At 49.3% G+C, this 115,343-nt stretch carries 115 protein-coding genes, 2 tRNA genes, 1 pseudogene and 2 riboswitches (2 of these 120 running past the window's edge); of the genes and pseudogenes, 57 read left to right on the forward strand and 61 right to left on the reverse strand.

Going from position 1 to position 115,343, the window contains the following annotated elements; translation table 11 throughout:
* Positions 1–1,054 carry the 5' portion of a 2-oxoglutarate dehydrogenase, E2 component, dihydrolipoamide succinyltransferase gene (gene sucB / locus JVX88_RS01935; RefSeq protein ID WP_211625237.1) on the reverse strand. It extends 680 nt beyond the left edge of the window, so only the first 1,054 of its 1,734 coding nucleotides appear in the window; its start codon is at positions 1,052–1,054; its stop codon lies off the left edge, out of view.
* 232 nt (positions 1,055–1,286) lie between these two features.
* Here sucB and JVX88_RS01940 point away from each other — a divergent pair, with 232 nt between their 5' ends.
* From JVX88_RS01940 to JVX88_RS01950, 3 genes are all read left to right on the forward strand, one after another.
* Positions 1,287–2,585 carry a DPP IV N-terminal domain-containing protein gene (locus JVX88_RS01940; RefSeq protein WP_211625239.1) on the forward strand — a complete coding sequence of 433 codons (1,299 nt, stop codon included), beginning with the start codon at positions 1,287–1,289 and terminating at the stop codon, positions 2,583–2,585.
* A complete protein-coding gene (locus JVX88_RS40375; RefSeq protein ID WP_211625241.1) occupies positions 2,582–2,965 on the forward strand; it encodes an alpha/beta hydrolase family protein in 384 nt (127 codons plus the stop codon). The genes JVX88_RS01940 and JVX88_RS40375 overlap by 4 nt, the downstream gene beginning before the upstream one ends.
* Before the next feature lie 152 nt (positions 2,966–3,117).
* Positions 3,118–3,202 (forward strand) — tRNA-Leu (locus tag JVX88_RS01950).
* A gap of 61 nt (positions 3,203–3,263) precedes the next feature.
* Here JVX88_RS01950 and argB read toward each other — a convergent pair.
* The 12 genes from argB to JVX88_RS02010 form a co-directional block, all read right to left on the reverse strand.
* Positions 3,264–4,151 (reverse strand): acetylglutamate kinase, encoded by an 888-nt coding sequence (argB, locus tag JVX88_RS01955; RefSeq protein ID WP_211625243.1) that lies wholly within the window; start codon positions 4,149–4,151, stop codon positions 3,264–3,266.
* The gene (locus JVX88_RS01960) at positions 4,148–5,149 is read right to left on the reverse strand and encodes an N-acetylornithine carbamoyltransferase (protein WP_211625245.1); all 1,002 of its coding nucleotides are present in this window, start codon (positions 5,147–5,149) and stop codon (positions 4,148–4,150) included. Before JVX88_RS01960 ends, argB begins: the two co-directional genes overlap by 4 nt.
* Positions 5,142–6,305: an aspartate aminotransferase family protein gene (locus JVX88_RS01965; protein WP_211625247.1), complete on the reverse strand. Its 1,164-nt coding sequence runs from the start codon at positions 6,303–6,305 to the stop codon at positions 5,142–5,144. The genes JVX88_RS01960 and JVX88_RS01965 overlap by 8 nt, the downstream gene beginning before the upstream one ends.
* 5 nt (positions 6,306–6,310) lie before the next feature.
* The gene (gene argC / locus JVX88_RS01970) at positions 6,311–7,342 is read right to left on the reverse strand and encodes an N-acetyl-gamma-glutamyl-phosphate reductase (RefSeq protein ID WP_211625249.1); all 1,032 of its coding nucleotides are present in this window, start codon (positions 7,340–7,342) and stop codon (positions 6,311–6,313) included.
* Positions 7,335–7,763, reverse strand: coding sequence for an arginine repressor (locus JVX88_RS01975; RefSeq protein ID WP_211625250.1), 429 nt, complete (start codon positions 7,761–7,763; stop codon positions 7,335–7,337). The genes argC and JVX88_RS01975 overlap by 8 nt, the downstream gene beginning before the upstream one ends.
* A gap of 82 nt (positions 7,764–7,845) precedes the next feature.
* On the reverse strand, positions 7,846–8,922 hold the full coding sequence (locus JVX88_RS01980) for an MlaD family protein (RefSeq protein WP_211625251.1): 1,077 nt from the start codon (positions 8,920–8,922) through the stop codon (positions 7,846–7,848).
* Between the two features lie 135 nt (positions 8,923–9,057).
* Positions 9,058–9,954 (reverse strand): ABC transporter ATP-binding protein, encoded by an 897-nt coding sequence (locus JVX88_RS01985; protein WP_211625252.1) that lies wholly within the window; start codon positions 9,952–9,954, stop codon positions 9,058–9,060.
* A 20-nt stretch (positions 9,955–9,974) separates the two neighbouring features.
* Complete coding sequence (locus tag JVX88_RS01990) at positions 9,975–10,745, reverse strand: MlaE family ABC transporter permease (RefSeq protein ID WP_211625253.1); 771 nt, start codon at positions 10,743–10,745, stop codon at positions 9,975–9,977.
* A 131-nt stretch (positions 10,746–10,876) separates the two neighbouring features.
* Entirely contained in the window at positions 10,877–11,398 is a 522-nt protein-coding gene (locus JVX88_RS01995) for a Spy/CpxP family protein refolding chaperone (protein WP_211625254.1), read from the reverse strand.
* Between the two features lie 61 nt (positions 11,399–11,459).
* Positions 11,460–12,146 carry an anti-sigma factor family protein gene (locus JVX88_RS02000; RefSeq protein ID WP_211625256.1) on the reverse strand — a complete coding sequence of 229 codons (687 nt, stop codon included), beginning with the start codon at positions 12,144–12,146 and terminating at the stop codon, positions 11,460–11,462.
* Between the two features lie 34 nt (positions 12,147–12,180).
* Positions 12,181–12,774 carry an RNA polymerase sigma factor gene (locus JVX88_RS02005; protein WP_211625258.1) on the reverse strand — a complete coding sequence of 198 codons (594 nt, stop codon included), beginning with the start codon at positions 12,772–12,774 and terminating at the stop codon, positions 12,181–12,183.
* A gap of 449 nt (positions 12,775–13,223) precedes the next feature.
* Positions 13,224–14,573, reverse strand: coding sequence for an acetyl ornithine aminotransferase family protein (locus tag JVX88_RS02010; protein WP_211625260.1), 1,350 nt, complete (start codon positions 14,571–14,573; stop codon positions 13,224–13,226).
* A 225-nt stretch (positions 14,574–14,798) separates the two neighbouring features.
* Between JVX88_RS02010 and JVX88_RS02015 the strand changes: the two genes are divergently transcribed.
* Positions 14,799–16,847 carry a thioredoxin domain-containing protein gene (locus tag JVX88_RS02015; protein ID WP_211625262.1) on the forward strand — a complete coding sequence of 683 codons (2,049 nt, stop codon included), beginning with the start codon at positions 14,799–14,801 and terminating at the stop codon, positions 16,845–16,847.
* Positions 16,848–16,961: 114 nt separating this feature from the next.
* On the opposite strand, the gene JVX88_RS02020 is transcribed toward JVX88_RS02015, so the two are convergent.
* Positions 16,962–17,270 (reverse strand): hypothetical protein, encoded by a 309-nt coding sequence (locus JVX88_RS02020; RefSeq protein ID WP_211625264.1) that lies wholly within the window; start codon positions 17,268–17,270, stop codon positions 16,962–16,964.
* Between the two features lie 252 nt (positions 17,271–17,522).
* Between JVX88_RS02020 and JVX88_RS02025 the strand changes: the two genes are divergently transcribed.
* On the forward strand, positions 17,523–17,870 hold the full coding sequence (locus JVX88_RS02025; protein WP_211625266.1) for a hypothetical protein: 348 nt from the start codon (positions 17,523–17,525) through the stop codon (positions 17,868–17,870).
* On the opposite strand, the gene JVX88_RS02030 is transcribed toward JVX88_RS02025, so the two are convergent.
* Positions 17,851–18,075, reverse strand: coding sequence for a hypothetical protein (locus tag JVX88_RS02030; RefSeq protein WP_211625268.1), 225 nt, complete (start codon positions 18,073–18,075; stop codon positions 17,851–17,853). The genes JVX88_RS02025 and JVX88_RS02030 overlap by 20 nt on opposite strands.
* A gap of 74 nt (positions 18,076–18,149) precedes the next feature.
* Between JVX88_RS02030 and JVX88_RS02035 the strand changes: the two genes are divergently transcribed.
* The 12 genes from JVX88_RS02035 to JVX88_RS02090 all read left to right on the forward strand — a co-directional run bounded on the left by JVX88_RS02035 (position 18,150) and on the right by JVX88_RS02090 (position 30,221).
* A complete protein-coding gene (locus JVX88_RS02035) occupies positions 18,150–19,424 on the forward strand; it encodes a GGDEF domain-containing protein (protein WP_211625271.1) in 1,275 nt (424 codons plus the stop codon).
* 92 nt (positions 19,425–19,516) lie between these two features.
* Complete coding sequence (locus JVX88_RS02040; RefSeq protein WP_211625272.1) at positions 19,517–20,614, forward strand: LptA/OstA family protein; 1,098 nt, start codon at positions 19,517–19,519, stop codon at positions 20,612–20,614.
* Between the two features lie 27 nt (positions 20,615–20,641).
* On the forward strand, positions 20,642–21,427 hold the full coding sequence (lptB, locus tag JVX88_RS02045) for an LPS export ABC transporter ATP-binding protein (RefSeq protein ID WP_315875319.1): 786 nt from the start codon (positions 20,642–20,644) through the stop codon (positions 21,425–21,427).
* 79 nt (positions 21,428–21,506) lie between these two features.
* Positions 21,507–23,063: an RNA polymerase factor sigma-54 gene (rpoN, locus tag JVX88_RS02050; protein WP_211625273.1), complete on the forward strand. Its 1,557-nt coding sequence runs from the start codon at positions 21,507–21,509 to the stop codon at positions 23,061–23,063.
* A 44-nt stretch (positions 23,064–23,107) separates the two neighbouring features.
* Entirely contained in the window at positions 23,108–23,638 is a 531-nt protein-coding gene (hpf, locus tag JVX88_RS02055; RefSeq protein ID WP_211625274.1) for a ribosome hibernation-promoting factor, HPF/YfiA family, read from the forward strand.
* A 4-nt stretch (positions 23,639–23,642) separates the two neighbouring features.
* Positions 23,643–24,614, forward strand: a complete 972-nt coding sequence (hprK, locus tag JVX88_RS02060; protein WP_211625276.1) for an HPr(Ser) kinase/phosphatase — start codon at positions 23,643–23,645, stop codon at positions 24,612–24,614.
* Between the two features lie 38 nt (positions 24,615–24,652).
* Entirely contained in the window at positions 24,653–25,531 is an 879-nt protein-coding gene (gene rapZ, locus JVX88_RS02065; RefSeq protein ID WP_211625278.1) for an RNase adapter RapZ, read from the forward strand.
* 11 nt (positions 25,532–25,542) lie between these two features.
* Positions 25,543–25,965, forward strand: a complete 423-nt coding sequence (locus JVX88_RS02070; protein WP_211625280.1) for a PTS sugar transporter subunit IIA — start codon at positions 25,543–25,545, stop codon at positions 25,963–25,965.
* Positions 25,962–26,237 (forward strand): HPr family phosphocarrier protein, encoded by a 276-nt coding sequence (locus tag JVX88_RS02075; protein ID WP_211625282.1) that lies wholly within the window; start codon positions 25,962–25,964, stop codon positions 26,235–26,237. The genes JVX88_RS02070 and JVX88_RS02075 overlap by 4 nt, the downstream gene beginning before the upstream one ends.
* An 8-nt stretch (positions 26,238–26,245) precedes the next feature.
* Complete coding sequence (gene rocF, locus JVX88_RS02080) at positions 26,246–27,202, forward strand: arginase (RefSeq protein WP_211625284.1); 957 nt, start codon at positions 26,246–26,248, stop codon at positions 27,200–27,202.
* A gap of 389 nt (positions 27,203–27,591) precedes the next feature.
* The gene (locus tag JVX88_RS02085; protein WP_211625286.1) at positions 27,592–29,124 is read left to right on the forward strand and encodes a serine/threonine protein kinase; all 1,533 of its coding nucleotides are present in this window, start codon (positions 27,592–27,594) and stop codon (positions 29,122–29,124) included.
* Positions 29,125–29,192: 68 nt separating this feature from the next.
* A complete protein-coding gene (locus JVX88_RS02090; protein WP_211625288.1) occupies positions 29,193–30,221 on the forward strand; it encodes an FhaA domain-containing protein in 1,029 nt (342 codons plus the stop codon).
* 126 nt (positions 30,222–30,347) lie between these two features.
* Here JVX88_RS02090 and JVX88_RS02095 read toward each other — a convergent pair whose 3' ends face one another.
* The 3 genes from JVX88_RS02095 to JVX88_RS02105 all read right to left on the reverse strand — a co-directional run bounded on the left by JVX88_RS02095 (position 30,348) and on the right by JVX88_RS02105 (position 31,815).
* Positions 30,348–30,839 carry a DUF402 domain-containing protein gene (locus JVX88_RS02095; RefSeq protein WP_211625290.1) on the reverse strand — a complete coding sequence of 164 codons (492 nt, stop codon included), beginning with the start codon at positions 30,837–30,839 and terminating at the stop codon, positions 30,348–30,350.
* Positions 30,836–31,297, reverse strand: a complete 462-nt coding sequence (locus tag JVX88_RS02100) for a universal stress protein (protein ID WP_211625293.1) — start codon at positions 31,295–31,297, stop codon at positions 30,836–30,838. The genes JVX88_RS02095 and JVX88_RS02100 overlap by 4 nt, the downstream gene beginning before the upstream one ends.
* Before the next feature lie 83 nt (positions 31,298–31,380).
* Positions 31,381–31,815: a MarR family winged helix-turn-helix transcriptional regulator gene (locus JVX88_RS02105; protein WP_211625295.1), complete on the reverse strand. Its 435-nt coding sequence runs from the start codon at positions 31,813–31,815 to the stop codon at positions 31,381–31,383.
* A 151-nt stretch (positions 31,816–31,966) separates the two neighbouring features.
* Here JVX88_RS02105 and JVX88_RS02110 point away from each other — a divergent pair, with 151 nt between their 5' ends.
* Positions 31,967–32,344 (forward strand): hypothetical protein, encoded by a 378-nt coding sequence (locus JVX88_RS02110; protein WP_211625298.1) that lies wholly within the window; start codon positions 31,967–31,969, stop codon positions 32,342–32,344.
* Between the two features lie 85 nt (positions 32,345–32,429).
* Here the strand turns inward: JVX88_RS02110 and fsa are convergent, their stop codons facing one another.
* From fsa to hslU, 4 genes are all read right to left on the reverse strand, one after another.
* A complete protein-coding gene (fsa, locus tag JVX88_RS02115; protein WP_211625300.1) occupies positions 32,430–33,080 on the reverse strand; it encodes a fructose-6-phosphate aldolase in 651 nt (216 codons plus the stop codon).
* Between the two features lie 48 nt (positions 33,081–33,128).
* Positions 33,129–33,758, reverse strand: a complete 630-nt coding sequence (locus JVX88_RS02120) for a fumarylacetoacetate hydrolase family protein (protein ID WP_211625302.1) — start codon at positions 33,756–33,758, stop codon at positions 33,129–33,131.
* A 431-nt stretch (positions 33,759–34,189) separates the two neighbouring features.
* A complete protein-coding gene (locus JVX88_RS02125) occupies positions 34,190–35,104 on the reverse strand; it encodes a fibronectin type III domain-containing protein (RefSeq protein ID WP_211625304.1) in 915 nt (304 codons plus the stop codon).
* 228 nt (positions 35,105–35,332) lie between these two features.
* Positions 35,333–36,478, reverse strand: coding sequence for an ATP-dependent protease ATPase subunit HslU (gene hslU / locus JVX88_RS02130; protein ID WP_211625306.1), 1,146 nt, complete (start codon positions 36,476–36,478; stop codon positions 35,333–35,335).
* A gap of 106 nt (positions 36,479–36,584) precedes the next feature.
* Between hslU and pstB the strand changes: the two genes are divergently transcribed.
* On the forward strand, positions 36,585–37,343 hold the full coding sequence (gene pstB / locus JVX88_RS02135) for a phosphate ABC transporter ATP-binding protein PstB (RefSeq protein WP_211625308.1): 759 nt from the start codon (positions 36,585–36,587) through the stop codon (positions 37,341–37,343).
* A gap of 53 nt (positions 37,344–37,396) precedes the next feature.
* A complete protein-coding gene (gene phoU, locus JVX88_RS02140) occupies positions 37,397–38,059 on the forward strand; it encodes a phosphate signaling complex protein PhoU (RefSeq protein WP_211625310.1) in 663 nt (220 codons plus the stop codon).
* Positions 38,060–38,090: 31 nt separating this feature from the next.
* Here phoU and JVX88_RS02145 read toward each other — a convergent pair whose 3' ends face one another.
* Both JVX88_RS02145 and JVX88_RS02150 read right to left on the reverse strand, forming a co-directional pair.
* Complete coding sequence (locus JVX88_RS02145) at positions 38,091–38,558, reverse strand: PaaI family thioesterase (RefSeq protein WP_211625312.1); 468 nt, start codon at positions 38,556–38,558, stop codon at positions 38,091–38,093.
* Between the two features lie 49 nt (positions 38,559–38,607).
* Complete coding sequence (locus JVX88_RS02150; protein WP_211625314.1) at positions 38,608–39,639, reverse strand: TerC family protein; 1,032 nt, start codon at positions 39,637–39,639, stop codon at positions 38,608–38,610.
* Between the two features lie 292 nt (positions 39,640–39,931).
* On the opposite strand from JVX88_RS02150, the gene JVX88_RS02155 reads away from it, so the two are divergent.
* Both JVX88_RS02155 and JVX88_RS02160 read left to right on the forward strand, forming a co-directional pair.
* Positions 39,932–41,632, forward strand: coding sequence for a carbon starvation protein A (locus JVX88_RS02155; RefSeq protein ID WP_211625315.1), 1,701 nt, complete (start codon positions 39,932–39,934; stop codon positions 41,630–41,632).
* 64 nt (positions 41,633–41,696) lie between these two features.
* Positions 41,697–42,428, forward strand: coding sequence for an MBL fold metallo-hydrolase (locus JVX88_RS02160; RefSeq protein WP_211625316.1), 732 nt, complete (start codon positions 41,697–41,699; stop codon positions 42,426–42,428).
* Here the strand turns inward: JVX88_RS02160 and JVX88_RS02165 are convergent.
* Together JVX88_RS02165 and JVX88_RS02170 are read right to left on the reverse strand one after the other, a co-directional pair.
* Complete coding sequence (locus JVX88_RS02165; RefSeq protein WP_211625317.1) at positions 42,425–42,811, reverse strand: hypothetical protein; 387 nt, start codon at positions 42,809–42,811, stop codon at positions 42,425–42,427. The two genes, JVX88_RS02160 and JVX88_RS02165, sit on opposite strands and share 4 nt — an antisense overlap.
* 80 nt (positions 42,812–42,891) lie before the next feature.
* A complete protein-coding gene (locus JVX88_RS02170; protein ID WP_211625318.1) occupies positions 42,892–43,521 on the reverse strand; it encodes a hypothetical protein in 630 nt (209 codons plus the stop codon).
* A gap of 146 nt (positions 43,522–43,667) precedes the next feature.
* On the opposite strand from JVX88_RS02170, the gene JVX88_RS02175 reads away from it, so the two are divergent.
* On the forward strand, positions 43,668–44,822 hold the full coding sequence (locus JVX88_RS02175) for a saccharopine dehydrogenase family protein (RefSeq protein WP_211625319.1): 1,155 nt from the start codon (positions 43,668–43,670) through the stop codon (positions 44,820–44,822).
* Positions 44,823–44,893: 71 nt separating this feature from the next.
* On the opposite strand, the gene JVX88_RS40380 is transcribed toward JVX88_RS02175, so the two are convergent.
* The 3 genes from JVX88_RS40380 to dnaK all read right to left on the reverse strand — a co-directional run bounded on the left by JVX88_RS40380 (position 44,894) and on the right by dnaK (position 48,493).
* The gene (locus tag JVX88_RS40380; RefSeq protein ID WP_211625321.1) at positions 44,894–45,319 is read right to left on the reverse strand and encodes a heat shock protein transcriptional repressor HspR; all 426 of its coding nucleotides are present in this window, start codon (positions 45,317–45,319) and stop codon (positions 44,894–44,896) included.
* On the reverse strand, positions 45,316–46,467 hold the full coding sequence (dnaJ, locus tag JVX88_RS02185) for a molecular chaperone DnaJ (protein ID WP_211625323.1): 1,152 nt from the start codon (positions 46,465–46,467) through the stop codon (positions 45,316–45,318). The genes JVX88_RS40380 and dnaJ overlap by 4 nt, the downstream gene beginning before the upstream one ends.
* Before the next feature lie 85 nt (positions 46,468–46,552).
* Positions 46,553–48,493, reverse strand: coding sequence for a molecular chaperone DnaK (gene dnaK, locus JVX88_RS02190; protein WP_211625325.1), 1,941 nt, complete (start codon positions 48,491–48,493; stop codon positions 46,553–46,555).
* A gap of 267 nt (positions 48,494–48,760) precedes the next feature.
* On the opposite strand from dnaK, the gene JVX88_RS02195 reads away from it, so the two are divergent.
* A complete protein-coding gene (locus tag JVX88_RS02195) occupies positions 48,761–48,937 on the forward strand; it encodes a hypothetical protein (protein WP_211625326.1) in 177 nt (58 codons plus the stop codon).
* Between the two features lie 398 nt (positions 48,938–49,335).
* On the opposite strand, the gene JVX88_RS02200 is transcribed toward JVX88_RS02195, so the two are convergent.
* The 4 genes from JVX88_RS02200 to JVX88_RS02215 are packed head-to-tail and all read right to left on the reverse strand — an operon-like array spanning position 49,336 to position 52,529.
* Positions 49,336–49,935, reverse strand: a complete 600-nt coding sequence (locus JVX88_RS02200) for a CDP-alcohol phosphatidyltransferase family protein (RefSeq protein ID WP_211625328.1) — start codon at positions 49,933–49,935, stop codon at positions 49,336–49,338.
* Positions 49,932–50,792 carry a metallophosphoesterase gene (locus tag JVX88_RS02205; protein WP_211625330.1) on the reverse strand — a complete coding sequence of 287 codons (861 nt, stop codon included), beginning with the start codon at positions 50,790–50,792 and terminating at the stop codon, positions 49,932–49,934. Before JVX88_RS02205 ends, JVX88_RS02200 begins: the two co-directional genes overlap by 4 nt.
* A gap of 29 nt (positions 50,793–50,821) precedes the next feature.
* Positions 50,822–52,030, reverse strand: coding sequence for a tyrosine--tRNA ligase (gene tyrS / locus JVX88_RS02210; protein WP_211625332.1), 1,209 nt, complete (start codon positions 52,028–52,030; stop codon positions 50,822–50,824).
* Positions 52,031–52,043: 13 nt separating this feature from the next.
* On the reverse strand, positions 52,044–52,529 hold the full coding sequence (locus tag JVX88_RS02215) for a GNAT family N-acetyltransferase (protein WP_211625334.1): 486 nt from the start codon (positions 52,527–52,529) through the stop codon (positions 52,044–52,046).
* A gap of 163 nt (positions 52,530–52,692) precedes the next feature.
* On the opposite strand from JVX88_RS02215, the pseudogene JVX88_RS43835 reads away from it, so the two are divergent.
* Positions 52,693–52,950: pseudogene (locus JVX88_RS43835) on the forward strand (pyrroline-5-carboxylate reductase family protein); the annotation flags it as partial.
* On the opposite strand, the gene JVX88_RS02225 reads toward JVX88_RS43835, so the two are convergent.
* A complete protein-coding gene (locus JVX88_RS02225; RefSeq protein WP_211625336.1) occupies positions 52,878–55,148 on the reverse strand; it encodes a diguanylate cyclase domain-containing protein in 2,271 nt (756 codons plus the stop codon). The pseudogene JVX88_RS43835 and the gene JVX88_RS02225 sit on opposite strands and share 73 nt — an antisense overlap.
* 315 nt (positions 55,149–55,463) lie before the next feature.
* Here JVX88_RS02225 and trmFO point away from each other — a divergent pair, with 315 nt between their 5' ends.
* The 10 genes from trmFO to JVX88_RS02275 all read left to right on the forward strand — a co-directional run bounded on the left by trmFO (position 55,464) and on the right by JVX88_RS02275 (position 64,725).
* Entirely contained in the window at positions 55,464–56,831 is a 1,368-nt protein-coding gene (trmFO, locus tag JVX88_RS02230; RefSeq protein ID WP_211625338.1) for a methylenetetrahydrofolate--tRNA-(uracil(54)-C(5))-methyltransferase (FADH(2)-oxidizing) TrmFO, read from the forward strand.
* An 82-nt stretch (positions 56,832–56,913) separates the two neighbouring features.
* Positions 56,914–58,602 (forward strand): energy-dependent translational throttle protein EttA, encoded by a 1,689-nt coding sequence (ettA, locus tag JVX88_RS02235; protein WP_211625339.1) that lies wholly within the window; start codon positions 56,914–56,916, stop codon positions 58,600–58,602.
* Positions 58,603–58,646: 44 nt separating this feature from the next.
* Positions 58,647–59,534 (forward strand): hypothetical protein, encoded by an 888-nt coding sequence (locus JVX88_RS02240; protein WP_211625341.1) that lies wholly within the window; start codon positions 58,647–58,649, stop codon positions 59,532–59,534.
* Between the two features lie 123 nt (positions 59,535–59,657).
* On the forward strand, positions 59,658–60,278 hold the full coding sequence (locus tag JVX88_RS02245; RefSeq protein WP_211625343.1) for a hypothetical protein: 621 nt from the start codon (positions 59,658–59,660) through the stop codon (positions 60,276–60,278).
* Positions 60,279–60,305: 27 nt separating this feature from the next.
* Positions 60,306–60,572, forward strand: coding sequence for a hypothetical protein (locus JVX88_RS02250; protein WP_211625345.1), 267 nt, complete (start codon positions 60,306–60,308; stop codon positions 60,570–60,572).
* Between the two features lie 16 nt (positions 60,573–60,588).
* A complete protein-coding gene (locus tag JVX88_RS02255) occupies positions 60,589–60,957 on the forward strand; it encodes a winged helix-turn-helix domain-containing protein (RefSeq protein WP_211625347.1) in 369 nt (122 codons plus the stop codon).
* 56 nt (positions 60,958–61,013) lie between these two features.
* Positions 61,014–62,828, forward strand: a complete 1,815-nt coding sequence (locus JVX88_RS02260; RefSeq protein WP_211625349.1) for a DUF4173 domain-containing protein — start codon at positions 61,014–61,016, stop codon at positions 62,826–62,828.
* Between the two features lie 16 nt (positions 62,829–62,844).
* Positions 62,845–63,732, forward strand: a complete 888-nt coding sequence (xerD, locus tag JVX88_RS02265; protein ID WP_211625351.1) for a site-specific tyrosine recombinase XerD — start codon at positions 62,845–62,847, stop codon at positions 63,730–63,732.
* 184 nt (positions 63,733–63,916) lie between these two features.
* Positions 63,917–63,992: transfer RNA gene (locus tag JVX88_RS02270), tRNA-Thr, on the forward strand.
* Positions 63,993–64,191: 199 nt separating this feature from the next.
* Positions 64,192–64,725 (forward strand): GNAT family N-acetyltransferase, encoded by a 534-nt coding sequence (locus JVX88_RS02275; RefSeq protein ID WP_211625353.1) that lies wholly within the window; start codon positions 64,192–64,194, stop codon positions 64,723–64,725.
* A 1-nt stretch (position 64,726) separates the two neighbouring features.
* Here JVX88_RS02275 and queD read toward each other — a convergent pair whose 3' ends face one another.
* The 8 genes from queD to JVX88_RS02315 all read right to left on the reverse strand — a co-directional run bounded on the left by queD (position 64,727) and on the right by JVX88_RS02315 (position 74,836).
* Positions 64,727–65,110: a 6-carboxytetrahydropterin synthase QueD gene (gene queD, locus JVX88_RS02280; protein WP_211625355.1), complete on the reverse strand. Its 384-nt coding sequence runs from the start codon at positions 65,108–65,110 to the stop codon at positions 64,727–64,729.
* A 9-nt stretch (positions 65,111–65,119) separates the two neighbouring features.
* Positions 65,120–67,672: a mechanosensitive ion channel family protein gene (locus JVX88_RS02285; RefSeq protein WP_211625357.1), complete on the reverse strand. Its 2,553-nt coding sequence runs from the start codon at positions 67,670–67,672 to the stop codon at positions 65,120–65,122.
* 68 nt (positions 67,673–67,740) lie between these two features.
* Entirely contained in the window at positions 67,741–69,453 is a 1,713-nt protein-coding gene (locus JVX88_RS02290; protein ID WP_211625359.1) for an ATP-dependent DNA helicase, read from the reverse strand.
* A complete protein-coding gene (locus tag JVX88_RS02295; protein WP_211625361.1) occupies positions 69,453–70,151 on the reverse strand; it encodes a metallophosphoesterase in 699 nt (232 codons plus the stop codon). The genes JVX88_RS02290 and JVX88_RS02295 overlap by 1 nt, the downstream gene beginning before the upstream one ends.
* Before the next feature lie 59 nt (positions 70,152–70,210).
* Complete coding sequence (locus JVX88_RS02300; protein ID WP_211625363.1) at positions 70,211–71,965, reverse strand: UbiD family decarboxylase; 1,755 nt, start codon at positions 71,963–71,965, stop codon at positions 70,211–70,213.
* Positions 71,966–72,052: 87 nt separating this feature from the next.
* Positions 72,053–72,901 (reverse strand): 3-hydroxybutyryl-CoA dehydrogenase, encoded by an 849-nt coding sequence (locus JVX88_RS02305; RefSeq protein ID WP_211625364.1) that lies wholly within the window; start codon positions 72,899–72,901, stop codon positions 72,053–72,055.
* A gap of 130 nt (positions 72,902–73,031) precedes the next feature.
* A complete protein-coding gene (locus JVX88_RS02310; RefSeq protein ID WP_211625367.1) occupies positions 73,032–73,592 on the reverse strand; it encodes a hypothetical protein in 561 nt (186 codons plus the stop codon).
* Positions 73,593–73,642: 50 nt separating this feature from the next.
* Positions 73,643–74,836, reverse strand: a complete 1,194-nt coding sequence (locus tag JVX88_RS02315; RefSeq protein WP_211625369.1) for an acetyl-CoA C-acetyltransferase — start codon at positions 74,834–74,836, stop codon at positions 73,643–73,645.
* A 162-nt stretch (positions 74,837–74,998) separates the two neighbouring features.
* On the opposite strand from JVX88_RS02315, the gene JVX88_RS02320 reads away from it, so the two are divergent.
* Positions 74,999–75,352 carry a hypothetical protein gene (locus JVX88_RS02320; protein WP_211625370.1) on the forward strand — a complete coding sequence of 118 codons (354 nt, stop codon included), beginning with the start codon at positions 74,999–75,001 and terminating at the stop codon, positions 75,350–75,352.
* On the opposite strand, the gene JVX88_RS02325 is transcribed toward JVX88_RS02320, so the two are convergent.
* On the reverse strand, positions 75,344–76,522 hold the full coding sequence (locus JVX88_RS02325; RefSeq protein WP_211625372.1) for a proline dehydrogenase family protein: 1,179 nt from the start codon (positions 76,520–76,522) through the stop codon (positions 75,344–75,346). The genes JVX88_RS02320 and JVX88_RS02325 overlap by 9 nt on opposite strands.
* A 146-nt stretch (positions 76,523–76,668) precedes the next feature.
* Here JVX88_RS02325 and proS point away from each other — a divergent pair, with 146 nt between their 5' ends.
* From proS to JVX88_RS02340, 3 genes are all read left to right on the forward strand, one after another.
* Entirely contained in the window at positions 76,669–78,141 is a 1,473-nt protein-coding gene (proS, locus tag JVX88_RS02330; RefSeq protein ID WP_211625374.1) for a proline--tRNA ligase, read from the forward strand.
* A 22-nt stretch (positions 78,142–78,163) separates the two neighbouring features.
* Positions 78,164–79,390, forward strand: a complete 1,227-nt coding sequence (locus JVX88_RS02335) for a replication-associated recombination protein A (protein WP_211625376.1) — start codon at positions 78,164–78,166, stop codon at positions 79,388–79,390.
* A 152-nt stretch (positions 79,391–79,542) separates the two neighbouring features.
* Positions 79,543–80,145 (forward strand): TetR/AcrR family transcriptional regulator, encoded by a 603-nt coding sequence (locus JVX88_RS02340; RefSeq protein ID WP_211625378.1) that lies wholly within the window; start codon positions 79,543–79,545, stop codon positions 80,143–80,145.
* A gap of 199 nt (positions 80,146–80,344) precedes the next feature.
* Here the strand turns inward: JVX88_RS02340 and JVX88_RS02345 are convergent, their stop codons facing one another.
* Positions 80,345–80,803 carry a cyclic-phosphate processing receiver domain-containing protein gene (locus JVX88_RS02345; protein WP_211625381.1) on the reverse strand — a complete coding sequence of 153 codons (459 nt, stop codon included), beginning with the start codon at positions 80,801–80,803 and terminating at the stop codon, positions 80,345–80,347.
* A gap of 97 nt (positions 80,804–80,900) precedes the next feature.
* On the opposite strand from JVX88_RS02345, the gene JVX88_RS02350 reads away from it, so the two are divergent.
* Positions 80,901–81,683 carry an ATP-binding protein gene (locus tag JVX88_RS02350; protein ID WP_211625383.1) on the forward strand — a complete coding sequence of 261 codons (783 nt, stop codon included), beginning with the start codon at positions 80,901–80,903 and terminating at the stop codon, positions 81,681–81,683.
* Here JVX88_RS02350 and JVX88_RS02355 read toward each other — a convergent pair.
* Both JVX88_RS02355 and msrP read right to left on the reverse strand, forming a co-directional pair.
* Complete coding sequence (locus tag JVX88_RS02355; protein ID WP_211625384.1) at positions 81,680–82,291, reverse strand: sulfite oxidase heme-binding subunit YedZ; 612 nt, start codon at positions 82,289–82,291, stop codon at positions 81,680–81,682. The two genes, JVX88_RS02350 and JVX88_RS02355, sit on opposite strands and share 4 nt — an antisense overlap.
* A gap of 27 nt (positions 82,292–82,318) precedes the next feature.
* The gene (gene msrP / locus JVX88_RS02360; RefSeq protein ID WP_225931328.1) at positions 82,319–83,269 is read right to left on the reverse strand and encodes a protein-methionine-sulfoxide reductase catalytic subunit MsrP; all 951 of its coding nucleotides are present in this window, start codon (positions 83,267–83,269) and stop codon (positions 82,319–82,321) included.
* 313 nt (positions 83,270–83,582) lie between these two features.
* Between msrP and JVX88_RS02365 the strand changes: the two genes are divergently transcribed.
* From JVX88_RS02365 to JVX88_RS02375, 3 genes are read left to right on the forward strand one after another with little or no spacing between them, the layout of a single operon-like run.
* Entirely contained in the window at positions 83,583–85,298 is a 1,716-nt protein-coding gene (locus tag JVX88_RS02365; RefSeq protein ID WP_211625387.1) for a serine/threonine protein kinase, read from the forward strand.
* Between the two features lie 60 nt (positions 85,299–85,358).
* The gene (locus JVX88_RS02370; RefSeq protein ID WP_211625388.1) at positions 85,359–86,666 is read left to right on the forward strand and encodes a sodium:solute symporter family transporter; all 1,308 of its coding nucleotides are present in this window, start codon (positions 85,359–85,361) and stop codon (positions 86,664–86,666) included.
* Between the two features lie 9 nt (positions 86,667–86,675).
* Positions 86,676–89,324, forward strand: a complete 2,649-nt coding sequence (locus JVX88_RS02375) for a PIG-L family deacetylase (RefSeq protein ID WP_211625390.1) — start codon at positions 86,676–86,678, stop codon at positions 89,322–89,324.
* Here the strand turns inward: JVX88_RS02375 and JVX88_RS02380 are convergent, their stop codons facing one another.
* Positions 89,325–89,969, reverse strand: a complete 645-nt coding sequence (locus tag JVX88_RS02380; RefSeq protein WP_211625392.1) for a metallophosphatase domain-containing protein — start codon at positions 89,967–89,969, stop codon at positions 89,325–89,327.
* Entirely contained in the window at positions 89,966–91,093 is a 1,128-nt protein-coding gene (locus tag JVX88_RS02385) for a saccharopine dehydrogenase family protein (protein ID WP_211625394.1), read from the reverse strand. The genes JVX88_RS02380 and JVX88_RS02385 overlap by 4 nt, the downstream gene beginning before the upstream one ends.
* A 348-nt stretch (positions 91,094–91,441) precedes the next feature.
* On the opposite strand from JVX88_RS02385, the gene JVX88_RS02390 reads away from it, so the two are divergent.
* On the forward strand, positions 91,442–91,951 hold the full coding sequence (locus JVX88_RS02390; protein WP_211625396.1) for a molybdopterin-dependent oxidoreductase: 510 nt from the start codon (positions 91,442–91,444) through the stop codon (positions 91,949–91,951).
* A 152-nt stretch (positions 91,952–92,103) separates the two neighbouring features.
* Here JVX88_RS02390 and JVX88_RS43840 read toward each other — a convergent pair whose 3' ends face one another.
* Positions 92,104–92,385 carry a thiol-disulfide oxidoreductase DCC family protein gene (locus tag JVX88_RS43840; RefSeq protein ID WP_211628608.1) on the reverse strand — a complete coding sequence of 94 codons (282 nt, stop codon included), beginning with the start codon at positions 92,383–92,385 and terminating at the stop codon, positions 92,104–92,106.
* 180 nt (positions 92,386–92,565) lie between these two features.
* On the opposite strand from JVX88_RS43840, the gene JVX88_RS02400 reads away from it, so the two are divergent.
* The 5 genes from JVX88_RS02400 to JVX88_RS02420 all read left to right on the forward strand — a co-directional run bounded on the left by JVX88_RS02400 (position 92,566) and on the right by JVX88_RS02420 (position 98,619).
* A complete protein-coding gene (locus JVX88_RS02400) occupies positions 92,566–94,155 on the forward strand; it encodes an N-acyl-D-amino-acid deacylase family protein (protein ID WP_211625398.1) in 1,590 nt (529 codons plus the stop codon).
* Between the two features lie 55 nt (positions 94,156–94,210).
* Positions 94,211–94,678, forward strand: coding sequence for a GNAT family N-acetyltransferase (locus tag JVX88_RS02405; RefSeq protein ID WP_211625400.1), 468 nt, complete (start codon positions 94,211–94,213; stop codon positions 94,676–94,678).
* A gap of 153 nt (positions 94,679–94,831) precedes the next feature.
* A complete protein-coding gene (locus JVX88_RS02410; RefSeq protein WP_211625402.1) occupies positions 94,832–96,343 on the forward strand; it encodes a xylose ABC transporter ATP-binding protein in 1,512 nt (503 codons plus the stop codon).
* A gap of 11 nt (positions 96,344–96,354) precedes the next feature.
* Positions 96,355–97,506 (forward strand): sugar ABC transporter permease, encoded by a 1,152-nt coding sequence (locus JVX88_RS02415; protein WP_211625404.1) that lies wholly within the window; start codon positions 96,355–96,357, stop codon positions 97,504–97,506.
* Positions 97,507–97,536: 30 nt separating this feature from the next.
* On the forward strand, positions 97,537–98,619 hold the full coding sequence (locus JVX88_RS02420) for a substrate-binding domain-containing protein (protein WP_211625406.1): 1,083 nt from the start codon (positions 97,537–97,539) through the stop codon (positions 98,617–98,619).
* Positions 98,620–98,667: 48 nt separating this feature from the next.
* Here the strand turns inward: JVX88_RS02420 and JVX88_RS02425 are convergent, their stop codons facing one another.
* The 5 genes from JVX88_RS02425 to JVX88_RS02445 form a co-directional block, all read right to left on the reverse strand.
* Positions 98,668–98,880, reverse strand: coding sequence for a DUF3455 domain-containing protein (locus tag JVX88_RS02425; RefSeq protein ID WP_211625408.1), 213 nt, complete (start codon positions 98,878–98,880; stop codon positions 98,668–98,670).
* 55 nt (positions 98,881–98,935) lie between these two features.
* Positions 98,936–99,109 carry a hypothetical protein gene (locus JVX88_RS02430; protein WP_211625410.1) on the reverse strand — a complete coding sequence of 58 codons (174 nt, stop codon included), beginning with the start codon at positions 99,107–99,109 and terminating at the stop codon, positions 98,936–98,938.
* A 92-nt stretch (positions 99,110–99,201) separates the two neighbouring features.
* The gene (locus JVX88_RS02435) at positions 99,202–99,786 is read right to left on the reverse strand and encodes a hypothetical protein (RefSeq protein ID WP_211625412.1); all 585 of its coding nucleotides are present in this window, start codon (positions 99,784–99,786) and stop codon (positions 99,202–99,204) included.
* Positions 99,783–100,049, reverse strand: a complete 267-nt coding sequence (locus tag JVX88_RS02440) for a hypothetical protein (RefSeq protein ID WP_211625414.1) — start codon at positions 100,047–100,049, stop codon at positions 99,783–99,785. The genes JVX88_RS02435 and JVX88_RS02440 overlap by 4 nt, the downstream gene beginning before the upstream one ends.
* Positions 100,050–100,078: 29 nt before the next feature.
* Positions 100,079–100,354 carry a hypothetical protein gene (locus JVX88_RS02445; RefSeq protein WP_211625416.1) on the reverse strand — a complete coding sequence of 92 codons (276 nt, stop codon included), beginning with the start codon at positions 100,352–100,354 and terminating at the stop codon, positions 100,079–100,081.
* A gap of 252 nt (positions 100,355–100,606) precedes the next feature.
* Here JVX88_RS02445 and JVX88_RS40390 point away from each other — a divergent pair, with 252 nt between their 5' ends.
* A complete protein-coding gene (locus JVX88_RS40390; protein WP_211625418.1) occupies positions 100,607–100,789 on the forward strand; it encodes a transcriptional regulator in 183 nt (60 codons plus the stop codon).
* 41 nt (positions 100,790–100,830) lie between these two features.
* Entirely contained in the window at positions 100,831–100,953 is a 123-nt protein-coding gene (locus JVX88_RS40395; RefSeq protein WP_211625419.1) for a hypothetical protein, read from the forward strand.
* Positions 100,954–101,179: 226 nt separating this feature from the next.
* Here the strand turns inward: JVX88_RS40395 and JVX88_RS02460 are convergent, their stop codons facing one another.
* The 5 genes from JVX88_RS02460 to JVX88_RS02480 form a co-directional block, all read right to left on the reverse strand.
* Positions 101,180–102,082 carry an amidohydrolase family protein gene (locus JVX88_RS02460; protein ID WP_211625421.1) on the reverse strand — a complete coding sequence of 301 codons (903 nt, stop codon included), beginning with the start codon at positions 102,080–102,082 and terminating at the stop codon, positions 101,180–101,182.
* A 53-nt stretch (positions 102,083–102,135) separates the two neighbouring features.
* Positions 102,136–102,786, reverse strand: a complete 651-nt coding sequence (locus tag JVX88_RS02465; protein ID WP_211625423.1) for a TonB-dependent receptor plug domain-containing protein — start codon at positions 102,784–102,786, stop codon at positions 102,136–102,138.
* Between the two features lie 31 nt (positions 102,787–102,817).
* Positions 102,818–102,947, reverse strand: a riboswitch (cobalamin riboswitch).
* A complete protein-coding gene (locus JVX88_RS02470) occupies positions 102,911–103,681 on the reverse strand; it encodes an ABC transporter ATP-binding protein (protein WP_211625425.1) in 771 nt (256 codons plus the stop codon). (Overlaps the previous riboswitch by 37 nt.)
* 5 nt (positions 103,682–103,686) lie before the next feature.
* Positions 103,687–104,634: a FecCD family ABC transporter permease gene (locus tag JVX88_RS02475; RefSeq protein ID WP_211625427.1), complete on the reverse strand. Its 948-nt coding sequence runs from the start codon at positions 104,632–104,634 to the stop codon at positions 103,687–103,689.
* Positions 104,635–104,665: 31 nt separating this feature from the next.
* On the reverse strand, positions 104,666–105,550 hold the full coding sequence (locus JVX88_RS02480; protein WP_211625429.1) for an ABC transporter substrate-binding protein: 885 nt from the start codon (positions 105,548–105,550) through the stop codon (positions 104,666–104,668).
* Positions 105,551–105,706: 156 nt separating this feature from the next.
* Positions 105,707–105,839: riboswitch (cobalamin riboswitch) on the reverse strand.
* Between the two features lie 177 nt (positions 105,840–106,016).
* On the opposite strand from JVX88_RS02480, the gene JVX88_RS02485 reads away from it, so the two are divergent.
* Positions 106,017–106,343, forward strand: a complete 327-nt coding sequence (locus JVX88_RS02485) for a hypothetical protein (RefSeq protein WP_211625431.1) — start codon at positions 106,017–106,019, stop codon at positions 106,341–106,343.
* A 167-nt stretch (positions 106,344–106,510) separates the two neighbouring features.
* On the opposite strand, the gene JVX88_RS02490 is transcribed toward JVX88_RS02485, so the two are convergent.
* Positions 106,511–106,708 (reverse strand): hypothetical protein, encoded by a 198-nt coding sequence (locus JVX88_RS02490; RefSeq protein ID WP_211625432.1) that lies wholly within the window; start codon positions 106,706–106,708, stop codon positions 106,511–106,513.
* A gap of 80 nt (positions 106,709–106,788) precedes the next feature.
* Here JVX88_RS02490 and rsmI point away from each other — a divergent pair, with 80 nt between their 5' ends.
* From rsmI to JVX88_RS02505, 3 genes are all read left to right on the forward strand, one after another.
* Positions 106,789–107,733, forward strand: coding sequence for a 16S rRNA (cytidine(1402)-2'-O)-methyltransferase (gene rsmI / locus JVX88_RS02495; RefSeq protein WP_211625434.1), 945 nt, complete (start codon positions 106,789–106,791; stop codon positions 107,731–107,733).
* 127 nt (positions 107,734–107,860) lie between these two features.
* Complete coding sequence (locus JVX88_RS02500) at positions 107,861–109,165, forward strand: hypothetical protein (RefSeq protein ID WP_211625436.1); 1,305 nt, start codon at positions 107,861–107,863, stop codon at positions 109,163–109,165.
* Between the two features lie 137 nt (positions 109,166–109,302).
* Positions 109,303–109,953, forward strand: a complete 651-nt coding sequence (locus tag JVX88_RS02505) for an outer membrane beta-barrel protein (RefSeq protein ID WP_211625439.1) — start codon at positions 109,303–109,305, stop codon at positions 109,951–109,953.
* 56 nt (positions 109,954–110,009) lie between these two features.
* Here JVX88_RS02505 and JVX88_RS02510 read toward each other — a convergent pair whose 3' ends face one another.
* Positions 110,010–111,179, reverse strand: coding sequence for a phosphodiester glycosidase family protein (locus JVX88_RS02510; RefSeq protein WP_211625441.1), 1,170 nt, complete (start codon positions 111,177–111,179; stop codon positions 110,010–110,012).
* A 376-nt stretch (positions 111,180–111,555) separates the two neighbouring features.
* Between JVX88_RS02510 and JVX88_RS02515 the strand changes: the two genes are divergently transcribed.
* Positions 111,556–115,026 (forward strand): TonB-dependent receptor, encoded by a 3,471-nt coding sequence (locus tag JVX88_RS02515; protein WP_211625443.1) that lies wholly within the window; start codon positions 111,556–111,558, stop codon positions 115,024–115,026.
* A gap of 120 nt (positions 115,027–115,146) precedes the next feature.
* Positions 115,147–115,343, forward strand: the beginning of a protein-coding gene (locus tag JVX88_RS02520; RefSeq protein WP_211625445.1) for a DUF4388 domain-containing protein. 565 nt of this gene lie beyond the right edge of the window; 197 of the gene's 762 nt are visible here — the first part of the coding sequence; it begins with the start codon at positions 115,147–115,149; its stop codon lies beyond the right edge, outside the window.

Below are 115,343 nucleotides of genomic sequence, written 5' to 3' on the forward strand. Positions count from 1 at the left end.
ACATCTTCTCCACACGGTCACCCGCGGAAGCAATGACAGACGGGGCGGAATATTCTGATCGCTGGGCCGGCTGCGACGAGATGGTCGGAGCTGCCACGCCTTTCTTCAATAGGTCTTCAGGACGAAGTGCCGCACCGGTTTCAATAAAAGAAAGAATGTCCTTTTTGGTGACACGACCGGAAATTCCCGAGCCCGGTATCCGCGTAATGTCGATTCCGTGCTCCTTGGCGATATTTCTTACGAGCGGACTAGATCTGGTGCGTCGCAGCTCATCAACCGAAGCGTTGCCCTTTCCGCCATTTGTTGTGGCAGTAACTGCAACAGGCATCGGAGCTGGAGCGGATCCAGGCTGTGTCAACGAAGGGGATTCAGTTTCTGCACTAACGGCCGGTGGCTTCGATGTCGATGCTGCCCCCTCGGCTCCAACCAGTGCGAGAACGGCCCCTACCTCAACAGTTTCGCCTTCGTTTACGTTGATCGCTAGAAGTTTACCCGCCGCCGGGGATGGCACTTCTGCATCTACCTTATCAGTAGAAATTTCCAGTATCGGTTCGTCTTTTTCAATATCGTCTCCGACTGATTTCAACCATTTTGAGACCGTACCTTCGGTTATTGATTCGCCCATTTGCGGCATCACTACCTCGGTAGCCTCCGGGGAACTAGAAACAGCTTCCCCAGCAGAAGCTGGAGTTGAAGAAACAGCCTCAACATTATCGTAAACTGGAGCCTCCGGCTCTGTAAGGCTCATTGATGTAGGAGCGGGTGTAGGATCAGGGCTTTGAATCTGTGTAGCAGGGGCCGGCGTTACGGCCTCACCCTCGGCTCCGATCATGGCGAGCACGGTGCCGACCTCGACCGTTTCACCTTCCTGATGGCGAATCTCCAGAAGCGTACCGGCCGAGGGCGACGGGACCTCTGCATCGACCTTATCGGTCGATATCTCGAGGATCGGCTCATCCTTTTCGATCTTATCGCCAACAGACTTCAACCATTTCGAAACAGTGCCTTCTGTAATCGATTCGCCCATCTGGGGCATTACTACTTCTACGCTCATAATATCTCCGGAAAAATGCGAATGTTAAAACGATGTCAAAACTCTAGGATACTAGAACTTGCAGGCAAAAAAAAGAATGAGATCGCGGGCTGTACTTATAAAAAGATTGTTTGATAGCCGTACCAACGAAGGGGAGAGACTTTTTATGGAAATGACTGAACCCTGAATTACTACTTTTGACCAAAATAAATCATAATATCGAAAACAATTCTTGAGGTTCCTTTTCAAAAATATGAAACATTTGCGAATCGCATTTCTTCTAAGCTTTTGTATCTACTCTTTCCCTGGTATTGCCATTGCACAAACTGTTCGGCAATTGACTGTCGATGATTATGCACGGGCCGAGCGGATGCTGGGTTACAACGTGACTCCGTTAGTAGATCGTGCCGTTGTCAGGCCAACGTGGCTTCCAGATGGCCGATTCTGGTACATGGTATTGACCGCGACCGGACGCGAGTATGTGGTCGTGGACCCGGCAACCGGAGCTAAACGTAGCGGGAAGACTCAGGAAGAGATAGGTGTTGGGGCCGCCTCACAGCCGACATTTGGTCCGCGAGGCGGCGGGGGCGGCGCTCGCTCACCTGACGGCAAGAAAGAGGTTTTCATCAAGGATTGGAATCTTTTTGTGCGCGACCTGGCGACAAATGAAGAAAAGCAGCTGACGACCGACGGCATCAAGGACTTTGGCTACGCAACAGACAACGCAGGTTGGCGAAAAAGTAACCGGCCGATCGTGCTCTGGTCGCCCGATTCTAAGAAGGTTGCCACATATCAACAGGATCAACGACACGTCAGCGAAATGTACCTTGTCTCGACGAACGTCGGAGCCCCTCGACTTGAGCAATGGAAATACCCACTTCCGCAGGATAAGGAGATAATAAAGATCCATCGCGTCATTATCGACATAGACTCGGGAAAGATCGTCCGGTTGAAGATGCCGGCGGATGACCGCCGCGGTACGCTCTGTGACGATATTTCCTGCAGCGGAGCGTTTGATGACAATGAGTGGAGCCCGGATTCGGCAAAGCTTGCATTTGTCTCCAGCACTAGGGACCACAAAGAAGCCAGATTCCGCATCGCCGATGCCTCGACAGGTGATGTACGCGATGTCTTTGAAGAGAAGGTCGCGACGCAGTATGAGTCTGGCCAGGGGACGATCAATTGGCGCTATTTTCCCGCTACCAACGAAGTGATCTGGTATTCGGAACGTGACGATTGGGGCCATCTGTATCTTTATGACCTAGCGACCGGTCGCGTTAAGAATCAGATAACAAAGGGTAATTGGGTCGTTACGCGAATGCTCAAGGTTGACGCGGCAAGCCGCACGATCTGGTTCGAGGCAAATGGCCGCGAGCCCGGACGCGACCCATATTTCTCGCATTTTTATAAGATAAAGTTTGATGGCACCGGCTTAGAATTATTGACTCCTGAAGACGGAAATCATCAGATTCGCTCTCGCCGGATGAAAAGTATTTCATTGATACGTTTTCAAAACCAAATGTTGCCCCCGTTACCGTGCTCAGAGATATGAATGGCAAGCTCATTACCGAGCTTGAGAGGACCGATATCTCACGGCTGATCGCCGCTGGGTGGAAACCTCCGACACCGATAACTGTCAAATCTCGTGATGGAAGGTGGAACCTTTATGGGTTAATGTTCACGCCTACAAACCTTGACCGAAATAAGAAGTATCCCATTGTTAACTATATTTATCCGGGCCCGCAGGGAGGAGGTGTTGGCAGCAGATCGTTCAACCCCGCAAGAAGCGACCACCAAGCGTTGGCCGAATTGGGATTTATTGTTGTCGTGATTGACGGTACCTGTAATCCTGATCGCTCAAAATCGTTCCACGATGTTTGCTATGGGAATATGGCAGACAACACGCTCGAAGACCAGATCTCCTGTTACTGAAGAAAGTCAGGCTGCTGTTGAGGCTGAAACGAATACGAATTCAGCCACCGGAACCGAGCAAATTCAGCCGGCAAACGTACCTCCAGCAAATGCAGATGCTGAGGCTAAAGGTGAAGAGGCCCCGGCTGCGAACAAATGATCTTTTCAGAATTGCTGAGGTGGCGTAATTGGTAGCCGCGCACGTTTGAGGGGCGTGTGGAGCGATCCGTGCGGGTTCGAGTCCCGCCCTCAGCACCATTACTTAGTCGGGACAGGTTCGAAGACCTGTCCTTTCTATTTTCCAGAGCTCGATAACGCACTAGGGCACTATCATCGTGCCGGTTCCTTGATCAGTAAAAACTTCGGCTAGAAGGGAATTCCGCTCCGTTCCGCTTATAACATGAGCGGATCCGATACCACGAGAGATCAAAGATGTCAGATTCTGGAGCTTAGGTATCATTCCTTCGCGCGCTTTGCCGCTTTTTATCATTCGGAAAGCATCCGACGCTGAAAGCCGATCAATTTTTGTCGCTGGATCGTTAGGGTCTAAGTATATGCCGTTGACATCAGAGAGAAGGACCAGCTTTTCTGCCTTCAAGGAAACCGCGATCTCTGCTGCGATCGTGTCCGCATTGATGTTGAAGACTTTGCCGCTATCATCTGCTGCAAGTGAAGATATAACCGGCAGGTAATTACCCCCTAAAATCAGCTCTATCAAACTCGTATTCACTTCTACTATGTCACCGACATTGCCGTAATCCACAGATTCGATCTCTCCGGTCTGTTTATTTAGCACATTCTTTGGAGGTCTGCGAACGGCTTTGATAACGCCGCCGTCAACACCTGAGAGACCGACGGCTTCTATCCCTTGGTGACGGAGCGCGGAAAGTATCTCAGTATTGATCTTCCCGCGAAAGATCATCTTTGCCAGATCGAGTGTGTCGTCATCTGTTACCCGCCGCCCTTCGATCACGGTTTGAACGACACCGAGTTTTTCCGCAAGTTCAGAGAGTTGCTTTCCGCCGCCGTGAATTACACAGACTCGGATGCCGACCTGATGAAGTAACGCCAACTCCTCGGAAAGCGAGGCAAGGTTATCTTTATCCTCAGTAACTTTTCCTGAGAATTTTACGACAAATGTCTTGCCTTTGAATCGCTGAATATAAGGCAGTGCCTCACGCAGTAGGTCTAGGGTTTCGATGTTCATTTGAAAAGCTCCGTCAGGATGGCCTTCTGAATATGCAGCCTGTTCTCAGCCTGATCGAGAACGATAGAATTTGGCGAATCGATAACGGCATCTGTCACGATCACATTTCGCCTAACAGGCAAACAATGCATAAAAACCGCATTCTTGGTCTTGGCCATTTTCGGTTCATCGACAATCCATTTGTCTCGATACGCAGAGCGCTCCCTTATATCTCCATTCCGATCGCCATAGAAATGTTTACTGCCCCAACTCTTTGCGTAAACCACATCCGCTCCATCAAACGACTCATTGATATTATTCGAATATTCCACACTTCCGCCGTTCATTTCAGCCTGGAGCTCGATCTCGTTGAGAAGTTCTTCATCTAACTCAAATCCCCTTGGATGAGCGATACGAACATCATGGCCAAACTGAGCTGCAGCAAGTGCGAAACTATTTGGAACCGCCATCGGAAGCGGCTTTGGATGCCACGCCCACGTTAACAGGACCTTCTTTTTGCTTTTACCGAGGTTCTCTCGGATCGTCATTATGTCCGCCATTGCCTGTAACGGATGATGCATTGCTGATTCAAGGTTTATGACCGGAACCGATGCGTATTTGGCGAATGCATTCAGGATCGGATCCATGCGCTCTTCCTCCCAATTCTTCAAAGCAGCGAATGTCCGTACACCTATTGCCGAAACATACCTTTCCAGGACTTGCACGAATTCTTTGATATGTTCTGTCTTGTCGCCATCCATTACGACACTTTCGCGGTGCTCAAGTGTCCAGGATGTGCTTCCGGGCTCCAACACCACCGAATTGCCTCCGAGTTCGTGGATGCCAATCTGCATTGACGCTCGTGTACGCAAGCTGGGATTGAAGAAGACAAGGGCGACGGAACGCCCTCCAATAGGGCGTTCGATGGACCATCGAGAGTTCTTGAAGTTGATCGCTGACTCGATTAGGTTTTCGAGAGTACCTTTATCAAGTCCGTTTGTCGTAAGAAAATTATCCATTGAGTACCTCAGCAAAAAGCTCGACTTCCTCTTTGGCCGTGCAGAGCGGAGCTAGTATGCGAAGCACTCTCGGATCGGAAGACGTGCCCGTAATGATCCGGTTCTCAAGAAGTCTTTCATAATAAGGCTTGCACGCGGTGTTGAATTCGATGCCAAGAAGACACCCCTTTCCACGAATCGCATTGACCACGGGGCTCGTCTCTAGCTCCGTTCGAAGGTGGGTTTCGATCGCTCGCGCGTTCTCGATCATCCTGTCTTGTTCGATCGCTTCGAGCGTTGCAAGGACCGCCGCCATTGCAAGCATTCCGCCACCGAATGTCGTGCCAAGATCGTTAATGCGAATATTCGAAGAGATCTTTTCATTCACCAGACAGGCACCAACAGGTACACCGCTGCCAAGTGATTTAGCAAGCGTTATGATGTCCGGTACTACATTGCCCGAAAGCTCGCTTCCGCCAAAGAACCAATTCCCGGTCCGACCAACACCGGTTTGAACCTCATCGAATATCAGTATCGCACCTACGCGATCACATATCTTTCTGAGTTCAATGAAGTATTCCGGCTCTGCCTCCACTACACCAGCCATCGACTGTATAGGCTCAAGAATCACACCAGCCGTTGCACGATCTATTTTTGATTTTGCATCGCTGATGTCACCGAACACAGCTTCAACATGATCTGGAACATTTGGTTCGCCGAGTTCTCGATACTTCCCGAGAAAAGTTGCTGAAATAGAATCAGCGGTCCGTCCGTGAAAGCCGCCTGAAAACGAAACGATCTTTTTTCGGCCTGTTACCAGACGTGCCATTCTCATTGCATTTTCGTTTGCCTCTGTTCCGGAATTGCAGAAAAATGCCTTTGTCAGCCCACCCGGAGCGACGGACGTTAGTTTCTCGGCGGCACGTCCGCGAATCTCCGAATAAACCAGATTCGAATAGAACAGGATCTTCTGGGCCTGTTCGTTTATCGCCTTTGTAACGTGCGGGTGTGAATGGCCGGTCGCGCAGACGGCGTGACCTCCGTAGAGATCAAGATATTTCTCTCCGTCTGACGCCCAAACCCAAGCGCCACGACCGCGTTCTACTGCGATCGCCATCTTTGCATAGGTCTCTACTTGCGACCGCGCCTCTATATGTTTTATTGCTTCAAATGACATTCTGATTATGGATTTGTTCCGACAATCCGTAGTCCGGTAGTTTCGTCAAGGCCGAACATCAAGTTCATATTCTGGACAGCTTGCCCGGCGGCCCCTTTTACAAGATTATCGATCGCAGAGAATATGGCGATATTCTTACCATCTGTATGAATAGAGATATCGCAGAAGTTGGTCGTCTTGACCCAGTTTATGTCCGGTGAACCATCGACCAATCGGACAAAGTATGAATCCTCATAAAATTTCCGATAGAGGTTATGCAGATCTTCGTTAGTTAATCCCACATTGCTTTCAAGATAGCAGCTGGCAAAGATTCCTCTGGAGACCGGCATGCTGTGAGTCATAAATACCATCCCGTCTTGATAGTCTCCGAGGGAAGAAAGATGTTGTTCGATCTCCGGTAAATGTTGATGAATAAATGGCTTATAAACATAAAATGAATTCGTTCTTTGTGGATGGTGCGTATTGGTAGCAGGCTTTATGCCTGAACCTGATGAGCCCGTCTTTGCATCCACTATGATCCGGCCGCCGACCAATTTACTACCTACCAGAGGAGCGAGTGCTAGCAATGTCGCTGTAGCAAAACAGCCAGGATTTGCTACAAAGCGAGCAGATCGGATCGCGGTTCGGTTAGTTTCTGTCAAACCATAGACAAACTGCTTCTGGATAGCACCGGAGTGCACGTGTTTGTAGAAACGCTCAAATACATTCGGATCATTGATACGAAAATCGCCGGAAAGGTCCACCGCCTTTGTCGGCTCAGGAAGATCCGGGATCAGTTTCAGTGCCTGGCCGTGAGGTAATGCAAAGAACGCAATGTCTAGGTCTATTAAGGACCTGATGTTTTCAGGAGCAGGTTGAAAGATCAGTTCCGTAAGGCCGTTGAGGTTTTTATGGATGTCGGATACGGGCTTTCCGGCATGCTCATTCGCCGTTACTAGAACGATCTCCACATTTGGATGAAAGAGCAGGAGCCTTAGTAGCTCGCTCCCACCGTAACCCGAACCGCCGAATATGGCAACATTGATCTTGTTATTCATTAGTCGAAAACTCCCTATCAAGCATTCGAATTGCTTTTTTCTGTTCCGTGGCGTCCACGGTGGCGATGAAAACTGTGTCGTCTCCAGCGATCGTGCCTACGATCTCTTTGATCGCCGACGAATCGATCTTCACAGCGAGAGCGGAAGCCGTTCCAGGGCTGCATTTGGCAACTATTAGATTTGGTCCTGCGAATGCGAAAGAAACCGGTCCGAAAGGCGACCCTTCGGTCGTGCTGCGTGGGTTAAGTACATATCGTCCGTTTCGTTTGATAATGCCCAATTCTTCCAGGTCGCGTGAAACGCTTGCCTGGGTTGCAGAAAAGCCCGCTGAGATGAGCATTTTAACTATTGCTTCTTGCTTGGAAACTGACGATGTCGAAACCAACTTAAGAATATATTGCTGTCGTTTCGATTTCTGCATAATAGACATCCTCGCCGTTATTAAATCGCATAACGAGTGTATAGATGCATATTATGCACTCAGAGTTTGTCCGTCAAATATACTAAAACAGACTGAGGCGGATCCGAAGATATTTCTTGGGGTTCTGTCGAAAATCGTAGATCAACTTCGTTGTCTCACTTGAGAATTGATTTACGTTTGATGCGGTTTGGTTAATGTTGTTATAGAGCGTTTCGTCTGTAACAAGTCGGCCGATAGTACCTTTACCTGCCTGTGCATCGGCTAAAAGATTCTCCAACCGAGTTGCGGTTGCATTGAACCGAGAGAGGGTATCTCTCGCGTTCTCATACAACTTGTCGTCTTGAACAAGTTTACCGAGCGATCCAGTACCCTCAACCATACCGCCCGTGATCAATTTTATGTCATCGGCGATCGCGTTGAACTTGTTGGCCGTAGTTCTTAGGTCAGTTATTGCAGCACGTGTTTCGTTGTATAAGGCATCATCGGTGACAAATTTCCCCGCGGTTCCGCGCCCGGCACGAATATCATTGGAGATCGACTCGAGCTGAGCAACGGTCTTATTAAGATTGTCATAAAGCTCTCTATTATTGACCAATTGTCCGGCAGTACCTTCGCCGCGATTGATCTTCTCAATAGTTGTTTGGAGCCTTACCATCGTTAGTTTCGTTTCCGCGACGGCCGCATCCAGATTCTGGTATAAGGATTCATCGTTCAGAATTCTCCCGAGCGTACCATCGCCCTGATTAGCTCTGTTGAGTATCTCATTCGCAGGCACGGCTATGCGATTGATCTGCTGGAGAAGATCATTACCAGTACGCGTCAGTTGATTAATGGAGATGGCCTCGCTGGATTCTAGAATGTGATTTTCAGAGACAGGAGTGCCTTTCGCAGTGCCTGGGGAGATATTTATTATCTTGTCATTAGATAGTACTGAAATGGCGATAAGCTGAGCAGTTGAATCTGTGCGAATACGTTCGTTGATCGGACGATTATTCATTGTGCTGTCAACTGATAATGTGGCTTCTACCTTGGCCTCTTCAGGTGAATCCGGCGGCAAAAGTTGAACACTTTGGACCTTTCCGATTCTTACGCCCGCAAGCTGTACCTCCGATCCTTCGCGGAGTCCGTCTGCTGCGGCGAAGCGTGCCTTAAGACGCAACTTCTTTTCAAACGGATTGAAATCCCCTGTGGAATTTAGTATCAGAAATGCAAGAATAGCCAGGCCGAATAAGACAAAGATACCGACCCTCAGCTGTGTAAATCCTAGTTTTTGCTTAGTTTGAACCATTATCCATCATTTACCGTGAATGAACCGCTTGATGTATGGATCGTTACAGCGTTTAAGCTGTTCGTCGGTCCCGGTGAAGATGATCTTACCGTCCTTGAGCATTAATATCTCTGTATTCAACAGGCACAGCTTTTCGCCTTCTTCCTCATAAATAACCCTTCCGGTTTCGTCAACGGTAGCATATTCTGACGTCAAATACCGAACATTGTTCATTTCATGTGTCACGAATATCGAGGCGACATCTTGTAGATCACGAAGTTTTATCGCGAGCTCACAAATTGTACGGGCAGTCGGAGGATCAAGCCCTGCGGTAGGCTCATCAAAAAGAACGATCTCGGGATCGCCGATCAATGCCCGAGCTATTCCGACGCGGCGCCGCATTCCGCCGGAAAGCTCGATCGGCATCTTGTCGATCGCGTCTTCCAGATCTACGAATCGCAACATCCTTCGCACTTCATTCTCAACTTCTTCCTCGACCACATTCTGTTCACGGAGCCTATATGCCACATTCTCATAAACTGAGAGAGAATCGAAAAGAGCACCTTCTTGGAAAACCATCCCGACCTTCTGCCGTACATCCATCATTTCCTCTTCCGAAAGCTCTGTGATGTTCTCGCCGTCGATGAGTATCTCTCCGGAATCAGGTTTGAGTAAGCCAAGTATTAGTCTGATGATGGTCGATTTGCCGCCGCCGCTGCGGCCCAATATTATTTTGGTCATCCCCCGGCCTACCGAAAAGCTTATCCCATCAAGGATGACCTTTTCATCGAATGACAGATGTACGTCTCGAAATTCGATAGCCGGTTTTACACGATAAGGATCTTCTGGTTGCAATAGCCCAGCGGCGTCTAGCGGCTCGGTGAGGGATGCATTTGGGGCGTTTTCGTTAACGACGGAGAACATTCTTCGCAAGATTATATTTTCTACAGACTGCCAATGTCGAGAAGGTATTGGAGAGCCTTGGAAAGAAAGAAATCGAAAATGATGACCCAAATAGAAGCCACGACAACCGCATCTGTAGTGGATTTTCCGACGCCAACGGTTCCTCCGGTCGTGCTCAGCCCCTTGAAGCAAGCAACAGAACCGATCACCAAACCAAAGAATAAGGGTTTTATGATGCCGCCGATTATGTCAGAGGTTGAGATACCGTCCCTAACAGATTGAATGAATATGTTTATATCCAAGTTGTAGAGATATTTTGCCACTATTCCACCGCCAAGCAATCCGAAGATGTCAGCGGCGACCGTTAGCAATGGCAACATAAAAATAAGAGCGACAAGCCTGGGGGCAACTAACTTGCGCACCGGATCTGTTCCGAGTGCCCGCATTGCGTCGATTTGCTGCGAAACTACCATCGAACCGAGTTCGGCAGAGATCGCCGAACCGATGCGTCCGCTAACCATCAACGCAGAAAGAACGGGACCCAATTCACGTATGAGTGAGGTCGCGACAAGCTGGCCCGTGAGGCTGTCGCTTCCATATGCACGAAGGGTCGGTACTGTTTGAAGGACAAGAACACCTCCCGTGAAGAACCCGGTCAAGAGAACGATCGGAAGAGAGCCAACACCGATCAGGTCCATTTGTCGGATCATCTCGCTCCCGTAACGTGGTTTGCTGAACAGGCTGGTGAACCACCTCCAATTTAGAAGGCTGATCTCCTGAAGGGCGAATAGAAACCTTGTAAGCGGGTCCATTTATCGGCGGAACTTGGGCAGTCCAAAACTGTAGAACACCTAAATGTTATACCGAAGAATGTGATAAACCAAACTAAAAGGGCCTGTGGGGAACCACAGACCTCAGTTAGCCATTGAACAATTCGAGGCGATCAGGGACGTGAACGCTGGGGCGTCTGGTTGCGAATCTCCGGACGCGTACTTGTCGGCAAACCATTTGAGGATGGTTGATTTATCGGACGACGCATGGATCTGTTCGGTGGGCCGTCCTGACGGCGTCGGATAATCTCGTCACGCATCTGATTTGCTCTGCGACGGAGCTCGCGGAATTTGGTCAATTGTTCCGGTGTAAGGATCTTTCGGACAGCCAACTCATTCTCGAAGTTTATCCGTGCGATCTCAGCCTGTGCCGTCTGCATTTCAACCATCCGGGTTTCGATTAAAATATCATCTACTTCATCTGCGTAAATAGCCTGATCAAGGCTGCGGATAGCATTCCGCAATCGCTCCTGTGCGGCTTCCCGTCGCTCTCTTATTCCGGCATTCAAAAGCCTGATCTCCCGGATCTGTTCGGCGCTCAAACCGAGTTCACGCAGAAAATTAAAGCGGTCGGGCGGCCTTGGTTGTTGGTTTTCGCCTTGGTTCGACGGATCTTGTGCTGAAGCGCCTGCCACCAATAGAAATAATGATGCAATTAGTACGTACGAGCGAAAATGGGTGCTAAACATAAATAAACTACTCATCTGAACCGATATCGGCGACCAGATCGGCTAATCGCAAACTCGTGTCAGAATAATCCTCAAAATCGTTCAATCTAAGCGACTGTGGCTGTTGAATACCTTCTCGAGAGGTTTGTTTTATAAGAACATCACGCGATACACTCCGGCGCGGAATGGTGTTGGGTCTAACGTTCGCCTTCGAAGTTTTCATTAGATCAACTTTTCTCACGGTCTCCACGGCGATCGGTGATATTGGATCTTGCTCATTGCGTGAAGAAGGGCCACTGACCATCTTTGGACTATCGGGAACAGTATTAGTTATGGAAGATCCTTCCAATTCGGGAATCAGCACCGCAATCTCAGACGTTTTAGTTCCGTTCAAATAGAAGCCAATAAGGATGAATGCCAAAAGTGCTGCGAACGCCCCGGCGGTCGCAAAACGCGGACCCGTAGAAAAAACGGAGGCTAGAGCAGAGAACCATGCAGCGACCGGGCTTTGTGATCGGGTCGGAACCACGATGGATGGTGTCGGCATTGGATCGAACTCGATCTGCCGCCATTCAACGACGGAATAGCGAGCAATTGCGTAACCCGCGAACTCATCTCGACATGATTCGCAATCGAGAAGATGTTCCTCAAACTGAGAACGCGATTGCGCAGTTGCTTCATCGTAAATATAAGAAACCAGCAATTCGTCATTCATGCATGCTTCACTTAGTCTTAGCTCATTCCCCATTTTAGGCAACCTCCATAGGCAGGCGTTCCAGTTTTGACCTCAACTGCTTCAATGCAGCATAAAGCCTGCTTTTTACCGTACTAAGCGGAAGCTCCAGCGTCTCCGATATCTCTTGAAAAGTCATCTCCTCGAATTCTTTCATCACAACCACCTGTCGAAGCTCGGTCGGAAGCGAGCCCACAGCACGACGGACGTGGCCAAGACGTTCTGTTTGCTCAGCAGAGTTCGCCGGCGAATATCGGGCCGGTGCGAGAAATATACGTTCTTCTTCATTTGTCTCCTCATCCAAAAACTCTTCTGAACGGATCTTGTTGCGACGCTTAGTCGTCAAACATTGGTTTACGGCGATCCGGTGCAGCCATGAGGAAACTTTTGCCTCGCCGCGAAAATTCTTCAGATTCCGGTATGCCGCGATGAAAGTTTCCTGGGCAGCGTCGCGAGCCTCATCTTCTCGCGTAAGCATACCGAAACAGAGGGCGAAGATCTTTCGCTCCCAACGCCTCACGATCTCGCCAAAAGCATCCGGGTCCTCGCCCACGGCCAAGGCGACAAGTTGTTCATCCGTAAGGTCCTTGAACATCGGACTCGTGTACATTTTTCAAAATGCACGAAAGCAGGTTTCGCGATAATATCACTTAACCTGTGAGTTAGACGCACCAAATCCTTTAAAAGTCTATGAAATAACACGGTTATCCATATGTTACCTAATAAACATTCATAGAAGGGAGATCATGGCTTAGAATATGAAGATGAAAAACAACTAAGAAAAAGAAAAGGGTATTAAGATCACAAGGTTTCGAAGATAGATATGAGATAGGGTCGAGACTTGTGATCATAAACGTTATATCTGACTCATATTGTTGATACTCATATTGTTGATAATTATTAACATTAATTTGGTCAGCGAGGGCGGAGAAGGGAGTTTCAACTTGGTACAGTACTCCTTATTAGTGAGTGGAAATTTGTTGCTTATTGCTGCCGTTTGAAAATTTTTCTTATCAGCAGCAATAAGCCTTCGGTTTTCTGCTTACTATTTGAGGATGATCAAATTGACGACAAGATGGCTGTGTCGAATATCTCCAGGGCGACATCGACGTTGGCCTTTGTCAGTATCAGTGGCGGAGACCAGCGAATGGTGCTGGTCCCGCATCCTAAAATGATGAGCCCTTTGTTAAAGCAAGCCATCTCGATACGGTCGCGGAGTTCGGGATCTGGCGAACCATCAGGTTTCACGAACTCTACTCCAAGCATCATTCCCAAGCCACGAACATCGCCAATGCATTTATGTTTCTCTTTTAATTTTTCGAGGCCGGACCTTAGATATCCACCGACATCCGCGGCGTTCTCAACCAATCCGCCTTCGAGTAACTCTATTGTTTTCAATGCTGCGGCAATCGCTACGGGATTTCCACCAAAGGTCGAGGCATGTGCCCCTTTATGCCAGTTCATAATGTCCGCCTTTGCCGTGCAAACACCGATCGGCATTCCTGAACCAATACCTTTTGCCATACACACGATGTCTGCTTTGACGCCATCGTGATGATCAAGAGCAAACATTTTACCCGTTCGTCCCATTCCTGATTGGACCTCATCAACGATAAGCATTATCCCGTGCTGATCACAGATCTGTCTGAGTTCTTTTACAAATGCAGTCGGAGCGGGAATATAGCCGCCCTCACCCTGAACTACTTCCAAGATTATGCCGGCGACCTCTTCAGGGGGCGTCGTTGTTTGGAAAACACGGTTCTCGAGCCAGTTAATGACGTCGCGAGTGACAGTTGCCTCGTCGCTCGGTGCGTCTGTAGCGAAATGGCGGAATTTGTTTGGATATGGAATATGCACCACGTCCAGCGCTTGCCTCATAAATCCAAGCCGCTGTGCTTTCTTCGATGATGTGAGCGAAAGCGCGCCGAGCGTCCGTCCGTGAAAAGATCCATAAAAGGATACGAATTTCTGGCGTCGGGTATGGTACATCGCAAGCTTTAATGCGGTCTCGATAGCTTCGGCACCACTGTTCGCGAAGTGTGTTTTCGTCGGACCATCGATCGGAACTATTTGATCAAGTTTTCGGCCAAGTTCAGGCATATGCCGGTAATAAAAATCAGTTCCGCAAAGATGGATAAGCTCGCTGACCTGTTTTTGTATTGCTCCGACGATCTCGGGGTGGCAATGGCCGGTCGAACAAACGGCAACGCCTGCATTGCAATCTAGGAAGACATTTCCGTCAGGATCTTCGATCCAAACACCATATCCTTTCTCAGCAACTAGCTTATAATCCGGCCGTGGATAACTTGGCGTTACAAACTGGTGGTCGGCGTTGATTATTTCCTGGGCCTTCGGGCCGGGAAGCTCTGTTTTTATTATCGGTCTTTGTAGATCTGTTGTCGGTGTCATTCTTCTCTCCTTAATGTTATGGAAACGGGAACACCCGTCAGCCTTGTCGAGCAAAGTCGACGCGAATTATGCAACATGGAGAAAATTAATCGCCGCCGAAAAGATCGGCGCGTTTCGCTGCAGGACGGAGTTTTGCGACACAACGCGGGGTCATAGCGGAAGGGTGATTCTATCAGATGTCCGGGAATGTTTCAAAAATTCTCCCATGCGTGAAACAATTGATGTATGGACTTAAATAAGAAATATACGAATCGGCTGATCGATGAGACGTCGCCGTATCTGCTTCAGCATGCGCATAATCCGGTGGATTGGTATCCGTGGAGCGAGGAGGCGTTTGAGCGAGCGAAGGCTGAGGACAAGCCAGTTTTGGTGAGTATTGGCTACTCCGCATGTCATTGGTGCCACGTCATGGAACATGAGTCGTTCGAAGATGAGGCCGTGGCAGCAATTCAGAACGAGCACTTTGTAAACATAAAAGTGGATATGGAGGAGCGGCCGGATGTCGATCAGATATATATGAGCTTTGTTCAGGTAACGACTGGGCGCGGTGGCTGGCCGATGAACGTATTTCTTACACCGGAGAAACTTCCCTTTTTTGGCGGGACCTATTTTCCGCCGCATCCGCGATATGGAATGCCGTCTTGGCAGCAGATACTGCTAAGCATTGCAGAGGCATGGAACGAACGACGCGCTGAGCTACTCCATTCAGCGAACGAGATCATCGGAGAACTACGGCGAATGTCCGCCCCATCTGTGATCGGTGGTTCACTAGCTCCTATAGATGATGCTATCTCGGACCTGGCATTCGAAAGCTTTGCACGGACATTCGATGCTCGGAACGGCGGATTCGGCGGTGCTCCGAAATTTCCGCCATCGATGTCGCTGGAATTTTTACTTCGTTACTGGAAGCGGACCGCGAATGAAAACGCACTTGAAATGGTCGCTAAAACTGCAGAAAAGATGGCCTGCGGCGGTATCTATGATCAGCTCGGTGGAGGCTTTCATCGTTATTCGGTAGATGCAGTCTGGCTTGTACCGCATTTCGAGAAAATGCTTTATGACAACGCTCAGCTGATCAGGATATATCTGCATCTATATCAGATCTATGCGGACCGAAACCCGGAGAAGGCCGGGTTATTCAAGCGTATTGCCGTTGAGACACTGGAATATGTTCTCCGAGAAATGACCGATGCAAAAGGTGGGTTCTATTCTTCGCAAGATGCCGACAGCGAGGGCGAAGAGGGCAAGTTCTTTGTCTGGACACCGGAGGAGGTAGTGGAGATCCTTGGCAAAGAAGCAGCTGCCGAATTTTGCAAATACTACGATATTACTTCCGAAGGGAACTTTGAGGGCAAGAATATTCTAAATATAAAAGAGCCGTCGTATACAGCAAGCTCTATACAATTAAGACAAAACATCCAAAACGAGAAACAGAAACTGTTCGAGCATCGGGAAAGTCGCGTCAAACCATTTCGAGATGAGAAAGTTCTTACAGCGTGGAACGGTCTTATGCTCGCCGCATTCGCCGAAGCTGCAGCGATTTTTGATGATCAAAGGTTCCTTCAAGCCGCAGTAAAGAATGCCGACTTTTTGCTCGGGGAATTGGTTCACGACGGAAGGGTCTTAAGGTCCTGGAAGGATGGCAAAGCAAAACTATATGGATACATTGAGGATTATGCGAATTTAGCTGACGGGCTTTTGGAACTGTATCAGATCAGCGGTGACACGGTTTATCTGCGGTCGGCACGCGATCTTACAGATCGTATGATCTCTGACTTCTGGGATGAGGAGAACGGCGGTTGCTTCTTTACTTCGCACGACCACGAGGAGCTTATTGTTCGCAGCAAAGACTTATACGATAACGCAACGCCATCGGGCAATTCTGTTGCGGCAGACGTTATGCTGCGGTTGGCGAAGTTTTATGGCGAGGAAAAGTATGAGAGATTTGCATCGACGATCTTACGATTATCTGCCGAACAGATACGGCGATTTCCCAACGGGTTCGGGCGCTCACTTTCAACGGCAGAATTTATGTTCGCAGATGTGCAGGAGCTCGCGTTGATCGGCAGGCGAGGTAATGACCTTGAACGTGAGCTTTGGAAAGACTATAGGCCTTTCAAGGTCGTGGCTGTTTCGGAAGAAGGAGTTTCTGAGCCTCCGCTAATGAGGGGAAGGGAATTGATGAATGGTGAACCAACGGCATATGTTTGTGAAGGTTTTGTTTGCAAGCGGCCGGTTACGACGGTTGAAGAATTCCGAGAGTTGCTAAAGTAAGGAGACGATCTGGATCCAGAAAAGTAGTATTTCGATCCCGTGAGCAATTCACCAAAGCAAAGAGACGCAATGTATATACACTGCGTCTCTTTCATTTATGCCAACTAATTTCAGTTAGGGCTTGTTTACTGCGTTAGCAGCAGCATTGGCAGCTGTTTTCGCAGCGTCGGTCGCAGCATTAGCAGCGCTCTTTGCAGCATCCGAAGCAGCATTAGTTGCTTCCTTAGCCGCGTTTGCTGCAGCATTTGCCTGGTTGGCAACCTGCTGCATTGCATTCGAGATCTGATTAGCAGCGTCCTGTGCGGCTTTGTTAGCATTTGCCATTGCATTCGCGGCCGTGTTGTTAGCCGTCGGAGTGTCTCCACAGGCCATACCCAAAGCACCCAAAGCCAAAAGGGATGTAAGTGCGATCAATTTCTTCATTTAGATGTTTCTCCTGTCTTCTTCAAAGATTAACGTTAATCAAGCAAACTTCTGATCGTCTTTCCTCGATCAAAGGTCCCAAACAATGAATTGTGGAACTCAGGACAATATAAATAGCTGAGCGGAGTTAGTCAACCCCCAAAATACCGATTTTTCGTCATTAGCTGAGTAGGTCGTCCCAAGGAAAAAGGACACCAGGATCAATGATCAGGTGTCCATTCTGACGTATTAGCCGACCAACACTATTTCGGCTTGTTCGCATTCGAAGCGCTGCTGTTTGCAGAAGCGTTCGAGCTCGAAGCATTCGACGACGCAGGTTTTCCGTTAGAAGTTGCGTTATTCGATGTGTTCGACGCATTCGACGTTGTTGTGTTGGTCGTCGTCGTCGTGGTGGTGTTAGTAGTGGTCGTGTTGGTTGTTGTAGCGTTTGTGGTGTTCGCTGGTTTATTGGCAGTATTATTTGCCGGTGTTGCAGCGTCACCGCAAGCAAGTCCAAGTGCACTGAGAGCCAAAACTGACGAAAGTGCAATTACCTTTTTCATAACTAATTCAAGTCTCCTGTCTTCTTCAAAGATTAGATCTAATTTATTTTGCTTTTAACTGCGCCGGGCGCAGTTTGCCTCAATCTCAAAGTGTTCTTGAAGCAAACGCCAATATAGGAATCGCCAAGCATGAAGTCAACCCAAAACAGGGGCAAAATGCCATTTTTTTCAAACTTTTTTGCATATTTTTCGACTTTTTGGGGTGATTTTTCAATTTCCGGCGAAAAGGCCGCAAAAATCGGTAAATATTGACGAATGGACACCGAACAAGCTATCGTTTTTATGGGCTTCTACGCTAAGTTTAGTTGGAAGCCAACCCCGCGATCACCGCCTCTTTATGAAGGAACCCTCGCATTTGCGAAACTCGGCAGCCGAGATGTACACGCCCGCCTATCCGGCATATCTTCTTGCCGCTTTCGGATTGTTCGCACCGCTAGTTACCTATGCCCTTGCTATATCAAGTATACGTGTCGAGGCAAAAGTATTATCTCTTTCGTTGCTTGCGGCGGTCTATGCCGTGATATGCATTTGGGCTTTTGGAAGGTCTCGTCAACAGATGGCGGACATCGGATCCGATGAGGCAGATGTTGAGGCAGATTTCGTTACACGGCTTGATGCGATAGACGACGCCCGGAATTTTTTCGGCACTTCCTTACATTCGCCAGAGCTATTTCAGCTTGTCTCAACCAGGATCAACGAGATAGTTCCGCATTCTGCAGCCTTGCTTCTTCTGGCTGAAAGGGAAAAGGGAACTTTCCAGATCATAGAAAAGATCGGCTTAAGAGACACTGATATTAGATCAGACGGGATCGACCTTGCGGATGGCCTTGCCGGAATGTCCTTCCTAAGCGGAGAAGTTGAAATGGAGAAGGGCATCGACGCCTCTGCGGCTCTGCTCGCTGAGGATATCCAAAACAAATTTTCGGGGTCTGCTGCTGTTCCGCTCCTGCATGAAGGCTCGGCATTTGGCGTCGTCCAGTTCTTTTTCGAACAAGAATTCGAGCCCCCAAAGTTTGTTTCCTTACTGGAAACCATTGCGTCGCGGATCTCACCTCTTTTTCTCGGCATTATGTCTTCTGAGAGAACAGTTGCCACGGCTTTGTCCGATCCGGTGACTGACCTGCCGAATGAAAGGGCGTTCTTTATGGTGCTGGAAAATCAACTGGCAGAATCGCAGCGATTGCGTGGCGAACGTCCGCTTAGCGTTATCGCGATAGATATCAAACACTTTGATAGGTTGAATAGTGTGCACGGTCGTGAACATGGAGATCGCATATTAAGATTTGTCTCTGAAGGAATTCGCAGTGAGTTGCGCCGTATGGATTTTCTTGCCCGAAGTGAGGCGGACGAGTTCCTTCTGGTGCTCCCGACGGCAACGGACTTAGTCGCCGGCGAGATAATGTTGCGCCTTTCAAAACATTTTATGGATAGTGAGTTTGAGGTTGATGAACACGATTCGATCCGTATAGGGCTGAACATGGGAGCTGCCACATTTTGGCAGGACGGGGAAACTCCTAAGCAGTTGGTCTCACAGGCAATTGAACGAAAGCTGATAACAAAATCAGAGACCCGTGATGATACTGAGTGGACTAAAACTGAATATTTGCACTGACCTTTTCTTGTGGGATCATTGTCGACATTGCTGAAAAAACGATACTGTTTCAACTTTGGGCAGTGCAATGTGCGGCTAAACTCTTGAACATTATGGCAAGCATTACATTTCTGGGCGGCGTTGGAACCGTTACCGGATCGAAATACCTTCTTGAATCAAATGGCCACCGCGTGCTTGTTGATTGCGGGTTGTTCCAAGGATTAAAAGAGCTTCGCGAGCGGAACTGGCAGGAACCGCCGTTCGATCCCACTTCGCTTGATGCTGTCCTTATCACGCATGCCCACATTGACCATACTGGATATTTGCCGCGTCTTGTAAAACTGGGATTCAATGGCCCGGTTTACACGTCGCGCGCAACGAATGATCTCTTGACGATAGCAAATAATTTTGTTTACAGTGAATCAGACGGAGTGATCCGGCTTCGCGGTAGTGATCCGACCGTCTGGGACTCGCGAGCAAGAGCCAGAGCGACGGAAATCGATTGGTTTACACGCGACGAGAGATCGTATTTTAGAGGCAAGGTTTCTATGACATACTACAACCGAAAGGCCGTAAGTGATTCCGCTCCGTTCTCCAGCTCCGAACGGCCAGTATTCATAACCTCTGATTCGGCCGACATCGACCATCGAACCGAGACCGCAGTTTACAAAGGAAATGCTCGGGGCTGGCAGGATGAGAACTACGTTCGTGGCGACCGGATCACGATCCTCCAGCGAGAAGGGCGCCTGCTGGCGGAAGGCTCTGTCCAGAGTATGTTGTATCAGGCAAAGCGTGCATCAGCAGACCCAATTCACGCCGCCTCAATCAGAATGGAATATAGGCGCGATGACAACTTTATTCGTTACGAGAATAATGTTGATATCCGTCGCGGTTCTGATAGGCTGACCGGAAATTCGGCGAATTTTTTTCTTGATGAGAATAATGAGGTCAGCAGATCTGAGATCGAAGGCAATGTAGTAATAACCCAGCCGGGTAGGCGTGCCACCGGTACTTTTGCGAAATATGTGGCGGCCGATGAGACGGTGTATCTTCGTGGCGACCCTGCAACATTGGACGACACTGCAAAGGGTAGTTCGCGAGGATCAGAATTTACAATGTATCTCAAAGGCGACCGCGTGGTTGCAACAGGCAAGTCGAATGCGAATCCAACAGGGAGGATCCGCTCCGTTCATAAACTCAGAGGAAACTGACTTAAAATAGTCGTTCATAGGTATTTCTTGTCTTCTGACAGTGCTCTACAACCTTTATCAAATGGCTCCGGCACACATCGGCCGGTCGATGACCGCTGTCTGGCGGCATTCGGATTGGAAAAGTCATTCGGTCGGCGAAGGGTTGTCGATAATGTTGATCTTGTCGTAAGGGAAGGAGAGATCGTTGGACTACTCGGTGCAAACGGAGCCGGAAAGACTACTACGTTTTATATGATATCAGGCATGGAACGGCCTGACAGTGGAACCGTATTTCTTAATGGCAAGGATGTGACGAAACTGCCGATGTATTTGAGGGCCCGTTTAGGTTTGGGATATCTTCCTCAAGAACCGTCGATATTTAGAAAACTCTCTGCAGAACAGAATATTTTAGCCATTCTTGAAACCACAGATCTTTCGCGCCCTGACCGTTTCGCACGACTTGAGGAACTTTTGGCAGAATTTGGGGTGGAGCATGTTAGACGTACTCGCGGCGATGCTCTCTCAGGCGGAGAGCGGAGACGGGTAGAGATCGCTAGGTGCCTTGCCACAAGCCCCCGTTACATTCTGTTGGATGAACCCTTCGCGGGCATCGATCCTATCGCGATCGACGATATTCGCCAGCTGATCATTTATCTAAAAGAGCAAGGTATCGGCATATTGATCACCGACCATAATGTCCGGGAAACCCTCGGGATCACTGATCGCGCTTATATTATGGCAGAGGGCAGATTGCTACGCTCCGGAATACCTTCTGAACTTGTTGAGGATAAAGAGGTAAGACGCATGTATTTGGGCGAACGCTTCACTTTCTAGCCAAATCTCTTTTTCATTTGATTTACAAAGGACTTATAATTTCCTAAAGCCAACTGATCAGTGAGATCGTTACTATCGAATGTCATCACTTAGATTAACAACCCAGTTACAGCAAAGAATGGTCCTGACGCCGCAGCTCCGTCAGCGGATCGAGATGCTGCAAATGACATCGATGGAACTCCAGGAGCTGATCGAACAGGAGATGGTAGCCAATCCGGTCTTAGAAGAGGTTATGCCCGGAGATGAGGTGAAAGAAATAACAGATAACATCCTCGATCATGACGCTGCCGGCGAAGTTGACCAAGACCATCAAGTCCCAGACTTAGAAAGTAGAGCAGGAGTCGGTTCAGACGCGGATATATTCGAGATCTCCTTGCCTGAAGGAACTGCCTTAAATGGCTCTGACGAGACGTCTTTATCTGAGGAAGCACACGAGGAGTCGGGCGATTCTTTTGAGGAGATTGATTTCGGAAGGGAATTTCAGGATTATTTGGATCCCGGATACAAGACTCAGGAGATCGAGTACAGGGATGATGCACCCAGCTTCGAGCAGTTTCTTTCGCATTCAGTATCGCTTAGCGAGCATCTAGAGTGGCAGTTGAACTTGGTTGATCTTTCAGCTGCAGAGATATCAGCTGCCCGCAACGTGATCGGCAATCTGGATGAGGATGGACGCCTCTCAACGAGCGTCGAAGAAATTGCCGGTCTTGCCGGGTGTGACATCGAGACTGCCGAAAGAGGTCGTAAGACAGTTATGAGTCTCGACCCGGTTGGATGTGGGGCTCTGGATGTAAAGGAATGTATCCTTGCTCAACTTGAAGCAACGGGAGAGTCAAGCTCTCTTGCGGCTGAATTGGTTCGTGATCATCTGGAAGATCTTCAGCCGCATAGATTGCAGCATCTAGCTAAAGCAACTGGCAAAGACCTGCACGAACTTAACGAAGAGATAGGAAAGATAAGGCTTTTGGATCCATATCCCGGGCGCCGCTTTTCCTCCGATGAAGCGATATTTGTAGCGCCTGAGGTCTATATAGAAAAGGTTGACGATGAATACGTCATATATTTTGTGGACGACGGAAGTCCGCGTCTCAGAATAAGCCCTTCGTATCATCAGTTGCTTGGACAGGACGAAACGTCGAAAGAAACTAAAGATTTTATAAAGGAGAAGGTTCGCTCTGCTGTTGACCTCTTACGTAATATTGAGCATCGCAGACAAACGATATATCGGGTTGTTGAATGTATTGTGCAGCGGCAACGCGAATTTCTTGATAAAGGTGTTGAGTACCTAAAGCCGATGATGTTGAAAGATGTTGCGGAAGATATCGGGATGCATCTATCTACGATCTCGCGAGTCGTGAATCGGAAATATGCTCATACACCCCAAGGTGTGATCGAGCTGAGAAGATTCTTCAGCGAAGGGATGATGAACGAAGAAGGCGAAGAGGTTTCAACGCGAATTCTGAAGTTGAGGATCAAGAAACTTGTAGAAGAAGAGGATTCGAAAAAACCTTTGACCGACGAACAAATCGTGAAGATACTCTCAAAAGAAGGTGTGAAGCTATCGAGAAGGACGGTTGCCAAATATCGTGACCAGATGAATATTCCCGGTTCGCGTGAACGAAAGACCGTCATTTGACGTTTATCCATTGATAATTTAACTGATGATCCGGGGGTGACTATATGAAATTTGAATATTCAGGCCGACATCTTGAAGTAACGCCCGCACTTAAAGCCCATGTTGAAGATCACTTTGCGAAAATCGACCATGTTTTTAATGGAAAGCCCATCAAAGCTCATGTGATCATTGAGGTCGAACGAGGGCGGCATAGAGCGGAGATAATCGTTAATTGGCGAAACGATTCGCTTACCGCAACATCAACAAGCCCGGATATGTATCGATCCTTGTCGGATTCAATTTCAAAGATTGAAAAGCAAGCTCTGAAGCTGAAGAACAAGGTCATAGATCGCTCTCATAAGGCTAAGAAGGCCGCGGCCGTTATCCAAAAAGCAGAGGATGTGAGTCCCGCACCTTCCGGTCCACGTATAATCGAGGCTCGACGTTATGGTGTGAAGCCGATGACCGCGGAAGAAGCAGCTCTTCGACTTCAAGACGAGGAGAATCAATTCCTGATCTTTCGGAATTCTGAAACTGAACGTGTTGCGGTGATCTACAAGCGGCGCGACGGAAACTATGGCCTGATCCAACCTTGATTTGATGGAACAAAGAACATTGATCGGCGAACGGCAGATCACTGTGGAGGAGTTTCTAAGAACTGCCCCGCCTGAATTGCCATTAAAGATCGTTTGCGGAGCGAGTGGGATCAATTCACGCTCGCTCGATTCACATCGTATCCAAAAGTTTGGATTGGCATTGTCCGGATTTCCGGATTACATTCATAAAGGCCGCATTCAGAATATTGGTCAGAGCGAGATCGATTTCCTAAAGAAGCTCGGAGAGGAAGGCCGGCAAAATGCATTCTCTGGCTTGGATCCTGATCGAATTTCCTGCATCCTCCTTACCAAAGAACTTCAACCGCCCGTCGAACTGATAGAATTTGCTGAAGGCTATGCAATCCCAGTGATTCAGACACCGTTGCTTAGTTCCCGTGCAATAACAGAAATAACACAGCATCTGCAAAGACTTCTTGCTCCTGAAACGACGATACACGGTGTTTTGCTTGAAATGCATGGCATAGGAGTTTTGATCACGGGACCTTCCGGTATCGGCAAGTCTGAATGCGCTCTTGATCTTATAACACGCGGACATCGCTTGGTTGCAGATGATGCGGTATTGGTACGCCGGATAGGCGACAGCATCGAAGGAACGGCTCCGGAACTTACAAAGGAGTTTTTGGAACTGCACGGTCTTGGCATCATTAATTTAAGAGATCTGTTCGGTGTTTCGGCTGTATGCGGCTCTATTCGGCTGGAGCTGTGCATTGAACTCCAGCGATGGTCAGAAATAGCGGAGATAGAGCGGATAGGACTTGAAACTCTCGACCAAGATATTTTTGGGGTTAGGATCACGAAGTATATATTGCCTGTTAGCTCCGGGCGAAACCTTGCGACACTGATCGACACTGCGGTTCGTGTTTATATGCTCAGAAATACCGGGATCGATGCCGCTAGGGAGCTCATCGACCGCCACACGGAAATATTGCGGAATAAGTCGGCGGGAAATTCCTAATACTACCTGATATTAATAGATGATCTTTTATAACATCAATGGAAACGTCGGCACCAAAATTGATCATTATTACGGGACTCAGCGGGTCGGGTGTAAGCTCAGCGACCAATGCGTTTGAGGACCTAGGGTATTTCTGTGTAGATAATCTCCCACTTACTATCCTCCCTACATTCGCGAAACTTCTCATGCCGGGTGATGAAGGGGCGCCTGCCATCGAGCGAGCCGCGCTTGTCATAAATATCCGAGAGCGTCATTTTCTTGCTGAGTTTCCGGCCGAGCTTGCAAAGCTCAAAAAGAGGAAATTGAATCCTACCGTTCTTTTCTTTGAAGCATCCGATGCGATACTTCAGCGGAGGTTTTCAGAAACCCGAAGGCCGCACCCTGCCGATGGCGGAATAGGCCTTTTGGCGGCTATTCGTCATGAACGCGAAGAGATGTCAGCAATTCGCGATCTTGCGGACCTCATAATCGATACATCCGACCATACGGTACACACGCTCCGAAGAATGATCCTCGCTCGTTTTGGAGATTCGGGCTCAATTTCCCCGCTTCGTGTGCAGTTTGTGAGCTTTGGTCACAAGTTCGGAAATCCACTCGATCTTGATCTGATGTTTGACGTGCGTCATCTGCCTAATCCATATTTCGAGCCTTCACTTCGTGATCTTACCGGAGAAGATGCTCCTATCCGGGAATTCCTCGAACGCTTTTCAGAGGTTAATGAAACGATCCGTAGATTTGAGGATCTCCTGCGATATTTACTTCCATTCTATCGTGCCGAGGGCAAGAGTTACCTGTCGATCGGCATCGGCTGTACTGGCGGTCGCCATCGTTCGGTTATGGTCGCGAATGAGCTTGCCAAGAGATTAGGTACTGTGGAATACGAGATTTCTGTTACTCATCGCGATATGCGAAAATAGCCGAATAAAGCATGAATAAAGTAGGGGCAGTGATCGTTTCTCATGGTCAAGTAGCGAATGAGTTGCTTGCGGCGGCTGAAACGGTGGTTGGTGAACTTAATCATATCGCGGCAGTTTCCATAGGTTGGCACGATGATGTCGAGATCGCAAAAGATGAAATAGAACGTGCGATCGATCAGGTCTCTCAGGGTAACGGCGTCATAATATTGACCGATATGTTTGGCGGTACGCCGACAAATATCTCCGCGATGTTCATTGAAGACGGACACGTCGAACTTGTCACTGGTGTAAATCTTCCCATGGTGATAAAGGTCGCGTCACAGAGCAAGGAAATGTCTCTATCAGAACTTGCTCAGGCGGTGGAGGAACAAGGCAAGCAGTCCATCTATAGGACGGGCTCATTGCTTGAACCGCAGAAATCGGGCAAAGGATGATCGAGGGAGCCGTAAGGATCGTAAATCGACTGGGACTGCACGCACGGGCGGCAGCTCAGCTTGTTCGTCTTGCCGGGCGATTTGAAAGCAAGATCAAACTAACCAGACAGGATAATGGCTATTCGGCCGATGCGAAATCTATCCTAAATGTCTTAACACTCTCGGCCAGTGATGGAACGGAGCTGATCTTGTCTGCTGATGGTTCGGATGAGCAGGAGGCGTTTGATGCGATCTCATCGCTGATCGCGAATAGGTTTGGGGAGTCTTTATAGAGTTTATTATGGGTTTTCAGGAAGTACCGGGAACAGGGAAGAAAGTTGGAATTATCGGCATACCGCTGGGCTTTGGCGCCGGGAAACAGGGAAGTCAGCTTGGCGTCAATGCGATGCGCATCTCGCGAGTACGTGAGAAAACACTTATCGAGCACATTGCTGACCTTGGATACGAGGTAGCTGATCTGGGGAATGTTGAGATATCTAATCCGACTTATGTTGCCGATGCGAGCGATAATCCAAAGTATCTTGCAGAAATGACGGCCTCTTGCAATAACATAGCAACGGTCGTTAAAACAACGCTCGAGAATGAGACTATCCCGATCATTCTTGGTGGTGATCACAGTATTGCGATAGGGACATTCTCAGGAGTCTCATCTTTTTACCACGATAGAAATGAAGAGGTCGGATTGATCTGGTTTGATGCCCACGCCGACATCAACACTCCGGCCACATCGCTAACAGGAAACATCCACGGTATGCCTCTCGCTATATTGCTTGGTAAAGGTGATTCGGAGCTTACGGACATCGGCGGGTTTTCACCAAAGTTGAATCCCCGGTTTTTGGCACATATCGGCGCTCGCGATCTGGATAAGGGGGAACGTAGGACTGTTCATGAAATGGGACTTCGTGACCAGTTCTTTACTATGAGCGATATTGACAGGCGCGGAATGCTTGCCTGTGTGGAAGATGCGATCGCGATAGCCTCAAAAGCACCTGGTGGATTCGCTGTAACATTCGATGTGGATATGATCGACCCACGATTTGCTCCTGGCTCTGGAACTCTTGTTCGCGGCGGGGCCACCTATCGTGAGGCTCATCTTGCTTTGGAGGCGATCGCGGAAGATGAGCGAATGAGATCTTTCGAGATAGTGGAGGTCAACCCTCTTCTGGATCAGTCGAACATAACAGTTGAGCTGGCCTGCGAACTTATATTGTCGGCCCTTGGCAAAACGATACTTTAACTGATCGGATTCGTTAGCTTGGGATTAGTCAGTTTGCTGGTGCGAATGAGTGATCAATTTTCCTGCATTTAAAGCACGAGAAGGGCCGAAATCACGTCTCCCACACCGTCATCCCTACCCTTCTCCGACATGTTCCGCACGGTTTTGGGGCCGCACAAAACACACCGTTTTCGAAATGTAAACCAAGTTAATTTAAAAGGCAAATCCGTAAAGACAGGAAATCAAGGTTTTAAGAAAAAAATAAATCTTTATTTTGAATAATTTATGGGGGCTATTAGATTATCTGAATAGTTGGACCTAGCCCAGGATCAATTATCCACAAGGATGCGAACTTTGGGACTGTGATATCGTATTCTAAGCAAAAGGCTATTCTTCCGGCCCGGTTGGCGATGAGCGAACTTTCACTTGAAAATTGCAGGCTGGACAAAAGATACGACATCGTAAAGATTCTCGGACGGGGAAGTTACGCCGAGATATTTCTTGCGAGGGATAATCTTGCTTACGAGGGCTCACCCCATCGCACTGTGGTGATCAAGGCCCTCAACGTATTCTTACAGGACGACCTTGACGCAGACCTTGAGCGAACACTTGTAGAAAATTTTCAGAACGAGGCGATTGCCCTCGACAGAGTAAGGCACCCAAACATCATTAGTCGACTTGGGCACGGAACCGCAAGAGATCTGGAAGGAATCACTTTTCATTATCTCGTTCTTGAATTTATGTCCGGCGGCGACCTTCAGAAACACTCGCGTGAGAACCAACTTTCGTTAAAAGCTGCGTTAAGATATATAGAACAAGTCTGTGCCGGATTGCGGCATGCACATCAGAATGGGATAATCCATCGCGATATCAAACCCCAGAATCTTTTGCTATCGCAGGACAAAGATGTCGTTAAGATCGCGGATTTTGGTGTCGCACGTGTCTTTCAAAGTGATGCGCCTATAACACGCGTTGGAACTAACATTTATGCCCCTCCGGAGCACAGCCCGCTTGCGATCGGGACTGCCGGCACGGAACCGATACGATCGCTTTCACCGGCATCCGATATTTATTCGTTGGCAAAGAGTTTTTACACGATACTTACTGGTGAATCACCGCGTTTTTACGCTAATCAGCCGATCACAGAGTTGCCGCTTTCATGTCGGAACGAAGAATGGGCGGATGAGTTCAAAAGGGTGATACTTAAGGCCACGTCCGACGACCCAGGAAAAAGGCATTCCTCTATTGACGAGTTTTGGTCGGATCTGCAGGATCTCAGAAAGATCGCTGCTGAGTATGAGACCGCAACCACGGTGCGTTCAAAACTTCATTCGATACCGCAACCGCAGATCGCAAAGGGATACAGTCCGCTTGCACCACGCGAGGCGAAGTTTGACACTACGAAGAACCTTCGAAAACGACATCCATTGATCGATGGACGACCGGAACGGCTGGCAGAGCCCATAGCCAATGAGTTGCCACAATTAAGACTCCCGACGGAACGTGTGGAAACCTATTGGCCGAATACTGTATCGGACGGCACTGAGCGGAACCTTCCATCTGAAATTGAAAGCGATAGTTCAAAGAAGCCTACACAAAACGCAAGTTTTCGTAGATTGGCTACACGCTCAGTGTTGGCCGTCGCTTTGGTGGCTGCTTTGTTCGGCACATCTGTATTTTTGCGTAATTCCGGTGTTTTGCCATCTATATCAAATCCGTTTGCTGCTGAAATGGCGCGGGCTACGACTGATATAAATCTTCGCCCGGGTCCGACGGCTAACAATGCCCCGCTCGGGGTTGTTACACGTAATTCACGTGTTAAAGTTGTAAGAAAGGAAGGGGATTGGTATCAGGTGGATGTTGTAGAACAGGGAAGGGCGGTGGAGCCTCCTCTTACGACTACGAGGGGTTGGCTTCACAGCAGATATCTTGTTTCTGAATAATCCGATGTTTCTGCCTCCGCTGTGGGGGCTTTGAGCCTAATCCGAGTATTTGATCGAAGGAGAAGATAGTGAGTGTTCTTGAAAAAGTAAGACGATGGATAGACGGCGAGTCAGCAGAGCTTGTGCTTGAGCAAGCGGCGCGCGATGCCCAGGTAAAGCCACGAAGCGAGGCGGAGGAATTCATCGTAAAGATAGCTCGAGCCGTCGAATCCGTAATGCAGAAAGAGCTGCTGCCGCTGCCGCAAGGAACTGCGATAATCCCAACTGAATATACTATCTTTTTGGCCTCCGAAGACGACAAAGAATGGCAGGGCGTAAAGCGGCGAGGACTCGAACAGGGGCTTTATCATATTCTGGCCGAACGGGCAAAAGAGATCGCCGGGAAAAAGAAGCTTGAAACTCGGTCATTTGTGATAGAGCTTAGAGTGGACGGAACGCTTAGCAAAGGTGATGTCCGGGTTCAACATTCTTGGGAAGACTCCTCATCGGGCAAAACTGGGGTGCTGGCGCGGCCAAAGGCCAAAGGTGGGAGCTCGGGGAGCCCGACGAATAATCCGGGATGGGAAACCTCTGCCCGTCCGACTCCATATGTGCCTCCTTCATCGGCAGCGAACCATGTGCCCCAAAGATCCTCTCCGCCATCATTGAAAACACCTGAGTTTACACAGCACCCATTGAGTCGTGAACCTTCTAGAACCTCCGGAACCGGTGGGATTCAACAGGCTATTCCCCTACCGCCGGAAGACGGTGAGACAATGACGAGCGTTCGACCGCGTGCGAGGGAGCTTTTCAAGCTTGAGATCTGGCTAAATGGTGTAAGGCAGAACATTGTTCCGATCTTCAGTGCCGAGACGGTTATCGGGCGAGGCTCACGTTCGCGTCCGGTTGACATAACTCTCTCGGGAGATCCTGAAATAAGCCGACGGCATTTGGTTATCTTGGCGGATGGAAAAGGAAATCATTGGGTGGTAAATGAGGGGCGTAATCCCGCGATGATCCAAAACTACGAACTACCGGCAGATCAGCGAGTGCCTCTAAAACCTGGTGTTAGTGTTGCGATCGGCCGGTACGTCCTGAGAATTCAGCCACCAGTCTAGAATTCTAAGCACTGGTTATTTCCAGTCGTATGCAAAAACTTCTCCAAAACCTATGAACGAGGATGCGGACTCGGGAGGCGTTAGCGTAATGATCGGGCGGATCAGCTATTGGGGACAGCAACACCTTTATGATTCTATGAGATCAAATGGAAACTCACGGTCTCTTACCTTTTCAAGGATCTCATCCAGGGCCATAGCAACACCCGATCGAATAATTTCATCGTAACCAAACTTCTGTGCATTTAGCTCGAATTCTTCACTATCGAGCACCTCTACGCTCCCATTCGGCCAGACCACAATATCTATGTCCAGATCGATGTAATCGAGTGAACCATAATTGAGGCTTGGTGGTAAATTCAAATTGCAGTAAAAATTCCTTAACTTACCATCAGGGTTGAAAAAAATAAAAATACTGTACCATCGATCTAACCAAAAGTGTTCGATGGACTTTGTGTTCAGCTCGATCCGTCCAAGTCTTGGATGTTCAAGTGATACATTAAATGTACCTTCTAAGGTTAAAGTATTGCCTTCAAAGTTGAGAACACGACAATTCCAGCTTTTCTTTAAGGAGCCGTCATTGCTCCGCGCGCAGACGGTTATTATGTCGCCCGGGGTCATTGGTCAACCTTTGGAGACCTAACAACAAGTACTGAGCATGGTGCGTGATTTACTACAGAGTCAGAAACGGAGCCGAGCAGCAGTCGCTCCCAGCGGCTGTAGCCGTGTGACCCAACGACTATCATATCGGCTTCCATTTGTTCGGCGGTCTCAACGATCCTACTTTCGGGGGTCCCGAACAGTACTTCACTCGTAAACGTCACATTCTTGGATCCGCAAATGCCTTCAAGGCGAGCGCAGGTTTCTTCAAGTATCCTGGCCGCGTGCTCACGGGCAGTTTTTTCCATTTCAGTAGTATCGGGAAGGTAGCCTCCGTAGATATCGATCGCCATCGGGACGGCCATATCAACTACTGAGACGATCTTTATTTCGTCGCCTTCCTTAAAGCGAAAGGTCTTTAAAGCGTCAATTGCGGCTTCACTCTGTTTTGATCCATCAGTTGCGAGAAGTATCTTCATTTCTTCCCTCCTTATCGGAAATAAGGCGAATTCTACATCACCCAATTCTAATTTTAAATGTCACCACTTGGATGCGCCGGTCCTTATTCGTCATTTGTGCCGAAATAAAATGTCTTAAGTTTTCCCAAGATCTCCGCAAGGATCATTCGTTCCGCATCAGTTAGCTCGGAAAGCAGCTGCTCTTCTATTTCGTGCCACTCCGTCTCGACTGCGGAGCGTATCTCCTGTCCGGCGTCTGTCAGGAAGACTCGCATAGAGCGCGAATCGTCTTCGACCCGCGAGCATGAGACTAAGCCTGAATCGATGAGGCCGCTCAATGTTTTGTTGATCGTCGGAGGTGAGACGTTCAAGGCATTTGCCAGATCTACTTGCCTGCGTCCGTCCCGTTTCCATAATTCGATGAGGACAAAGACCTGACCGCTGTGGAGGCCAATATTGGTGAGGCTGCGTTCAAGATAGTTCTTGTGTGCCGTAGCTACCCGAGCCAGAAGGTGGCTGACGGTTGAATGAAATTTCATTGCGAATATATAGATTCCTACTAGCTAACTTAAGCCAATAGTTAGCCTGCAAACTGTAATATATTAGCAGGCTAACTAAATATAATTAGCCTGCTAATAATAGAAGATTAGCAGGCTAAGTGAAATTACAAAAGCGGTGTAGAATTTCTTTATGCAGAATTTAGAAGTGCTTAAAGCGGCAAGGAATTTAATGCTGCGTCTTCACAAGGTCCTTGTCGATCACGAGAAGCGCATATATGAAAGCATTAATGGGCCTATTAACCCAGGAAGATTCCTTGGTTTACTTTTGGAAAGTCCAGATCTTGCTTGGTTAAGACGGTTTTCTATGTTGATCGTTGAAATTGACGAGATGTTTGAATTAGACGACGGATACACAGCAGAGATGATCGATGCGTACATTGAAAAGGCTAGGGGATTGGTGGAAATGAGCGATGTAGATGACGACTTCAGGGCTCGTTATCAGGCGGCGATACAACAAGATATCGAGGCTGTCGCGCTGCATGAGGAATTAAAGAGGACGCTGAAATAGAGTGCATGCGACCAGGTTTAAAAGGGGAGGCTATTACAGCTACCCCTTTTTCATTTAATACGTGATGTGGTTTTACAGGAAAGCCCTACTCTCGTCCGCTTTTCTTCCAGTCCGCAAGAAATGCGTCAAGTCCTTTGTCTGTCAGGGGATGTTTGACCAATTGTTGGATCACCTTAAATGGGATCGTTGCCACGTCGGCACCGACCAAAGCAGAATCCACAATATGCATAGGATGACGTATCGAGGCTGCAAGAACCTGTGTATCAAAGTCGTAATTCTCGTAGATCTGAACGATGTCAGCGATAAGCTGCATCCCATTGGTTGCGATATCGTCAAGTCTGCCTATAAATGGCGATATGTACTTGGCTCCAGCTTTTGCCGCCAGGATCGCCTGAGCTGCATTGAAGCAAAGTGTTACGTTGACGCCAGTACCCTCGTCGGTAAGGATCCGAGTTGCCTTTAAGCCGTCTAATGTTAGGGGACACTTTACAACTACATTTGGTGCGATCTTGGCCAGCTCGCGACCTTGCTCGAGCATGCCGGCGGTATCGAGGGCGGTAACTTCGGCTGAAACATCACCCTTGACAAGAGAGCATATTTTTGCGATGTGTTCCTTGAAATCAACGTCGCCTTCTTTTGCGATCAATGATGGGTTCGTTGTAACACCATCGATCATTCCGAGTTCATTAGCTTCCTTTATTTCATCCAAATTTGCCGTATCGATAAAAAATTTCATAAGTTTAATGATTCCGGTGATTTTCCGTCGATCGTCCGGATATACTGATTACATTACGTAGTTAGTGAGTTTTCCAATACCTTCGATCTCTATTTCGCAGACATCGCCCGGTTCGAGTTTTGAAACTCCGGCAGGTGTTCCTGTCGCTATTATGTCTCCCTTTTGGAGGGTCATTTGTCGTGAGATGTATCGTATCAAAAAATCTACAGGGAAGACCATTTGTGAAGTACGTCCGTCCTGTTTTATCTCACCGTTGACTGAGCAGCAAATTCTAATATCACTGACATCTAATTCTGTTTCTATCCACGGTCCGATCGGGCAGAAGGTATCAAAAGATTTCCCTCGTGTGAACTGAACGTCATGTCGCTGTATATCACGAGCTGTTACGTCATTAAGGCAAGTAAATCCGTGCACAAATTGAAACGGATCTTCATTGTCCTTTATGTCTTTGCAATCATTGCCAATAATTACCGCTAACTCCGCTTCGTGTTCGACCTGATGTGACTGTTGCGGAATTAAAATAGTGTCGCCGTTAAAGATCAACGATGATGGTGCCTTTAGAAAGATCAATGGTTCTTTGGGGACCTCATTTCCGAGCTCGGCGGCGTGTTCGGAGTAGTTCCGTCCAACGCAAATTATTTTTGATGGAATAAAATTAGCGTGTATTTCTTGCTGCATTAATACTCAGAGTAATCCGAGAGTCATTCGAAATCAACATTCGATAATATCAAACACAATAACTTGTAGCGTTAAGCCTATTATACACAGTATGTTCTGGCACTGTTACGGAATGAGTGCTAAAAAAATGAAAAAAATCTTGACTTTTTATCTAATTCGGGCTATCTTTTTATCACTGAACGCGTTTTGAAAACCTAAGGAGTTCGTATTCGTTCTCCGGCCTGTTTGGTCGCCCATCGAAGAAATCCGGCTCGGAAAGTATGAGTGGGAAAAACGACGAACAGGGACACTTTTGAGGATCTTGTCGGCGCAAGGCTCTTGATCCAAGATAGAGTTAACTGAACTAAGAGATGATAGGTCCGTTGCCGGCATGCAGCGGGCCTTTTCTCTATTTACTTAGACGCTGCTCAGAAGGGAATTTGCCAAAATTTTTACGGGACAGTTTCACTCACGATCTCGCTTGGTTTACTGACGTTCTTGAATGTGTCCGTTGCTGTTATGTAATAAAAATATGTTCTGCCAGATACAACATTTTCGTCAACAAAGGTTGTTTTAGGCGTCAAATCTGGCATCAGAAGCTGCCATTCCTCGATCGGTGTATCTCGGTCTTCAGAACGATAAATACTGTAGCCTGCGATGTCTTTCTCAGGATTTGCCGGGAAAAAGATAGAGATCGAGGTCGGCGAGGCTGCGATTGTGATTGACGAGGGCGGGGAAGGAGGGAATGTGTCAACCGGTGAAACCTCGATCAAGTTAGATTCGGTGCTTTCGACGGCGCGCCCCTCGGCACCGGTGGAAACGGCTCGAACAAAATAGAAATACTTCTTTCCAAACTCAAAAAATTGATCTGAATATTCTTGATCAGTTATAGGGTCACGATTCAGCAGTCGTCCTGCGACTGCTTCGGACTCCGAACGATAAATATTATATCCGATGAGGTTCAGCGGTTGTGAGCCGTCAACATTCTCGGTCGGAGCACTCCAAGTCAAGCGAATCTCTTCTTGCGATACTTCATATGAAAGAGACGTCGGGGCTGAAGCAATGCTCGGTGCAGGTTCTAGTACAACAACGTTAGAAAAGGCAGCTCGCTGGCCGGATGCGTTAACAAAACGGATCGCATAGCGTAGTCTTACCGGTTGACCGGCAAACTGCAGCGTATCACGATAGGTCATGGTTTTCAGACCAAAATCATTCTCTTCAAATCGCTGGGAACCAATTACCACAGATCGACTGGCAAATTCATCTTCAGTGATCCGCGGAGCTGCAGAAAGTGGCTCCGCAAGCCGATAGATCTCAGCCCTTTCTATATAAAGAAGGCTGCCGGGATCTGCATTTCTGGCAGGCATTTTCCACGAAAGTATGATGGTATTACCTCGTTGAAAAGCGCTTAATTCAGCACGCTGTTCAACTCTCTCTTTTGGTGGCTGGGGAGGTGTCCTTTTGCCACACTGGAATCCGCTCGAGAGCATAAGCGCCGCAGATAGCATCAGCAGCTTAAAATAAGAGTGCTTAAAAAGATAGATCATTGATTCCACCATTACCATATGCAGAGCCAATGCACCGGTGCTTAATTCCTAAAGTATGTACTGACGCAGATCTCTGTCCTCTACCAAATCGCCGAGTTTCTTTTCAACATACTCGGCATCGATCACTTGCCTTTTTTCCGGTAATTCACTACCAAGGTAGCTCACCTCGTCAAGTAACTTCTCAAGCAGAGTATGAAGCCTCCGGGCTCCTATATTCTCAGTAGATCGATTCATCTCTACAGTGAATTCAGCAATACGTGTGATCGCATCGTCAGTAAACTCGAGCTCGATCCCCTCGGTGCTTAAAAGTGCCTGATACTGTTTAATCAAGGAATTCTTTGGCTGCGTTAGTATGCGCTTAAGGTCGTCCAGTGTTAAAGGCTCAAGCTCAACCCGGATGGGAAAACGGCCTTGTAGTTCAGGGATAAGATCTGAAGGTTTTGAAACGTGGAAGGCTCCGGCAGCGATAAACAGAATATGCTCGGTGCTAACCATTCCGTATCGAGTGTTTACATTCGTCCCTTCAACGATCGGCAACAGATCGCGCTGAACACCTTCACGCGAAACCTCGGGGCCCGTGCCGGTTTCCCTTCCGGCGATCTTGTCTATCTCATCAAGAAAAATGATACCGGAATTCTGGACCTTTTCTATTGCCTGACGTGTTATCTGTTCCATATCGACGAGTCTTTCTTGCTCATCTCGCACCAGATATTCCAGAGCTTCGGCTACTCGCATCTTTCGTCTTACTGTCTTTGAAGGAAAAATATTGCCGAACATATCACGAAGGTTCACGCCCATCTCCTCCATTCCCTGCCCACCGATAAAATCGATGGTTGCGGGGCCGCGATCCTGCGTATCTATTTCGATCAAACGTTCGTCCAGATCCCCGGATCGAAGTTGCTGACGAAGTTTTTCTCGCGTTCTGTTTGCGGATGATTCGGAATCACTTTCAGTCTCAGATCCATAATGAAGTGATGCAGGGGGTAAAAGTATATCCAATATCGATTCTTCTGCATTTTGCTTTGCCCGGTCGCTAACCTGCTCATAGGCGGCCTGCTTGGTCATATCCACCGAGACATCGGTAAGTTCACGGATCATGCTTTCCACATCGCGTCCAACGTAACCCACCTCAGTAAATTTCGATGCTTCGATCTTGGTTCGAGGTGGAGCATGCGATGGCTTGGGCTGCGACACTGCTGCTCGTCGGTCTGATCCTGGTCATAAATATCATTGTGAGGATCTTAACGAGGAAGAGACATTAGCCGTCGCGTGGCTTTAGGGCTCTTTTGGGCAGATGCTGATGACAACAAAGATCAAAATATCCGGGTTAGATTTTTTCTACGGCAGCGAGCAGGCCCTTTATGGCATCTCGTTGGAAATACCTGAGCGCGAGGTTATAGCTTTTATCGGTCCTTCTGGTTGCGGTAAATCAACCTTCCTGCGAACACTTAATCGAATGAACGACACGATCCCGATCGCGTCGGTCAAAGGAAAGGTTGAGATCGATGGCAGGGATATCTATGCTCCCGGGACCGACGTCGTCGCCCTTCGCAGAAAGGTCGGGATGGTCTTTCAGAAATCGAACCCATTTCCCAAGTCGATCTTTGAGAATGTTGCTTACGGAATTAGGATCAACGGGATACACACAAGCAGAACAGACCTTAACGAGCGTGTTGAGAAAGCACTTCGTGATGCCGCTCTTTGGGAAGAGGTTAAAGATAGATTGAATAGTTCTGCCTTTGGGCTTTCCGGCGGGCAGCAGCAGCGGCTGTGTATCGCCAGGGCACTTGCCGTTCAACCCGAAGTAATCCTGATGGATGAACCGGCCTCAGCTCTTGACCCGATCGCCACTCAGAAGATCGAAGAGTTGGTGGTCGAGCTAAAGAAGAATTATACGATCGTTATCGTTACGCACAATATGCAGCAAGCAGGCCGGGTCTCTGACAGAACGGCGTTCTTTATGCTCGGCAAACTTATTGAATACAACCCGACTCAAAAGATGTTTACGAATCCGGATGAAAAACTTACCGAGGATTATATAACCGGGCGATTCGGTTAGTTTTTGTTGTGATATAATTAAAAGATTTTACGGTTGATACCGCGCTTTAAAGAATGGAACACAGAATAATTGACCAACAGCTTGACCTGCTCCGCGATAAGATCCTGCTTCTTGGCGGTGCTACCGAAGCCGCGGTTAACCGCGCGATGCAGGCGTTGGTGGAACGAGACAGCGAACTTGCACGTAAAGTGCTCGATGAAGACAAGATAATCGATCAGATGGAGCTTGAGATCGATCGTCTTAGCATAGAGATACTTGCGCTTCAGCAACCGGCTGCGCACGATCTTCGCTTTGTGATCTCCGTCGCAAAGATCACACCTATCCTTGAGCGGATCGCCGACCATGCCAGCAGCATCGCTGAGGCAGCATTGATCTTGAATACCGAGCCGCAAATAAAGAATTATGTTGACTTTCCGATAATGGCCCGAACGGCAGCGGACATGCTTCGGACCGCTCTAGATGCCTTTACATCGGAAGATGCTCACACCTCTCGTGAAGTTATCAAGCGCGATAAAGAGATAGATGCCAGCTATAAGCGCGTCTTCAACGAACTGCTTGAGATGATGATCGACAATCCGGCTGCAACAACCGGTGCGGCGCATCTTTTATTTGTCGCAAAGCATCTTGAGAGGATCGGGGATTACGTAAAAGACATCTGTGAGCTGAATGTCTATCTTACCGAGGCAGCATTCATAAAACACTCCAAGATAAGCTGATCCGCCTAAACATTTGTGTAGAAATAAGGAGTCACCAGCGGTGAAATGCCGGATGACCTTCTTTTACAGCTACGAAAACTCCTCGACAGGTATCGCAAACCTTTCCGCCGGCGAGGAGCTCGGCTTCAACCGTTGCCCGGTCATCACCTGAATCGACCACACGAGCGCGCAACGTGATAGGCCCATCGACCGGAGTCGGGCGGAGAAGCTTTACGTGGAATTCAGCCGTTACAGTGCATGGTGCTGAACTCTCGCCGCGTTTCCTCATCAAATGCATTGTTGCTGCCCAATTCGAATGACAATCAAGCAGCGCTCCAATAATGCCCCCGTTTAGCACTCCAGGAAAAGCCTGGTGATGCGGCTCGGCGAGCCACTCAGCTACCAGCTCATCCCCCTCCTCAAAACTGCGTATGTGCAGGCCATTTTCGTTCGCAGGCCCGCAGCCAAAACAAATGCTTTTAGGTGAATAGACCTCTTGTACTGATCGCTCAGTATTCATAATGTGCCGAAAGTTTAGCACATCTCCGGCATCTTTCTGAGCTGCCCACTTATCCCGCAGATAATTCGATCTCAGACGGCTTCTTCTCACTTTTTGGGAAAAGCAGTGACGCAATGACCGAGATAAGTATCGTCGTTAATATGAATCCAAGCGACCACGTGATCGGGAACTTACCACCGAATGCGTCGTTCAGCCATACCATCTTAAGGCCCACAAAGATCAAAACCACGGAAAGCCCGTATTTGAGCAAATAGAACTTACTGACGGCACCGGCAAGCATAAAATACATCGACCGAAGTCCTAGTATTGCAAATATATTCGATGTAAAGACGATCATTGGCTCGGCGGTGATCGCAAAGATCGCCGGAACAGAATCTACGGCAAAGATGATGTCCGTCATCTCAAGAAAGAGCAATGCGATAAAAAGAGGGGTTGCTGCCCACCGCCCGTGCTCACGGACAAAGAACTTTTTCCCGTGCAGTTCTTTTGTAACGGGCATAAATCGGGTGAAAAGACGGATCACCGGGTTCTTCGCCGGCTCGATCTCTTTTTCCGGACCGAACATCATCTTCAAACCGGTTATTATCAAGAATCCACCGAAGAGGTATATCACCCAGTGAAACTGCATCAGCCACGAACCCATACCGATGAATATCGCTCGGAAGACAAGGGCTCCAATGATGCCATAGAAGAGGACGCGATGCTGATACTTAGCCGGTATCGCAAAATAAGCGAACACCACCACGAAAACAAAAATGTTATCGACCGATAATGATTTTTCTACTATGTAGCCGGTAAGAAACTCGAGAGATACATTCCACGCGGCAATGTCCGGAACAAATCCCGGTATTGACATCAGCCGCTCATCTAGAGGGAATTTCCAAAGTGTATACCGATAGAGAAGGAAATTGAAGACCAATGCAAGCGAGATCCACACCACGCTCCATATAGTTGCTTCCTTGAAAGAGACCTCGTGTTCCTTCCGATGAAACACACCAAGGTCAAGCGCGAGCATTAAAAGAACAAAACCGGTGAATCCAAGATAGAACCACCAATATTCGGCAAACGGAAAAAGACTCATACGTGAACCTCCTAGAACAGTAAGATCACGTCCGCAAAGAAGAAACCTCACGCGGACATTCTTCGTGTCAACGCGCAAGGTCTTGAATCTTCGCCTTTGGGCCGGAGCGATCTCGCTCGTATTGACGACCAAAAGGACCGCGGAGGGTTATCTACTCCCCTTGCCAAATTGTTATTTGCAAAGATAACTAAACAGGAAATAAAAGTCAAGATTTGGATAACTTGAACAATCAGCTGATGCTCGTGTAGATTTTATCGACGCTAGGCCTAATAAGATTTGACTATTTAACCTTATGCTAACCCTTCTCGCCATAGTTTTCCTTGCTTGGCTCGTTTTTGGATATTTCGGATATGGGCGTTGGATCGCCAAACAGTTCAGGCTTGATGACGAGCGGACAACGCCAGCCAACATCGTCAATGATGGACAGGACTTTGTGCCGATATCTCCCTTTTATTTATTCGGTCAGCATTTTTCGGCGATCGCGGCTGCCGGACCGATCGCGGGGCCAATAATCGCCTGCATCGCTTTTGGGTGGCTTCCCTGCCTTGTGTGGATCGCCATAGGCGTTGTTTTGATCGGCGCGGTCCACGATTTTTCGGCACTTACATCTTCCGTTCGCCACGGAGCACGCTCAATTGCCGAAATAACGCGCGAGCGCCTCGGCGGTGGGGCCGGCCGAGCGATGATGGCATTCATCTGGCTTGCTCTGGTCTATGTTATAGTCGCATTCACCGATATTACTGCGGGAACATTTGTCAGCGGGGATGAAGCTCTTTTAGGCGAAACGGGATTCGATCCGGGCGGCGCAGTTGCCTTCGCATCGATCGCATATCTATTGCTTTCCATAATTCTCGGGCTGGTAGAGCGATATCTAAAGCCGCCGTTGTGGTTGGCGACGATGATTTTTGTTCCGGCAACTTTCGGAGTTGCATATCTTGGCACTAAGTTCTCAACTGTATTTGCTTTTGGCCATCGATCTTGGGGTTTGATCATTCTTACATACTGCATCGCAGCATCTATAGTGCCTGTTTGGCTCTTGCTCCAGCCTCGCGGTTATCTTGGCGGATTTGTTCTGTACTCGGCGATCTTTGTGGGCATCATCGGCATATTTTTTGGCGGCTATACGATACAGCAGCCGGCCTTCAAGTCGTGGGATGTTGGCGGTATGACAGGAATGTTATTCCCTTTTCTGTTTGTAACTATTGCCTGCGGAGCGTGTTCCGGCTTTCACGGGCTCGTCTGTTCCGGCACGACCTCAAAACAGCTTGATAAAGAATCGCACGCACGTCCCATAGGTTATGGAGCAATGCTCGCGGAAGGTTTCGTTGCCTTCATGGCCCTGGTGGTGGTAATGATCGCCGGGAATGATATGCTCTTCGGCCCTGACGGAAAGGCATTTGCGGCCGGAAAGATCTATGGTAATGGCATCGGAGAGTTTTTGTCACTGATCATCGGACGGGAGAACCTGCCGTTCGCTATTACTTTCGGAGCGATGGCGTTTTCGACGTTTGTTTTTGACACGCTTGATGTCGGAATGCGTCTCGGCCGCTATCTGGTTCAGGAATTGATCGGTGTCGGCGGCTGGGTCGGAGCCCTTGTCGGAACGCTTGCGACCGTTGCCATTCCATTTTTTCTAATCTTTTACGCGAAACCGGGTTCGTGGATCGAATTCTGGACGCTTTTCGGTGCATCTAATCAGCTGCTCGCAGCCTTGACACTACTTTCAATAACCGCGTGGCTCTACAAGGCAAGAAAGCGGATCGCGTTCACCCTATTGCCAATGCTCTTTGTGCTGGCGATCACGTTGTGGGCACTTGCCTCTCTGGTCGTCGGGAATTTTCAGGCGTCAACGGGCCTTGATATAAAAATGGTCAATGGCATCGCTTCATTGATACTTATCGTTCTAGCGATATTTTTGGTGGTTACCGCGTTTTTCAAACTGCGTGGAGAGTATAAGGCAAGAACGGGGGCCGAGGTTGAATCGTTGGCGTGATACGTTAGATCGGAGAAGCACGCGTTCAATGATGCGGGATCCCGACTGATCGGAGAATGCAATTATGCTAACAATAACAGAGATCGCCCCTGACATCTTTCGTATCAATACCTTCATTTCCGAGGCCAACCTTGGGTTCAGCCAGTTCCTTGTCCGCGACGAGGAGCCGCTTCTTTTTCATACGGGAATGCGGGCATTGTTCCCTATGGTACGCGAAGCCGTCGGCTCACTAATTGATCCGGCAAAGCTGCGTTGGATCGGTTTCAGCCATTTTGAGGCCGATGAGTGCGGTTCACTGAATGAATGGCAAGCGGTCGCACCGCATGCAACCGCGGTCTGCAGCATGGTCGGGAAAATGGTCAGTATAGATGATTATTCTCAAACGAATCCTGCGAAGGGAATGGTTGACGGTGAGGAATTCTCAACGGGAAGCCACAAGTTCCGATTTCTGGCTACGCCGCATGTGCCTCACAACTGGGAGGCAGGGCTATTGTATGAGCTCACTGCCGGTGTGCTTTTTAGCTCGGATATTCTTCACCAGAATGGTGATGTTGAGCCACTAACATTTAACAGCGTTACCGATCGCACATATGAGACATTGAACGAAATGCAGGCTGGCCCTCTTGCCGGATACTTGCCCTACTCTGTTGATACTGACGAAACGCTAAGGCGCATTGCTGAGCTGAAACCAAAAACCATAGCGACAATGCACGGTTCTGTTTACAGCGGTAATGGCGAGAATGCAATTCTTGAATATGCAAAGATGTTGAAAGACGTTCTTGGTAGGAAGAATTAATCTTCCCGGACCGGAACATGGTCAAGCGTGCGTGTGGTGTGTTCGGTAACGCTGCCAATGCCCACATCTCGGGGTTCGTTCAATTGTGCGGTCGAAACCGGCCGAAGATAATTTGCGGCAATCTGCTCTTCGGGTCGATTCCCCTGATGGTTTTTCTCGGCCCCGGCCATTATCCCGGCTTGTCTTAGCACCAGATAGCAAATACCGAAGAGAGCCGCAAAATAGAAGAAGGCAATGGGGATCAGCTGATTCATCGCCAAACCGTACTTTGCAAAGATCCCGACAATGAACATAAAGAAGAAGAAGCCGCCCCCGCCGATCCAAGAGATGGACATTGTAAGGTTTGAAGCTAGCGACCGACGATGCGGATCTAATTCCTGCATCCGGCGCCCGCACCGGCTACAATAAGTCAGCCCTTCCAAGATCTGTGTCCCACAGCCTGAACAATACATTTTCTAATGCCCTATTGCTTTATCGGCCCGATCTTCTCCTCGAGCCAATTCGTAAGGTCATCAACTGATTCGATGTGCACCGGTTTTCCTCGCCATGCCTTGATCGCAAAGATCAAAAGCAGGACGGTGCTAGCCACCGTGAAGATGCCGTTACCTAATTGGGCGAGATCAGTTACCTTTCCGATGATACCAAGAAGCGTGGTCACTATGAGAACTCCGACATGTGCGGCAAGCCCCTGCGCCGCATGGAAACGCACCCGCGATTCCGTCTTCGGCATTATCAATAACAGAATAATCCCTGCAATAAGACCAATGGTGAAAGGGATATACGGAAGCCCGATCAGCCATCGCTCCGGTGTTCCCGTTTTTGCCACGATTCGATCGGACGTTTCGCCAACGTCCGGCAAACCGGCAGCCTGGTATGCCACCGGTGCCGCGCCGCCCATAAATCGATAGGCCTCAAACTGTTCCTCGGCCAAACGACGAGTGGTCTCTTCTGTAACGCTCGAAGGAGAAGTCGGGAATTCCGCAGTTTTGTAGGGGCTGTTGGGCGAAGTGTAGTCTCCGACGGAGGCCGTTTGAGCCTTTGCTTTGTCCGGAAATTCCGGATCTAAGGGGTTTGTATCGAATTTTTTCGGCATCCTCGATGGTATTCTACGATATTTAGACCTGAGTTGTTCAACTAAATGCGGCCCAGGATCAGCTTCTTACTAAACATGGTCCTTCTAGGGTCCTCTTCTTTCTTGACCAATTAGACCGCGGCAGTATTTCGGTTAGAATCTACTTGATGAAGATACTAGTTCTTGGAGCCGGGCGAATGGGCCACGGTGCTGCTTTTGACCTCATACACAACTCACCGGATGTGGACTCCGTTACTGTTGCTGATCAAGATATTAGCAAGGCCGATGCGGTTGCGTCTGCCGTAGGCACTACTAAGATCGAATCCCGGCATATAGACGCTTCGGATAATGCCTCGGTAAGGGATCTGATGCGTGGCCATGATTCCGTTATTTCGTGTGTGAATTATTGGTATAACGAGATGCTATCGCGGATCGCTATCGAGACAGGCTCTAATTTTTGCGATCTTGGGGGGAATAATTATGTTGTGGATTCCCAGTTGGCTCTCGATGCCGAAGCCAAGGCTGCAGGGATCAGTATCATTCCGGACTGCGGCCTTGCTCCGGGAATGGTCTCGATCCTTGCAATGCACGGCGCAAAGCAGTTTGAACAGCTCGATGAGATACACATTCGTGTGGGCGGTTTGCCGCAAGAGCCCGAGCCGCCCTTGGATTATCAGTTGGTATTTTCGGTCGAAGGTCTGATCAATGAATACGTTGAGATTGCCCGTGTTATCCGTAACGGAAAGATTACCGAAGTTCCGTCAATGACAGAACTTGAATCATTGCAATTTGAAGGATTTCCGCAGCTTGAGGCATTTCAAACAAGTGGGGGCACATCGACGCTTCCGGACACATTTCTTGGCAAGATAAAGGAACTTGACTACAAGACCATCCGATATGCAGGACACTGCGAGAAATTCAAGACCATGATAGATCTGGGGCTTTGCTCAAGCGAGGAGATCATAGTTGATTTTCAGAAGATCACGCCCAGGAAGGTCTTGGCCGAACTGCTGCAGAAATATCTTCCTGCAGACGGGCCTGACCACGTGCTTGTGCGGCTTGAGTTCAAAGGAATACAAAGGTCCGAAGACCCGCGGCCGACAAGACTCAGGTATGACATCATTGATAGTTTCGATGAGAGCACCGGCCTTTCAGCCATGATGCGCACAACTGCATTTCCGGCCTCGATAATTTCACAGATGATGGCACGCGGAGACGTGCTTGAACGCGGTGCAACACCGCAAGAAACAGTTATTGAATCGGACAAATTTGTTAAGGAGTTAGATCAGCGACAAATAACACTTATTGAGAAGTGGGTCTAGTATTAAGAGCTTTAGAGCTATAAAATATGATTGTGTGGGCTGCTGTGAGATCGGGAAGATAATATATCTTACTATACTTGGTTTTCCCGTCCTTGGATGTCAGCTTCGTTGTTTTCTTCAGGTCCAACAGTTCTGCGTATGCGCGAGACCGGGACAAGAGCATCGACCGGGCGATCCTCTCCGGCAGCACGATTGAATTCGGTGGCGTGGGTTCGGAGGTATTCGAAGAAGCGCTCAAATTCACGCTGCATCGCGTCCATCTTTTCCCTCATATTCAAGATTATCTCAACGCCGGCCAAATTAACGCCCAAGTCGCGTGTCAGCGAGAGGATCACCTCAAGGCGTTCGATGTCCCTGTCTTCATAAAGCCGAGTATTGCCGTCGGATCTGGAAGGCTTCAACAACCCTTCGCGTTCGTACATACGCAGTGTTTGCGGATGAATGTCAAACATCTCCGCAACCGCACTAATGGTGTATGTACGCGCACGCTTTTTCATTCTAGCCCCATTGACTTACGAGGATTCTCCGAATTCAGTTTTTCAAATTGACGGAGAACGTCCTTGGTCTCTTCCGAGAGTACTTTTGGCAATGTGATCTTCACCTCAACGAACTGGTCGCCGCGGAGCTTCGGATTGCGAAGGCTCGGGAACCCTCGTTCTCTTAACCGAAATTTCTGGCCGCTTTCGGTCCCGGGCGGGATCTTCAATTGTGCCTTGCCCTCTACTGTCGGCACCTCGATCTTTGTACCAAGGGCCGCTTCCGGAACCGTTATTGGTACTGTTACGTAAACATTGTCGCCCTTTCTGGTAAGGAAAGGGTGCTTCCCAACGTTTGTCAGAATATAAAGGTCGCCGGGTTCCGCACCTAGCCTGCCACCGTGGCCCTTTTTAGGAATACGAACGCGCGAACCCGTATCGACCCCTGCAGGGATCTTTATCTTTACTTGTTCTGATTTTGGTGTCGTTCCTTTACCACTGCAGAGCGAACACGGCGTCCGCCGACGGCCCGTGCCGCTGCAATCAGGACACTCCTGCGAGAATTGAAGACGTCCGCCGGTCTTTAGTACCTGTCCGGTTCCTTTACAGGTGGTGCAGGTGACGACTGGCCCGCCGGTATCGCCAGCCCCCTGACAACGTGAACACTGCTCGGAGCGGTTCACGGTGATGTTTGTAACGAGGCCGGAAAATGCTTCTTCAAAGCTGAGTGCCAGCGGTATCTCGATATCACGGCCGCGTTTCGGGATCGCCCGTGGCGGTTCCGCCTCCACGCGGGTGCCGCCACCGAAAAGATCCGAGAAGATATCTCGAAAACTGGAACTGCCGCCTGAAGATCCGGATTCCCACTGAAATCCTGAAAAATCAAAGCCAGGGGCCGATGTTCCGCTACGCGCACCGGCGGCAAAAGGCGAATCAGCGTCAAGGTTATCATTGTAGTAACCAAAACGGTCGAAGACCTTACGCTTCTTCTCGTCCGAAAGAACGTCGTAAGCCTCCTGAACCTCTTTGAAACGTTCCTCAGCAACCTTATCGTTCGGATTAACGTCCGGATGATATTTGCGCGCTAAACGGCGATAGGCCTTCTTTATCTCGTCGGCTTTGGCGTCTTTCGCAACTCCTAGTATCTGGTAATAGTCTTTCTTTGCCACGCGATCCAAAAAATGGGGTGACTGCGAAACCAACCACCCCAACTCAAACTCCCAGCTTTACCGATGGGAAAACACCGGCTCGCTGCTACTCTTTCTTTTCATCATCGACGTCAACGTATTCTGCCTCGATGACATTGTCGTCGGTCGAAGACGAGGAACCGTCGCCATCTGAGCCTGCTGAAGCAGAGGCCGCTTGATCCTGCTGCCCCGCGTCACCTGCGGCAGAGGCGGTCTGATTATAGATCACCTCCGCAAGCTTATGCGAGGCGGTCTGAAGCCTATCAAATGCGTTGTTCATTGCGTCAACGTCAGATCCGGCAAGTGCCGACTTGGCGTCGCCGATCGCTGCTTCAATTTCGCCTGAAGCGGCCGCGTCAAGCTTGTCTTTATTCTCAGAAAAGCTCTTTTCTACGCTGTAAACAAGTCCATCAAGCCGATTACGAGCCTCTATCTCCGCCTTTTTCTTTTCGTCCTCAGCCGAATGAGATTCGGCATCTTTCATCATCTTATCGATCTCTTCTTTCGACAATCCGCTGGAGGCGGTGATCGTGATCTTCTGCTCGCGGCCTGTTCCTACGTCTTTCGCAGAGACGTTAACAATTCCATTTGCATCGATATCAAACGTTACCTCTACCTGCGGTACGCCTCGAGGTGCCGGCGGAATGCCGACAAGATGAAACTTACCGAGCGTTTTGTTATCTCCGGCCATCGGACGCTCGCCCTGAAGGACGTGTACTTCGACCGAGGTCTGGTTGTCGGACGCAGTAGAAAAGATCTCGCTTTTTCGTGTCGGGATCGTGGTATTCCGCGGGATCATCGTCGTCATCACGCCGCCGAGTGTTTCGATTCCAAGCGTCAGCGGTGTAACGTCGAGCAAAAGGATATCGGTCTTTTCGCCGCCGAGGACACCTGCCTGAACGGCCGCACCTAACGCAACGACCTCATCTGGATTCACTGACTTGTTTGGGTCTTTGCCAAAGAACTCCTTGACCATTTCCTGAACCTTCGGAATACGGGTCGAACCACCAACCAACACTACTTCGTCGATATCTTTCGCAGTAATACCAGCGTCCTTTATTGCCTGCTCGACCGGCGGCATCAGACGCTTGAGGATAGGCTCGGCAAGAGCCTCAAATTTCGAGCGGGTCAGCTTCATTACAAGATGTTTTGGCCCGGATGCATCTGCTGTGATGAATGGCAGGTTGATCTCAGTCTCCATCGCAGATGAAAGCTCGACCTTTGCCTTTTCTGCAGCTTCTTTAAGCCGCTGAAGAGCCATCTTGTCACTTGTCAGATCAATGCCTTGGTCTTTCTTGAATTCATCGATGATCCATTTGATCAGAACCTCATCGACATCATCACCGCCGAGGTGTGTATCGCCGTTAGTCGATTTGACCTCGACAACGCCTTCGCCTACCTCAAGTATCGAAATATCAAAAGTTCCGCCGCCGAAGTCGAAGACCGCGATCGTCTCATCCTTTTTCTTATCCAAGCCATAGGCCAACGCAGCGGCTGTTGGTTCATTGACGATGCGAAGCACTTCAAGTCCCGCTATTTTGCCGGCATCCTTAGTGGCCTGACGTTGTGCATCATTAAAATATGCAGGAACGGTAATTACTGCCTTTTCGACCTTCGCGCCGAGGTAGTCTTCGGCAGATTGCTTCAATTTCTGAAGCACCATAGCCGCGATCTCCGGCGGACTGTATTGCTTTCCGTCAGCATTTATGCGTACATCGCCGTTCGATGCCTTTTCGACCTTGTAAGGGACCTGAGCTATTTCGCCCGTAACCTCGTCGTAGCGACGACCCATAAAACGCTTTATCGAATAAAGCGTATTTTCAGGATTCGTTACCGCCTGTCTTTTCGCGACTTGACCGACCAGCCTATTACCGTCTTTTGTAAATGCTACAACCGAAGGAGTAGTTCGACCGCCTTCAGAGTTTGTTATAACAACCGGTTCACCGCCTTCCATTACCGCGACGACCGAGTTAGTTGTTCCCAGATCGATTCCTATGATCTTGCTCATCTTTATGTATCTCCGATTCTAAAAGTGCCCTTTTCGACAAAAGCCAAGATTTAACTCACTTGAGTATAGTTATAATATAAAGGTTGAGCGTGGTATTGTCAAGTCTAAATTGATACATGATTGCGATCTATCCCATCTTGCCAGCTAGATCTCCAGTTACAGTTATCGATGAGCTCACCAATGACATTGTTTTTTCATACGATAAGGTTTAAAGGTTGCTACCCAAAAAATTTTGTAGTCACATTACCCCAAAGGAGGAACCTCATTATGTCTAGATTCAGACTCTTCTTTAGCCAGACGATCAGAAATGCAAAGACACATATGCCTCTGCCTCCCCCGCGAATGCCTAAGGTACCGACAATTCCAGCGCTTAATCCTAAGGCCGGATTTGATTGGATGAAATTTGCCAAAGAGTTTGGTCAATCCTGGTTGGAGGATAGATAACGGATGGCAAAGGCCCCGTACCGGTCCCGGCTCCCTTGGCGAGCTTGCCTATGTCGGTATGAAGGGCATATTCCAAAAACTCGGACCGAACGAGAAGGAGAGTGCGAAAGGTAGCTTATTGGCAAACGGCATCTCGTCACAGGGGCTCAGGAGATCAGTGATGTCAAAAGCCACTCAAGCATTCAGGACAAGGCTCAATTTGCGCGTTTTGTTCCCGAGAATTTCGGAGTTCTTGAACCCGTTATGCAAGCAAGCGGCATCGCAGCCGGAGCGGCTGGTTCGATAGGTGTTGGCGATGTTTATTTTGCTGCGATCTCCAAGACTAAGATGATGGATTAACGGATTTTGCAGTTATTATTTCTAATGAGGCCGAGGATCGCAACGGGTCGGAACTACGGCTAAGGTTCGCGTCCGGCATCGGTATCCATATTCGATTCTTCTTCCTTCATTAACCGCGCGACCTGGAAAATGTAATGAATGCCCGATGCCACCGCCAGCAAGACGACAAGAAAATAAACCGTAGGAAGGTAAAAGGAGGTCCCCGTAACCGCGGCAAGCAATATAAGAGAAACGGCTATCACCTGAACAAAGGTTGAAAGTTTCCCCAACCATGAAGGCCGGAACCCTTTAAATCCGGTCATTATATGGATAGCTCCCGCAACGGTAACGATCAACACATCACGTCCGATCACCGCGGCTGTGACCCAGAACGGGATGGGAAGATGCCTTACAGGCTCAAATACGTGCGGCAGAGACAGGACGACAAACGCAACAGTCATCAATAATTTATCTGCTATCGGATCGATGATCGTGCCGAGTTCGGATTCCTGTTTGAAACGTCTTGCAAGATACCCATCTATTCCGTCAGATACTCCGGCGATCACAAAAACTAATAGTGCCCAGATGCTATTGCCATAAAAAAGTAGACTGGCAAATACAGGTATCAGAGCCATTCGAAGAAACGTCAGCAGGTTTGGAACAGTAAGGATGGTGTTCATTCTGAACGAAGTTCTAGAAGAGAGATCTCTGGTGGACACTGATATCGTACCGGCAAGATCACAGTCCCGATGCCGCGTGTAATGTATATTTGTGAATCCTTTCTTCGATGAAGACCGGCTGTCCGACGGCGACGTATGATCCTGTTTCGTGAATCCCTTATACGTATCTGACCGCCGTGTGTATGACCGGAAAGCGTTAGGTCGATACCGGCGCGTACACATTGGCGGAAAATTATAGGGTTGTGGGCGAGCAGGAGTTTGAACTCGTCGGGATAGGAGCCTTTTAATGCAGCAGGGAGGTCGGTTCGCCCAACCATATGGTCATCAACACCGGCAAGCCAGAACGATGCATCGCGGACGGTAAATCTAAAGCCTTCGTTGATCAGCACATTAATGCCATTCGCACGCAAGGCTGAGGTAACATTACTACCATCCGTCCAGTGGTCATGATTACCAAGACAGGCATATGTACCAAACTCGGCGGACAATTTCCCGAGCATTTCTGCCACAGGTTCGATATATTCAGGCTCGTGAGAAACATAATCGCCGGTTAACACGAACATATCCGGCTTTAATCTGTTGGCGATCTTTACCGCACGCCCGATGTGTTCCAGGCCGGTTAGCGGGCTGTGATGGATATCCGATAGATGAATGATGCGGAAACCATCGAGCTTCTTCGGTAAACGGAAAAGTTTTATCTCTACACGTTCCAGGGAAAGAGTGTTGGCTTCATCGATCGCATATTTAGCGATCCTTGAGACATTCCCGGCAAATTCGCGCAGAGGGCGCTCGGCCGCCAATACGGTGGTGATCCGTTCGGTAAGTTTTTCCCGTTTTGCTCTTCGTGTGCCTAACATCTTTTGGGACTCGAATTATATCTTGTTGCTCAATCAAGTCCAATTATCTTAAGGATCTTTCTTTTGCCTACCTGGATAAGTATCTCTATGTGATTGACCGATATCTCAGCGCTTGAATTAGATGCCTTCTCACCGTTTATACGAACGCCGCCTTGTTCGATAAGCCGGCGTGCCTCGCCCTTTGAGGTTGCAAGCCCCGTTTCAACAAGCATCTCGGCGAGCCTGTAAGTGCCAGGCTCCATTCTCTTTATTTCAACATCAACGGGGATCTCTTTCTTGACAAAACGCCGATGGAAATCTTCCTCGGCGGCATCGGCATCGGCAGCCGAGTGAAAATCGGTGATGATGAGCTTTGCCAATTTTACTTTGAGGTTTCTAGGGTTCTCCCCATTCTCAACTTCGGATCTCAAACTCGAAATTTCAGTTGTTGTCAGGTCTGTCAGCAGCTCGTAGTATCGCCACATCAGATCGTCGGAGATGGACATCACCTTACCGAACATCTCGCCCGGCGGCTCTTCGATGCCGATATAATTGTTCAGCGATTTCGACATCTTCTGCACGCCGTCCAGGCCTTCGAGCAGCGGCGTGGTCATAATTACCTGCGGCTCCTGCCCGAATTCACGCTGCAGGTTGCGGCCCATCAGCAGATTGAATTTTTGATCCGTACCGCCGAGCTCCACGTCGGACTCAAGCGCGACGCTGTCATAGCCCTGCGTCAGCGGATACAGCAGTTCGTGCAGCGAGATGGGCTTTTCCTCCTGCATACGCTTTGTAAAATCGTCGCGTTCGAGTATCTGTTTGACGGTCGTTTTGGCACAAAGTTTTACAAAGTCAGCGGCAGTGAATCTGTCCATCCATTCGCCGTTGAAACGCAGCTCGGTCTTTTCAGGATCGAGCAGTTTGAACATCTGCTGTTTGTACGTTTCGGCGTTTGCGTTTACCTCATCACGCGACAGCGGCGGCCGCGTAACGTTCTTTCCCGAAGGGTCACCGATCATCCCCGTGAAATCGCCAATAAGAAAAATGACCGTGTGGCCAAGGTCCTGAAAAGCTTTCAGCTTCCGAATGACGACCGTATGGCCGAGGTGGATGTCCGGAGCTGTCGGATCAAGCCCGAGCTTTACACGAAGCGGTTTTCCGGTCTTTACGGACCGCTCCAATTTGTGTCGGAGGTCATCCTCGCGTATGAGGTCAACAGTGCCCTTTTTTAGAAACTCGATCTGTTCGTCGATGTTCATCGTAAAGCGGTAATTATAGCTTACGATACATAATGAAAGCATCTGTCAGGCCCAGAGTCTTGTGACGGAAGGCATCCGGAATGGCACCAATGATCTCCATTCCAAGACTTTGCCAAAGACGAACAGCAGCAGTATTTGTCGAAACGACAAAATTGAACTGCATAGCTGAGAAGCCGAGCCGCCGTGCCTCTTCGAGCGAGAACTCGCCCATCTGCCGCCCAACACCTTTGCCGTGTGCCTCGGGCGAGACCATATAAGCGGCATTACAGACATGGTCGCCAAGTCCAGACTGATTAGGCTTGAGCCAGAAAGAGCCGAGGACCATTCCCTCAGTTTCAGCGACGTAAACGTATTTCTCGGGTGAGAACCAGTACGCCATCATTTCGTCTTTCGGTGTAGCCGGATCGAAGACGTAAGTGTCGCCACCGGCGATCACCGCCTTGATGATCTGCCAAACTGCCTCTCGATCGCTTTCATTGGCATGTCTGATCGTTACCATAACCATTCAAATTATAGACAATACCTTAATGCTCACATATTGTGGACAAATGCAGATAAGATAATCTTCTTGCGGGATATATCAGAAGAATCAGAAATGTATGAGCAACAAAATGTATGATCTTAGCCTGGCCTTTATCGGCTGCGGCGTAATGGGCGAATCAATGGCTGCGGGACTGCTTCGTGAAGGTGTTGTGGAGGCGAGGGGGATCGCTGCCAGCCATCCGCGCGAGAATCGACGCGAAGAGCTGAAAGAAAAATACGGTATCGAGGTTTACGGGAGCAATGCCGAGGCGGCGCGAGCGGTTGCCGGACGGGAAAATTCTGCCGTCGTCCTTTGCGTCAAGCCTCAACGGCTCGGGAAAGTGCTCAATGATCTTGCCGGCGTCCTGCATCCGAATGACCTTGTGATCTCGATCATTGCCGGGGCTCGCATCGAACAGCTTGCAGAATCTCTCGGCACTGCAAAGGTCGTACGTGCGATGCCGAACACGCCAGCACAGATCGGTGCGATCCATTCGCCAAGCGGGACTATCAGACCGGTCTCTTCGGCAAGCGGGATGAACTTCATTGGCGGAACGAGGCCAAGCGAAGGATGCTGCCAACGAACAAGTGCTTCCATGCCGATAAGATCGCCCGATCCTAGCTCGATTATTGGCTGATAGTGGATTATGAATTCTTTTTCTTCAATGCCGCGACGGAGATCTGCCTCAAGCTCGACACGTTCTACAAGCGCTTCGTGCATCTTTGGTTCAAAGATCACGTAGCCGCCTTTCCCTCCACTCTTTGCAAGATACATCGCAAGGTCTGCGTTGCGGAGTAGTGCTTCAGATGAGGTTACCTCAGGTGAATTTGAGGCGATCCCGATGCTTGTCGAGATGTGCATCTCCTTTCCATCAACAAAGAAGGGCTGTTTAAAAACCTCAAGGATGCGTTCAGCAACCAGCACCGCCTCGTCCGGCCTATGTACAGCTTCTATTAGAACGGAGAACTCATCACCGCCGAAGCGTGCGGCCGTATCTGACGTTCGCAGACAATCCTGCAATCTTTCAGCGGCCGCCACAAGCAGCTTATCCCCGATGGCGTGGCCGAGAGAGTCATTAACCGATTTGAAATTATCAAGGTCGAGGAAAAGGACGGAGATCGATGCCTGTGTACGGCCCGCACGTGCCAGAGCATGATCGACACGATCGCGGAATAGAGCACGGTTAGCGATCTTTGTAAGCGGATCGTGAAGTGCCTGGTGTGTCAATTGTTCTTCGAGAAGTTTCCTTTCGGTAACGTCCATCATCGAGCCGAGCATTCGGACGGAGCGTCCGTTATCATCACGCACAAGATAACCTCGGTCGATGACATAGGCATAAGTCCCATCGCTTCGGCGGAAGCGATATTCTTCGGCCCATTTCGGTGTATCGCTTTCGATGACGCGCTTCATGCTGTAGGAAACACGCTCGGCATCTTCGGGGTGCAGGCATCTTGCCCAATCATCCAGCGTGTCGCCGATCTCATTCTTCCTGTATCCGAACATCTTTTCGAACCCTTCATTCCACCAGATCTTATTGGTTTGAAGGTCAAGGTCCCATACCGCATCGCTCGTCGCTCGGGTAACAAGCTCGAATCTCTCGTTGCTTTGGCGAATGGCTTCTTCGCTCTTTTTGCGTTCGATTGCGATGGCGATCTGGTCGGCTACGGAGCTCAAAAGGTCAACATCGCGTTCATTATACGTGTCCGAATTCTCGTAATCCTGGACCACGAGGACGCCGATCGTGCCCTGCGGTGTTTTTAGCGGAACTCCGAGCCAGATCGGCGAATCGGTACCGACCGATTCGATCTCGTCGGCCTCGATTAGGCGTTGTGCGTCTGCATCAGTGATAAGCATCGATCGACCCTGCCGGAACACATAGGCGGAAAGACCGCGGCCGACCTTGAATGGTGGCGGCATCGGATCAAATTGATCTACCCAGAACTTCATTGTCAGCATTTCGGTTGCAGGGTCTACCAGAGCGACGAAAAAATTTTCCGCGTAAACGATAGTTTTGATGGAATCATGAACGAGAGCAAGAAATTCTTCGAGATTCGCGGTCGATGTCACACCGTGAATTATCCGCGCGATGGCGCGCGATTCGGCCTCGAGGCGTTTGCGGTCCGAAATATCGCGGGCAACGCAAACGATCTTTTCTATACCATCTTTCGGATCAAGGAACTTCGCCGCCGAGAGCGATACCGAAAACCGGCTGCCGTCCTTTCGGATGCACCAGGTTTCAAGTCGTTCTGCCGTCAGATTTCGCTTCAAAGTTCGCTCGAATATCTTTGCGAAGAATTTTCGGTTCTTTGAGATAAGGCTGATCGGTTTTCCGATCAATTCTTCTTCCAGATATCCGGTTTGTTTTGATGTTGCAGGATTCACGCGTTCGATGGTGGCATCAGCGCGGATCACCAGGATCGCGTCGCGAATTGCGTTGAACACGATCTCCCCAAAGGAATGCGAGGCGCTATCAGAGACGGTCTCGCTTACGTGAAGATTACGAGAGGGAATAGGTACTGAATCGGGAACGACCTTTGAGGCGAACGGCGGATCGATCGGATTGCCGACCAGTTCAGGAGTTGATCGCGTTTCCATTGAACAGAGTGCCTGCGGGCAAGAGTTATGAAATGAATAGAGCTCTTTCTATTAGTTTCCGGCGGGAATGCAGCCGGACGGACTGCGGGAAGACCCTGCGGCAAAGAAAAGGCTCGCTATGCGAACCTATGAGAAAATAATGGCTTACGGACGCAAGCGCTGTCAAGGATTTTTTTCGCCGTAGAGTCTTGTGGAATGAGATATGAACTATACAGCAGCTGGCGCCTGAAGTGATCGAGTTCTCGGTAAATGCGATCGAAAGCTGGGGCAGGTCTCGCGGATAGGGTCATAAAATGAGAAAATGCCACTATATCTATGGTCGGATCGATCAACGTAGTTGGCGGAGGGCTTGCGGGCGTAGAGGCGGCTTGGCAGGCGGCAGAGTGTGGAGCAAGTGTGCGGCTTTATGAGATGCGCCCACAACGGCAGACGCCAGCGCACCGGACGGACAAGCTTGCGGAGATCGTCTGTTCAAATTCACTAAAAACCGACGAACCAGGAACGGCTCCTTACCTTTTAAAAGAGGAGCTCCGCCGCGGGGGTTCGCTTGTAATGGAGGCCGCGGCAGCAACCCGCGTGCCCGCCGGTGCCGCACTTTCGGTCGATAGAATAAAGTTCGCCGAATACATTACTGAACGCATCGAGGCTCATCCGAATATCAAAGTGGTGCGTGAGGAAGTAGCTTCGTTGCCTGATACAGGCGAAAGTGTCCGTGTTCCGACCATAATTGCCACAGGTCCCCTCACCAGTGATGCTCTTACCGCGGACATAATGAGATTTACCGGCGACGATCAGCTTTATTTCTATGACGCGATCGCCCCGATCATTGCCGCAGATTCCATCGATATGACCATCGCCTTCAAGGCGGCTCGGTATGGCAAAGGCGGCGACGATTACATCAACTGCCCAATGAATCGTGATGAGTACGAGATATTCTTCAATGCGCTTGTCGAGGCAAAAAGCGTCCCGCTAAAGCGGTTTGAGGAAACTCATTGGTTTGAGAGCTGCCTGCCGATAGAAGAGATAGCACGTCGCGGTGTCGATACGCTTCGTTTCGGGCCGATGAAACCAAAGGGCTTGCCTGATCCTCGGACAGGAGAAGAGCCATATGCGTGCGTCCAGCTTCGGCAGGAAAACCTGATGGCGGACGCTTATGGAATGGTCGGATTTCAGAACCATCTCCGCTACGGAGAACAGGAGCGCGTGCTTCGGCTGATACCGGGTTTGCAGAATGCAGAGTTTCTTCAGTTCGGCCAGATACATCGCAATACATTTATCAACAGTCCGCAAATACTGAATGAAACGCTCTCGACTCGAAAGGACTCGATGCTCTTTTTTGCCGGGCAGATAACAGGCGTCGAGGGCTACGTTGAATCGGTCGCGACCGGATGGCTCGCGGGTATAAATGCAGTGCGGGCTCTCCGCAGTGAGCCGCTGCTTGCCGCACCGCAAACCTCTGCCATTGGAGCTCTTTGCCGTTATGTATCAAATGTGGAAACAAAGAATTTTCAGCCGGTGAACATAACGTTCGGCCTGCTCGAACCGCTGCCGCTCGAATTAAGAAAGAAACACCGAAGCAAACGCGAACGCCATGCGGTTCAAGTAGAAAGAGCCCTGAAAGATTGGGATGATTGGGTGGTAAATTCACTCGGGAAGGCAAAGAGTTTAGTATTAGGATATTAAAGCCACGTGCAGAAGTTTTGTGATCAGCCGCTTGGATCTGCTTTGTGTGGTACTGGGCTTTTCCGAACGGTCTAGCTAGAAAATGAGCAATAACGAACCGAACAAGATCATCTTTTCGATGGTCAAAGTATCAAAGTTTTACGACAAGAAACCGGTCTTGAAGGATATTTATCTTTCTTTCTTTTATGGAGCAAAGATCGGCGTTCTGGGATTGAATGGCGCGGGAAAATCGAGCCTGTTGCGGATCATCGCAGGGATCGACAAGGACTTTAACGGCGAGGTCGTTTTTTCACCGGGATATTCGGTCGGTTATTTGGAACAGGAGCCAAAGCTGGACGACAAGAAGACGGTAAAGGAAACCGTCGAGGAAGCGGTTCAGTCAACCGTTGATCTTCTAAAAGAATTCGAGGAGATCAATGCACGATTTGCCGAACCTATGGACGACGATGAGATGGCAAAGCTCATCGAACGCCAGGGCGAAGTTCAGGAAAAACTGGATGCGGCGGATGCTTGGGACTTGGATTCACGACTTGAGATGGCGATGGATGCTCTCCGATGTCCGCCGCCGGATACACCGATCAAGAATCTTTCAGGCGGCGAGAAACGGCGTGTCGCGCTCTGCCGATTGCTTTTGCAAAAGCCCGACATCTTATTGCTTGATGAGCCCACGAATCATCTTGACGCAGAGACCGTCGCCTGGCTTGAGCAGCATTTGCAGCGTTATGAAGGTACCATCATCGCCGTAACGCACGACCGCTATTTTCTGGACAACGTGGCCGGCTGGATATTGGAACTCGATCGCGGTGAGGGAATTCCGTGGAAGGGAAATTATTCGAGCTGGCTAGAACAAAAACAGCAGCGGCTTGCCCAGGAACAAAAGACCGAGGATAAAAGGCAGAAGACCCTTGAAAGAGAACTCGAATGGATACGAATGTCGCCGAAAGGCCGCCATGCAAAATCAAAGGCACGCATCAATGATTACGAAAGGCTAGTAGCGACCGAAAGTGAAAAACGCAGCGAGGACCTTGAGATATTCATACCGCCTGGTGAACGGCTTGGCGATCTTGTCATAGAGGCGCAAGGCGTCAGCAAGGCATACGGCGACAGGCTGCTTTTTGAAGATCTCAATTTTTCTCTTCCACCCGGCGGCATTGTTGGCGTGATCGGTCCGAACGGCGCGGGGAAAACAACGCTCTTCCGGCTCATAACAGGTCAGGAAGATGCCGACAGCGGTGTTTTCAAGGTAGGGCCGACAGTGAAACTCGGGTATGTGGACCAATCTCGCGATTCGCTGGATGCGAATAAGAGCATATGGGAGGAGATATCCGACGGGCTTGATGTCATCCAACTTGGTAAACGCGAGATGAATTCGCGTGCATATGTATCGCGGTTCAATTTTTCGGGCAGCGATCAGCAAAAGCGCGTCGGACAGCTTTCGGGCGGCGAGCGAAATCGCGTTCATCTTGCAAAGATGTTAAAATCTGGTGCGAACGTTATTCTCCTTGACGAGCCCACCAATGATCTTGATGTCAACACGATGCGCGCGCTCGAAGAGGCGCTCGAAAACTTTGCCGGCTGTGCGGTCGTAATATCACATGACCGATGGTTTCTTGATCGTATCGCTACGCACATATTGGCTTTTGAAGGCGATTCACACGTCGAGTATTTTGACGGTAATTACAGCGAATACGAGGCCGACCGCAAACGCCGGCTTGGACATGATGCTGATCAGCCGCATCGCATAAAATATCGCAGCCTGACGCGAGCCTAGATGATCGCCTCGGAGCAGACGGCACGGCATATAAGCGAATTGAAATGAGATCTTCCGGATACATTCTCGCAGTCTTGGTTATTGCCGGAATGTCTCTGCTGTCCGTGGCCTCGTGTGCGACCGAATCCGGACACGAGGTCAATTCAGCAAAAACGATCGAGGATTCCCCCCAGATGCCGGCCCTGCCTAGGAACCCGGAACCCGAACCTTCTCCTCAGCTCCCTGATCTTCAGGCAGAGATAGCGGACGGGCGCTATCGCAATTCCACATCGCCGCTCGCGTCGTTCGATTTCCTTAATTATTCCTATCCATTGCCGCGCGGTTGGCAAAATCCCGATGGCAGCGACGCGAAGCTTGAGAATGGAAAGCTGGCTCCAGTCTCTGAACATCTGGGTGAGGACATCGGCGATGAGGAAAAGGCGCGCCGAAAGGCCGAACGCCGCATTGGGCTTTCACACGTTGCAACGAAATATTTTGATGCGACCGGAGACGGGGAGGACGAGGCGGTCGTTATACTGAAAATAGAAACTGGCGGCAGCGCTATCCCTCAGGTGGTTTACGTTTTTGAGTGGAAGAACGATGCGCCGAACCTATTATGGCATTTTCGCACCGGCGACCGCTCGGACGGCGGATTAAAGGATATTCGCCCGGACAGCGGGATGCTATTGCTGGAACTTTTTGGCCAAGATCGATATATGCTCGGCGAGATTGAGACCGGAAAGATCACCGGCGACGAGGTTCAGCTTTGCTGCCCGACACATTTTACGCGTACTTGGTACAAATGGAATGGGAAACATTTCATCCGCCAAGGCGACCGCTTGACCTTCCTTACGTCAGATCCCTCTGCAGAGCCGCTAGTAAATTTCGGAGATATAATGAACGACCCGGTGAAGTCCAAGAAATTCCTCGAATCCCAGAAAAATAGACAGTAAGATATAGTTGACCGATCCACCTGATCTGTCTGCAGATAAGGATTCACGAGGAAGAAGATGATGCTGCTTTGTGACACAAAGTACTTGACAATGATTACTACTTGGCCTAAGTTAATTCTTGCAATGGCGAAGATACGACCTATCCGCACCGAGCAGCGATCAGAAGATCCGATCAACATCTCCGACCGGGCGATCGATAACCTACGGTATATCCGCGAGGCAATGGAACGCTCGGCCAGCTTTACCGCGGTTCCCGGATACGGCGGGATGCTGATGGGCGTTACGGCGATCGGAGCGGCCTATATCGCAGCTCAGCAGGTCTATTTGCGCAACTGGCTTATCGTTTGGCTGACAGAGGCATTTCTTGCCGCCGCTATTGGAATGCTCGCGATGTGGCAAAAGTCAAAGATAGCCGAGCAATCGCTCATCTCGACGCCCGCCCGCAAATTTGCCTTTGGGTTTCTTCCGCCATTGTTGTGCGGCGTTGCTATCACGTTAGGACTCTGGCGTTACGAACATTACGAAGTGATGGTACCGGTCTGGCTGCTCTGTTACGGGGCGGCAGTGGTTACGGGCGGGGCGTTTTCGATACGGGCGGTTCCGATAATGGGCTGGATATTTATGGCCCTCGGCGGCTCGGCTTTTCTAGTTTCTCCGAGATACGGAAATTACCTTATGGCTCTTGGCTTTGGGGCTCTGCACATCATTTTCGGGGCGATCATTGCGCGAAGGTACGGAGGATGAAGTCCAAAGATAGGGGCGAATGCATCTATGAAAAATATTAGGTTGATAGGAATTGTCTTCACGGTCGGCTTTCTTCTGCTGATCCCATTCGCTGCAATGAAGCTTGGCGTCGAAGGCGTCCACTGGACATCGCTGGACTTTATCGCGGCGGGCATACTTCTTTTGTCTGCCGGTCTTGCGATCGAGGTCGCTTTGAGGGTTCTGATCGCAACGCATAGCAAGGCAATTGCGGTGCTGGCTGTATTGTTTGGATTGGTTATGGTTTGGGGTGCGCTTGTACGGATGGGCGGATAGTTATCAAGAAATAGTTATGGCAAGAAATCTGGCGAGATCAAAGAAAGATGAGTACCGTCCAGCACTTCGTGTAGAGAAGGCTGCCGGCACGGTTTCCAGTGATCTGGACAAAGTCATCCACGAGCGTATCCGGCTCGGGATCATCAGTGCACTCGCAGCAAACCAAAAACTCAGCTTTGGAGATCTTAAACAGCTTCTCGATACCTCCGATGGGAATTTAAGCGTGCATGCCCGGAAGCTCGAAGAGGCCGGTTACATTTCTGTCAAGAAATCTTTCCTCGATAGGATGCCACTGACCGAATTCAAGATCACCGCCGCAGGGCGCAGGGCTCTCGAACATTATTTGGATCATATGGAAACGCTGATAAAGGCAATGAGGCAATGAAAGCCAATTGTCAAACAATTCGCATTAACGGTTACACATACCTGTAGGTAACAGAAATGAGACGCAAAACACGCATTGGAATTGAGATACTAGCGACCGCTGCCGTTATCGGTCTTGCCGGGAACTTCTTGCTTAGGCAAACCCCTTGGGGCTTGAACGCATTCTTTTTCGTTAGCGTGTTCGTTATTGGGATGATCGCTGTCGCTTATCGTCATCGACCGGAATTGCTGACGTTGCGAACGCTCTCCTTGCAGGCGGCAATGGTGTTCTTCGCGTCGATGTTCTTGATCCGCGATGCTGAAGAACTGCTTGTTTGGGACACGTTTATGATCATTGTATTAATGGGCGTGTTGATATTGCCGAACTTCGGTATTGATCAGCGCGTCGCCGGAATCTTTCATTACATTGCGGGTTCTGTATGGTCCGGTATCAGTTCACTGTTTGCCCCATTAGTTCTGCTAGGTGCGGACATAGATTGGAAAGAGATGCCCGGAAACCGGCTTAGCAGGAGTGTTGTCTCCGTTTTTCGGGGTATCGCCATAGCGCTTCCGCTCTTCCTGGTGTTTGGTGCGCTGTTCATGGCAGCAGATGCTGCTTTCGAGGACTTTGCGAACCGTTTGGTAAATTTTGATGTTGAGACGATCATCTCACACGTGATGCTTACGTCGCTTCTCGCCTGGCTCGTGGCAGGGTATTTCCGCGGCACAATGGTCGAGCATTTTTCACAAACTGCCGCGGGAGTTCCTGCGTCAAATGTTTCTGTTATTCCCAAAGAAGATCCTGCAGTTTCCCCAAACAGAATGCATCCCGCCGCTACAACGAGCTTTGTTGAGAGTTTTGCATCTGAGCCGGCGGAGGGCTCTTCTCTTCCTAACAATGCGACGATACTGGAACATATAAACATCAGCGATCCGCCAAATGCGGAACAAGCAACTGCGGCAGCCGATAACGCCTCACTTTCTAGTTTTAAGACCAATCGAAAATACCATTGGCAGAATTTTGACAACACAAAGCTTCCCTCGGTTTTCACTCTCGGCACTGTTGAGACTCTGATCATCCTTGGCACGCTGAATGTCCTGTTTGTAAGTTTTGTGGTCTTTCAGCTGCCTTATCTTTTCGGCGGTTTTGAATTTGTCCAGAACACTCCCGATCTTAAGCTTGCCGATTTTGCGCGCCGCGGTTTTGGCGAGTTAGTAGCCGTCTCATTCCTTGTTTTACCTGTGCTCCTTTTATCGCATTGGCTGCTTCGCCGGGATGACACGAAGAATGAATTGGTGTTCCGTGTCCTCGCAGGTATTCAGATCATACTGCTTTTCGTGATAATGGCTTCAGCAATGCAGCGGCTTGTGTTGCTGACCGGAGAGCTCGGTTATGGCTGGACGACTGTGCGCTTTTATCCGATGGTGGTGATGATCTGGCTGGCTGTTGTCTTTGTGTGGTTCGGTTGGACAGTTCTTCGCGGACAACGCAACAATTTCGCCTGGGGCGCTCTTTGGTCTGCGATCCTCATACTTGGAGCTGCAAATTTAATGAATCCTCACCACTTCATCGCCCGAAAGAACATCCAGCTAATGCAGCAGGGACGTGAATTTGACGCCTATTACCATTCAACTCTTAGCGACGACGCGATTCCGGTGCTGATGCAGGCGTTTCCGGAAATGCGGCCTGAAGACAAGTGCTCGCTTGGGTCCGGTCTTCATTACCGTTATCGTGAGCTTGGCCAGATCTCGGACCTTCGTTCATTCAACCTAAGTCGACAGCTGGCGTTCCGTTCGCTTCGGGATAACGATGGTCTGCTTCACCAGACCGAAGGCTGTCCCAATGGCTACCATAATGATATGGCTCCGGACGGTTCAGAAATTCCCTACTGATGTTAGAATTGGCCCAGTGAACCGAGACTATATTCGCGAATACATCTCTTACGTCCGTGTCGAAAAGGGCCTGTCAAAGAACTCGCTCGAAGCCTATGAGCGCGATCTCAGAAAGCTCGATGCTTGGACCGCGAAGAACGGACTTCAGCTTTTGTCGCTGACAAGACAAGACCTCAGAGAATGGCTGATCGATCTATCTGGCGGACGCATTTCTGAGAGTTCTAAGCGGAGGCTGATCAGCTCTGTCCGCGGGTTCTACAAATTTCTGATGACCGACGGACATCTTGAAAAAAGCCCGGCCGAAGATCTGGATACGCCATTCAAGAGTTTTTATTTACCGAAATTCTTGACGCAGCACGAGATGGAGTTGTTGCTTTCGCAGCCGGATGTTGAAACGGGTTCGGGGCTGCGCGACCGTGCAATGCTGGAGCTGATGTATGCCTGCGGCCTTCGGGTCTCTGAGGTTGTAAATCTAAAGGTTCAGAATGCCGATCTGGACGGCGGCATTCTCACCTGCACCGGAAAGGGAGGCAAAACGCGACGTGTTCCGATCGGGAAGAATGCTATAAAGTGGCTTCGGGCATATCTTGCCGAGCGGCGAAAGATCGAGAAAATTACTGTTGATAATCTTTTCGTCTCAGCCTTTGGCAAGCCGCTAACCCGTCAGCAGATCCATTCGATGATAAAGGAGCAGAGCGAAAAGTGTGGCCTAAAAGATGTATCGCCGCATACGCTAAGACATTCATTCGCGACGCATCTGATCCAGAACCGAGCCGATATCCGAAGCGTTCAGCAGATGCTCGGTCACGCGGATATCTCTACAACGCAGATCTATACGCACATTACGGATGCCCATTTGAAAACCGCCTATGAGAACTTTCATCCGAGATCAAAGAAAGGATGAGGCCGTGTGTCGATCTTCCCGCTTCGCCTTGTTTTGCCTATGATAGCCAGTTACTTGACATCTTTCCGACGCGCATTTTATAGTTTCAAATTCGGCTTTTATTGCATAAGCTCCGCCTTTTGCTCAACATTCGCGGGCCTCAGTAGCCGAACTTCTGCGGAATATTTCCGCTGCCGCACGATCGGCCACCCTAGCTCAGTTGGTAGAGCATTCGATTCGTAATCGAAAGGTCATCGGTTCAAGTCCGATGGGTGGCTCCAGAATCTCAACCTATAGGGTATTCGATCAATTTGTTATGTAGAGGCTTTTCCGGAAGATCTCAGAGTGCGTGTAAACATCTAGTATCATAACTGGCCACAGGCCTCTGACCGGGTTTTTCTTGCTATATCTCGCATATCGCAGATGATCCAGGTTAATAAAGACAAGGCACCGCCTGATCATAGATAATATTTGCTAGGCGTGAACCGCGAAGACCTTGAGAATCTTAGGATCGTGCGTGCGTCGGGCGATGATGCGGCTATTGTTTCCGTGCTCGGCGGTGTTACTTTTTATGAGGCATATTTTGAGCAGGACACACCGTCAGATCTCTCGAACTACATTATCGAAACATTTGCTCCTGAGGTCATAAAGGCCGAGTTCTCGGATCCGGCGATCGAGTATTATCTTGCGATGCTTAATGGAAAAGCCGTCGGTTTCATTAAGCTTATGTTCGGAACGGAAGCAGAGGGAATAGACCCGGCGGTCTCCATTGAGCTAAAGCGGATATACACGCTGGAGCGCGTTTGGGGCAGAGGCGTTGGAGATAGGCTGATGCGTTTTGCGATCGAGCGTGCCCGCGAACTTGGATTTCAATATCTTTGGCTAGGAGTCTGGCAAGAGAATTCCCGAGCACTTGGTTTCTACGAAAAATACGGCTTCGACCGCGTCGGGACAATTACATTTCCCTACGGAGATTCTGTCGGTATAAACAAGGTCCTGCGGTTAAAGATCTGATCTACTCGATCTGGAATGTCGCGACGCTGGTCGGCGTTTCGTAGCACCGCACTTTGTAAACACGCACGCGCTCATCGCCGATGCGTGAATTTAGATATTCGACAAAATAGCGGGCGATATTCTCCGCCGAAGGGTTCAATTCCTCATCAAAGGGCGGCAGTTCATTTAGGTTTCTGTGATCGAGATATCGAACTATCTCATCCGCGGCCTTCTTTAGATCGCCAAAATCTATCAGCAATCCAATATTGTTCAGCTCCTCGCCGCGTGCGTAGATCTCAACCTTATAATTGTGCCCGTGCAGATTCTCGCATTTCCCCTTGTACCCGCGGAGCTGGTGCGCGGACGAAAAATCCCGCTCTATCATTACCTCAAAAAATGAAACCATAGAATTACTTTAATCCTCGTCACTCTTTTTCCGAGCATTATCTAAGCTGGGGAATTTTTCTAAGACCGTATCGGTAACGGTTCGGATGTGGAGGTCTTGTTGTGGAAACGGGATCTCGATCCCGGCATCGTTCAGTTTTTTATAGACCTCGGAAAGCATCTCGCTACGGAGAGCGACCCAGTCATTCTTATCATCGGTCCAGAACCGGAGCTCAAAATCAAGCGAGCTATCACCAAGTCCGACGAACAGCGATCTCGGTGCGGGTTCGGTAAGTATCCTGCCGTCGCCACGAGGAATTTCCAGAAGCAGTTTTAGAACTCGTTCCGGTTCGGTTCCGTACGCGACGCCGACCGGGATATCTACGCGGCGACGATCGTCCATCATAGTCCAGTTGATAACCTCATCAGATATCAATTTGCTGTTGGGGACTATAACGTCTGACCCATCAACCTTTCTTACCACGCTTGCCCGAAGACCGATCCGTTTTAACGAGCCCATGTGCTGACCGATCTGAACGGTATCGCCAACCTTTACCGGGCGCTCGAAAAGCAGTATCAGCCCGGACACGAAATTGTTTATGATATTTTGCAGCCCAAAGCCCAAGCCAAGCCCGATCGCTCCCGCGACAATAGCAAAACGCGAGATCTCAAAGCCGACGGCGGCGATCGCCATAAGAAAAGCAGAGATCAGTATGAGGTAGTGAATAACCGAAGAGATGGCAAAAGCTACGCCAGCACCAAGGTCCATTCGCGGAAAAACGTCTTCTTGCAGCACGAACCGTACAAATCGCGAGACCAACACCGCGACCCAGATCATAACTGCGAAAAGCAAAATGTCGCCAATGGTAAAGCTTATCTCGCCGATGTGGACGGTAAAACCTATGATGTCACCGATGACACCGAGGACGACATCTCGGATCGAGAAAAGCCCAAGGACTATGTATACCCAAAGAGCGACGACGATCCAATTAAGCCCGCGTGTAATGCCTTGGCGAACACGCAAACGATTATTCCGAACAAGGCTGAGCAGTGAAAGCGGCCGGACGCGAAGCAAGAATGCAACAGCGCTGATCAATATCTGAACAAACGTATAAAGCAGCAATGCGGCATAGGCCGAACGAAGAACGCCGTTCCCGATCAGATATGAAAGCGAAACAAAGCCGAGAAGGTTCGCCCCCAAGGCGATGCCCAATACGATGACGGCTATCGGAACGAATCGCCTGACTCGAGTGAAAAGCGCATAGGAACCCGCCTCGACGTTCTGCTCGACGCGCTTCGAGGTGTAGAACCAGATCAGGAATGAGCAGGCCGCGATCATCTCAACAGAGAATATCAAGCGCGACAGCAGCGGAAGATCCTGTAAAAGCTCTCGAATTCGATCGGCAATATAAAGCCCGAGCAGGCCGTAGAGCAGATAGTTTATCGGACGTTCGACTATCTGCCGAAGTATAAGGATCCCCGGAACTATTACTGCAACACCCAACAAGGTTGTAAGTAACCTTGGCGTCTGCGGATAAAGAACACCTACAAAAACAAAAGAGAGCACAAGTCCCGCAGCGATCGGCATCTGAAAGAAAGCTGCCGGGCGACGCAGCTTCGGCTCATCCTCGACGAGCGGCACGATCTTTCGCCTTGCCCAATAAAGAAGCGCGACAAGTCCAAATAGAAGAAGTCCGTGTGCGACAAATCGCTGTGGCGATCGCCGGGCATAATTTGTGAGTTCGTTTGCTTGTCGAGTTATCGTTTGGCGAATGGCCGCACCAGTATTTGAAAGCCCCTCCTGCCAGTTCTCTTTCCAGATAGGTGGGCTGTCGAGCGAAAAAATGTTTATGAGCTCGCGTTCGCGGGTTCGCTTGATCGAGGCAAGCTCTGCATCGACCCTGGATTCAACCTCGGAAAGCCGAACCCCGACGGCAAGAAATTCCGACCGTTTCTCGCTTGCCGCTTTTTCGAGTTCAGTAAGCGATGAAAAGACCTCTTCCGCGCGGACGATCAATTCGGGCGGCACGATGTCATAATTTCCGCTGGTCTGATCCGTTTGACTTCCTTGATCGGCTCCGGCTTTTAATGTCGAAACCGCCTCGTTCCAGCGGTCGCGAAGTGCCCTGATCTCGGCAATGCGTTCATCCAAGACAGTCGATCGCTCCGTAAGAGAAGTTCTCCAGGAGGTTACCCGAGTCTTTACCGACTGCCATTCACGCTCCTGCGAGTTGATCGCTTCGAGACTCGTTTGTCCCGACCCTGCGGAGGAACGGGCCTCGAGCATCTCTTCGATCTCGGGCAATATACCATCAAGTCCTGAAGCTATTGCGGGCGGGACCTGCAGATCGTCAAGAAATGTTCTGATCTCTCGGATCCGCCCGAGTGTCCTGTCAGATTCCGAACTGATTGCTGAAACTGGTATCGGTGTTGGTGAGGGCGAAGGTGACGTATTGGAATTTCCGTTCTGCTGTGCCGGAACCGTTTGATGAACAAGTACCAGGAACAACACAGCGACGAGCACACAGATCGTCCTTCGTACGATCAAACCAAACAAATCGATTAATTCCCCTCGAGCTCTCATTTGAATGCCTTAAAGTATATGAATTAAGGGCAGATAAAGAAAAGCTGCCTGCGGATAGTTCACTTAACTTAGCTTTCGTTCATTCCTAAGACATCTGCAACCACTCGGAGGTCGTCGGTCAAGCGCATTCTTGGAAGGCTCTCTAAAAATGTTCTCCCGTAAGGCTTTGTGCGAAGGCGTGGATCAAGGACCGCTACCACACCGCGATCGCTTCGGCTTCGGATCAATCGTCCAATGCCCTGCTTTAGTGATATGACAGCCTGCGGAACACTGTAATCCGTGAATGAACGACCGCCGTTCTCATCGATAGATCTGGAACGCGCCGCAACAACCGGGTCTGATGGGACCGCAAAAGGAAGCTTGTCGATGATCACACAGGAGAGCTGCTCGCCCTGTACGTCAATTCCCTGCCAAAAGCTGGCGGTCGCAAAAAGCACCGCATTCGGAGTTTCTCGGAAACGTTCGAGGAGCCCGGTCTTGGACATCGAACCCTGAATAAAGCAGGGGTAGTTAACCCTTGAGGAGACCAGTTCAAACAATGTGTTCATCGACGAATTGCTTGTACAGAGAACAAATGCGTGGCCTCTTGTAACTTCAAGCACCTTAACGATCTCTCCGGCGGCAAGCTGGCTGAATTCCGGCGTTCTCGGATCGGGCATTGACCGCGGAAGATACAACACGGCCTGTTTCTCATAGTCGAACGCAGTCGCAGCGGTGAATGTGTCTGTATTCGCCGCGTCAAGGCCCAGACGCTCACGCACGAATGAGAAGGAACCTGCCGCGGAAAGTGTTGCAGATGTGAGGATACAAGTTTCCACTTTATCGAAAAGCTTCTCGCGGAGCAGCTCAGAAACGTCAACCGGCGATGCCCGCAGAAATATCCCTCGCCCGCGGCGCTCTAGCCAATAAACGTAATTCTTTTCGGTCTGCGTAACGATAAAATCGAGGTCAAAGCGTGTCTGCCGTGTGCGACGCAAAAGGCTTTCCGCTTCCGGGAGCTTTTCCGCATATACATCGAGGGCACTTTCCAGCGAAGCAAGTCCCTTATCGAGGGCGTCGTGTGCCTCACCCAAAGGCGTCGGCTCGGCTCCATTGTTGCGCGAGGTCATCGAAAAAATATCCGGCGAAAGCGGATAGCGGCCATCAAACCTTGCCTGCGAGAATCTGATCCAGAATTGTTCAGCAAGGCCGACTATTTTTGCTGCGATCCGCGTAAGTTCTCGCGTTACGATCGCATCGAATATTGGAAGGCTGTCAGTATCGCGGGCCAGTTCGTCGATCTGAAAATTCGAGACCTGAAAACCGAAGTAATCTGATGCAACGTCCTCGATAAGATGAGCCTCGTCAAATATCACGGCTCCGTAATCAGGTATCACCCGACCAAACTTGTTACCCCGGACGGCAAGATCCGCAAAAAAGAGATGATGATTTACCACGACGATATCCGCGCCGTCGGCACGATCGCGCATTCTGGTAATGAAACAGGGCTCAAAATCAGGGCATTTTTGTCCGATGCAAATGTCGCCGCGGGCGTTTATCCTGTTCCAAAAACTCAAGTTCTCCGGAAGATCGACCAGCTCGGCCCGGTCGCCGGTCTTTGTTTCCTTCATCCAATCTGCGACCGTGCGGAAGTGGTCCATCTGATCAAGGCCGTCGAGGATAGGCTGATTTTCCGCCTTGTGTACGCGATAGATGCAGGCGTAATTCCCGCGCCCTTTCATATACTCAGCGGTGAATTTTGTCGGAAGGATGCGTTTCAGGAACGGGATATCCTTCTCCATCAATTGTTCCTGAAGATTCTTTGTCCCGGTCGAGACGTCGAGAGAATCGTGTCCGGATTGTGAGTTATTACGATGATGTTCTTTTTCTCTTCCAGAGCATCAAATGCTTCGGTGGGAACACGCCGGTTTAAATACCAATCCTCGATCCCCCATATCCTCAACGTTTCTTCATTGATCTTTACCTCGGCGATCTCGTTATTCAAGACCCGAATCCCGGCCATCTCATCCAATAGCCGTTTTGCTTTCTTTTCATTGTGATACCAATCATGGTTACCAATAACCGCATATACGCCGTATTTGGCCTTAAGCCCCTTAAGGTCCTCAGCGATCTCATCAAAAGGGATCCTTAGTTCTGTGCAGTCGCCTTCGGCTTCGCGCTTCCTGACACACCCGCGATCCCATTTTGCCTCGCTCACGTAGTCACCGAGAAGTACTATCACGTCGGCGTTCTGTGCATTTGCTTGTTCAACAACAAACCTAACACGTTCACGCGGGGCATAGTTCGAGCCTGTATGGATATCGGCGATGGTTACGATCCGAAGACCGTCAAGTTGTTTGCTCCAATTGGGCACGCTGATGGTTTCTTCTATAATGACGAACTGTCTGGGCTCGATAAAATAGGCGTAGGAAAGAAGTAATGAAAGGAGTATCGCAAATACTCCAAAGATCTGAATAGTTCGTTTCAGCCACCTTTTCATTTTTCTTTACGGGTATGTTGCGATAGATGGCCGACAAAGGCCTTGTAAAAAAATAAACCCTAATTGATACCGTACTCTCCCCATCTACGATCGACCAGTGCGACGGTCCCGCCTGCAGGTTCGACCTCCTTTGGATACCACGGTTTCATCCGGGCATCGATGACTATAGGAGCTTCGTAAGCTATATGGTTTTTGTTCACAGCGGTTGACCGGGCAGAAATATCAAGTGCCGGATCAAATCGCGTCCATGTTGCCCATAAAAACTTTTCGGTCGAATCCGCATAACTGATACTGTCGTGCAAGATGATCATTTGCCATCCGTCAAATATGTCTAATGATGCAAGCCGCTGCCCAAGATCAGGCTCGCTCTCATAAGCTTCGCCTTCAACGACCAGGCAGCCTGCACAAAATGGTTTCGCTGACCGAATGCCCTTAGGCAGTTCCCCACTGAACTCCCTCTTCAGCTCGCGCCTCGCTTCGCCGGTTCCCATCAATATAGCTTTGCTGCCATGATTGATCTTACCGCTTGCGTAATCCAGCGTATCGAATGCTGTTTGGGAAAAAATAAAAAGGTCGCGGTGCCACTCAACGCGAGCGAGGATATGCTCGAAAAGCGAGCGGAAATCTCGGAGGTCCTGCGGTTTATCGGTAAGCAACAAAAACTTTGTCAGGGAAAGTTGTCCCTCACCCAAAATACGGAAACCGGCTGATAGAGCTTCCCTTCCATATCTTTCCCGGACTACCGCCGCCGCAAGCGAGTGAAAACCCGTTTCTCCGTAGCTCCAAAGATCGAAGACCGCTGGCATAACCAGTGGGAAGAGCGGCGAGAGCAATTCCTGCAAATAATCGCCTATGAAAAAGTCCTCTTGCCGCGGCTTGCCGACAACGGTCGCCGGATAGATCGCATCCTTGCGATGAAAGACCGCATTTGCATGGAATACTGGATAGTCGTGCGTTAGAGAATAATAGCCGTAATGATCACCGAACGGACCTTCCGGATGTCGATTCTTCGGGGGAACATGGCCGCATATGGCAAATTCTGCTTCCGCGACCAGCCGGTGATGTCCGACGATCGGATTATCCGCCATACCGATCTTAGAGCCTGCAAGAAGTGATGCGAGCATTAGTTCCGGAACATCCTCGGGAAGCGGTGCGATAGCAGACAGGATCAACGCAGGTGGTCCGCCAATGAATATAGTCGCGTTGAGCGGCTCATTCTTCTGCTCAGCCTCGTAATAATGGAATCCGCCGCCCTTACCGATCTGCCAGTGCATTCCCGTTGTCGTGGCGTCATATCGCTGAATGCGGTACATCCCCAGGTTTGGCTTCCCGTTTGAGGGGCTTTCTGTATAGACAAGCGGAAGGGTAATGAAATGTCCCCCGTCTTCCGGCCATAGTTGCAAAAGAGGAAGCTTGGTTAGGTCCACCGTATCCTGACGTGCCTCAAGTACCGGAGCATTGGTAACCTTTCTCGTCCCCAGCTTCATTGCGGTAAACGCCATATCTCGATAAGCCCAAAGCTTTCCGAGCTTGGGCGGCACGAGATCCTCAACCATATGAACCGCACGGCGAACAAACTCCTCCGGGCGCTTACCAAAAGCAAGGTCGATCCGCTTCATTGTCCCAAAAAGGTTCGTAACTAACGGAAATTGGGACCCGTTTACGTTAGTAAAGAGAAGTGCCTTTCCTTGTTCTTCAATGACGCGTCGATGTATTTCTGCGATCTCCAGGTACGGATCTACCTCCACGGAGACCTCAACCATCTCATCTTCACGACGTAAGGTATCGATGTAGGACCGGAGATCTTTGTGCATCTGATGCGAGCTATCTAATCAGCGGACAATACCACTGCCTTCGGGTTGCTAAACAGGCTCCTAAATTTGCCAGAGGTCTTTCACCGATCAACTGTAATCGTAGAAGCCCTTGCCAGACTTGCGTCCAAGCCAGCCCGCGTCAACGTACTTCTTGAGGAGTGGACAGGGACGGTATTTCGGATCGCCGAGACCTTCGTGCAGAACATTAAGAATAGCGAGACAGACGTCTAACCCGATGAAATCCGCTAATGTCAGCGGCCCCATTGGATGGTTCATGCCAAGCTTCATTATCTCGTCGATCGACTCGCGGCTCGCGACGCCTTCGTGCAGGGCAAAGACCGCTTCGTTGATCATTGGCATCAGCACACGGTTCGAGACAAATCCCGGAAAGTCATTGCATTCGACCGGTACTTTGCCGAGTTTCTCTGAGATCTCCTCAACAGTCTTATAGGTCTCATCTGAGGTAGCTATGCCACGGATAACTTCAACCAGCTTCATCAACGGAACGGGATTGAAAAAGTGCATACCAATAACTTTTTCTGGTCTCTTTGTAACCGAGGCGATCTTCGTGATCGAGATCGATGATGTGTTTGAGGAGAGGATCGCATCCGCACCGCAGATCGTATCCAGCTTCTCAAAAATGGTCTTCTTGATCTCAAAATTCTCGGTCGCCGCCTCTACGACAAGCGAACAGTCCCTCAGGTCCCCGAGATCCGTTGTGGTCCTGATGCGTCCAAGCACCTCCGCCTTTTGTTCCTCAGTCATCGTCTCCTTTTTTACGAAGCGGTCGAGACTCTTTGAGATATTTGAGAAGCCTCTGTCAAGAAGCTCCTGGCTGACATCGCACATCACTACATCAAAGCCAGCATTTGCTGCCGTCTGTGCGATACCATTACCCATTGTTCCGGCGCCAATAACACCTATGGTTCCGATCATCTGTTACCTTCCAAGATCAATAAAATATTCAGATACAACGTTTATTAACAAGATAACTAAACATAAAGACAAAACAAAACGGGCGGCCCGAATAAGCCACGCCCGTTCCGATCATTCGATAAATACAACACTACTGCCAGCGGTAGGGATCCGGCTGCTGATGGCTCCTTACATCAAAGTGGCCGGCTGCTTGATACTGTTGTATGGGCGGCGGCACGGCAGGAAACTGGTATGGTTGTCCGGCGAGATATGCTTTTCCGAGATCAGAAAGTGCGAACCAAAGCCCATAAACCCCGAGAGCGATACCGAACGGCATAAGAAACACTCCGCCACAAGCCCAACTCAGAAAGTTAAGGACCGATGTAACTATCATCCGTTTTTGTGTCGGCGGCGTGTCGCTCCGCAAGCGGCGTCCCATCTGAATGTTCGCGATCATACAAATAAGACCAAAGACGGAGATTGCTGCAAATAGAATTACCATCACCGCGAAGACAATGATCCCGGCCAATTCAGAATTCTTCGCTGTAAGGGACATTGCAATACCCATCCCTCCGTAAAGAAGTGCAAACAGAAGGAAAAAGACAACAAAAACGCCCTGAAATCCCGCGTATATCCACGCGAAAATGCTCAACAAATTTGTGTGTTCCTTAGCTTGCATCACAGCGAGCCCCAGTAAATGAACGGGTCGCATAAGAACTTTTGCAGACCCGTTAAAGCTTTCTTACCTACCGTGCCCAAAGATCAGGCACGTTCTACCGCCATCGCGACCGAGTTTCCGCCGCCAAGGCATAAGCCGGCCACTCCGCGCTTGGCTCCGCGACGCTTCATTTCATAAAGAAGCGTGGTGAGAACACGTGCCCCGGAATTGCCGATCGCATGACCAAGTGCAACAGCCCCGCCATTTACGTTAACCTTTTCCGGGTCTATCCCGAGTTCCTTCATCACGCCTAAGGCTTGGACTGAAAATGCCTCGTTCAACTCAAAGAGTTCAACGTCTTCGAGCGACCATCCGGCTTTCGCGACGGCACGCCTAACGCCTTCGACCGGTGCCAGCATAATATATTTCGGCTCGATTCCGGACACAGCGTACGACACGATCCGTCCGAGCGGTTCTTTACCGAGAGACGCCGCCTTTTCGGCCGATGTTACCATAAGCGCGGATGCTCCATCATTGACCCCAGGAGCATTGCCTGCTGTAACCGTACCTCCGTCCTTTTTGAATGCAGGTTTTAACTTTCCGAGAGCGTCAACCGTGGTATCCGGACGCACAGGCTCATCATAATCTAACACAATCGGGTCGCCTTTTTTCTGAGGTATCTCTATTGGAATGATCTCGTCCGCAAAACGTCCTGCCGCCTGTGCCTCCGCGGCCTTTCGGTGCGAATTGTAGGCAAAATCGTCCTGTGTTTCACGGGTTATCTGATGCTTTTCAGCGACGACCTCACCGGTGTTTCCCATATGCCAGTTCTCGAACGGACACCATAGGCCATCGTGGATCATCAGGTCGGTAACCGTTTGATTTCCCATACGGTAGCCGTCGCGTGCACCGGGCATCGCATATGGAATGTTTGACATAGACTCCATTCCGCCCGCTACAACCATCTCGGCATCGCCCAGCTTGACGGACTGAGCAGCCAAAGCCACAGCACGCAATCCCGAACCGCAAACCATATTAACGGTCAAGGCTGAGACCTCAGGCGGAAGCCCTGCCTTCATTGCTGCCTGTCTTGCCGGTGCCTGACCAATACCCGCTTGAACTACGCAGCCCATTATCACCTCATCGATCGATGAGCCGTCAACACCCGCTCGTTTCACCGCTTCTTTGATCGCGATCGCACCAAGCTCAGGGGCCGTAAAATCCTTCAAAAGTCCCTGGAATTTGCCCGTGGGCGTTCGAGCCGCACTTATTATCACTGCATTTCTTTCCTCTGGCATTATTACTAGATCTCCGATTAACAATATTTATATGAACCAAACAGATAATTATTGCACCAGATCATAAAAACTCGAAATCGCACTCCTCTTGCATCTGATCATTGAGCGAAATTTGCCAATTGGGAACACCAACATAATGTGAGATTCTTAATGTTACCAATTATGATTGAACTTAAAAGCGGTGATTTTCTTGTATTTCAGGTAGAAAGCGGTTTTGGCGTTTTGAGGGTTTTGTCCGTTGAAGAGGTTGATGAACCGATAGTACACGTTCGAGCATACGAGGATCTCTTTTTCGAAGTTGATCATGCATTGTCTGCGATAAACACCGGCAAGAAAATGAAGACAGCTATTCCTCATGTCGCCCTTACCCAAAGAGCATTCGAAAGCACTCAGACCTCTCGCATTGCTAGCAAAACATTGACTGAAGATGAGTTAGCAGCATATTTAGCATGGGGCCGCTCAGCTGAAAAACCAGTTTCTGACAGGTCGATCCGCCTGCTGCTTGGATTACGATAGCTTGCGTCGTTTTAGCTCTTTTGCTATGAGGTCCAGTTCTCGACTTACCTGTCCGGCGACAGATGTGTTTTCCTCCGCCCGCCTGATCAGGTAAGGCAAAGCGTCTCGAACCGGTCCATACGGCAGGTATTTCGAAACATTGAAACCATGCTTTGCGAGCACATACGAAAGATTGTCGCTCATTCCGTAAAGCTGTGAAAAATAGATATGCGGATGATCTGGGATCATTCCTTCCGCAAGCACGCGCTCCGCAAGCATTCGCGTGCTCGCCTCGTTGTGGGTCCCGGCAACAAAAGAGACCTCGTCCAGATGTTTCAAACAATACTCGATCGCCGAATCATAATCTGCGTCGGTCGCTGCCTTATCGTCGTGGATCGGCGAAGGATATCCCATCTCCTCGGCACGTTGCCGCTCCTTTTCCATATAAGCCCCGCGGACCAGTTTAACCCCAAGGATGTATCCATCCTTGCTCGCCCTTCGCCTTGATTCGCGGAGAAATTGAAGTCTATCTTTTCGGTAAAGTTGTATGGTGTTGTAAACGATCGCCCGTCCGCGGTTAAAGCGTTCCATCATCTCGGTCGCAAGCCTGTCGATGGCATCCTGTATCCATGATTCCTCGGCATCGATAAAGATCGGCTGTCCGATCTCAGCAGCAAACGAGCATATAGCCTCAACACGCGAATGAATATGCTCACACTTTGTTTGGCCTTTTGCATCTAGCGCCTTTTTGGCACTCATTTTCTCGAGCGTACCTAGTGGCGCGATGCCGGACATCTTGAAAACCGCGAATGGGATCCTATCGTCGTTCCGTGCCCTTTTGATGGTTCTAATGATCTCGTCCTTTGTCGAATCGAATTCAGCTTCAGTAGTCTTCCCTTCAACGGAATAATCAAGAATGGTGCCTATTCCTGAACGCCCGAGTCTCTCGATCACCGGCTGACACTCTTCAATAGTCTCACCGCCGCAAAACTGTTCATATACAGTGTTTTTTATTAAGCCCTCAACAGGAAGTCCTAGGGAGAGAGCAAACTTGGCCATCCCAGTTCCTAAACCATTGAGCACAGGAGAATTCATCAAACGGAACATCCTGTATTTTTCTTTCAGTTCCCTGTCGGTCCTGTCTGCGAATGCAGTGGCGGTGTCCTGAAAATCCAGGTTGAGTTCGGTCATAAAGGCGAAAGTTTAGCACAGAGATCAACAATTGGACACATAGCGGCCGCCCTCAGGATGGGCCGTTGAATTGTCTGATACCGGGCAATCGCTTATGATTTTCATTTTGGCTCTTTTGGGGAGCTGCAAGTCTACTTGGATCAGATATGAGCAAAGCACTTCCGAAGCGTTCGGAGAACTATTCCGAATGGTATAACGAGATAGTCAGGCGCGCCGACCTGGCTGAGAATTCCGCCGTTCGAGGCTGTATGGTTATAAAACCATATGGTTTTGCTATATGGGAGAAGATGCAGCGAGCGCTGGACGATATGTTCAAAGCGACCGGCCATCAGAATGCCTACTTCCCTCTATTTGTCCCTCGCTCCTTTCTTGAACTTGAGGAAGAACACGCCGAAGGCTTCGCAAAAGAATGTGCCGTGGTAACGCACTACCGTCTGAAGGCAAACCCTGACGGTAAAGGACTCATTGTCGATCCGAATGCGAAACTTGAGGAAGAGCTGATCATCCGCCCAACCTCTGAGACCGTTATCTGGAACGCTTATAAAGGATGGATCCAATCATGGCGCGATCTGCCGATACTCGTAAATCAATGGGCGAATGTTGTCCGTTGGGAAATGCGAACTCGTATCTTTCTTCGCACCGCTGAATTTCTTTGGCAAGAGGGGCACACCGCGCACGCAACCGAACAGGAAGCGATCGAGGAGACCGAAACCATACTTCGTGTCTATGCAGATTTCGCGGAAAACTGGATGGCGTTACCTGTTGTCCAGGGAATTAAGAGCGCGAACGAAAGATTTGCAGGTGCTGTCGAAACCTATTGTATTGAAGGTTTGATGCAGGACGGCAAAGCCCTCCAATGCGGCACCTCGCATTTCCTTGGACAGAATTTCTCACGTTCTTTCGATGTGAAGTTCGTGAACAAAGAAAATCAGCTCGAATACCCGTGGGCGACAAGCTGGGGCGTTTCTACTCGGCTGATGGGTGCGTTGATAATGGCTCACTCCGATGATAACGGATTGGTACTCCCGCCAAAACTTGCACCGATACAGGTCGTTATAGTTCCGATCCATAAATCAGCCGAAGACCTTACGACGATCAGCGAAATCGTCGCCCCGATCGTTGAAAATCTTAAAGCAAAAGGTATTTCCGTCAAATATGACGACAGCGACAACCAGCGTTCGGGATGGAAATTTGCAGAATATGAACTTCGCGGTGTTCCGGTTCGACTTGGTATTGGTATGCGTGATGTTGAGAACGGAACTATCGAGGTCGCCCGACGCGACACATTGACCAAAGAGTCGCGTCCGATCGATGGCATCACAGATCATGTTAGTGCATTGCTGGACGAGATACAGCAAAACATCTACTCCAAGGCATTGAAGTTCCGTGAGGAGAACACCTTTAATGTCGATAGTTGGGAAGAGTTTACTAAACAGATCGAGAAAGGTGGTTTCGTGATGGCTCACTGGGACGGAACTTCTGAAACAGAAGAAAAGATCAAGGAAGAGACCAAGGCTACTATCCGCTGCATCCCACTGAATACAATAGAAGAAGCCGGTAAATGCATTTATTCGGGAAAAGATTCGGCGAAACGCGTCGTCTTCGCCCGAGCATATTAACTTTGAAGATAATCTAATCCAAGTGAAAAAGACGGAGCCACTGGCAAGCCGTATACGGCCCGCAAGTCTGGAGGAATACGTCGGCCAGCGTCATTTGGTTGGCGACGGAAAGCCTTTGCGCGTTGCTATCGAGAACGGCCATATTTTTTCTTTCATTCTGTGGGGGCCGCCGGGAACGGGAAAAACAACACTTGCACGGATATATGCGAATGCGATTAACGCCGAATTTCACGAACTTTCAGCCGTCTCAGCAGGAAAAGAGGACATACGGCGGATAGTTGAAGTTGGGAATTCGATGGAACCATCCAAAGGAAAACACTCGCATTTGCAACAAGCCGGATTCGAATTTGATGATCTTGTGAACAATGAACCGCCTGACGTAAAAGGCCCCAAACCCAAGGTGCTGTTTCTGGACGAGATACACCGTTTCAATAAGGCACAGCAAGATTACCTGCTCCCCTTCGTAGAAAGCGGACGTCTTGTACTGATCGGTGCAACAACCGAAAATCCAAGTTTTGAGGTGATACCCGCTCTACTATCTCGGCTGCGTGTCTTTATTCTGGAGGAATTTTCTGATGAGGAGATGATGGAGATCATTAGCCGGACCGGCTTCTTTCTAGATGATAAGGCAAGCTCTTGGCTTGTTGAAATGGCGAACGGCGATGCACGTCAAGCTATCACAATGATCGAGAATACGGCCCGCCTCTACGAGGTGGTCTCGCTTGAGAATCTTAAGGAAACCCTTCAGTCAAAATTTCTTCGCTACGACAAGAAAGGCGAAGAGCATTACAATGTTATAAGCGCATTCATAAAATCAATGCGAGCCTCAAAACCCGATGCCGCTATGTATTACCTTGCTCGAATGCTAGAAGCCGGTGAAGATCCAAAATTCATCGCCCGCCGGATGGTCATCTTTGCGTCAGAAGATATCGGGCTTGCCCAGCCAACGGCCCTAGTCGTCGCTAACGCAGTATTTGAAGCGGTCCGAAGTATAGGAATGCCGGAATGCGTTCACAATCTTGCGCATGGCGTTGCTTATCTTGCGAATGCACCAAAAGATAGAAGCTCAACATCCGCGATAGGTAAGGCTATTGAAGACGCCAAACGATCCGGGAATCTTCCCGTCCCCATGGAGCTTAGGAACGCCCCTACAAAATTTATGGAAGAACTCGGATACGGTAAAAAAGATGAGAATGCTACAGATGACCTCCTTCCAAAAAAACTTTCCGGGCGAAAGTACTTTGAATAACCCTTTACTCCGTCAGCGATCTTTATACTTTCGTTTACTTTCATTTGCAGATTCCCATAAAATTTTTGACGTAATTTTGAAGTTATCTACAGAATGTCTTAGTCTTATGAAATGACCATAATACTAAATTGGTCATATGTTCAGAGATGCCTATGAGCGACACGGCCAAACCGAGTTCTATGCGAGATGCGATCCTGGACGCTACTGACCGCCTGCTCGCTCGCTATGGTTATAAAAAAATGACCATCGACGACCTCGCTGCTGAGGTAGGGATAGGCAAAGGCAGCATTTATCTGCATTTTAAGAGCAAGGAAGAAATAGCTCTTTCCCACATTGACCGCATAGTCACCCAACTAAAGGAACGACTGCGGTCGATCGCCGGGAGCCCTGGTGATTGCAAGGAACGTGTCCGCAAAATGTTGATCGAACGGGTGATGTTTCGATTTGACAGTGTTCAGCATTATACCCAAAGCCTAAATGAGCTTCTCGCTGTTATCCGGCCAAAATTACTCGAGAAACGCCGCCGCAATTTTGAAGAGGAAGCCGCAATATTTGCAGCAGTGCTGTCAGAAGGAAAAAAGAAAGGCGATTTCTCCTTCAATGATGCAGAAGAAACTGCCAATTTATTGCTGGATTCAACCAATGCGCTTCTCCCTTACAGCCTGAGTGCGTATGAACTCGGCGAACGCTCAGAGATCGAGCTAAAGGCCGCGGCGGTTGCAGACCTCATCCTCAACGGGATCCGATCCAGGTAACCATAGAGGGAAATACTTATAGCTGATATTTCACGATCGGAGCAATGCTTTGATTATGCTTCTAACGGGCATCATGCTCCGGAATCTTCAATGGCTTGGTCGGTAATAAACCGATCGATCGCTGCAGTTAGAAATTATTCTGTGATCAGAAATCTTGTTTAGGTGTTGTATGCCGGTGATAGACGATCACCTTTTCTACTTACCGTTGCCAGTAGTTCCTTATCTTTAGATCTAGCATCGGAAATGCGCAGTATTCTACATTTCGTCCTGTTTCCCTGAGCTTTTGCACCATTGGAATTGCAGCATCTGCATTGCGCGTATGGACTATTATGGTTGCCGCACGCTGAAGGTCGCTGCGCTCGGTAAGAAACTCGGCGATCGCGTAGCCTGTACTAGCAAAATCATTATGATCATTGGACTCATAATGATGGGGAAGAAGATCATGATCAAGAAATATTGCGTCAAAAGATCCTTCTGTTAGGTTCTTTTTTGCCTCCTCAACAGTTTCCGCAATCACGATCTCATCACCCTCAAAACGCTTTTTGAACCATCTGTGACGACGGTGATCATCATCGAGCAAAAACACAGAGATCGGCGAACGTTTGACCCGCGTTTCCGCTAAACCCAATTTGATCAATAAACTACGCAGCAATGACATAAACTAGAACTGAACTTTTGTTACAAGCAAATATACTACATTGTTCAGGTATCGTGTCGGAACGGCTAAATGCTATAATTTCCAAATACACACGTATATGCCGAAAGCTCGTTCGATCAATGATGGTTCCTCAAGAACCGCAAGCTCTTTTGGGCTTGATGTTGCGCCCGATCCACCAGAGCTATCAGAATGCCCGCTGTGTTTTGGATCGGGAATGCAGGTGATAGAAGGCAAGGGAGCAATGCTTTGCCAATGTCAGCGCAATGACAACACCTCGGATCCCTTCCTTGCTGTCCGAGTTCCGCGCCGATATGCTAACTGCCACCTCAACAGCTTCAAACCGGACCCGTCGCATTCGTCGCAAAGAGCCGCGCTCAACTATTGCATTAAGTTCATCGACGATTTTCCGGCTGTAGATCAGGGACTTTTGTTGATGGGGCCCGTTGGGGTCGGCAAAACTCATCTCGCAGTTTCGATATTAAAAGGACTGACTGAAAGAGGGTTTTCATGCCTTTTCTATGAATTTGGGACGCTCTTAAAGGAGATCCAGGATTCCTACAATGCCTTTACCCAGACCTCAGAACTCGCCGTTCTTTCTCCGGTTTTTAGTACCGACGTACTGGTGCTCGATGAGCTGGGCGCTTCAAAACCGACCGAATGGGTTCGCGATACGATGTCACACATCATCAATACACGTTACAACGACAACAAGCACACCATCTTTACTACCAATTATTTTGACGAGCGGGTCGCGAGTGAAGAAACTCTGGAAGAGCGCATCGGCGTGCGGCTTCGTTCACGGCTTTACGAAATGTGCCGGACGATAAAACTTTCTGGAGATGACTACCGACGAAAGGTACACGCAGCGTCGAAGATCTAAATTTCTCTCGCTGTTCGCCCTGAGCCGACTGTGTTGCCACGTGGCCAAATACGAGCGGCAAACAAAACCAGCAAACAACCCGCGAATATCGCCGGATAAAATACATCAGATTTTACGATCATCCAGAAATGGATCACCCCAAGGATCGCGATCAGATACACGAGCCTGTGCAGACGAGCCCAGTTCCTGCCCCCGACCCTTTTTATCATCCCGCCCGTAGAGGTGAGGGCCAACGGCACCATCAATAAAAATGCCGTCATCCCGACCGCGATAAACGGACGTTGAAGAACATCGGTCACGATCCCGCTGGTATCGAACGACCTGTCAAACACAGCGTACGTAGTTAAATGAAGAAAGGAATAAGCAAATGCGATCAGGCCCACCATTCGCCGATATTTGATAAGGTCATTGCGGCGAAGAGTTCGTCTTAGAGGTGTTACCGACAAAGTTAGAAGCAGAAACACCAACGTAAGGATACCCGTCGCGCGGAGGAAATACTCTATGGGGTTTGCTCCCAAGCTTCCTCTCCAGGCATCTAAAGCCAATAACGATAAAGGCACCAGCGCGTTTACAAGAATCAGTATCTTATTGAACCGGATATCGTTCATTGCCTTGAAAAGATGATCACGAGCTTGTCAAAAATACTTCTTTAGATCCATTCCGCTGTATAGGTGTGCAACCTCGTCATCATAACCGTTGAACATCAACGTGTCGCGCATTGTCCAGTCTTCACCGATCCTTCTTTCTCGCTTCTGCGACCATCGCGGGTGATCGACGTCAGGATTCACGTTCGAATAAAAACCATATTCGTTCGGCGCCGCAAGGCTCCAGGTCGTTCGCGGCTCATCGGCGGTCAAGGTAATACGAACGATCGATTTAATGCTTTTGAAACCGTATTTCCAGGGTACGACCAGCCTGATCGGAGCTCCATTCTGGTGCGGCATCTGTTTTCCGTACAATCCCGTCGCGAGTATCGTCAGCGGATGCATCGCTTCATCAAGCCGCAGGCCCTCAACATAAGGAAAGTCGATGCCGGCGGCCAATGAGCCTCTCATAATATTGGGATCATACAAGGTTTCGAAGGCAACGTACTTTGCGGAGCCAAAGGGTTCTACTTTGTCCAGCAAAAGCTTCAGCGGAAAACCGACCCACGGGATAACCATCGACCATGCCTCGACGCATCGGAAACGATAGATCCGCTCTTCTTGGGGAAAGCGAAGGATTCCGTCAATATCGAAAACCGTTGGTTTATGGACAAGACCGCCGATCTCAACCGTCCACGGCCGTAGATTCATTCTTGCTGCTTTTTCAGCAACGCCGGTCTTGCTGGAAGAAAACTCGTAGAAATTGTTGTAATTCGTTATCTCCTCAAATGTGTTTTGCTTTTCATCGGTAGCGAAAGATGACCGTCCGATCTCACCTTGTATTGGAGCAGTGTCCTTGATGTTCCCGCCAGAAGGAGCAAAGACTTTATATATCGCTCCGGTTGTCACGGCCGAACCTGCAAGTAAACCCGCACGAATAAAATTTCGCCGGTTCATATAGACCGCTTCCGGTGTTATTTCGTTTTCCTTTATTTTCCCCACAGCGAAATGACGCAGCAAACCCAAACTTACAACGTCTTATGATTCGCAGACACGAATAAAACTAGATTCATACATTACAAAGCCCGCTTACAATACATCGAATAGTAGGATACATTCGACGATCGATTTGATAACTTTTCCAGTTTTTTCCAAAGTGTTCTTCCTTTGGAGTCAGATCAGATATAAAGATGTTGTCTCACCGAAAATTGTTCATAATTGTTTAATAATTTTGTTTACATTTCAACATTTTCATGTATAATGTTTTTGGCTTTAAGCTCGCCTCGAATCTCCGCACTCCTATTCGTTAAACAATATGCCCGCTTCTCAGGAACTCTTGAATCAAGGTCGCTACAGGATCGTTCAGCCGATCGCTGAAAATATCGGATCTAGATCTTTCGATGCAGTTGATACCGTGAGCAACGTGAATGTCGTTGTAAAAGAGATACTTTCACCGCTCGGAAAGGTGGCGACACCTTCTCAATTGGAGAATTTGAAGATCTCATTCACGAACCAAGCTCGGCTGCTGAAAGACCTTCGTCACAACCACCTCCTAAATGTCACCGACTACTTTTCCGAGGTCGGAAGACAGTACTTGGTTCTCGAATCCATCGACGGTACATATCTCTCTACAATACTTAACTCTGCAAATGATGCAGAATTTGATCTGACCAAAAAGACTGGCTGGATAGTTCAATTGCTGGACGCTGTCGAATTTCTACAATCACGAACGATCGGCTTTGTCCATGGAAAGATCGATCCCTGGAATATTATTATCTCAAGAAGCGGTGAACTAAAGCTTCTTTCTGTCCCCTCAGTATCTGAAAATGATCAACCGCTCGACACTTCGGTCGCCGAAGTAGCGGATAAGGAGGAACGACTCTGTTATTCCCCACTTGAAATCATCTGGGGTGACCTAGATCCCGCGTCTCAGAAAGTGATCTCGCAGTGCTATGACGAACAGTCGGAAGCGATTCTTCTCTCGCCAGCGGATGCAAGAAGCGATGTCTATTCGATCGGGGCAGTGATCTATCATCTTATCTCGGGCCAGAAACCGGTGGACGCTCTTGAGCGTTCGATCGAACTACTCGAATCCAAACCGGACCCGCTGAAGCTGCCTCCAAGCATTGCTCTAGGTTTAGCGAATTTCCTTCAGCGGTCACTTGAGATAAAGCGTGAAGATAGGTTTGACTCCGCGGCAGCGATGCACCGCGAACTTACTCAGTTGATCGAAAACGGTGTGTTGCCGCGTCCGGACCGGGAAGAAGTGTCAGGAGCATCCGTCAAAGGGGTCCCGTCCCCACAAAATGATTCCAAACCCAAGAAATCGGAGGGCTTGGATCGCAGCAGCGTCAGCATTCCCAAAACGCCGCGGTCATCCAGCCTGCGGCCGGATAATAATATTCCCGACATTGTAACGGTCCCATCTCCTTCCGACGACGACCTCTTAGGCATAGAGAGTGCTTCGTCGACCTTAGTGGAAAATAACCTTCGGGCTGACCATGAAAACCACAGGGATCTTGCATCCGCAGCAAATGATAAGGAACAGCATAAGCAGAAAGCATACGGTGATGACATCCTGGAACTCACGGGTGCCGACACCCTAGATTCCGACAACGATAAGCAAGTTTCCTTCGGATATGAGCCTAATATAGAGAACTCCAACCGCGTGCCTATGTACGCAGTATTCGCCGGTCTTGCTGCCGTCATTATTATTGCTGTAGTAGGCGGATGGATGTTTTTAGGCTCAAATTCAACGACGGCTCAACCTGAACAGATCTCAGTAACTGCACCGCCACAACAGCCAGCTCAAACACAGGATCAGCAGGATCTGAACGGAGGGGTGCCGGAAACTGCACCAGAAAGTGCGTTCACACAATCAGAAAAAGAAAATTCAGTTAATGAGACTGCTGCCAAAGCCGCTCCGACACAGACTCCTGAAAAGAAGAAAACTCCCACACCAGAACCAACAAAAGCCAAAGCCGTAACACCGAAAAAAGTTACAGTTGACGATCTGATCAACGATAACTAGAAACATAAACCCACGATGACTGCAAAACTCCCAAGCAGAACAACCGCTATGAATGCCGTTATGAAGACAATCTCTTCCCTTATAAAAGCCGGTAACCTCCGAGCTTCCCTCCTTTTCGTCTGTCTGTTTATAATGCCGATCATCGCTTCTGCTCAGGCTGCGAAGTTAAGCCTCGCAGATCTGTTGGTCGGGTTGCGCTCGCAAAAGGTCAGTCTTGAAGAGCGAAACCGTATCCTCAGTGAAGCTATAAAGGAGCGTGGGGTCACATTCACCACCTCTGCCGTGATCGAATCCGAATTGATCGCAGCAGGTGCCTCGCAGGTCTTGATCGATGCATTGCGGCAGGTGGCAGCCCCGAAACCCCAGCCAACCCCGGCTCCAACGCCGATCCCTACGCCAACTCCGCCGGATTGGTCCTTCTATGTAAAACGTGCAGAGGAGAACGTCGGAAAAGGCGAATTGCAGCTTGCCCTCGCTGATTTCGACAAGGCCGCTGAGATGCGGAGTGACAGTTCACAGGTATTCGCCGGGCGGGCCCGCACTCATTTCGAGTTGAAGTCTTATGACAAAGCGATCGCGGACTATGACCGTGTTGTTGAGCTTTTGCCAAAAGACCCTGCAGCTTACTACTTCCGCGGTTCGGAATTTCAGCGAATACAAGCAGACCATTTGGCCGCATTCAACGAACGCCGCGAGGCCGCGATCGCTTTCGCAAACGATCGTGAGGCCAACCGAGAGAAATACATCGAAGCGAATGAACGCTTCAAGAATGTTCGTTCGGAGGCGGTCGGATTTATCAAAGAAAATGGCAATCGAAACTTCAACGATGTGAACTACGTTTTTCCAACATTTATTCTAGAACATATGCCGATGGGCGTGATCGGGCTTCTGATCGCGGCGATATTCGCGGCGGCGATGTCCTCGATCTCATCGGAACTGAATGCCCTTGCAACTGCAACAACGGCGGACTTCTACTGGCGGCTGTTCAAGCCCGAAGGAACGGACGGCCAATTTATATTGTTCGGACGCATCGCAACATTTCTTTGGGGCGTTTTTGCCTGTGTAGTTGCGATCTTTGCCACAAATCTTGGCTCGCTCATCGAGGTTGTGAATAAATTCGGTTCTTTCTTTTACGGTTCGCTGCTCGGGGTTTTTGTGTTGGCGTTCGTCGTTAAACGTGCCAGGGCTCGTGGAGCCTTTTTCGGGTTGCTCTTTGGTATAACATCGGTCTGGATAGCGAGTTGGTACACAAAGATCGAGTTTCTCTGGTTCAATGTAATTGGCTGTTTGGTAACCGTTGCTGCGGGATATCTTATTAGCCTAACCGTTCAAGATGATCCAGATGTGAAAGTAAAGACGGTGGAATAATTTGCGAATATGGGGAATATTCTTGTGGTAACGATCAACGAAAACCGGAGTATGAACAAACGCCTTTTCGAGTCCAAGCATTCACGAAGGTCCGTTACTGTTTTTCTTTCTTTGTTCTGTGTTTTGGCAATTTTGCGAATAGGTGCGCTTGCCCAGATACAGCCCGTCTATGATCGCGGTGTAATGGGTTTGATCCAATCTCTGAAACGCCTAAATACATCCGCATCTGCAATGATGATCGGGGCACATCCTGACGACGAAGATACGGCACTCCTTGCGTATCTTGCTCGTGGCGAGAGCGCCAGAACGGCGTATCTTTCGCTGACTCGCGGGGACGGTGGGCAAAATATAATTGGCCCAGAATTGGGAGAGGCACTGGGAATTATTAGAACCGAAGAACTGTTGCAAGCACGGCGACTGGACGGGGCTGAACAATACTTTACACGGGCATACGATTACGGATTTTCGAAGACCCTGGCCGAAGCACAAAGCAAGTGGCCCGAGGAAGTGATCCTCTGCGACGCGGTCAAGGCTATACGCGACTTCAAACCGCTGATCGTTATTTCGCAATTCACTGGAACTCCCGCCGACGGTCACGGCCATCATCAGTATGCCGGTTGGATCGCTCCGCGTGCCGTGAAAGCGGCCGCAGATCCTGCAAAGTGCAGGCAAAGCGGAGAACCATGGAAGGTACAGAAATTCTTTGTTCGCCAAGGCTTCCGTACCACCGGCCAACCACAGATGCGTACCAACACCGGACGCTATGATCACACTCTCGGGCGTTCATATTTTGAGATCGCTATGGAAGCTCGCAGCCAGCATAAGTCTCAAGAACAGGGCGTACTTGAATTAAAGGGCGAGATGTTTTCCGGACTGAATCTTATCGAGGGGGTGTCCGGAACAAATGGCATGTTCGATGGCGTCGATGTAAGCGTAACTGCCATCGCAAGCCAATCGGCGAATTCACAAGAGCAGTTCCGAACTCATTTGAACCAGCTTTCTCAGATCGCCCAAAAGGCATACTCTGATTTTGACACTAGGGAGCCAGCAAAAATAGTCCCGCTGCTTGCTGCAGGATACAAGGCGGCTCATGACGCAGAATGGTCAACACGATACCCGCAGTCGAAAGCATTGGTTCGTTTCAAACAACGTGAATTCGCAAAAGCGTTGAAACTGGCTGCAGGTTTACAGATCGATGCCCTGGCTGAAAAAGAAAAGGTGGTTCCGGATGAAGCGTTTGCTGCAAATGTTCGAGTCTTTTTTCCCGCGAACGAACTTATAAAGATCACGAAGGTTGACGTAAATGTCCCAAACGGCTGGACGGTGATTGAAACCGAAACACCCGAACCGCGCCAACAAGGTTTCTTGCGCTCTGAGAATCCCAATTTCGCTCGAACCTATAACATCAGAGCTGCCTCCAATACTTTACCCTCACAGCCCTATTGGTTGAGTGATCAGCGCGATGGTGAAATGTTTAGATGGTCGCAAGCCGATCACAATACATTGCCATTTGAACCACCTATCGCGACCGCGATGATAACAGCGAAGATCGGGGATGTTGAGGTCAAGTTTGAACAGCCATTTGAGTATAGATTTGCGGATGATGTTCGCGGTGAGCTTCGCCGTCCGCTTACCTTGGTTCCGGTAGCTACCGTGGAATTCGACCGTTCTTTGCTGATCGTCCCGGTTTCAAATGTCGGTCAGGTTCGGCGTCTGACGATGACCCTCACCAATCATTCACGAAGTTCGGTTTCCGGCACCGTGTCGCTCAATATTAATGCGGACAAGGAATGGGAGTATGTTGCTTCAAGTAACACCTTCGAGCTCGAGCGAACCGGAGAGCGTACTACGATCGGCTTTGATGTTACGATTCCTCCCGGAACTAAGGCAGGTGAATATCAAATAAACGCCAATGCAATGATTGGCGAGGGACTCGCAGAATTGACCATGCGCACGATAGCCTATCCGCATATTCAAACACATCGTTTCTACCATCGTGCTTCCGCAAATATTAGGGTCTTGCCGCTCGAAACCGCACAGGTAAAGGTCGGATATATAATGGGAAGCGGTGACCGAATTCCCGAGGCATTAACACAGATCGGGCTGACGCCGGAGTTTTTGACTGATGCCGATTTAGCGAATTCAGATCTTTCTCGCTTCGATGTGATCGTCGTCGGAATTCGTGCCTATCAAGTTCGTCCTGCTCTCGTTGCGAACAACAAGCGCCTACTCGATTTTATGACTGATGGTGGAACCCTTGTCGTCCAATATCAGCTTTCTGCTTACACACAGCAGAACCTTGCCCCGTATCCTGCCCAACAAGGACCGCGCACTGTAGATGAGAATGCGCCGGTGAACATTGTTAAGCCGCAACATCTGTTAATGAACTTCCCGAACAAGATCGGCCCGTCAGATTTTGAGGGTTGGGTCCAGGAGCGAAATCTTTATAATTTCGGCACAATGGACGAACGATATACCGGCATTCTTGAAACCCATGACTCTGGTGAGGCAGAAAACCAAGGTGGGCTGGTTGTAGCCGATGTCGGAAAAGGAACATATGTCTATTGCAGCTATTCGCTGTTCAGACAGTTACCTGTGGGTGTCCCGGGTGCGTATCGATTGCTCGCAAACATGGTGAGTTTGCCAAAGGCGAAATAACTAAATATCTATAACTATCGCCGGTTGGGTCGGTTTGTATTGCTCGTCACAGGTAGAGGCATTGATAAATTTTACGCCGAACTTCTCATAAGTTCCGTAACCGCAGTGGATATGGCCAAAAATGTGTAATTTCAAACGGCCACCTGAGGCGATCTTATCAACTCGTTTTCCTAGCTCTTCGCATCCCGTATTCTCAATGCCCCATTGTCGTGGCACTTCATCAAGAATTCCATGTGGTGGGCCATGGGTGATCAAAATGTCAATGTCTTCTGGGATCATCGCCCACTTTTTCGCTAGCTCCGGCCCTCTCATCAGATTGAATGCCCAATCATAGAAACGCGGCTGCCAAGGTGATCCGTAGATATGAAAACCATTGATCGTCACTGCCGAATCTTGCAGATAAATTATCGATGCATCAAGCAGTTGCCGTGCAGATCTAGGTTCCCGCTCAAATAGCCAATCATGATTCCCCGCAACAAATATCTTATTCTTGTGCGGAAGTCCTGCGAACCAACGGGTGAAGTTGCGGATCTCTTCGGTTGTGCCTGTTATCGTAGCATCACCTGAATGAATGAGCAGATCGCCTTCGGGTACGTTGATCTGCTCGTTGCAATTGTGGGTGTCTGAGATGCAGACGATCCTCATTGATAGATCCTGGAAACGAAATTGCCGGTGAAGAACACCTCTGTGTCGATCTGGCTTTGTAGGACCACACCTTTGTGGGCGCCGGCAAGAAGCATCATTGCAGATTCGCAGAGTGGTGCGGCGGTGGTCGTCTGTATTGCCCGCAGTCGCTTGCCGTTTATCTCCAGCGGCTCAACAAAATACGCCTTTTCAAGCATACGGCGACGGCCACGATGGTCGAAACCATCGACCGACGCATGAACGAGTACAAGATCGTCCTCAACGGAAGGCACCTGTTCAAGCATAACCTTCTCAAGATTCTCAGCGAGATGTTCGTCTTTGGCGAGCTTCTTTTCTACAGATTCGACCCAGGAATAATGTCCCGGATAGCGAAGAGTCTTGTAGTCAAGCTGATTCGCTTTTCCCTCAAAGAAATCCGGCAGATCGGCCGCACCGCCGGACGTCAGATCAGCTTCGTATGTGCGGGCTCCGATGACGATAGTTTCGCGGGCCGATAGGGCCGGACGTTCAGTTATCTTACCGTTTCTAATGACACGGGAATTTTTAACATATTCTGTGGCAACACCGATCGGCGACCAGGTGAAACCGTAAAAATGCGGAGCGTGTGCATGCGCGGTCAGAGCACCGACCTTCATACCGACCTTTTCGACCGACTCGTTCTGGTATTTATCGACAAACTCTCGATATAGCTTCATCGCAAGCACATTTATGAAACCGGGGGCCAAACCTGTCTGCAAAACAAAACCCGTCTCGGCACTCTTGGCAAGTTCCATGATGGCGTCCGTCTCGGCGACATATTCGGTCAGATTTGCATAGTGCATCTTAAAGTCGCGGGCATAACCGGCCATCCGCGGAGCCTGTCCACCTGGTGTGCAATCAAGCAGCACGTCTGACCGCTCAAAGGCGGATGTTAGCTCAACAGTTTCTCCATCGCGGGGCATCAAAACTGTTTCGACTGTCGTCGCTTTGTGCGAACCATCGCACACAAAAGCCCTCGCCTTCGCCAAACTATCTTCGCTGATATCGCCTAGTATCAACGTCGTCTCAAATTCGCACCATTCACGAAGCAGCAATGCAGCTGCCTCACCGATTCCCCCAGAACCCGCAATAAAAACCGTTTTCATTAGCTATAATTAAACATTATCAATGATTGAGTGTTAGAAAAATCCAGTTTATAACGGCATACGTAACTTTGCCAATTCATAGGTCTTTGGCATGGATATTCTGTGTATTTACGGTCGGTTTCACTGCTTTTTGTCGAAAAGCTTCACCATACAAAACTAATGTTTAAATCGACACCTGGCGGCTTTTCTACATACCTTTTCCTTCGCGCTACCCCGAGCCTTGAATGTGAAGTAGAATGATACTCAAGTTCGTCAGATATGTGGTCTGTATCCCTATAGTAAGATCAAACTAAATTTGATAAGTGATAAACAGGATCTTTTCTGCAAGAACTAACAGGAGGTTAGATCATGACAAATACAAGGTCTTTTTTCTACGCATCTCTTCTCGTCGCGGCATTACTAACTGCGGGCTGCTTTCAGGTAGGAAGTGATAAAACAGTTCTTCAACTTGATAATGGGAACGGCAAAAGCATTAGCCTGACGAAGGATGATCTAACGAAATTTCGCAGATCGGCGATCGTAGCAGCAAATAAAGAAGGTGAAACGTCTCGTTATGAAGGTGTCGAAATGGTCGAGGTACTCCGGACGGCAGGCGTCCCGTTCGGTGATGAGCTTCGACGTGAAAAGATGACAAGCTATGTTGTTGTCGAATCGGCTGATGGATACAAGGTATCGTTTACGCTTGCGGAGCTTGATCCGGACTTCAGTGATAAGAAAGTCATTCTAGCAACTACACGAGACGGAAATGCCCTCGATGAAGATGAGGGGCCGCTCCGGCTAATAGTACCGGACGAAACAAACCGGCAGGCTCGTTGGGTACGAAGCGTTGCGAAGGTTACTGTGAAAAGCGGCGATTAATCTTGCCATCATCAGGGGTGGAGTTATACGAAGGTGAGATTTTTGTATGGCTCCACCCCGTATTTTTTACCCTGGAGGGGTAGCAGCTTCGACGAAGGGAAAGAACCGCGCGATTTCTGTGCTTTCCATCGTTAGGCACTTGCTGTTATTGATTAAGCCAGGAATCGTGCTCGTATCTCGGGTGTGGGTATCATACATTCATCTTTTCTGCCGAAAAGACGGTATCGATACTTTGCGAAAAGTCTATATGCAAGATCACGTAATGGTCGAGGTATAATGATCAATCCAAAGCAGGCTGGCCAGACACCTGACAATCGTCGCGCGATCCTTAAAGCTGCCACAGAATGAGTGTAGGCTTTTCCGTTCTCGATCAATACCACTGAGTCAGTTTCATTCGGATCGATGCCGTGTTTTTCAATCAGTGCCTCGCCGATCTCGGACTTCGGCCCCGTACGATTATTCTATCGCAGCTTTTTTGCGACAGCATAGTTACGGCAATAGACAAAATAAAAGATACAGATCTATCCGGGTCATAGCGGATATAAGAAAAATATATCTGAGCTAAAAATGCTGCGAATGTTGACTTAGTCAGCATTTCACGGCATTTTTTCAGTATGCCAATTAGATCTTTTCTGCTACTTACCCTTTTATTTCTATTGTCGATCCCAGTTTCATTTGCTCAGTGTGAGCCTCTTTATGATCTTGTAGTAACAAACGCACGCATCGTGGACGGAACGGGAAATCCTTGGTTTTACGGCTCGGTTGCGATAAAGAACGGCCGCATCGCACGCGTGGGCAGGTTTGAGAATGATTGCGGTAATACGATCGACGCGAAAGGCCAGATCCTATCTCCGGGATTTATCGACGTTCACGCACACACCGAGAACATCTTCGAACAGCCGAGCGCTGAGAACTTTATCCGTATGGGCGTGACGACGCTGATCACCGGAAATTGCGGAGGTTCACACGTAGATGTCGGCAAATTTCTTGGCACTATAAAAGAGAAACCGCTTGCGATAAATATTGCTACGTTGATCGGACACAACTCAGTCCGTTCCCAGGTGATGGGGCTTGATAACCGTGCTCCGACAGCTGAAGAGCAAGCGAAAATGAACGAACTCGTGGAAAAGGCAATGCGTGATGGAGCTGTTGGCATTTCGACCGGCTTGATATATCTGCCTGGCACGTTCGCAAAGACTGAAGAAGTGGTCGAACTAGCAAAAGCATCTGCCAAGTATGGTGGAACATATGCCAGCCACATACGAAACGAAGGTGTTGGCGTCTTCGACGCGATTAAAGAAGCCATAAATATCGGCGAGCAGGCAAATATGCCGGTGCAGATTTCGCATTTCAAGATCTCAGCTAAGTCGCTTTGGGGGCGTTCGGATGAAACGCTTCAGCTTGTAAAAGATGCTCGGGAACGTGGCCTAAATGTAACCATCGATCAATACGCATATCCGGCCTCATCGACCTCGTTAGATGCGAGAATGCCGAGCTGGGCGATCGCCGGCGGCCGCGAAGAAGGCCGGAAACGGCTTGCTGATCCAGAAACTCGCGCGAAAGTTGTCGAGGAAATGAAAAAGTCGCGTGCAGAGGCAGGTTTTCCTGATTACTCTGATGCATACGTTGCAAGTTATCGCCCGAACCCGGAATTCAATGGTAAGAATATAAAGCAAATAGCAATGATGGTGCGCGGGAAAGACGATCTTGATTCCCAGATCGAACAGATCTTTGAAATGTATGACAAAGGCGGAGCGCAAATGGTCTATCGGGTAATGAGCGAAGACGACGTAAAACGGATAATGGCCGCTCCATTCAATATGTTCGCGTCTGACAGTGGCGTACGTGAATTCGGTGCCGGTGTGCCGCATCCGCGTGGTTACGGAAACAACGCTCGCGTGCTCGGCCAATATGTCCGTGAACTGAAGATAATCTCTTTGGAGGACGCAATCCGCAAGATGACATCGCTTCCAGCAAATGTTTTCGGTATGCGAGATCGCGGCCAGATCCGCGAAGGCTTCGTGGCGGACATAGTGATATTTGATGAAAAGACCGTAGCAGATAAAGCCACTTTTGAAGAGCCCCATCAGTATTCCGTCGGATTCTCGACCGTGATAGTAGGCGGTGGCATTGTATTTGACGGAACAAAGATGACTGGAACGATGTCTGGTCGAGCGATAACTGGAAATGGTGTTGGAAAATGAGAATGCGTCCGGATCATATTTGATCCGTTTAGCAAGATACTCTTATATTGCGCATTTGCCGCCCATCGAACAGCGTGCTTCCGAACTATTTCGTGATACAGAATTTGCCGAGGAAGTCTCACAGGAGTGCCTTTCGATAGAATTCTTGATCCAGCAGTTTGATGCCGGGCGCCTTTGGGTTGCGGTCGATGGAGGTGATGTTCCAGTAGGATTCGCGGCGGCATTGGTGATCGATGGTAACGCACATTTGCATGAGGTTTCCGTCGATCCAATTCATGGCAGGCGAGGAATTGGCAGAAAATTGATTGAAGCCGTCTACGATTGGGCCGTTTCGCATGCTTTCGAAGGCATTACTCTTTCCACTTTCCGCGACATCCCGTGGAACGCTCCGTTGTATCAAAAGCTGGGTTTTATAGAGCTTCCTGAAACAGAACACGGCCCGGAGATGAAATTGCTCCGCAACGAGGAACGCGAATCTGGATTAGATATTTCGCAACGAATAATTATGATCCGAGTAATTTGACACGTTGGTTGGGCATTGGCTCTCTGGATGAATTTTACATTAGAGTTCCCGTACTTAATTTCAATTACATACATATATCTTATATGAGTCGAATACAGGATTTGTTCTGTGCTTGGAATTCTGCGATTATTTTTCTGCTTTTACTGCATAAAGATGGCTCTTCTTGAGATGCGTGAAATTACAAAGGAATTTCCGGGTGTTAGGGCACTCGACGGGGTTACCTTTGACCTTCAAAAAGGGGAGATACATGCTCTTGTTGGCGAAAATGGTGCAGGCAAATCTACATTGATGAAGGTGCTCTCGGGCGTCTTTCGTCACGGAACTTATGGTGGCGACATTTATGTAGATGGCGAACTGAAACGATTCGCTAACATTCGCGACGCTGAAAATGCGGGGATCGCAATAATTTTCCAAGAGTTATCCTTGGTAAAAGAGCTAAGCGTTGCAGAAAACATCTTTCTCGGTCGTGAACCAAATCGGTTTGGTGTGATCAATTGGCCGCACGTCCATAACAGAGCATCTAGGCTTCTCCATAATCTTGATCTTCCGCTTGATCCCAGAATTCCTGTTGGCAAACTTGGTATAGGACAACAGCAGTTAGTTGAGATAGCGAAAGCATTGTCCCAAGATGCCAATATCCTTGTGCTCGACGAGCCGACGGCGGCATTAACGGAGACTGAGGTAGAAACACTTTTTAGGCTTCTTAGCGAGTTACGTTCGAGAGGAGTCGGAATGATCTACATATCGCATAAGCTCGATGAGGTTTTTGCGATGGCAGATCGGATCACAGTTCTTCGTGACGGAAAAACCGTCGGAACCGGAGCAGTGCCATACCTAAGTAAGAACAAGGTAATTTCAATGATGGTCGGTCGTCAGGTGGATGATGTTTTTCCATCTGTAACGCATAAACTGGGAGAGGTTGTGATGGAAGTCCGAGATCTGACGGTTTTTTCTCCGGACGCGTTGCGAAAGAAACTCGTTGATAAGCTTTCATTCAGCGTTCGCAGCGGTGAGGTTTTGGGAATCGCCGGGTTGATGGGTGCCGGTCGCAGTGAAGCTCTTACCACTATTTTCGGTGGTTGGACGGGCGATCGATCTGGTCATATCCTCATTGATGGTGTTCGGGTGAACATAAACTCACCGACCGATGCCATAAGTCACGGGATCGGCTTTGTTACCGAAGACCGGAAACGGTTCGGCCTGATACTTGATCAGACGATTACCGACAACTCGACGCTAGCAAGCTTGAAACGCATCTCCGGACGATTTCTCACTAACCGTTCCCGCGAGACCGCCGCAACACAACGTATAATGGGATCACTGCGGGTAAAGGCAAATTCGCCTTTTACGATCACAAGAACGCTTTCCGGCGGGAATCAGCAAAAGGTGGTTTTGGGGAAATGGCTGCTTACAGAACCGAGGATATTGTTTCTGGATGAACCTACACGCGGCATCGATATTGGAGCGAAACAGGAGCTTTATAATGAGATAAATCGGTTGGCTGCAAGCGGTTTAGCCGTTGTTATGGTATCGTCCGAGCTGCCGGAAATTCTTGGTCTGTCAGATAGGATCATCGTTCTGCATGAAGGTAAACTGACGGGAGAATTCACACGCCAAGAGGCCACTGCCGAAAAGGTGATGGCGGCTGCGACGGCAAGCGCTTAACTCACAAAGAGATGGCTGAGCAAACTACCGAAAAAAAACGATTCAAAATAGAGACCTCTGCTCTTCGCGCTTACACGATGATCGGCGCACTTGCTGTTATCTGGGTATTTTTTCATTGGCGAACCGGCGGCAATTTCATTACAGCGGAAAATCTTTCGAACTTGATGGTCCAGACATCCGTCACGGGCATCATCGCTGTAGGAATGCTGATGGTCATAGTTTCAGGAAATATCGATCTTTCGGTCGGTTCGCTTTTAGGCTTCGCCGGAGCCGTCTCGGCGATCTTTTTGACCAATTTGGGTTATGGGATTCTACCCGCAGTGATCGCCGCAATTGCGGTTGGAATTTTTGTCGGTGCATTTCAGGGCACCTTGGTCGCCTACTTCAACATACCAGCGTTTATCGTTACTCTTGGCGGACTGCTTGCCTGGAGAGGCGTCGTCAAAGGAATTACCAACAGTTCAACGGTTCCCGTTTCCGATCCACAGTTCATCGCGATCGGTCAAAGTTATCTGCATCCTACTGCCGGTTGGATATTAGCGGTCATATCCGTGGCCGTCGTTCTTGTTATGGTATGGAGACGCTCGGCCGTGCAAGAAGAGTATGGTCTTGGAAGCGGCAGTGTTGGCCCGGAGCTTATGAAAGCGTTGGTTCCGGTCGCGGGTATAGTGATATTCATCTTCGCGATGAATGCGTACGCGGGCATTCCAAATCCGGTTTTGCTATTTATTGGTGTGGCCTTGCTCGGGCACTTCATCACTAATAATACGACATTTGGCCGGTACTTGTATGCGATCGGCGGAAATTCCGAGGCGGCTAGGCTTTCGGGCATAAATAACCGGTTGACCGCGCTCAAGGTCTTTGCCTTGCTTGGGGCATTTGTCGGGCTAGCGGCGATCGTTAGCACAGCTCGACTTGGCAGTGCCACCGTCGATGCAGGCACATTAAAGGAACTCGACGCCATTGCAGCGTGTGTTATAGGCGGAGCAAGCCTGATGGGAGGGCGCGGAACGGTTTTCGGAGCGTGTCTGGGTGCGTTGATAATGGCTAGCCTTGATAACGGGATGAGTTCGATAAACCTCGAGAACTATCTTCAGGACATTATTAAAGGCGTGATCTTGGTAACTGCCGTCGGGCTTGATATGCTCGGAAAGAAGGCTTGATAAAAATCCCCTAGTTTGGAGCAATTTAGAATGATCAAAACAAGATCGCTTGTTGTATTTATCGTCGCAATTTTGATAGCTGGCTGCGTGAGCGCGCCTGAACCCAGTGGTGTGAATTCCCACAACACTTCAGTGCCTGCCGACGGTAAAGTCAAGATAGGTTTTGCGATGGCAACACTCGAAGAGGAACGTTGGGTCCGTGACAAGGAAGCGTTTGAGGCTCATTGCAAAAAGATGAATGTCGAGTGTGTCGTTACGGTAGCCAACAAGAGCGCGGAAAAGCAGGCAAACGACGTTGACGTGATGCTTACACAGGGCGTAAATGTGCTTGTTATTGCTCCGCATGACGCGACTCAGGCTGCTCTCATGGTTGATAAGGCAAAAGCGAAAGGCGTACCAGTGATCAGCTATGATCGCCTGATAAATTCGGACAAGATTGATCTTTACATTTCGCATCAAGTCCCGGTTATAGGGCAAAAAATGGCTGAGTATGCGCTTGCAAAGGTTCCGAAAGGAAATTATCTGATGGTCTATGGCGATAACAAGGATAATAATTCGCACATAATGAAAAAGGCACAGCTTGCCGTGCTTCAGCCAGCGATAGATCGCGGCGATATCAAGATCGTAGGTGACCAGCACGCCACCGACTGGAAAGCCGAAGAAGCGCTGAAGATAGTTCAAAATGCCCTCACCCAAAACAGTAACAATATACAAGCGATCATCGCTTCAAATGACGGAACCGCGAGCGGTGCTATCGCTGCTCTGAGCAATAAGGGGCTTGCAGGAAAGGTTTTGGTTACCGGACAGGATGCACAGCTCTCTGCTTTACAAAGCATCGCCGAAGGAAAACAGACGATGACCGTGTATAAACCCATAATTCCACTGGCAAATGGAGCTGTTGAGGCGGCCATAAAACTTGCAAAGAAGGAGCAATTAACTGGTACCGAAATGTTCACGAACGACGCGATCGGGAAACAGGTGCCTGCAATACTGCTAGAAGTACAGGTGGTTGACAAGGATAATCTTATGACAACCGTTATCAAGGACGGCTACGCTAAATATGAGGACGTTTACAAGAACGTCCCCGAAGCCGACCGACCGCCGCAAAAATGATGATTAAAACCCACGTTTTCCAGATCATCATCCTACCGTATTTGTAAGCTATCTGATCGGCGGCCGACCGGGGGTGTTTCGCATTCGATAAAAATAGTATTCAGCGGTGTACGGAATTCCGCGTTCTTCGCCTATCACATTTCCCGGTTCGGTCGGTGCAAGACCTCCTTCCGTATAAAACCTTTGAATGTGGCTAACGTTAGCAAAGATCCCCGGTCCTTCAGCTTCCGCAGTGCCAAACCATTTAATTCGTGAAGTCATTTATGGGGTTCCAGTAGAACAACTCCGTTTTCCACGCTGCTACATTCCATTTTTCTTACGGTGAGGAGACCTTAACCGGAACCAGGATCGTGTGATAAAGAATGAAGACCTGGTCAGAATAGGCAGGTTTTACAAAACGTCCATCGACGCCGACAGTGAATTCAAGTTCACGGATCTGCTGTCCAAGATGATATATCTTGACCGTATAGACTCCCGGATTCTTGTCCACGTAGAAGGCATTGGGAAAGTTACCTCGATTGAATGTCCCGTTGTTGTCAAAAAGAAGGGTCTTCCATTGGAACTGCCAACGCTTTTATCTGTTCAATGGCTCAAAAGATGCGGCCTTATCGGTTGCCCGTTCATCATAATCGGAAGCTCCGCCGCCGTCCTTTGTCGAAGCGATCTGTTGGCCTTTGAAGAAAACACGTCCTTCAAGATCAGACTCATTTGGGTACCTTTTATCCAAACGCTCATTAACGGCGGCATTCCGCCAACCTCGTCCAGCGAATGGTGAAAACCGATCATTCCATAAGACATTAGCCAATCATGGCCCAGAAAGAACTCAAAATTGTTCTTATCCTGACCGCCATTCGCAGTACTGAATTTCCCGACCTTGAACTTGCCCTCATACAGAAGCTCTTTCGTATCGTCGTTAGTTATTTTGAATGAAAACACGCCAGTTGCGTCGGTAGATTTTGTATCAAGCGTCTCTCCCCACGGACTCGGACTTTCATATACAACCGTCCTATCTGCATTACGACCTTTTGCCTCAAGCTTCTCGCTATACCAAGGCGTCCCGTTCGGATTAAAGTACGCCACAGAATAATTGAGTGGCTTTTCTTCATTGTAAAAACTCTTGAATTTGGTCAAAGGTGCCCAGCTTGAATAATTTCTTTGGCCCTTCATTTTCCAATATTGATCATGGGTTTTTGCCTGAACATAAACTGAGCTTCGAATGAACTTCGGTGTTGCGGTTGGCCGCATCGGGTTGAATTGTTCTCTGTGCCTTTATCCTTTGGTGTGGTATCAGACAGTCCTCGTCCTTGATCACTCGTCGGCTTTCCGATCTTGGGCAAGTTCGGGACGTTCATCTTGATTTGGCCAAATACCGTCTGGCTGACGGTGAAATGGACCATTGAAATTAGAGTTATAAGTATTAATTTTTGCATTTTTCGTTACTCCTTGGTTTCCTCGCTCTCTAGACCTGGCAAGCTCCAGGTTTCCAAAATGATCTTTTAACTCCAATAATTCTGTGGAAGTTAGACCAGCCACGGTGCCAATCCGGTTCAAGTTTGATCACACCGTAAATGTGATCCATGTCGCTATTATCAAAAGCCCGCAGCTTCGCGAAACTTTCGGGCAGCGTTATCGTCATAACCCTTCCCCTCGTATTTTTTATTACCCTGCCTTCATACTTCGCTGGTTCAATGGTCCCGTCGATCGCGAGGACCCCAATTTTATCTATCTTCGGCATATGAAACTTCTCTCCCATTTCAGCGACAATTTACGTCCTTCAATATTGAACTTCGCATTCCTTCACCGACCTTAAGTTCGGATCGGAAGAATTGCCACGGCCGGCCTGAGGAGCTATGGCAAAAGAATTGACAAGTCGTCCGGCCAAGTCAGAAGACGTTAAATTCGTGGAACTTGCGCGGAGTTGCGGTTAGAATGCGGTTATAGATTGATTAGAAATTTGTTAGAGAAGCGTAAGTGATTGTAGGAGAATATGTTATATAGGTTCGGCGAATTTCTTCTCTGCCCAGAAGAGAAGGTTTTATGGCACGGCAAGAGGCACATCCAGCTCACACCGAAGATGTATGAGTTATTGTTGGCATTCCTTGAAAAGCCCGGAAAGATCCTTGAGAAAGAATATCTTCTTCGCACTGTTTGGCCGAATAGCTTTGTATAGGATGGCAATATCTCTTTAACGTCAGACAGTTGAGAAAAGTCTTGAATGACAGTGCGCAAGCCCCAACGTACATTGAGACGCTGCCCAGGCGTGGCTATCGCTTCATCGCAGACGTCAAACGGGTGATCGAAGAAGTAGATACTAAAAATTATATCAATGTTTAGATGAACCTCAACTGAGGGTTCTATTAGATCTCAGCGATGATGAAGTGAACGAGGTCTCCGGTATATCCGTTTCACCTAGCGGAAACAGTATATCGATAGTGTTGGGATCTTGGAGACACGATGCGATCTTGTTAAGCGGGATCAGATAGGTTGATACGGAAATGAAAAAGGCCGCCAATGGAGCGATCGATAGGCGGCCTTATTAGATCAGCAGTTAATAAGCTCTCTATTTCCGATCTTTGAAACTTTCAAACAGTTCAGTATGTCGGCTTGTGAGTGGGATCATGCGGCCATTGATGAACATATGTTTGATATTCGTGCGGGGATCGAGAATATCACCGTCCGTAACGACGATATTTGCCATCTTCCCGACCTCGATCGAACCCACTTTATCAGCGATCCCAAGTATTTGGGCAGGATAGATGGTTACTGATTTTAGCGCCTCTTCACGCGGGAGGCCGTAAGCACCCGCAAGACCGGCGTGATAGGGAAGGTCTCTTGCTTCCGCGCCGATATCGCCTGTCGAAATAGCAAATTGAACGCCGGCCGAGTGCAGCTTTGCCGGCCCCGCAAAAAGATAGTCGTATTCATCATCATCGCGGACCGGGAGGCTGTAAATATGCGTAAAAATGACCGGCACATTAGCCGACTTAAGCTCGTTTGCGACCTTGAAGGCTTCCTGACCACCGACAAGAATGCCCTTAACCTTCATATCCGCGATAAATCTCAGGACCGCACGGATATCACGTTCACGTTCGGCCGTAAATACTATCGGCTTCTCACCGCGGACGTAAGGAACCATTGCCTCTAGTGCAAGATCGGTTTTCGGCATCGGAATGGATTTGTCCTTTGCATAGGCGTCCATTGCCCGTCCGTAGTTCAATGCATCAGCAAACTGCTTTTTAAGTGTTTCGACAGCAGTATCACGGCGGCGTATCGCCTCATTTAGATCGACCTGCGGCCCGCCAAATCCGCCGAAACCGCCACCAAATCCGCCGCCTTGTGCGACTCGTGGGAAATTAATGACCAAAGCTGCTTCGCGAACAATAGCCATCTCACCTTGTGTTGAACCATTAAGGTTGATGATCGTTCCTTGACCAGCGATAACACCACCGCGCGGCGCAGACATAACAGTAGTTATGCCATTTACACGTGTTACGTTTATGTGCGAGGAGTGAGGATTTACTGCAAGAAAAGCTTTCGCATTGGCATTGTTTGGTGCGATCTCGGCAATGTCAACGGTCGCACATTTGTTCCATAGGTTGTCTCTCCGCGAAAACGGCCAAGCCCGAGCCCGCCAATCGCACCGGCGATCTGTCCGTGCCAACCTGTTCGCGGATCGGGCGTAACAAAATTAACTGTGCCCCCGATAGAATTTGTTCCATAAATCGACGACCCCGAACCTCTTAACACCTCGACGCGTGAAACGCTGGTCAGGGTGATATCGCTCAGGAATGGTGATGCGTCTCCTGTGATCGCGGCCGAATCGCGAAGCCGCACGCCGTCGATCAAGATCGCGGTGTCCTGATTGCGCAGCCCGCGTGTCTTTACTGAAGCGGTCCGGCCAAATCCGCCCAATTGCTGCACGCGAAAACCTGGCATCAGGCGCAGCGAATCAACAAGTGTAATGTCTGCCCGCTCACGCAGCTGCTGTCCGCTAATCGTATTAACGGTCTTTGAGACCTCGTCGATCGGCTGCGGCAGATCCGCCGAAACTGTAACAGTTTCCCTAATGGTCTCCGGAGTTGGTGAAGGTGTTGGGGCCGGGTCGGCCTGTGCTGAAACGCCGCTAGCAAGAAGCAGCGCAAAGATGAATGTAAAAGTGATCTTCATATTGTCCTCTTCTGCCCACACGCAGAATGGTTCCGTGCCAAGACAAACGAGCAAAGTTCCCGACTTTAACGGTTGCGTGGGCAGCGCCGGATTTGCACCGGTCTTCCTTTGTGTCGAATGCCGATCAAAATACGTTCGTTACCCGAACGTTCCCGCTTGCCGGATTTATATCCAGCAATGTGTTTACACCAAAAACTTCCCTAATGTTCGGTCCTGTCAATACATCCGTTGCCGCTCCGGCGACATAGATAGTCCCTTGTTTCAACAGCAGTAGCTTATTGGCGAATTCCGCAGCCAGATTCAAGTCATGTGTGATGACGACTGCTGAATAGTCTTCGGAATCACACCTTTCGCGAACTAGCCGAAACATCATTGCCTGATGCCGCAGGTCGAGATTAGCCGTCGGTTCATCGAGCAACAGTATCTTTGCATCGGTCGCTATAGCACGCGCCAAAACCACACGCTGCCGCTCACCGCCTGAAAGTTCATTCATCAGCCGCGAACCGAAATCCGCAAGATCGCATTCGGATAGGGCTCTCTTTGCCGATTCAATATCGTCTTCCGATTCCCAACCGAATGCCGAGCCGCTCGCGAACCTGCCAGACAAAACGAACTCGAGGACCGTTACCGGAAACTTGGTCTCGTTCTCCTGCGCAACCACCGCGATCCGCTTTGCTATCTCGCGCCGCGAATATGTTCCAAGCGGCTTTTCGTCAAGCAAGATATCGCCCTCGGCCACAGGAAGTATTCCGTTTAGGGCTTTGATCAGCGTGGTTTTTCCCGCACCGTTCGGCCCAAGCAGCGCGATCATTTCACCTTCGCGCATATCAAAAGAAATATTGCTCAGCACATCGCACGGGCCGTATCGTATTGTGATGTCCTTGACTGAAAGCATACGTATTAACGGCGCAGTAAATAAATGAACAACGGTGCTCCTATCAACGCAGTTATTGCACCGACGGGCAATTCTCTAGGAGCGATCGCCGTCCGCGCAACGGTATCCGCCAAAACCACGAATATCGCTCCAGAAATCGCAGACATCGGAACGACCAGCCGATTATCGCTGCCGACCGCAAGCCGCACGAGATGAGGAACTATCAATCCGACATATCCGACCGAGCCGCTCGCTGCGACTGCGGTCCCGACCAAGACGCTTGCCACCGTGAATATGGTGATGCGAACTCGGCCAACCTCCACCCCAAAATCAAATGCGTCGCGTTCGCCGATCATCATTAGGTTAAGAGCACGAGCCTGAGTTGAAAGTACAACCGTTCCAACGGTAGCCGCCGCAAGCGTCATATAGAATCCATCGTAGGTCGCCTGCGACAGATCACCGAGCAGCCAGAATGTGTAACCTCGCAGGCGAGCCGCATCAAGCAAACTTGTCAGCAAAACGATGATCGACGAGAGAAAAGTTGTAACGATCACGCCAGACAAGACCAAGCGCTCCACGTTCATTCCCGCGCGGCTTTTTGCCATCTGATAGACGGCAAAGGTCGCAATTATCGCACCGGCAAAGGCGAGTAACGGACGAGCCCAAGCAAGCCCATCCAGAAAAACAAATGCCAGCAATGTCCCCAATGCCGCTCCGTTCGAAACGCCAAGGAGATAGGGCTCGGCCAACGGATTCCTTAGCAAAGCCTGCAGTGAGGCTCCCGCAATCGCCAAACTTGCTCCGACACACGCCCCCAGCAATACGCGGGGCAGCCGAATATCGAATAAGATCGCTCGCCCCTGCTCCGTCATTTCAAATACCGAGACACGCTCGCTTCCAAGCAGAATGGCTGAAACCAACGTCACCACCAACGCCGCGATCAAACCAAACCAAAATGTTTCTTTTTTCTTCAAAAGCTGGCTGCCCGAAGCTTTTCGTAAATTTCTACTTATTCAAAAACCCGGCGATCTGTTCGAGCGCATCGGCCAAACGCGGGCCCGGCCGTGACAGGATGTCTGCGTTGACGCGAATTATTCTTCCATTCTTTACGGCCTTTGAATTGCTGAAAACAGTATTCGGCTCGCGGTTATCGTCGCTGTCCGACAGAACTATCACATCAGGATCCATTGCTAACGCTGTTTCCTTGCTGATCTTTGGATACCCGCCAGTGATATCCTTCGTCAGCGAAATGCCGCCGGCGAGCTCGACTAGCTCTGTCATGAACGAATCACTGCCGATGGTGAACAAAGGCTCGTTCGATATCTGAAGGAACACCTTTGGCCGCTCGGCTTGTTTGACCGTGCTTTCTACATTCTTTTGGCGCTGTTCGAAATCCTTGGCGGCTTTTTCCGCTGGCTCATTCGTCCAGAACATCTTCCCAAGGCGTCGCAGACGGTCCGGAACGTCGTCGATCTTCTTTACATCCAGGACGTAAACCGCGATCTTTTGTTCGGTTAGCAACGTTGTAAAAGCCTCAAGCTGTGAGGCGGTTGAAACAAAGACCACCTGCGGCCTTAGGGCAACTATGGATTCGATATTGGGCGTTAGCGTATCGCCGACCTTTTGGATGTTTACGGTTTCTGCCGGATAGTTGCAATAGCTCGTCACACCGATCAGACGATCACCTGCTCCGGCAGCAAAAAGCATTTCTGTAATGCTCGGAGCAAGCGAAACGACCCGGTTCATCGGAACCGGCACCTTCACCTCACGGCCAAGATCGTCGGTAAATGTTCCCGTGACCGGCCCGTCGGGTACAGCGCGTCGGGTTTCACAGCCAACAAGTAGGACACCGCACACTACAAGAGCCATTACTAACGGGCCATTTTTCAAAGACCGATATCCTTTCATTTCAGTCAAGCACAAATCTGAGATCCAAAATCCAAGATAAAAACGCCCTGCTCCTCCTTCGCGCGCGTATGCGAACAAGAAGAACAGGGCGTCAAAACTTCGCCTTTGTTGGCCTGTCGTGCTTTTACGCGAAACACGCTATCGGCAAAATGCTGCTGTCGGTGACCTGACTTATCGGCAAAATTTCCGAATCACAGTGACGCGATCGTGCGGGATTCTCACCCGGCTTCCCCCTTGAAACTGAACTATTACAGCAGCGTTCCAATTTAAAAGAGCAAGTGGCAGATTATTACGCCATGGCTGCAGAATGTCAACCCTTACCATACTGATATAGCGTTCGTTTAGTAATGGACTTTATTCACTAAGGCATGGTTGTATGGTCAGTGAACTCTCTTGCGATCGGTTAATAAGACAGTGGTAAGATCATATTACGGAAATAGGCTATGAAATGAACATTATCAGTCAAAACGACAATTCTCCTCCTGCAAGACGACGAAGACGGCCACGCCAAAGCACCCCTGTTTTTGTTCTTGAAATGATCTCGGCAGTTGCCGGTGCAGGTGCCGTGATCGCGGGGCTCGTGTATATTGGTGGCCGGTTTTGCTGGTGGGCGGTGCCGGGTTCAACTGGCGGCGGCCGTCGCGACTGCGGGAATATGGCGAAATATCTCAAAAGTGAACGTCTTGCCGATCCAGGTTTTATTCCATCCGACATGGTTTCGCTCGGTCACTGGGGTCTTGCTGATCCTGATAGCCGTTATCTTCGGGATCATTAGCTTCATTATTGACAGAATTCAACGCGGCCCTAAGTGGATCACATCGATTCGTTCGGCAATCCGGAGGTTCGGCTGAACTCATTCTTGATCCGGCATCCTTAACGTGGATTCTTCGGAAGAAGTTGGATCCGATGCTGATACACTCCAGGGCCCAACAATACTCAAGATCACGTTGTTAACCTAGTCCGCATGAGTCCCGAGCAGGCCTGTCCGCCGCCTTTTATCGCCACGTATCTCGAATTAGGGACCATGTTTTCGGGCCGGTCGGCAGTAACTTCGATCGGAAGGATTGGTTCCGCATCGACGTTGATCACCACTGTCGGCACATTGATCTTCTCAGTGTAAGCAGGGAACCTTCCACCCACGTATCACCACATTTTAAAGTTCCGATTTGTTATGCACGAGTTGCAACGTTCCGATACAAAAGAACAAGTGGCAGAATATTATGCCGAATCCGGCGATTGTCAATATGGCAAACCGGGCCCCGGTATATGTTCTGCCCGTGGCAAGTCTTTGCTATGATTTAGCCGAACCGGAGATGGAAGATAAAAATAACGGTAAACTTTTCATTGTCTCAACACCGATAGGCAATCTTGGCGATATTTCATCTCGGGCCCTGGAAGTGCTCTCCTCGGTCGATCTGATCGCCTGCGAGGATACGCGCCACACCCAAAAATTGCTAAATCATTTCGGGCTCAGAAAAAAGACGGTCAGTTATCACGAGCATAACGAGCGTGAGCGGTCGGACCACCTTGCAGAACTGCTTATCAAAGGTTCAACGATCGCCCTAGTTTCCGATGCTGGGACGCCCGGCATCAGCGATCCCGGGAATGAACTTGTTAAACGTGCGATCGATCTAGGTATTGAAGTAACCCCTATACCGGGAGCTGTAGCATTCGTTGCAGCTGCATCAGCCAGCGGGCTCCCTACCGATAAGATATTTTTTGAAGGATTTCTGCCTGCGAAAATAACAGAGCGACGAAAAAGGCTTGCCGAGCTAAGGTCCATTGGTGCAACACTTATCTTCTATGAAGCGCCGCACAGGATCACTTCCACGCTCACTGATTGCCTCGATATTCTCGGAGACCGTCGCGCATCGCTTGCGCGCGAACTTACCAAAGTACACGAAGAGTTCCTCCGCGGCAAAATTTCTTCGATGATTTCCTCCGTTTCATCTGCAAAAGCTCGCGGAGAATACGTTCTTATCATTGACCGGGAACGCGAAAGCGATCTTGAAAGGCCGAGCACTGAAAGGCCCTTGATCTCTGAAAGGATAGCCGAACTGGAGGCCGCAGGCGACGATCGCCGAACAGCCCTGAAAAAGGCAGCCAGAGAATATGGACTCAGCCGTTCCGAAGCGTACAGAAAATTGCATTCTGAGCAGGAATAATGGAACGTTTCGGCCTTTTTGGTTTCTGAGCGAGTATGCTTCTGCGGTCAAGCAACTATTTTGAAATTTCAACATTCTGAATAGGCGCTGATTCTAATTTCTTTTTGAAATCTGGAGCTTTACGAAAATGATCAGGTCGCTAATTTCGTTTGCCATGGTGATCGTTCTCCTGGCCGCAACATTTATAAGCCCTGTGGAAACACACGCCCGCCGGTGCGGCGAAAAAGAACCGGAAACACTTCTTTCTCTTTATAAGCGTAGTAGCTTCATTTTTGTCGCCACCTTCGACCGAACAGAAGATGGCGGACTCGTCGAACAAGGCGATGATTACAGCGTGCGCCGCGAGCTATCGTACTTTACCGTCTCCAGGGCACTGAAGGGCGAAACCCGCAAGTCCTTCGTCCTAGAGGAGAAAGAATATCGTTATTCTGGCGAAGAGACCTCTGACGGCGACGGCGAAAATGAAGTTTCCGAGGATACTCCCGTCGCGGGCCCGAGCGACCATGAGGAAGATGGAGAGCTTTATGGCCGTCCGAAGCTTAAACAGGACGATACGGTGATACTGTTTCTCCGCAAAGCTTCTGAGGGCGAACAGCTCGAACTTGTTGACTATCGTGATGCGATCAGAAAAGCGAAAGATGAAGATCTGGCCACATACGAAAAACGTATTAACGAGCTTAACGTGATCTTCAATGCCGCCGGTGATAAGGACAAGGCAGTGGTCGAATGGTTGATCTCGTTGATCGATGATCCGCTGACCCGTTGGGACGGTGCTTACGAACTCCTTCTAGGATTCTATCAATTGGATTGGATTAAGGAAGAGGAATCGCGACAAGCAATCGAAGGAAAAAACGAGACCGAAGGTTCGGCTGAAGAAGAGTATGAGGTCGATGAGTTGGAGCGGGCTGAAATGGAGATCTCGTCCGATCGGCTTCGATACGCTCGCTTGGTAACTGAAAACCATAAACAAGGACTCTTGAACTTGCTCGTAGAGGAGCTTGCCAATGCCGAGCGAGGCGAAGACGGCAAACATTCTTCGTTGAACGAAGGTAACGACGCCCTTCTCGGACTCGTAAAGCGTTGGGGTGATAAGCGGCTTGCCGGGCATTTACTTGATCGCTTAGCGGCAGGCGTTGGTGAAAACTACGAAAAGTACCAACTGATGGACAATATCGCCTCCATCTTGAAGAATGAAGAGCTTACGTCGCTCGCCGAACAGTTCGGCAACCATCTTTATATGGACGACAACGCGACCGTTGAAGATGATGATGAAAATGCCGAGCCCGAAGCGAATTCAGGGGATGAAAGCGAAAAGATCGAGCAGAATAGAGATGAACCTTCGGCTAAACTTCCAACCTACGGCGAAGTTCGTGCCGAGGCGCTCGCAAAATTTATCCACGCCGCAAATCTTTTGCTGACAACCGAAGCATAATATCCCGCATCTGGGATAGAGTGTTGCACAATTTCAAAGTGTAACAGCCTGACAAATTTAGCAGTATCGAATTTGTTAGGCTTTTTTGCGCCCTCAGATGCGGGCCTATTTCTATCATTCATAGGAGTGTGATAATTATGCGAAAATTTTTTGTTTCCGCGGCGATCGCCGCATTTGCTTCGGTCGGGATCTTCGGCCAATCCTCTGACTTCAAAAAAGGGGAATTTTTTGTCGGCTATTCTAATAATCAGGTCGATACCGGCATCTCACCCAACGACGATTTCAGCAATATCGTCGGTGAACGCGAGACCTTTCATGGATTCAATGTTTCGGGGGTATACAATTTTAGCCGCTATTTTGGCTTGAAGGGAGATATCTCAGGCGGTTACAACAACAAACGTTATGATTTCACGGTACCGCTCACGCCGACCGGCACCGGAAGCGTTGGTTTTGACACCAACAACTCGCTTTACAATTTCCTCGGCGGGATCCAGATAAAGGACAATTCATCGGACGCACGCGTCAAACCGTTCGCTCACATAATGGGTGGTGCGGGACACGGCCGTGTAAAGGTGAAAAACCTTGTCTGCTCGACCGGAGTTGATTGTTCCGGTTTTTCGGGAACAACGTCTGAGACCGGCCTTGCCGGTGCCTTCGGTGGTGGCCTGGATGTAAAACTTACCGACCGGGTTGACCTCCGTGTTATTCAGGTTGATTACAATCCGATCCGGTTCGATAACGCTACGACACACAATGTGCGCTTCGGCTTCGGATTTGTATTCAAGTAAATTGAACGAACCTAATAACGAAGGCTGTTCGGCTAAATGTCGGGCAGCTTTCTTTTTTACGAACGCACCCGCGATGAAACAATGATGGCATCGCCTATCTTCCGCTCTCCGTTGGCATCCGAAGGTTTGTTCATCACCTTGCCATCGAGAACCATTGTTGTCGAGCCTCCGCCGTCAAGGTTGATCGCATCGACTGCTCCGAGACTCAGGAGATATTCTGCAACTTCCTGCAGCGTCATCCCGACGCTTACGCCGGGCTGCCGGCCATCAACCGTGATCATCAGGAGTTTGCCATCCTTCATCTTTGCAACCGCCGTCCGCGGATGACGGCTTTCCGCAAACGAACGACTTGCTTTTTCCGCTTCCCATGTCAAGGCAACCTTTCCGTTCTGTATCAAATGTGAGACGCCGTTGGTAATATCCTCTGCACGGCTAAATGCGGACGAGGGAACCATCGTATCAAGCGAAGAATGATGCACCACAATTTTTACACGGGCGTTCAGCCTCGCCAACCTTCGAAGCTCGTTTCCCTGCATTCCACTTGCTGAGATCAAATAAGCGTTCTCCGGGATCGGATTGCTGCTATCGCTGGTGATAATTCGTCTTATGCGCCCGTTCTGCACAATAAACTCGACGCCTCCCGGACGGGTTAACGAGGTATTGCCGAATGCCTTTGTATAGATAACGATGTCGTCGGCCTGTCTTTCGCGATTTATCCCAGCCTTGAATTCCCTCGCCTTTATTATGATGGAATAGCCCAAATCCGCTCGCTCGAACTCTACTTTGGTCTCGACCCGACCATTTTCGATCATCATTGCTACCCGACCGTTAAGCGATTCACTCAAGAGAACACCATCGGTCATAAGCGCACCTGCTGGATCGCCTGCAAAAATGCTATTGTCAAGCCGAAAGAAACCTGCATTTATGGCAGCAAGGGCACCATGTCTTGCCGCTATGGAGGACGTTGTCTCAGTACCCACGACCTGGTCCATTCCAAGCTTTACATCCAGTCTCACTTTTCTCAGATCCAGTCGAAGCACGTTTATCGCCACAGGATCTTCACCGATCCTGTGCTCGACTCGCGCATGTTCAATACCCGGATAGACCTGCCTGAACTCCTGAGCGGCTGAACCGACACACAGCAAACAAACAAGCCCCAACAACAAATACGACCGATCTGTGATGGCGAACAGAAATTTTCCCCTCGCCACGGAAAGGATTTTCATTCTGAGATTATAACTCAAGGTCGGGAAGAGGAAGGCGAGGCAGTAATTGATCATTTTCACGGCTTAGATCAACAAGTCATCAGGAAATCTATGAATGGCAAGAAATATCGCAGAATCATAGACTTGCGCAAAGTTCTATTAGGTTTACTTTTTGGCAAACAAATCAAAAATAGGCAGTATAGGCGGACGTGTTAAACATTATGTAATATATGTATTTCGTGAATTAGAGGTCGTGATTCGCGATCGAGTTTCGTAGTATAGCCATCACTTACAATAGTCCTTGGCCGGATGGTTATCTTTTACCCCTTTACATTTCGGATAAATCGCTTAGAATACTTCCAACTCGCTCTCACCAATACTCTTACAGGAGCTTTAGATGAATTTCTCATTGGGCAGAACTCTGTCTCTGTTTGTCTATTTGTTTGTTTTTGGGCTTTATATTCCGGTTCATTCTCAAGATCTTGATGATGTAACGATATTTGGCCAGGTGCTAGACCGAAATGGTCAGGCGGTCATCGGTGCCACGGTAACCGCCGTTCATATACAAAGCGGCACGGAGCGCATTTTGGTAACGGACAATTACGGACAATACCGATTTATAAAACTTCCCCCTGGAATTTATGAGGTAAAAGCAGAAGCGCAGGGGTTCAGCACAAAAAAACGAATTGGGATCGACGCCCTTTCTGGCCAGGCTCTAAAGCTTGACCTTGACCTTGAGCCGGCGAAGGTAGAAGCATCAACCGTTGTTACTGTTGATGATGAGGACTTGCCGCTTATAGATACGACCCGCACGATAGTTGGTTCGACATTAACGGAACGCGAGGTCGAAGAGATCCCGAACAATGCCCGCAATCCGCTGGATCTGGTCTTGACCCTCGGCGGCACTTCAGAAGAGGCTCTTTCAACGAGCGACCTTGCGGAAGACAGAGATGCGAACCCAAGAAGCACGCCATTTGAACAGGGAAATTTTTCACTTTCCGGAGGGACGTCCTATTCCAACAACATTACGATCGCCGGACTGGACAACAATGACGACCGTTCCGCACGCGACCGGTTCCAGCCCTCGCTCGAAGCGATCGCTGAGGTCCAAGTGATCAGAAACCAGTTCTCCGCCGAATACGGGCGAGCGTCAGGCGGCCGTGTTAATCTTCGGACGCGTTCTGGCACAAATCGTTTTCGCGGAAGAGCTTTCTTCTTCTTCCGCGACGACAGCTTCAATGCGAATTCCTGGTACAACAACTCACGCGGCATCCCACGCCTTCCGTTCACCCAATACAATCCGGGCTTTACGCTAAGCGGACCGATCGTACTTCCCTTTTATGATGGCCGCCGTAGAACATTCTTCGCTGTGGCATATGAATACCAGCGGTTCGAGGACACAACTCTGATCGATACTTTTATACCCGTTGACCCAAATCCAAGATTTCAATTGCCGGCCCCGAACGGTTCTGCTCAGTATTGCGACGCCGCCGGCTCACCGCCGCCGCCATGCACGGCCGGTGTTGGGGCCGTCTCGCAATTTACCTCAATAGTACCAACGCCAAATTCGGGCAACATCCTTACCGCCCGGATCGATCATAGGCTAAACAAGGCAAACACTTTTACGTTCGGCTTTCAATTCGGCAGGCGAAAGAACCGACGAACACCCGGCTTATCAGCAACAACAAGACTGGAAGAGGCCCTACAGGCTCGCCGCATTTATACCGACGCCTTCAATGTTACAAATAACCATGTTTTTAATGCATCGCTAGTGAATCAATTCCGATTCCAATGGTCAGTGTATAAGCCAAGTTTTCAAACTAATAATCCAGGTGATCCTGTCGTTCTGGTAAGTTATCGGAATCCTATAACAAATGCGGTGCAGACATTGATCGCCGGGAATTCATCGGCGAATTCGCTGCAGAATTTCGCAGACACCAGGACCGAAACTCGCTATCAGATACAGGACACGCTTACATACGTAAAGGGCGCACATACGTTGAAATTTGGCTTTGACATTCAAAGCGTTGATTCACGGGCACGCGCACTCGAAAACGGGACCGGGACATTCAATTTCAGCTCGGTGTTCAATTATTCAAACAATTCGGCAACACGCTTTCGCCAGAACTTCGGTCAGGCAACGGATGTTAAGAACACCTATTTCGGCATTTTCTTCAACGATGAGTTTCGAATAAGACCAAACCTCGCCATAAACTACGGCCTTAGATATGAACGCGAGACCGCGGTTTCAGATAACAACAATTTTGGACCAAGACTCGGCGTCGCATGGGATCCTTCGAAAAATGGAAATGGTGTTCTTCGCTTCGGTGCAGGTGTGTTTTATAATCGCGTCCTTCTCCGAACTGTCGGCGATTTTATTCAAAATCAGGGCGGCACGCTTGTTCAATTCGACACGAACACTATTCCAACCTCAACCGGTCCGAATACGCTTAACCCTAGAAACCAGATACTCAATGCGATATCGCAACAGTTTCCTTCGGGATTTGCATCACCTGATCAGATACGTGCCCTGATATCCGCACAGAATTGCGGTCCGATAGCAAACCCGTCTCCATGCAATACTAATTATGGTTTCGCTCGGTTTACGGGAAGTTCGGGAAATCCATTGCGTTCGGTTGACCCCGATCTACGCATTCCTGTCAGCTATCAATTCAACGTCGGTTATGAACACAAGATCGGCCGAAACTGGGTGGCAGAAGCGAACTACACCTGGAACAAAACGAACCGGCTTTGGCGCGAATACAATATCAATCTTCCGTTACTCCCTGCGGGATACAATGACTTTACCTCCTACCTTCTCGCGAATCCGTACATATTCACAAACTTTAACGGAACCACGCGAACATACAATTTCTACCTAGGACCGACCAACGATACATCAGGGGTTTCGACAAATCCGGCCACACAAACGGGGACGTGCGGGACAACGGTAAATGTCACTTGTTGGATCAACCTCAATACACTGAATACATCAACGGTCGTCCCGAATACCAACGCCGGCGACGGAGTTTCTTCAAATTCGATCGGGGGTCCGATAGCTATTGCCCGCGAAGCCCTTCGGCATCTTCGGCCGGATCCGAGCGTTGATGAGATGGAACGTGTGGCCTCGATCGGGAATAGTCAGTATCACGGTCTCGTCTTGGAACTGCGACGAAGATATCGGAGTCTGGGATACGGCTTCGGGCTTTCTACGCGAATGGCTTACACGCTTTCCCGTACTATGGACGACGGCCTCAACAATACGACCAACGCAGAGGTAAATGGAGATTTTAGGCGTGAATGGGCCCGCGCCCGTCAAGATAGGCTGCACCGGTTCTCGATGTCCGGCGCTCTCGATACACCGCGTTGGCTCGGAAAATTGCGTTTTTCGCCCGTTTTTCGATACGGCAGCGCTAGCCGGTTTAGTTTGGGATACGGTATCGACCGAAATCTTAACGATACTAGTACCGATCGCGTTATATTTTCCGGAAACCTAAAAGACATCAGATGGCGAAAGCCCGGTTCGCCGGTCCCAACCGCTCTGCTTTCTCAGTTCTCGTTGCAGCCGATCGGAGCGGTCAGCGGAAATCTTCCTCGAAATGCCGGGACTGGCCCGAGCCTTTACATCTTTGATCTTGGGATAACGCGAGAGTGGAGATTTGGTGAAAGAAGGCGGCTGCGGCCGAACATTGAGATCGGCAACGTTCTAAATATGGCCGTTTTCAGCTTCGGATCGGAATTCATCGATCTTGTCGCTGCCGGACCCAACCCAACTCCTACACAACAGCTGGCACTACAGAATTTCCTAGTGCCGACCCGTACCTATCGGCAGCGTGATATTCGATTCGGCGTGCGGTTCGATTTTTAGCGAGCGACCCTCGTTAGAGTGTTTCGTGTTTTTGGGCTTTTCGGACAATGAAAAATAGTGACTTGTATAGGCGATTTGTGATAGTTTAATAATGTTGAACCTGCTTGTTCATTGTGGTCTATGAACGTCTCAATCGCCGAACCAACCGTACCGGTCACAGAGGTCTCGATCGAAAGCGTATTGCTCGATGCAGACCTTTTCGTCAAGTATGCCTCGCCGGAGAAAGCCTTCAAGCTTTTGAAAGATTCGCTGGAGCGAAGCCCGCGCTCCATCCCACTAAGGGAAAAGATGCGCGATCTGTGCATTTCGCAGAAGAA

Source organism: Leptolyngbya sp. 7M (assembly GCF_018128485.1).

Excerpts from the sequence above, each read along its gene's own strand:
- trmFO (WP_211625338.1), top strand. The coding sequence starts at position 55,464 with ATGGTCGGATCGATCAACGTAGTTGGCGGAGGGCTTGCGGGCGTAGAG.
- JVX88_RS02305 (WP_211625364.1), bottom strand. The coding sequence starts at position 72,901 with ATGATCGGAACCATAGGTGTTATTGGCGCCGGAACAATGGGTAATGGT.
- JVX88_RS01940 (WP_211625239.1), top strand. The coding sequence starts at position 1,287 with ATGAAACATTTGCGAATCGCATTTCTTCTAAGCTTTTGTATCTACTCT.
- JVX88_RS02385 (WP_211625394.1), bottom strand. The coding sequence starts at position 91,093 with ATGAAAACGGTTTTTATTGCGGGTTCTGGGGGAATCGGTGAGGCAGCT.
- JVX88_RS02400 (WP_211625398.1), top strand. The coding sequence starts at position 92,566 with ATGCCAATTAGATCTTTTCTGCTACTTACCCTTTTATTTCTATTGTCG.
- JVX88_RS02105 (WP_211625295.1), bottom strand. The coding sequence starts at position 31,815 with ATGAAATTTCATTCAACCGTCAGCCACCTTCTGGCTCGGGTAGCTACG.
- JVX88_RS02100 (WP_211625293.1), bottom strand. The coding sequence starts at position 31,297 with ATGAAGATACTTCTCGCAACTGATGGATCAAAACAGAGTGAAGCCGCA.
- JVX88_RS02010 (WP_211625260.1), bottom strand. The coding sequence starts at position 14,573 with ATGACACCGACAACAGATCTACAAAGACCGATAATAAAAACAGAGCTT.
- queD (WP_211625355.1), bottom strand. The coding sequence starts at position 65,110 with ATGGTTTCATTTTTTGAGGTAATGATAGAGCGGGATTTTTCGTCCGCG.
- JVX88_RS02345 (WP_211625381.1), bottom strand. The coding sequence starts at position 80,803 with ATGTCATTGCTGCGTAGTTTATTGATCAAATTGGGTTTAGCGGAAACG.
- JVX88_RS02035 (WP_211625271.1), top strand. The coding sequence starts at position 18,150 with ATGAAGGAACCCTCGCATTTGCGAAACTCGGCAGCCGAGATGTACACG.
- JVX88_RS02215 (WP_211625334.1), bottom strand. The coding sequence starts at position 52,529 with ATGGTAACGATCAGACATGCCAATGAAAGCGATCGAGAGGCAGTTTGG.
- JVX88_RS02365 (WP_211625387.1), top strand. The coding sequence starts at position 83,583 with ATGCCCGCTTCTCAGGAACTCTTGAATCAAGGTCGCTACAGGATCGTT.
- JVX88_RS02375 (WP_211625390.1), top strand. The coding sequence starts at position 86,676 with ATGGGGAATATTCTTGTGGTAACGATCAACGAAAACCGGAGTATGAAC.
- JVX88_RS02165 (WP_211625317.1), bottom strand. The coding sequence starts at position 42,811 with ATGCAGGAATTAGATCCGCATCGTCGGTCGCTAGCTTCAAACCTTACA.
- JVX88_RS02195 (WP_211625326.1), top strand. The coding sequence starts at position 48,761 with ATGTCTAGATTCAGACTCTTCTTTAGCCAGACGATCAGAAATGCAAAG.
- JVX88_RS02020 (WP_211625264.1), bottom strand. The coding sequence starts at position 17,270 with ATGAAGAAATTGATCGCACTTACATCCCTTTTGGCTTTGGGTGCTTTG.
- JVX88_RS01975 (WP_211625250.1), bottom strand. The coding sequence starts at position 7,763 with ATGCAGAAATCGAAACGACAGCAATATATTCTTAAGTTGGTTTCGACA.
- JVX88_RS02225 (WP_211625336.1), bottom strand. The coding sequence starts at position 55,148 with ATGGAAACGCGATCAACTCCTGAACTGGTCGGCAATCCGATCGATCCG.
- JVX88_RS02250 (WP_211625345.1), top strand. The coding sequence starts at position 60,306 with ATGAAAAATATTAGGTTGATAGGAATTGTCTTCACGGTCGGCTTTCTT.
- JVX88_RS40380 (WP_211625321.1), bottom strand. The coding sequence starts at position 45,319 with ATGAAAAAGCGTGCGCGTACATACACCATTAGTGCGGTTGCGGAGATG.
- JVX88_RS02315 (WP_211625369.1), bottom strand. The coding sequence starts at position 74,836 with ATGCCAGAGGAAAGAAATGCAGTGATAATAAGTGCGGCTCGAACGCCC.
- hprK (WP_211625276.1), top strand. The coding sequence starts at position 23,643 with ATGGAACAAAGAACATTGATCGGCGAACGGCAGATCACTGTGGAGGAG.
- JVX88_RS01960 (WP_211625245.1), bottom strand. The coding sequence starts at position 5,149 with ATGGATAATTTTCTTACGACAAACGGACTTGATAAAGGTACTCTCGAA.
- JVX88_RS02415 (WP_211625404.1), top strand. The coding sequence starts at position 96,355 with ATGGCTGAGCAAACTACCGAAAAAAAACGATTCAAAATAGAGACCTCT.
- JVX88_RS02255 (WP_211625347.1), top strand. The coding sequence starts at position 60,589 with ATGGCAAGAAATCTGGCGAGATCAAAGAAAGATGAGTACCGTCCAGCA.
- JVX88_RS02150 (WP_211625314.1), bottom strand. The coding sequence starts at position 39,639 with ATGAGTCTTTTTCCGTTTGCCGAATATTGGTGGTTCTATCTTGGATTC.
- JVX88_RS02170 (WP_211625318.1), bottom strand. The coding sequence starts at position 43,521 with ATGCCGAAAAAATTCGATACAAACCCCTTAGATCCGGAATTTCCGGAC.
- rapZ (WP_211625278.1), top strand. The coding sequence starts at position 24,653 with ATGGAAACGTCGGCACCAAAATTGATCATTATTACGGGACTCAGCGGG.
- hpf (WP_211625274.1), top strand. The coding sequence starts at position 23,108 with ATGAAATTTGAATATTCAGGCCGACATCTTGAAGTAACGCCCGCACTT.
- JVX88_RS02470 (WP_211625425.1), bottom strand. The coding sequence starts at position 103,681 with ATGCTTTCAGTCAAGGACATCACAATACGATACGGCCCGTGCGATGTG.
- JVX88_RS02425 (WP_211625408.1), bottom strand. The coding sequence starts at position 98,880 with ATGACTTCACGAATTAAATGGTTTGGCACTGCGGAAGCTGAAGGACCG.
- JVX88_RS02440 (WP_211625414.1), bottom strand. The coding sequence starts at position 100,049 with ATGCAAAAATTAATACTTATAACTCTAATTTCAATGGTCCATTTCACC.
- JVX88_RS02325 (WP_211625372.1), bottom strand. The coding sequence starts at position 76,522 with ATGACCGAACTCAACCTGGATTTTCAGGACACCGCCACTGCATTCGCA.
- JVX88_RS02485 (WP_211625431.1), top strand. The coding sequence starts at position 106,017 with ATGAACATTATCAGTCAAAACGACAATTCTCCTCCTGCAAGACGACGA.
- JVX88_RS02285 (WP_211625357.1), bottom strand. The coding sequence starts at position 67,672 with ATGAGAGCTCGAGGGGAATTAATCGATTTGTTTGGTTTGATCGTACGA.
- rpoN (WP_211625273.1), top strand. The coding sequence starts at position 21,507 with ATGTCATCACTTAGATTAACAACCCAGTTACAGCAAAGAATGGTCCTG.
- argC (WP_211625249.1), bottom strand. The coding sequence starts at position 7,342 with ATGAATAACAAGATCAATGTTGCCATATTCGGCGGTTCGGGTTACGGT.
- tyrS (WP_211625332.1), bottom strand. The coding sequence starts at position 52,030 with ATGAACATCGACGAACAGATCGAGTTTCTAAAAAAGGGCACTGTTGAC.
- JVX88_RS02095 (WP_211625290.1), bottom strand. The coding sequence starts at position 30,839 with ATGACCCCGGGCGACATAATAACCGTCTGCGCGCGGAGCAATGACGGC.
- JVX88_RS02000 (WP_211625256.1), bottom strand. The coding sequence starts at position 12,146 with ATGAATGACGAATTGCTGGTTTCTTATATTTACGATGAAGCAACTGCG.
- JVX88_RS02380 (WP_211625392.1), bottom strand. The coding sequence starts at position 89,969 with ATGAGGATCGTCTGCATCTCAGACACCCACAATTGCAACGAGCAGATC.
- JVX88_RS02070 (WP_211625280.1), top strand. The coding sequence starts at position 25,543 with ATGAATAAAGTAGGGGCAGTGATCGTTTCTCATGGTCAAGTAGCGAAT.
- JVX88_RS02300 (WP_211625363.1), bottom strand. The coding sequence starts at position 71,965 with ATGCACAAAGATCTCCGGTCCTACATCGATACCTTACGTCGTGAAGAT.
- JVX88_RS02240 (WP_211625341.1), top strand. The coding sequence starts at position 58,647 with ATGAGATCTTCCGGATACATTCTCGCAGTCTTGGTTATTGCCGGAATG.
- ettA (WP_211625339.1), top strand. The coding sequence starts at position 56,914 with ATGAGCAATAACGAACCGAACAAGATCATCTTTTCGATGGTCAAAGTA.
- JVX88_RS02260 (WP_211625349.1), top strand. The coding sequence starts at position 61,014 with ATGAGACGCAAAACACGCATTGGAATTGAGATACTAGCGACCGCTGCC.
- JVX88_RS02155 (WP_211625315.1), top strand. The coding sequence starts at position 39,932 with ATGCTAACCCTTCTCGCCATAGTTTTCCTTGCTTGGCTCGTTTTTGGA.
- JVX88_RS02510 (WP_211625441.1), bottom strand. The coding sequence starts at position 111,179 with ATGAAAATCCTTTCCGTGGCGAGGGGAAAATTTCTGTTCGCCATCACA.
- JVX88_RS02175 (WP_211625319.1), top strand. The coding sequence starts at position 43,668 with ATGAAGATACTAGTTCTTGGAGCCGGGCGAATGGGCCACGGTGCTGCT.
- JVX88_RS02460 (WP_211625421.1), bottom strand. The coding sequence starts at position 102,082 with ATGTCTGCGCCGCGCGGTGGTGTTATCGCTGGTCAAGGAACGATCATC.
- rsmI (WP_211625434.1), top strand. The coding sequence starts at position 106,789 with ATGCCGAATCCGGCGATTGTCAATATGGCAAACCGGGCCCCGGTATAT.
- JVX88_RS02110 (WP_211625298.1), top strand. The coding sequence starts at position 31,967 with ATGCAGAATTTAGAAGTGCTTAAAGCGGCAAGGAATTTAATGCTGCGT.
- JVX88_RS02040 (WP_211625272.1), top strand. The coding sequence starts at position 19,517 with ATGGCAAGCATTACATTTCTGGGCGGCGTTGGAACCGTTACCGGATCG.
- JVX88_RS01990 (WP_211625253.1), bottom strand. The coding sequence starts at position 10,745 with ATGGACCCGCTTACAAGGTTTCTATTCGCCCTTCAGGAGATCAGCCTT.
- JVX88_RS02390 (WP_211625396.1), top strand. The coding sequence starts at position 91,442 with ATGACAAATACAAGGTCTTTTTTCTACGCATCTCTTCTCGTCGCGGCA.
- JVX88_RS02435 (WP_211625412.1), bottom strand. The coding sequence starts at position 99,786 with ATGAAGGGCCAAAGAAATTATTCAAGCTGGGCACCTTTGACCAAATTC.
- JVX88_RS02015 (WP_211625262.1), top strand. The coding sequence starts at position 14,799 with ATGGACTTAAATAAGAAATATACGAATCGGCTGATCGATGAGACGTCG.
- proS (WP_211625374.1), top strand. The coding sequence starts at position 76,669 with ATGAGCAAAGCACTTCCGAAGCGTTCGGAGAACTATTCCGAATGGTAT.
- JVX88_RS02320 (WP_211625370.1), top strand. The coding sequence starts at position 74,999 with ATGATTGAACTTAAAAGCGGTGATTTTCTTGTATTTCAGGTAGAAAGC.
- JVX88_RS02445 (WP_211625416.1), bottom strand. The coding sequence starts at position 100,354 with ATGCCGAAGATAGATAAAATTGGGGTCCTCGCGATCGACGGGACCATT.
- JVX88_RS02340 (WP_211625378.1), top strand. The coding sequence starts at position 79,543 with ATGAGCGACACGGCCAAACCGAGTTCTATGCGAGATGCGATCCTGGAC.
- JVX88_RS02120 (WP_211625302.1), bottom strand. The coding sequence starts at position 33,758 with ATGCAGCAAGAAATACACGCTAATTTTATTCCATCAAAAATAATTTGC.
- pstB (WP_211625308.1), top strand. The coding sequence starts at position 36,585 with ATGACAACAAAGATCAAAATATCCGGGTTAGATTTTTTCTACGGCAGC.
- rocF (WP_211625284.1), top strand. The coding sequence starts at position 26,246 with ATGGGTTTTCAGGAAGTACCGGGAACAGGGAAGAAAGTTGGAATTATC.
- JVX88_RS02355 (WP_211625384.1), bottom strand. The coding sequence starts at position 82,291 with ATGAACGATATCCGGTTCAATAAGATACTGATTCTTGTAAACGCGCTG.
- JVX88_RS02465 (WP_211625423.1), bottom strand. The coding sequence starts at position 102,786 with ATGAAGATCACTTTTACATTCATCTTTGCGCTGCTTCTTGCTAGCGGC.
- JVX88_RS02160 (WP_211625316.1), top strand. The coding sequence starts at position 41,697 with ATGCTAACAATAACAGAGATCGCCCCTGACATCTTTCGTATCAATACC.
- JVX88_RS40375 (WP_211625241.1), top strand. The coding sequence starts at position 2,582 with ATGAATGGCAAGCTCATTACCGAGCTTGAGAGGACCGATATCTCACGG.
- JVX88_RS02515 (WP_211625443.1), top strand. The coding sequence starts at position 111,556 with ATGAATTTCTCATTGGGCAGAACTCTGTCTCTGTTTGTCTATTTGTTT.
- JVX88_RS01985 (WP_211625252.1), bottom strand. The coding sequence starts at position 9,954 with ATGTTCTCCGTCGTTAACGAAAACGCCCCAAATGCATCCCTCACCGAG.
- JVX88_RS02295 (WP_211625361.1), bottom strand. The coding sequence starts at position 70,151 with ATGAAAAGGTGGCTGAAACGAACTATTCAGATCTTTGGAGTATTTGCG.
- JVX88_RS02500 (WP_211625436.1), top strand. The coding sequence starts at position 107,861 with ATGATCAGGTCGCTAATTTCGTTTGCCATGGTGATCGTTCTCCTGGCC.
- argB (WP_211625243.1), bottom strand. The coding sequence starts at position 4,151 with ATGAACATCGAAACCCTAGACCTACTGCGTGAGGCACTGCCTTATATT.
- JVX88_RS02245 (WP_211625343.1), top strand. The coding sequence starts at position 59,658 with ATGGCGAAGATACGACCTATCCGCACCGAGCAGCGATCAGAAGATCCG.
- JVX88_RS02075 (WP_211625282.1), top strand. The coding sequence starts at position 25,962 with ATGATCGAGGGAGCCGTAAGGATCGTAAATCGACTGGGACTGCACGCA.
- JVX88_RS01965 (WP_211625247.1), bottom strand. The coding sequence starts at position 6,305 with ATGTCATTTGAAGCAATAAAACATATAGAGGCGCGGTCGCAAGTAGAG.
- JVX88_RS02085 (WP_211625286.1), top strand. The coding sequence starts at position 27,592 with ATGAGCGAACTTTCACTTGAAAATTGCAGGCTGGACAAAAGATACGAC.
- fsa (WP_211625300.1), bottom strand. The coding sequence starts at position 33,080 with ATGAAATTTTTTATCGATACGGCAAATTTGGATGAAATAAAGGAAGCT.
- JVX88_RS02290 (WP_211625359.1), bottom strand. The coding sequence starts at position 69,453 with ATGGAGAAGGATATCCCGTTCCTGAAACGCATCCTTCCGACAAAATTC.
- JVX88_RS02310 (WP_211625367.1), bottom strand. The coding sequence starts at position 73,592 with ATGCGACCCGTTCATTTACTGGGGCTCGCTGTGATGCAAGCTAAGGAA.
- JVX88_RS02005 (WP_211625258.1), bottom strand. The coding sequence starts at position 12,774 with ATGTACACGAGTCCGATGTTCAAGGACCTTACGGATGAACAACTTGTC.
- JVX88_RS02145 (WP_211625312.1), bottom strand. The coding sequence starts at position 38,558 with ATGAATACTGAGCGATCAGTACAAGAGGTCTATTCACCTAAAAGCATT.
- JVX88_RS02370 (WP_211625388.1), top strand. The coding sequence starts at position 85,359 with ATGAAGACAATCTCTTCCCTTATAAAAGCCGGTAACCTCCGAGCTTCC.
- JVX88_RS40390 (WP_211625418.1), top strand. The coding sequence starts at position 100,607 with ATGTTATATAGGTTCGGCGAATTTCTTCTCTGCCCAGAAGAGAAGGTT.
- JVX88_RS02410 (WP_211625402.1), top strand. The coding sequence starts at position 94,832 with ATGGCTCTTCTTGAGATGCGTGAAATTACAAAGGAATTTCCGGGTGTT.
- JVX88_RS02420 (WP_211625406.1), top strand. The coding sequence starts at position 97,537 with ATGATCAAAACAAGATCGCTTGTTGTATTTATCGTCGCAATTTTGATA.
- JVX88_RS02505 (WP_211625439.1), top strand. The coding sequence starts at position 109,303 with ATGCGAAAATTTTTTGTTTCCGCGGCGATCGCCGCATTTGCTTCGGTC.
- phoU (WP_211625310.1), top strand. The coding sequence starts at position 37,397 with ATGGAACACAGAATAATTGACCAACAGCTTGACCTGCTCCGCGATAAG.
- JVX88_RS02125 (WP_211625304.1), bottom strand. The coding sequence starts at position 35,104 with ATGCCTGCCAGAAATGCAGATCCCGGCAGCCTTCTTTATATAGAAAGG.
- JVX88_RS02205 (WP_211625330.1), bottom strand. The coding sequence starts at position 50,792 with ATGTTAGGCACACGAAGAGCAAAACGGGAAAAACTTACCGAACGGATC.
- dnaK (WP_211625325.1), bottom strand. The coding sequence starts at position 48,493 with ATGAGCAAGATCATAGGAATCGATCTGGGAACAACTAACTCGGTCGTC.
- JVX88_RS02350 (WP_211625383.1), top strand. The coding sequence starts at position 80,901 with ATGCCGAAAGCTCGTTCGATCAATGATGGTTCCTCAAGAACCGCAAGC.
- JVX88_RS02200 (WP_211625328.1), bottom strand. The coding sequence starts at position 49,935 with ATGAACACCATCCTTACTGTTCCAAACCTGCTGACGTTTCTTCGAATG.